Origin of the sequence: Candidatus Pelagibacter sp. HIMB1495 (assembly GCF_052047955.1) — a bacterium.
Classification (GTDB): Bacteria; Pseudomonadota; Alphaproteobacteria; order Pelagibacterales; family Pelagibacteraceae; genus Pelagibacter.
On the sequence record NZ_JBNAIQ010000001.1, the window covers coordinates 922,747 to 1,035,832 of the forward strand.

General features: G+C 28.1%; 128 protein-coding genes, 7 tRNA genes and 1 riboswitch (2 of these 136 running past the window's edge). Of the genes, 71 read left to right on the plus strand and 64 right to left on the minus strand.

The window, feature by feature from the left end; translation table 11 throughout:
* From ACTTAW_RS04905 to ACTTAW_RS04915, 3 genes are all read left to right on the plus strand, one after another.
* Positions 1–211, plus strand: partial view of an amino acid ABC transporter permease gene (locus ACTTAW_RS04905; RefSeq protein ID WP_440651369.1) — the final stretch only. Its footprint begins 1,232 nt before the window's first position; the window shows 211 of its 1,443 coding nt (coding positions 1,233–1,443); its start codon lies off the left edge, out of view; its stop codon occupies positions 209–211.
* Positions 212–213: 2 nt separating this feature from the next.
* Positions 214–948: an amino acid ABC transporter ATP-binding protein gene (locus tag ACTTAW_RS04910; protein WP_440651370.1), complete on the plus strand. Its 735-nt coding sequence runs from the start codon at positions 214–216 to the stop codon at positions 946–948.
* Between the two features lie 148 nt (positions 949–1,096).
* The gene (locus tag ACTTAW_RS04915) at positions 1,097–1,468 is read left to right on the plus strand and encodes a helix-turn-helix domain-containing protein (RefSeq protein ID WP_440651371.1); all 372 of its coding nucleotides are present in this window, start codon (positions 1,097–1,099) and stop codon (positions 1,466–1,468) included.
* A 65-nt stretch (positions 1,469–1,533) separates the two neighbouring features.
* Here the strand turns inward: ACTTAW_RS04915 and ACTTAW_RS04920 are convergent.
* Together ACTTAW_RS04920 and ACTTAW_RS04925 are read right to left on the minus strand one after the other, a co-directional pair.
* Positions 1,534–1,609 (minus strand) — tRNA-Asn (locus tag ACTTAW_RS04920).
* Between the two features lie 50 nt (positions 1,610–1,659).
* Positions 1,660–1,733: transfer RNA gene (locus ACTTAW_RS04925), tRNA-Cys, on the minus strand.
* Between the two features lie 122 nt (positions 1,734–1,855).
* On the opposite strand from ACTTAW_RS04925, the gene ACTTAW_RS04930 reads away from it, so the two are divergent.
* From ACTTAW_RS04930 to phoB, 11 genes are all read left to right on the plus strand, one after another.
* A complete protein-coding gene (locus tag ACTTAW_RS04930) occupies positions 1,856–4,483 on the plus strand; it encodes a valine--tRNA ligase (protein WP_440651372.1) in 2,628 nt (875 codons plus the stop codon).
* Entirely contained in the window at positions 4,483–6,201 is a 1,719-nt protein-coding gene (gene ilvD, locus ACTTAW_RS04935; RefSeq protein WP_440618459.1) for a dihydroxy-acid dehydratase, read from the plus strand. Before ACTTAW_RS04930 ends, ilvD begins: the two co-directional genes overlap by 1 nt.
* The gene (locus tag ACTTAW_RS04940) at positions 6,201–7,406 is read left to right on the plus strand and encodes a sugar phosphate nucleotidyltransferase (protein ID WP_440651373.1); all 1,206 of its coding nucleotides are present in this window, start codon (positions 6,201–6,203) and stop codon (positions 7,404–7,406) included. The genes ilvD and ACTTAW_RS04940 overlap by 1 nt, the downstream gene beginning before the upstream one ends.
* Positions 7,403–7,735, plus strand: coding sequence for a diacylglycerol kinase (locus tag ACTTAW_RS04945; protein WP_440651374.1), 333 nt, complete (start codon positions 7,403–7,405; stop codon positions 7,733–7,735). The genes ACTTAW_RS04940 and ACTTAW_RS04945 overlap by 4 nt, the downstream gene beginning before the upstream one ends.
* A 45-nt stretch (positions 7,736–7,780) precedes the next feature.
* Positions 7,781–8,938 carry an ATP-binding protein gene (locus ACTTAW_RS04950; RefSeq protein ID WP_440651375.1) on the plus strand — a complete coding sequence of 386 codons (1,158 nt, stop codon included), beginning with the start codon at positions 7,781–7,783 and terminating at the stop codon, positions 8,936–8,938.
* A gap of 105 nt (positions 8,939–9,043) precedes the next feature.
* Entirely contained in the window at positions 9,044–10,063 is a 1,020-nt protein-coding gene (locus tag ACTTAW_RS04955; protein ID WP_440651376.1) for a substrate-binding domain-containing protein, read from the plus strand.
* A 110-nt stretch (positions 10,064–10,173) separates the two neighbouring features.
* On the plus strand, positions 10,174–11,577 hold the full coding sequence (pstC, locus tag ACTTAW_RS04960) for a phosphate ABC transporter permease subunit PstC (RefSeq protein ID WP_262589244.1): 1,404 nt from the start codon (positions 10,174–10,176) through the stop codon (positions 11,575–11,577).
* A complete protein-coding gene (gene pstA, locus ACTTAW_RS04965; protein ID WP_440651377.1) occupies positions 11,570–12,832 on the plus strand; it encodes a phosphate ABC transporter permease PstA in 1,263 nt (420 codons plus the stop codon). Before pstC ends, pstA begins: the two co-directional genes overlap by 8 nt.
* Entirely contained in the window at positions 12,832–13,593 is a 762-nt protein-coding gene (pstB, locus tag ACTTAW_RS04970; protein ID WP_316963572.1) for a phosphate ABC transporter ATP-binding protein PstB, read from the plus strand. The genes pstA and pstB overlap by 1 nt, the downstream gene beginning before the upstream one ends.
* Positions 13,594–13,596: 3 nt before the next feature.
* Entirely contained in the window at positions 13,597–14,289 is a 693-nt protein-coding gene (gene phoU / locus ACTTAW_RS04975; protein WP_262589241.1) for a phosphate signaling complex protein PhoU, read from the plus strand.
* Positions 14,290–14,291: 2 nt separating this feature from the next.
* Complete coding sequence (gene phoB, locus ACTTAW_RS04980) at positions 14,292–14,972, plus strand: phosphate regulon transcriptional regulator PhoB (RefSeq protein ID WP_440651378.1); 681 nt, start codon at positions 14,292–14,294, stop codon at positions 14,970–14,972.
* On the opposite strand, the gene ACTTAW_RS04985 is transcribed toward phoB, so the two are convergent.
* From ACTTAW_RS04985 to ACTTAW_RS05005, 5 genes are all read right to left on the minus strand, one after another.
* The gene (locus tag ACTTAW_RS04985) at positions 14,961–15,617 is read right to left on the minus strand and encodes an MIP/aquaporin family protein (RefSeq protein WP_440651379.1); all 657 of its coding nucleotides are present in this window, start codon (positions 15,615–15,617) and stop codon (positions 14,961–14,963) included. The two genes, phoB and ACTTAW_RS04985, sit on opposite strands and share 12 nt — an antisense overlap.
* The gene (locus tag ACTTAW_RS04990) at positions 15,607–16,038 is read right to left on the minus strand and encodes an arsenate reductase ArsC (RefSeq protein ID WP_440651380.1); all 432 of its coding nucleotides are present in this window, start codon (positions 16,036–16,038) and stop codon (positions 15,607–15,609) included. Before ACTTAW_RS04990 ends, ACTTAW_RS04985 begins: the two co-directional genes overlap by 11 nt.
* Positions 16,038–16,262 carry a DUF6552 family protein gene (locus tag ACTTAW_RS04995; RefSeq protein WP_075506507.1) on the minus strand — a complete coding sequence of 75 codons (225 nt, stop codon included), beginning with the start codon at positions 16,260–16,262 and terminating at the stop codon, positions 16,038–16,040. Before ACTTAW_RS04995 ends, ACTTAW_RS04990 begins: the two co-directional genes overlap by 1 nt.
* Positions 16,263–16,318: 56 nt before the next feature.
* Entirely contained in the window at positions 16,319–17,200 is an 882-nt protein-coding gene (locus ACTTAW_RS05000) for a phytanoyl-CoA dioxygenase family protein (protein ID WP_440651381.1), read from the minus strand.
* Between the two features lie 132 nt (positions 17,201–17,332).
* Positions 17,333–18,355 carry a zinc ABC transporter substrate-binding protein gene (locus tag ACTTAW_RS05005; RefSeq protein ID WP_440651382.1) on the minus strand — a complete coding sequence of 341 codons (1,023 nt, stop codon included), beginning with the start codon at positions 18,353–18,355 and terminating at the stop codon, positions 17,333–17,335.
* 70 nt (positions 18,356–18,425) lie between these two features.
* Here ACTTAW_RS05005 and ACTTAW_RS05010 point away from each other — a divergent pair, with 70 nt between their 5' ends.
* The 4 genes from ACTTAW_RS05010 to ACTTAW_RS05025 are packed head-to-tail and all read left to right on the plus strand — an operon-like array spanning position 18,426 to position 21,398.
* Positions 18,426–19,172 (plus strand): ATP-binding cassette domain-containing protein, encoded by a 747-nt coding sequence (locus tag ACTTAW_RS05010; protein ID WP_262589235.1) that lies wholly within the window; start codon positions 18,426–18,428, stop codon positions 19,170–19,172.
* A 1-nt stretch (position 19,173) separates the two neighbouring features.
* A complete protein-coding gene (locus ACTTAW_RS05015) occupies positions 19,174–19,977 on the plus strand; it encodes a metal ABC transporter permease (protein ID WP_440651383.1) in 804 nt (267 codons plus the stop codon).
* Between the two features lie 24 nt (positions 19,978–20,001).
* Positions 20,002–20,400: a Fur family transcriptional regulator gene (locus tag ACTTAW_RS05020; RefSeq protein ID WP_440651384.1), complete on the plus strand. Its 399-nt coding sequence runs from the start codon at positions 20,002–20,004 to the stop codon at positions 20,398–20,400.
* Positions 20,400–21,398 carry an Ldh family oxidoreductase gene (locus ACTTAW_RS05025; protein WP_440651385.1) on the plus strand — a complete coding sequence of 333 codons (999 nt, stop codon included), beginning with the start codon at positions 20,400–20,402 and terminating at the stop codon, positions 21,396–21,398. The genes ACTTAW_RS05020 and ACTTAW_RS05025 overlap by 1 nt, the downstream gene beginning before the upstream one ends.
* Here the strand turns inward: ACTTAW_RS05025 and xth are convergent.
* Complete coding sequence (gene xth / locus ACTTAW_RS05030; RefSeq protein WP_440651386.1) at positions 21,390–22,166, minus strand: exodeoxyribonuclease III; 777 nt, start codon at positions 22,164–22,166, stop codon at positions 21,390–21,392. The genes ACTTAW_RS05025 and xth overlap by 9 nt on opposite strands.
* Entirely contained in the window at positions 22,166–22,483 is a 318-nt protein-coding gene (locus ACTTAW_RS05035; protein WP_262589230.1) for a HesB/IscA family protein, read from the minus strand. Before ACTTAW_RS05035 ends, xth begins: the two co-directional genes overlap by 1 nt.
* Positions 22,484–22,533: 50 nt before the next feature.
* Here ACTTAW_RS05035 and ACTTAW_RS05040 point away from each other — a divergent pair, with 50 nt between their 5' ends.
* The 13 genes from ACTTAW_RS05040 to secF are packed head-to-tail and all read left to right on the plus strand — an operon-like array spanning position 22,534 to position 33,325.
* On the plus strand, positions 22,534–23,652 hold the full coding sequence (locus ACTTAW_RS05040) for a deoxyguanosinetriphosphate triphosphohydrolase (RefSeq protein ID WP_440651387.1): 1,119 nt from the start codon (positions 22,534–22,536) through the stop codon (positions 23,650–23,652).
* Positions 23,649–25,382 carry an arginine--tRNA ligase gene (gene argS / locus ACTTAW_RS05045; RefSeq protein WP_440651388.1) on the plus strand — a complete coding sequence of 578 codons (1,734 nt, stop codon included), beginning with the start codon at positions 23,649–23,651 and terminating at the stop codon, positions 25,380–25,382. The genes ACTTAW_RS05040 and argS overlap by 4 nt, the downstream gene beginning before the upstream one ends.
* A complete protein-coding gene (locus ACTTAW_RS05050; RefSeq protein WP_440651389.1) occupies positions 25,382–25,645 on the plus strand; it encodes a hypothetical protein in 264 nt (87 codons plus the stop codon). Before argS ends, ACTTAW_RS05050 begins: the two co-directional genes overlap by 1 nt.
* Positions 25,635–26,585 carry a glycoside hydrolase family 3 N-terminal domain-containing protein gene (locus tag ACTTAW_RS05055; RefSeq protein ID WP_440651390.1) on the plus strand — a complete coding sequence of 317 codons (951 nt, stop codon included), beginning with the start codon at positions 25,635–25,637 and terminating at the stop codon, positions 26,583–26,585. The genes ACTTAW_RS05050 and ACTTAW_RS05055 overlap by 11 nt, the downstream gene beginning before the upstream one ends.
* 9 nt (positions 26,586–26,594) lie before the next feature.
* Positions 26,595–27,338 carry a segregation and condensation protein A gene (locus ACTTAW_RS05060; protein WP_440651391.1) on the plus strand — a complete coding sequence of 248 codons (744 nt, stop codon included), beginning with the start codon at positions 26,595–26,597 and terminating at the stop codon, positions 27,336–27,338.
* The gene (scpB, locus tag ACTTAW_RS05065) at positions 27,331–28,032 is read left to right on the plus strand and encodes an SMC-Scp complex subunit ScpB (RefSeq protein ID WP_440651392.1); all 702 of its coding nucleotides are present in this window, start codon (positions 27,331–27,333) and stop codon (positions 28,030–28,032) included. Before ACTTAW_RS05060 ends, scpB begins: the two co-directional genes overlap by 8 nt.
* A 46-nt stretch (positions 28,033–28,078) precedes the next feature.
* On the plus strand, positions 28,079–28,279 hold the full coding sequence (gene tatA, locus ACTTAW_RS05070) for a twin-arginine translocase TatA/TatE family subunit (protein ID WP_262589223.1): 201 nt from the start codon (positions 28,079–28,081) through the stop codon (positions 28,277–28,279).
* A gap of 5 nt (positions 28,280–28,284) precedes the next feature.
* Complete coding sequence (gene tatB / locus ACTTAW_RS05075; protein ID WP_262589222.1) at positions 28,285–28,503, plus strand: Sec-independent protein translocase protein TatB; 219 nt, start codon at positions 28,285–28,287, stop codon at positions 28,501–28,503.
* Positions 28,496–29,266 (plus strand): twin-arginine translocase subunit TatC, encoded by a 771-nt coding sequence (gene tatC, locus ACTTAW_RS05080; RefSeq protein WP_440651393.1) that lies wholly within the window; start codon positions 28,496–28,498, stop codon positions 29,264–29,266. Before tatB ends, tatC begins: the two co-directional genes overlap by 8 nt.
* On the plus strand, positions 29,259–30,518 hold the full coding sequence (serS, locus tag ACTTAW_RS05085) for a serine--tRNA ligase (protein ID WP_440651394.1): 1,260 nt from the start codon (positions 29,259–29,261) through the stop codon (positions 30,516–30,518). Before tatC ends, serS begins: the two co-directional genes overlap by 8 nt.
* 53 nt (positions 30,519–30,571) lie before the next feature.
* A complete protein-coding gene (gene yajC / locus ACTTAW_RS05090) occupies positions 30,572–30,862 on the plus strand; it encodes a preprotein translocase subunit YajC (protein ID WP_262589219.1) in 291 nt (96 codons plus the stop codon).
* Positions 30,863–30,875: 13 nt separating this feature from the next.
* Positions 30,876–32,429, plus strand: a complete 1,554-nt coding sequence (secD, locus tag ACTTAW_RS05095; RefSeq protein WP_440651395.1) for a protein translocase subunit SecD — start codon at positions 30,876–30,878, stop codon at positions 32,427–32,429.
* Positions 32,429–33,325 carry a protein translocase subunit SecF gene (gene secF / locus ACTTAW_RS05100; protein WP_440651396.1) on the plus strand — a complete coding sequence of 299 codons (897 nt, stop codon included), beginning with the start codon at positions 32,429–32,431 and terminating at the stop codon, positions 33,323–33,325. Before secD ends, secF begins: the two co-directional genes overlap by 1 nt.
* Here secF and ACTTAW_RS05105 read toward each other — a convergent pair.
* Positions 33,322–33,924 carry a urate hydroxylase PuuD gene (locus tag ACTTAW_RS05105; protein WP_440651397.1) on the minus strand — a complete coding sequence of 201 codons (603 nt, stop codon included), beginning with the start codon at positions 33,922–33,924 and terminating at the stop codon, positions 33,322–33,324. The two genes, secF and ACTTAW_RS05105, sit on opposite strands and share 4 nt — an antisense overlap.
* Before the next feature lie 50 nt (positions 33,925–33,974).
* Positions 33,975–36,827: an excinuclease ABC subunit UvrA gene (uvrA, locus tag ACTTAW_RS05110; protein WP_440651398.1), complete on the minus strand. Its 2,853-nt coding sequence runs from the start codon at positions 36,825–36,827 to the stop codon at positions 33,975–33,977.
* An 89-nt stretch (positions 36,828–36,916) separates the two neighbouring features.
* Between uvrA and ssb the strand changes: the two genes are divergently transcribed.
* From ssb to ACTTAW_RS05145, 7 genes are all read left to right on the plus strand, one after another.
* The gene (gene ssb, locus ACTTAW_RS05115; RefSeq protein WP_262589214.1) at positions 36,917–37,369 is read left to right on the plus strand and encodes a single-stranded DNA-binding protein; all 453 of its coding nucleotides are present in this window, start codon (positions 36,917–36,919) and stop codon (positions 37,367–37,369) included.
* A gap of 5 nt (positions 37,370–37,374) precedes the next feature.
* A complete protein-coding gene (gene gyrA / locus ACTTAW_RS05120) occupies positions 37,375–39,954 on the plus strand; it encodes a DNA gyrase subunit A (RefSeq protein ID WP_440651399.1) in 2,580 nt (859 codons plus the stop codon).
* Positions 39,954–40,448, plus strand: a complete 495-nt coding sequence (coaD, locus tag ACTTAW_RS05125; protein ID WP_440651400.1) for a pantetheine-phosphate adenylyltransferase — start codon at positions 39,954–39,956, stop codon at positions 40,446–40,448. Before gyrA ends, coaD begins: the two co-directional genes overlap by 1 nt.
* The gene (locus tag ACTTAW_RS05130; RefSeq protein WP_440651401.1) at positions 40,441–41,001 is read left to right on the plus strand and encodes a peptidylprolyl isomerase; all 561 of its coding nucleotides are present in this window, start codon (positions 40,441–40,443) and stop codon (positions 40,999–41,001) included. The genes coaD and ACTTAW_RS05130 overlap by 8 nt, the downstream gene beginning before the upstream one ends.
* A gap of 8 nt (positions 41,002–41,009) precedes the next feature.
* Complete coding sequence (gene tgt / locus ACTTAW_RS05135; protein WP_440651402.1) at positions 41,010–42,122, plus strand: tRNA guanosine(34) transglycosylase Tgt; 1,113 nt, start codon at positions 41,010–41,012, stop codon at positions 42,120–42,122.
* Positions 42,123–42,276: 154 nt separating this feature from the next.
* Positions 42,277–42,352, plus strand: a tRNA-Lys gene (locus tag ACTTAW_RS05140).
* A 7-nt stretch (positions 42,353–42,359) separates the two neighbouring features.
* Entirely contained in the window at positions 42,360–43,235 is an 876-nt protein-coding gene (locus ACTTAW_RS05145; RefSeq protein ID WP_440651403.1) for a hypothetical protein, read from the plus strand.
* Here ACTTAW_RS05145 and ACTTAW_RS05150 read toward each other — a convergent pair.
* Entirely contained in the window at positions 43,232–44,056 is an 825-nt protein-coding gene (locus ACTTAW_RS05150; protein WP_440651404.1) for a M48 family metallopeptidase, read from the minus strand. The two genes, ACTTAW_RS05145 and ACTTAW_RS05150, sit on opposite strands and share 4 nt — an antisense overlap.
* A gap of 112 nt (positions 44,057–44,168) precedes the next feature.
* Here ACTTAW_RS05150 and ACTTAW_RS05155 point away from each other — a divergent pair, with 112 nt between their 5' ends.
* Positions 44,169–44,825 carry a DUF502 domain-containing protein gene (locus ACTTAW_RS05155; protein ID WP_440651405.1) on the plus strand — a complete coding sequence of 219 codons (657 nt, stop codon included), beginning with the start codon at positions 44,169–44,171 and terminating at the stop codon, positions 44,823–44,825.
* On the opposite strand, the gene recG is transcribed toward ACTTAW_RS05155, so the two are convergent.
* A complete protein-coding gene (recG, locus tag ACTTAW_RS05160) occupies positions 44,822–46,873 on the minus strand; it encodes an ATP-dependent DNA helicase RecG (RefSeq protein WP_440651406.1) in 2,052 nt (683 codons plus the stop codon). The genes ACTTAW_RS05155 and recG overlap by 4 nt on opposite strands.
* A gap of 23 nt (positions 46,874–46,896) precedes the next feature.
* Between recG and ACTTAW_RS05165 the strand changes: the two genes are divergently transcribed.
* Positions 46,897–47,154 carry a succinate dehydrogenase assembly factor 2 gene (locus tag ACTTAW_RS05165; protein ID WP_440651407.1) on the plus strand — a complete coding sequence of 86 codons (258 nt, stop codon included), beginning with the start codon at positions 46,897–46,899 and terminating at the stop codon, positions 47,152–47,154.
* A 5-nt stretch (positions 47,155–47,159) separates the two neighbouring features.
* Here the strand turns inward: ACTTAW_RS05165 and ACTTAW_RS05170 are convergent.
* A tRNA-Ser gene (locus ACTTAW_RS05170) sits at positions 47,160–47,249 on the minus strand.
* An 85-nt stretch (positions 47,250–47,334) separates the two neighbouring features.
* Between ACTTAW_RS05170 and rarD the strand changes: the two genes are divergently transcribed.
* The 9 genes from rarD to ACTTAW_RS05215 are packed head-to-tail and all read left to right on the plus strand — an operon-like array spanning position 47,335 to position 55,771.
* Positions 47,335–48,213: an EamA family transporter RarD gene (gene rarD / locus ACTTAW_RS05175; protein ID WP_440651408.1), complete on the plus strand. Its 879-nt coding sequence runs from the start codon at positions 47,335–47,337 to the stop codon at positions 48,211–48,213.
* Positions 48,200–49,201, plus strand: a complete 1,002-nt coding sequence (locus ACTTAW_RS05180) for a lytic murein transglycosylase (protein WP_440651409.1) — start codon at positions 48,200–48,202, stop codon at positions 49,199–49,201. Before rarD ends, ACTTAW_RS05180 begins: the two co-directional genes overlap by 14 nt.
* Complete coding sequence (locus ACTTAW_RS05185; RefSeq protein WP_440651410.1) at positions 49,191–50,030, plus strand: SPOR domain-containing protein; 840 nt, start codon at positions 49,191–49,193, stop codon at positions 50,028–50,030. The genes ACTTAW_RS05180 and ACTTAW_RS05185 overlap by 11 nt, the downstream gene beginning before the upstream one ends.
* Complete coding sequence (locus ACTTAW_RS05190; RefSeq protein WP_440651411.1) at positions 50,023–51,174, plus strand: D-alanyl-D-alanine carboxypeptidase family protein; 1,152 nt, start codon at positions 50,023–50,025, stop codon at positions 51,172–51,174. The genes ACTTAW_RS05185 and ACTTAW_RS05190 overlap by 8 nt, the downstream gene beginning before the upstream one ends.
* Positions 51,167–51,781: a dTMP kinase gene (tmk, locus tag ACTTAW_RS05195; protein WP_440614370.1), complete on the plus strand. Its 615-nt coding sequence runs from the start codon at positions 51,167–51,169 to the stop codon at positions 51,779–51,781. The genes ACTTAW_RS05190 and tmk overlap by 8 nt, the downstream gene beginning before the upstream one ends.
* A complete protein-coding gene (locus ACTTAW_RS05200; protein WP_440651412.1) occupies positions 51,778–52,707 on the plus strand; it encodes an AAA family ATPase in 930 nt (309 codons plus the stop codon). The genes tmk and ACTTAW_RS05200 overlap by 4 nt, the downstream gene beginning before the upstream one ends.
* A complete protein-coding gene (gene metG, locus ACTTAW_RS05205) occupies positions 52,700–54,241 on the plus strand; it encodes a methionine--tRNA ligase (protein WP_440651413.1) in 1,542 nt (513 codons plus the stop codon). Before ACTTAW_RS05200 ends, metG begins: the two co-directional genes overlap by 8 nt.
* Positions 54,234–54,995 carry a TatD family hydrolase gene (locus tag ACTTAW_RS05210; RefSeq protein WP_440651414.1) on the plus strand — a complete coding sequence of 254 codons (762 nt, stop codon included), beginning with the start codon at positions 54,234–54,236 and terminating at the stop codon, positions 54,993–54,995. Before metG ends, ACTTAW_RS05210 begins: the two co-directional genes overlap by 8 nt.
* Before the next feature lie 5 nt (positions 54,996–55,000).
* Complete coding sequence (locus ACTTAW_RS05215; protein ID WP_440651415.1) at positions 55,001–55,771, plus strand: MBL fold metallo-hydrolase; 771 nt, start codon at positions 55,001–55,003, stop codon at positions 55,769–55,771.
* Here the strand turns inward: ACTTAW_RS05215 and ACTTAW_RS05220 are convergent.
* The 3 genes from ACTTAW_RS05220 to ACTTAW_RS05230 are packed head-to-tail and all read right to left on the minus strand — an operon-like array spanning position 55,766 to position 57,963.
* A complete protein-coding gene (locus ACTTAW_RS05220) occupies positions 55,766–56,308 on the minus strand; it encodes a glutathione peroxidase (RefSeq protein WP_440651416.1) in 543 nt (180 codons plus the stop codon). The two genes, ACTTAW_RS05215 and ACTTAW_RS05220, sit on opposite strands and share 6 nt — an antisense overlap.
* Complete coding sequence (gene nhaA / locus ACTTAW_RS05225) at positions 56,305–57,486, minus strand: Na+/H+ antiporter NhaA (protein ID WP_440651417.1); 1,182 nt, start codon at positions 57,484–57,486, stop codon at positions 56,305–56,307. The genes ACTTAW_RS05220 and nhaA overlap by 4 nt, the downstream gene beginning before the upstream one ends.
* A 6-nt stretch (positions 57,487–57,492) precedes the next feature.
* Positions 57,493–57,963 (minus strand): zinc-ribbon domain-containing protein, encoded by a 471-nt coding sequence (locus ACTTAW_RS05230; RefSeq protein ID WP_440651418.1) that lies wholly within the window; start codon positions 57,961–57,963, stop codon positions 57,493–57,495.
* A gap of 94 nt (positions 57,964–58,057) precedes the next feature.
* Between ACTTAW_RS05230 and ACTTAW_RS05235 the strand changes: the two genes are divergently transcribed.
* The 8 genes from ACTTAW_RS05235 to ACTTAW_RS05270 all read left to right on the plus strand — a co-directional run bounded on the left by ACTTAW_RS05235 (position 58,058) and on the right by ACTTAW_RS05270 (position 63,726).
* Positions 58,058–58,134 (plus strand) — tRNA-Pro (locus tag ACTTAW_RS05235).
* A 5-nt stretch (positions 58,135–58,139) separates the two neighbouring features.
* A complete protein-coding gene (locus ACTTAW_RS05240) occupies positions 58,140–58,421 on the plus strand; it encodes an ETC complex I subunit (RefSeq protein WP_440651419.1) in 282 nt (93 codons plus the stop codon).
* Positions 58,422–58,424: 3 nt separating this feature from the next.
* Entirely contained in the window at positions 58,425–59,429 is a 1,005-nt protein-coding gene (locus ACTTAW_RS05245) for a putative transporter (protein WP_440651420.1), read from the plus strand.
* On the plus strand, positions 59,416–60,360 hold the full coding sequence (gene glpX / locus ACTTAW_RS05250) for a class II fructose-bisphosphatase (protein ID WP_440651421.1): 945 nt from the start codon (positions 59,416–59,418) through the stop codon (positions 60,358–60,360). Before ACTTAW_RS05245 ends, glpX begins: the two co-directional genes overlap by 14 nt.
* A 44-nt stretch (positions 60,361–60,404) precedes the next feature.
* Positions 60,405–60,479: transfer RNA gene (locus ACTTAW_RS05255), tRNA-Glu, on the plus strand.
* Positions 60,480–60,483: 4 nt separating this feature from the next.
* Positions 60,484–60,738, plus strand: coding sequence for a GIY-YIG nuclease family protein (locus tag ACTTAW_RS05260; RefSeq protein ID WP_440651422.1), 255 nt, complete (start codon positions 60,484–60,486; stop codon positions 60,736–60,738).
* The gene (locus tag ACTTAW_RS05265) at positions 60,735–62,828 is read left to right on the plus strand and encodes a glycosyltransferase (RefSeq protein ID WP_440651423.1); all 2,094 of its coding nucleotides are present in this window, start codon (positions 60,735–60,737) and stop codon (positions 62,826–62,828) included. Before ACTTAW_RS05260 ends, ACTTAW_RS05265 begins: the two co-directional genes overlap by 4 nt.
* A gap of 13 nt (positions 62,829–62,841) precedes the next feature.
* The gene (locus ACTTAW_RS05270) at positions 62,842–63,726 is read left to right on the plus strand and encodes an NAD-dependent epimerase/dehydratase family protein (protein WP_440651424.1); all 885 of its coding nucleotides are present in this window, start codon (positions 62,842–62,844) and stop codon (positions 63,724–63,726) included.
* Here the strand turns inward: ACTTAW_RS05270 and ACTTAW_RS05275 are convergent.
* From ACTTAW_RS05275 to rfbB, 4 genes are read right to left on the minus strand one after another with little or no spacing between them, the layout of a single operon-like run.
* Positions 63,723–64,430 carry a sugar nucleotide-binding protein gene (locus tag ACTTAW_RS05275; RefSeq protein WP_440651425.1) on the minus strand — a complete coding sequence of 236 codons (708 nt, stop codon included), beginning with the start codon at positions 64,428–64,430 and terminating at the stop codon, positions 63,723–63,725. The two genes, ACTTAW_RS05270 and ACTTAW_RS05275, sit on opposite strands and share 4 nt — an antisense overlap.
* A complete protein-coding gene (gene rfbC / locus ACTTAW_RS05280) occupies positions 64,427–64,951 on the minus strand; it encodes a dTDP-4-dehydrorhamnose 3,5-epimerase (RefSeq protein ID WP_440651426.1) in 525 nt (174 codons plus the stop codon). Before rfbC ends, ACTTAW_RS05275 begins: the two co-directional genes overlap by 4 nt.
* The gene (locus tag ACTTAW_RS05285) at positions 64,948–65,814 is read right to left on the minus strand and encodes a sugar nucleotidyltransferase (RefSeq protein WP_440651427.1); all 867 of its coding nucleotides are present in this window, start codon (positions 65,812–65,814) and stop codon (positions 64,948–64,950) included. Before ACTTAW_RS05285 ends, rfbC begins: the two co-directional genes overlap by 4 nt.
* Complete coding sequence (gene rfbB / locus ACTTAW_RS05290; protein WP_440651428.1) at positions 65,807–66,835, minus strand: dTDP-glucose 4,6-dehydratase; 1,029 nt, start codon at positions 66,833–66,835, stop codon at positions 65,807–65,809. The genes ACTTAW_RS05285 and rfbB overlap by 8 nt, the downstream gene beginning before the upstream one ends.
* Before the next feature lie 116 nt (positions 66,836–66,951).
* On the opposite strand from rfbB, the gene ACTTAW_RS05295 reads away from it, so the two are divergent.
* Entirely contained in the window at positions 66,952–67,821 is an 870-nt protein-coding gene (locus tag ACTTAW_RS05295) for a glycosyltransferase family 2 protein (protein ID WP_440651429.1), read from the plus strand.
* Positions 67,822–67,823: 2 nt separating this feature from the next.
* Positions 67,824–68,504, plus strand: coding sequence for a class I SAM-dependent methyltransferase (locus ACTTAW_RS05300; RefSeq protein WP_440651430.1), 681 nt, complete (start codon positions 67,824–67,826; stop codon positions 68,502–68,504).
* 8 nt (positions 68,505–68,512) lie between these two features.
* On the opposite strand, the gene ACTTAW_RS05305 is transcribed toward ACTTAW_RS05300, so the two are convergent.
* Entirely contained in the window at positions 68,513–69,346 is an 834-nt protein-coding gene (locus ACTTAW_RS05305) for a glycosyltransferase (RefSeq protein WP_440651431.1), read from the minus strand.
* A gap of 4 nt (positions 69,347–69,350) precedes the next feature.
* Positions 69,351–70,304 (minus strand): site-specific integrase, encoded by a 954-nt coding sequence (locus ACTTAW_RS05310; RefSeq protein ID WP_440651432.1) that lies wholly within the window; start codon positions 70,302–70,304, stop codon positions 69,351–69,353.
* An 82-nt stretch (positions 70,305–70,386) separates the two neighbouring features.
* Between ACTTAW_RS05310 and ACTTAW_RS05315 the strand changes: the two genes are divergently transcribed.
* Genes ACTTAW_RS05315 through ACTTAW_RS05325 form a run of 3 tightly spaced genes read left to right on the plus strand, consistent with a single transcriptional unit; the run spans position 70,387 to position 71,316 of the window.
* The gene (locus tag ACTTAW_RS05315) at positions 70,387–70,587 is read left to right on the plus strand and encodes a DUF6356 family protein (protein ID WP_440651433.1); all 201 of its coding nucleotides are present in this window, start codon (positions 70,387–70,389) and stop codon (positions 70,585–70,587) included.
* 35 nt (positions 70,588–70,622) lie between these two features.
* The gene (locus ACTTAW_RS05320) at positions 70,623–71,060 is read left to right on the plus strand and encodes an N-acetyltransferase family protein (protein WP_440651434.1); all 438 of its coding nucleotides are present in this window, start codon (positions 70,623–70,625) and stop codon (positions 71,058–71,060) included.
* Positions 71,041–71,316 (plus strand): methylated-DNA--[protein]-cysteine S-methyltransferase, encoded by a 276-nt coding sequence (locus tag ACTTAW_RS05325; RefSeq protein ID WP_440649062.1) that lies wholly within the window; start codon positions 71,041–71,043, stop codon positions 71,314–71,316. Before ACTTAW_RS05320 ends, ACTTAW_RS05325 begins: the two co-directional genes overlap by 20 nt.
* A gap of 541 nt (positions 71,317–71,857) precedes the next feature.
* Here the strand turns inward: ACTTAW_RS05325 and ACTTAW_RS05330 are convergent.
* The 7 genes from ACTTAW_RS05330 to rplM are packed head-to-tail and all read right to left on the minus strand — an operon-like array spanning position 71,858 to position 77,094.
* Positions 71,858–72,712, minus strand: coding sequence for a DMT family transporter (locus tag ACTTAW_RS05330; protein ID WP_440651435.1), 855 nt, complete (start codon positions 72,710–72,712; stop codon positions 71,858–71,860).
* A gap of 16 nt (positions 72,713–72,728) precedes the next feature.
* Positions 72,729–73,631 (minus strand): AEC family transporter, encoded by a 903-nt coding sequence (locus ACTTAW_RS05335; RefSeq protein WP_440649109.1) that lies wholly within the window; start codon positions 73,629–73,631, stop codon positions 72,729–72,731.
* On the minus strand, positions 73,631–74,923 hold the full coding sequence (locus ACTTAW_RS05340) for a homoserine dehydrogenase (protein WP_440651436.1): 1,293 nt from the start codon (positions 74,921–74,923) through the stop codon (positions 73,631–73,633). The genes ACTTAW_RS05335 and ACTTAW_RS05340 overlap by 1 nt, the downstream gene beginning before the upstream one ends.
* On the minus strand, positions 74,920–75,144 hold the full coding sequence (locus ACTTAW_RS05345) for a hypothetical protein (protein WP_440618395.1): 225 nt from the start codon (positions 75,142–75,144) through the stop codon (positions 74,920–74,922). The genes ACTTAW_RS05340 and ACTTAW_RS05345 overlap by 4 nt, the downstream gene beginning before the upstream one ends.
* Entirely contained in the window at positions 75,141–76,163 is a 1,023-nt protein-coding gene (gene argC, locus ACTTAW_RS05350; protein WP_440651437.1) for an N-acetyl-gamma-glutamyl-phosphate reductase, read from the minus strand. Before argC ends, ACTTAW_RS05345 begins: the two co-directional genes overlap by 4 nt.
* Positions 76,164–76,196: 33 nt before the next feature.
* Entirely contained in the window at positions 76,197–76,634 is a 438-nt protein-coding gene (rpsI, locus tag ACTTAW_RS05355) for a 30S ribosomal protein S9 (RefSeq protein ID WP_440614345.1), read from the minus strand.
* A 1-nt stretch (position 76,635) separates the two neighbouring features.
* Positions 76,636–77,094, minus strand: coding sequence for a 50S ribosomal protein L13 (gene rplM, locus ACTTAW_RS05360; RefSeq protein ID WP_440651438.1), 459 nt, complete (start codon positions 77,092–77,094; stop codon positions 76,636–76,638).
* Between the two features lie 141 nt (positions 77,095–77,235).
* A riboswitch (SAM riboswitch) is annotated at positions 77,236–77,302 on the plus strand.
* Between the two features lie 2 nt (positions 77,303–77,304).
* Between rplM and ACTTAW_RS05365 the strand changes: the two genes are divergently transcribed.
* Positions 77,305–78,633, plus strand: coding sequence for an O-acetylhomoserine aminocarboxypropyltransferase/cysteine synthase family protein (locus ACTTAW_RS05365; protein WP_440651439.1), 1,329 nt, complete (start codon positions 77,305–77,307; stop codon positions 78,631–78,633).
* A gap of 27 nt (positions 78,634–78,660) precedes the next feature.
* Here the strand turns inward: ACTTAW_RS05365 and ACTTAW_RS05370 are convergent, their stop codons facing one another.
* Positions 78,661–79,686 (minus strand): COX15/CtaA family protein, encoded by a 1,026-nt coding sequence (locus ACTTAW_RS05370; RefSeq protein ID WP_440651440.1) that lies wholly within the window; start codon positions 79,684–79,686, stop codon positions 78,661–78,663.
* Positions 79,687–79,729: 43 nt separating this feature from the next.
* Here ACTTAW_RS05370 and ACTTAW_RS05375 point away from each other — a divergent pair, with 43 nt between their 5' ends.
* Complete coding sequence (locus tag ACTTAW_RS05375) at positions 79,730–80,020, plus strand: chorismate mutase (RefSeq protein WP_440651441.1); 291 nt, start codon at positions 79,730–79,732, stop codon at positions 80,018–80,020.
* A gap of 1 nt (position 80,021) precedes the next feature.
* Here ACTTAW_RS05375 and ACTTAW_RS05380 read toward each other — a convergent pair whose 3' ends face one another.
* From ACTTAW_RS05380 to ACTTAW_RS05405, 6 genes are read right to left on the minus strand one after another with little or no spacing between them, the layout of a single operon-like run.
* Positions 80,022–80,213, minus strand: coding sequence for a 50S ribosomal protein L33 (locus tag ACTTAW_RS05380; protein WP_023853780.1), 192 nt, complete (start codon positions 80,211–80,213; stop codon positions 80,022–80,024).
* Positions 80,214–80,576: a MerR family transcriptional regulator gene (locus ACTTAW_RS05385; protein ID WP_440651442.1), complete on the minus strand. Its 363-nt coding sequence runs from the start codon at positions 80,574–80,576 to the stop codon at positions 80,214–80,216.
* A complete protein-coding gene (locus ACTTAW_RS05390) occupies positions 80,569–80,868 on the minus strand; it encodes an HU family DNA-binding protein (RefSeq protein ID WP_440651443.1) in 300 nt (99 codons plus the stop codon). The genes ACTTAW_RS05385 and ACTTAW_RS05390 overlap by 8 nt, the downstream gene beginning before the upstream one ends.
* Positions 80,869–81,870 carry a phosphate acyltransferase PlsX gene (plsX, locus tag ACTTAW_RS05395; protein WP_440651444.1) on the minus strand — a complete coding sequence of 334 codons (1,002 nt, stop codon included), beginning with the start codon at positions 81,868–81,870 and terminating at the stop codon, positions 80,869–80,871.
* A gap of 13 nt (positions 81,871–81,883) precedes the next feature.
* Entirely contained in the window at positions 81,884–82,066 is a 183-nt protein-coding gene (gene rpmF / locus ACTTAW_RS05400; RefSeq protein WP_023853776.1) for a 50S ribosomal protein L32, read from the minus strand.
* A gap of 2 nt (positions 82,067–82,068) precedes the next feature.
* On the minus strand, positions 82,069–82,536 hold the full coding sequence (locus ACTTAW_RS05405) for a ubiquinol-cytochrome C chaperone family protein (RefSeq protein ID WP_440651445.1): 468 nt from the start codon (positions 82,534–82,536) through the stop codon (positions 82,069–82,071).
* Between ACTTAW_RS05405 and bamE the strand changes: the two genes are divergently transcribed.
* A complete protein-coding gene (gene bamE / locus ACTTAW_RS05410) occupies positions 82,535–83,017 on the plus strand; it encodes an outer membrane protein assembly factor BamE domain-containing protein (RefSeq protein WP_440651446.1) in 483 nt (160 codons plus the stop codon). The genes ACTTAW_RS05405 and bamE overlap by 2 nt on opposite strands.
* On the opposite strand, the gene ACTTAW_RS05415 is transcribed toward bamE, so the two are convergent.
* The 11 genes from ACTTAW_RS05415 to ACTTAW_RS05465 form a co-directional block, all read right to left on the minus strand.
* Positions 83,004–85,109 (minus strand): sodium-translocating pyrophosphatase, encoded by a 2,106-nt coding sequence (locus tag ACTTAW_RS05415; RefSeq protein ID WP_440651447.1) that lies wholly within the window; start codon positions 85,107–85,109, stop codon positions 83,004–83,006. The genes bamE and ACTTAW_RS05415 overlap by 14 nt on opposite strands.
* A 75-nt stretch (positions 85,110–85,184) precedes the next feature.
* Positions 85,185–86,144 carry a thiamine-phosphate kinase gene (gene thiL, locus ACTTAW_RS05420; protein WP_440651448.1) on the minus strand — a complete coding sequence of 320 codons (960 nt, stop codon included), beginning with the start codon at positions 86,142–86,144 and terminating at the stop codon, positions 85,185–85,187.
* Positions 86,137–86,538 carry a transcription antitermination factor NusB gene (locus tag ACTTAW_RS05425; RefSeq protein WP_262589163.1) on the minus strand — a complete coding sequence of 134 codons (402 nt, stop codon included), beginning with the start codon at positions 86,536–86,538 and terminating at the stop codon, positions 86,137–86,139. The genes thiL and ACTTAW_RS05425 overlap by 8 nt, the downstream gene beginning before the upstream one ends.
* Positions 86,535–86,924 (minus strand): 6,7-dimethyl-8-ribityllumazine synthase, encoded by a 390-nt coding sequence (gene ribH / locus ACTTAW_RS05430; protein WP_075506742.1) that lies wholly within the window; start codon positions 86,922–86,924, stop codon positions 86,535–86,537. The genes ACTTAW_RS05425 and ribH overlap by 4 nt, the downstream gene beginning before the upstream one ends.
* Positions 86,924–88,024, minus strand: coding sequence for a 3,4-dihydroxy-2-butanone-4-phosphate synthase (gene ribB / locus ACTTAW_RS05435; RefSeq protein ID WP_262589161.1), 1,101 nt, complete (start codon positions 88,022–88,024; stop codon positions 86,924–86,926). The genes ribH and ribB overlap by 1 nt, the downstream gene beginning before the upstream one ends.
* Positions 88,011–88,604, minus strand: a complete 594-nt coding sequence (locus tag ACTTAW_RS05440; protein ID WP_440651449.1) for a riboflavin synthase — start codon at positions 88,602–88,604, stop codon at positions 88,011–88,013. The genes ribB and ACTTAW_RS05440 overlap by 14 nt, the downstream gene beginning before the upstream one ends.
* Positions 88,597–89,709: a bifunctional diaminohydroxyphosphoribosylaminopyrimidine deaminase/5-amino-6-(5-phosphoribosylamino)uracil reductase RibD gene (gene ribD / locus ACTTAW_RS05445; protein WP_440651450.1), complete on the minus strand. Its 1,113-nt coding sequence runs from the start codon at positions 89,707–89,709 to the stop codon at positions 88,597–88,599. The genes ACTTAW_RS05440 and ribD overlap by 8 nt, the downstream gene beginning before the upstream one ends.
* The gene (nrdR, locus tag ACTTAW_RS05450; RefSeq protein ID WP_075506746.1) at positions 89,690–90,148 is read right to left on the minus strand and encodes a transcriptional regulator NrdR; all 459 of its coding nucleotides are present in this window, start codon (positions 90,146–90,148) and stop codon (positions 89,690–89,692) included. The genes ribD and nrdR overlap by 20 nt, the downstream gene beginning before the upstream one ends.
* Before the next feature lie 3 nt (positions 90,149–90,151).
* Positions 90,152–91,459, minus strand: a complete 1,308-nt coding sequence (glyA, locus tag ACTTAW_RS05455; protein ID WP_262589158.1) for a serine hydroxymethyltransferase — start codon at positions 91,457–91,459, stop codon at positions 90,152–90,154.
* Between the two features lie 6 nt (positions 91,460–91,465).
* A complete protein-coding gene (rpiB, locus tag ACTTAW_RS05460; RefSeq protein ID WP_440651451.1) occupies positions 91,466–91,891 on the minus strand; it encodes a ribose 5-phosphate isomerase B in 426 nt (141 codons plus the stop codon).
* Between the two features lies 1 nt (position 91,892).
* Positions 91,893–92,531: an aspartyl/asparaginyl beta-hydroxylase domain-containing protein gene (locus tag ACTTAW_RS05465; RefSeq protein ID WP_440651452.1), complete on the minus strand. Its 639-nt coding sequence runs from the start codon at positions 92,529–92,531 to the stop codon at positions 91,893–91,895.
* A 73-nt stretch (positions 92,532–92,604) separates the two neighbouring features.
* Between ACTTAW_RS05465 and hemB the strand changes: the two genes are divergently transcribed.
* Positions 92,605–93,594, plus strand: coding sequence for a porphobilinogen synthase (gene hemB / locus ACTTAW_RS05470; protein ID WP_440651453.1), 990 nt, complete (start codon positions 92,605–92,607; stop codon positions 93,592–93,594).
* Here the strand turns inward: hemB and recO are convergent, their stop codons facing one another.
* Genes recO through dapA form a run of 10 tightly spaced genes read right to left on the minus strand, consistent with a single transcriptional unit; the run spans position 93,595 to position 100,917 of the window.
* The gene (recO, locus tag ACTTAW_RS05475; RefSeq protein ID WP_075506751.1) at positions 93,595–94,275 is read right to left on the minus strand and encodes a DNA repair protein RecO; all 681 of its coding nucleotides are present in this window, start codon (positions 94,273–94,275) and stop codon (positions 93,595–93,597) included.
* A gap of 1 nt (position 94,276) precedes the next feature.
* Positions 94,277–94,942, minus strand: a complete 666-nt coding sequence (gene rnc / locus ACTTAW_RS05480) for a ribonuclease III (RefSeq protein ID WP_440634583.1) — start codon at positions 94,940–94,942, stop codon at positions 94,277–94,279.
* Positions 94,942–95,679 (minus strand): signal peptidase I, encoded by a 738-nt coding sequence (gene lepB / locus ACTTAW_RS05485; protein WP_075506753.1) that lies wholly within the window; start codon positions 95,677–95,679, stop codon positions 94,942–94,944. The genes rnc and lepB overlap by 1 nt, the downstream gene beginning before the upstream one ends.
* Complete coding sequence (acpS, locus tag ACTTAW_RS05490) at positions 95,679–96,062, minus strand: holo-ACP synthase (RefSeq protein ID WP_440614327.1); 384 nt, start codon at positions 96,060–96,062, stop codon at positions 95,679–95,681. Before acpS ends, lepB begins: the two co-directional genes overlap by 1 nt.
* Positions 96,062–96,781, minus strand: coding sequence for a pyridoxine 5'-phosphate synthase (locus ACTTAW_RS05495; RefSeq protein ID WP_440651454.1), 720 nt, complete (start codon positions 96,779–96,781; stop codon positions 96,062–96,064). Before ACTTAW_RS05495 ends, acpS begins: the two co-directional genes overlap by 1 nt.
* Positions 96,778–97,365 (minus strand): orotate phosphoribosyltransferase, encoded by a 588-nt coding sequence (gene pyrE / locus ACTTAW_RS05500; RefSeq protein ID WP_440651455.1) that lies wholly within the window; start codon positions 97,363–97,365, stop codon positions 96,778–96,780. The genes ACTTAW_RS05495 and pyrE overlap by 4 nt, the downstream gene beginning before the upstream one ends.
* On the minus strand, positions 97,322–99,067 hold the full coding sequence (locus tag ACTTAW_RS05505; protein ID WP_440651456.1) for a RelA/SpoT family protein: 1,746 nt from the start codon (positions 99,065–99,067) through the stop codon (positions 97,322–97,324). Before ACTTAW_RS05505 ends, pyrE begins: the two co-directional genes overlap by 44 nt.
* A 20-nt stretch (positions 99,068–99,087) precedes the next feature.
* The gene (gene folK, locus ACTTAW_RS05510) at positions 99,088–99,606 is read right to left on the minus strand and encodes a 2-amino-4-hydroxy-6-hydroxymethyldihydropteridine diphosphokinase (protein ID WP_440651457.1); all 519 of its coding nucleotides are present in this window, start codon (positions 99,604–99,606) and stop codon (positions 99,088–99,090) included.
* Positions 99,572–100,042: an SsrA-binding protein SmpB gene (gene smpB / locus ACTTAW_RS05515; RefSeq protein ID WP_440651458.1), complete on the minus strand. Its 471-nt coding sequence runs from the start codon at positions 100,040–100,042 to the stop codon at positions 99,572–99,574. The genes folK and smpB overlap by 35 nt, the downstream gene beginning before the upstream one ends.
* Positions 100,042–100,917, minus strand: coding sequence for a 4-hydroxy-tetrahydrodipicolinate synthase (gene dapA / locus ACTTAW_RS05520; RefSeq protein WP_075506760.1), 876 nt, complete (start codon positions 100,915–100,917; stop codon positions 100,042–100,044). The genes smpB and dapA overlap by 1 nt, the downstream gene beginning before the upstream one ends.
* 43 nt (positions 100,918–100,960) lie before the next feature.
* Between dapA and ACTTAW_RS05525 the strand changes: the two genes are divergently transcribed.
* Complete coding sequence (locus ACTTAW_RS05525; RefSeq protein ID WP_440651459.1) at positions 100,961–103,147, plus strand: lytic transglycosylase domain-containing protein; 2,187 nt, start codon at positions 100,961–100,963, stop codon at positions 103,145–103,147.
* Here ACTTAW_RS05525 and ACTTAW_RS05530 read toward each other — a convergent pair.
* Positions 103,148–103,239, minus strand: a tRNA-Ser gene (locus ACTTAW_RS05530).
* A 67-nt stretch (positions 103,240–103,306) separates the two neighbouring features.
* Here ACTTAW_RS05530 and ACTTAW_RS05535 point away from each other — a divergent pair.
* Genes ACTTAW_RS05535 through ACTTAW_RS05550 form a run of 4 tightly spaced genes read left to right on the plus strand, consistent with a single transcriptional unit; the run spans position 103,307 to position 108,402 of the window.
* The gene (locus ACTTAW_RS05535; protein WP_440651460.1) at positions 103,307–104,560 is read left to right on the plus strand and encodes a sarcosine oxidase subunit beta family protein; all 1,254 of its coding nucleotides are present in this window, start codon (positions 103,307–103,309) and stop codon (positions 104,558–104,560) included.
* The gene (locus ACTTAW_RS05540) at positions 104,560–104,835 is read left to right on the plus strand and encodes a sarcosine oxidase subunit delta (RefSeq protein WP_075506763.1); all 276 of its coding nucleotides are present in this window, start codon (positions 104,560–104,562) and stop codon (positions 104,833–104,835) included. Before ACTTAW_RS05535 ends, ACTTAW_RS05540 begins: the two co-directional genes overlap by 1 nt.
* Before the next feature lie 5 nt (positions 104,836–104,840).
* Positions 104,841–107,846, plus strand: coding sequence for a sarcosine oxidase subunit alpha family protein (locus ACTTAW_RS05545; protein ID WP_440651461.1), 3,006 nt, complete (start codon positions 104,841–104,843; stop codon positions 107,844–107,846).
* Positions 107,839–108,402: a sarcosine oxidase subunit gamma gene (locus ACTTAW_RS05550; protein WP_440651462.1), complete on the plus strand. Its 564-nt coding sequence runs from the start codon at positions 107,839–107,841 to the stop codon at positions 108,400–108,402. The genes ACTTAW_RS05545 and ACTTAW_RS05550 overlap by 8 nt, the downstream gene beginning before the upstream one ends.
* Before the next feature lie 3 nt (positions 108,403–108,405).
* Here the strand turns inward: ACTTAW_RS05550 and ACTTAW_RS05555 are convergent, their stop codons facing one another.
* The 5 genes in view from ACTTAW_RS05555 to gatB are tightly spaced (at most 20 nt apart) and all read right to left on the minus strand, a layout consistent with a single transcriptional unit that may run on beyond the window.
* Positions 108,406–108,933, minus strand: a complete 528-nt coding sequence (locus ACTTAW_RS05555; protein ID WP_440651463.1) for a thermonuclease family protein — start codon at positions 108,931–108,933, stop codon at positions 108,406–108,408.
* The gene (locus ACTTAW_RS05560; RefSeq protein WP_440651464.1) at positions 108,933–110,270 is read right to left on the minus strand and encodes an MATE family efflux transporter; all 1,338 of its coding nucleotides are present in this window, start codon (positions 110,268–110,270) and stop codon (positions 108,933–108,935) included. The genes ACTTAW_RS05555 and ACTTAW_RS05560 overlap by 1 nt, the downstream gene beginning before the upstream one ends.
* A 20-nt stretch (positions 110,271–110,290) precedes the next feature.
* The gene (gene trhO / locus ACTTAW_RS05565) at positions 110,291–111,196 is read right to left on the minus strand and encodes an oxygen-dependent tRNA uridine(34) hydroxylase TrhO (protein ID WP_440651465.1); all 906 of its coding nucleotides are present in this window, start codon (positions 111,194–111,196) and stop codon (positions 110,291–110,293) included.
* On the minus strand, positions 111,196–111,846 hold the full coding sequence (locus ACTTAW_RS05570) for an O-methyltransferase (protein ID WP_440651466.1): 651 nt from the start codon (positions 111,844–111,846) through the stop codon (positions 111,196–111,198). Before ACTTAW_RS05570 ends, trhO begins: the two co-directional genes overlap by 1 nt.
* A gap of 4 nt (positions 111,847–111,850) precedes the next feature.
* Positions 111,851–113,086, minus strand: the 3' portion of a protein-coding gene (gatB, locus tag ACTTAW_RS05575; RefSeq protein WP_440651467.1) for an Asp-tRNA(Asn)/Glu-tRNA(Gln) amidotransferase subunit GatB. It continues 228 nt past the right edge of the window; only the last 1,236 of its 1,464 coding nucleotides appear in the window; its start codon lies off the right edge, out of view; it ends in the stop codon at positions 111,851–111,853.

Below are 113,086 nucleotides of genomic sequence, written 5' to 3' on the forward strand. Positions count from 1 at the left end.
TTTCTTAGCATTAGTAAAAGATACACCTCTAATATTTGTAGTTGGTTTATTAGAGATAGTTGGAATGTTAAATTTAGCAAAAACTAATCCAGAATGGTTAGGATTTGCAATGGAAGGCTACGTATTTGCAGCAATAATTTTCTGGATTATTTGTTATGCAATGAGTAAGTATAGCTATAATTTAGAACAAAAATATAAAACAGAACGATAATTATGTCTAAGAGTATTATTCAAATTAAAAATGTAAATAAGTGGTTTGGAGATTTTCAAGTATTAAAAGACATAAATTTAGAAGTTAAACCAAAAGAAAAAATAGTTGTTTGCGGACCGTCTGGATCTGGTAAATCCACATTAATTAGATGCATAAATAGATTAGAAGAGCATCAACAAGGAGATATTATTGTTGATGGCAATACTTTAACAGAGGATACAAAAAATATTGAACAAATTAGAGCTGAAGTTGGAATGGTTTTCCAACAATTTAATTTATTTCCACATTTATCAATTGTAGATAACTGTACACTTGCTCCTATTTGGGTAAAGAAAATGCCAAAAAAAGAAGCTGAGGAATTAGCACTAAAACATTTAGAAAGAGTTCAAATTCTTGATCAAGCGCAAAAATTTCCAGGTCAACTTTCTGGCGGTCAGCAACAAAGGGTAGCAATTGCTAGAGCTCTATGTATGGAACCAAAGATTATGTTGTTTGATGAACCAACATCAGCCCTTGACCCTGAAATGATTAAGGAAGTTCTTGATGTAATGGTTGATTTAGCTAACCAAGGTATGACGATGATCGTTGTTACACATGAGATGGGCTTTGCTAAAGAAGTTGCAGATAAAATGATCTTTATGGACGAAGGTATGATAGTGGAAAAAGCCGATACAAAAGAGTTTTTTGCCAATCCAAAGAGTGATCGTACTAAGCTTTTCTTAAGTCAAATCTTGTAAAATATATATATACATTTTGATCTTAACAATTGCTTGACAGGTTTTTAGTTTTTAAGGTTTTTTTAAAAAAATAAATAAATTTTTCTATTGCAGTAGTTGAAATAAATTTGTTCAATAGACTTTTAAAATTTAATTAAGAGGGGTCTTAATGGAAGATAATTTCAACAAACACTTAGGGAACAAACTTAAGTTAAGAAGATTGGCTTTAGGTTTAACTCAAACAAAAGTAGCAAAAGCTATTAACGTAACATTTCAACAAATCCAAAAATATGAAAAAGGAACTAATGGAGTAAGTTCAATAAGATTGCTTCAATTATCTAACTATCTAAAAGTACCAATAAATTATTTCTTCGAAGATTTTTCAGAATATTTAGTTAACTTAGAAAAATCCCAAGAAGGACATATGAATGTTAATTATAATTTTTTAGCAAAAGTTTATTCAGAACTTAACGCTGATCAAAAATTAAAATTTAACAAAATACTACAAATTTCAGGATCTAATATTTCTAAAGCAGTTTAATCATAACCAAAATGGGACCCCTTTGGTTAATTGTTCATTCTTAATATTTTAGATTAATTTTTTTTTGGCTCCTCGGGCAGGACTCGAACCTGCGACCAATTGATTAACAGTCAACTGCTCTACCAACTGAGCTACCGAGGAATGTAAAAATCACAACTTACTTTTTTTTAAAACTAAAACAAGATTTTTTTTGGAGGCAACGCCCGGAATCGAACCGGGATACAAGGATTTGCAATCCTCTGCGTAACCATTCCGCCACGTTGCCCTCTTGTTTTAGACGAATAGCTTCAAGCCTTTTTATATTAAATTTTTTATATTAGTCTATTAAATAACGTTCCAAATTGATTATTGTTAAATAAGATTATTAAATTATAAACTTTAAAATCAATGAGTAACGATAAATATATCCATTCTGAAGTTGAAAATAAGATTTATTCATATTGGGAAAAAAATGAATTATTTAAACCAAAAGAAAATTCTAAAAAATTTTCAATAGTAATTCCTCCACCAAATGTAACTGGTAGTCTTCATATGGGTCACGCATTAAATAATTCTATTCAAGATTTATTAGTGCGCTACCACAGGATGAATAATTATGAAACTTTATGGCAACCAGGAACTGACCATGCTGGTATTGCAACACAAGCCTTAGTAGAGAAAAAACTCACTTCTGAAAAAATAGATAAGAATGAGATTGGTAGATATAAGTTTATTGAAAAAGTTTGGGAATGGAAAGAGCAATATGGTGACATAATAATTAATCAATTAAAAAAGCTTGGTTGTTCTTGTGATTGGTCAAGAAATGCATTCACAATGGATGAAAATTTATCTAAATCAGTTATCAAAGTTTTTGTAGAACTTTACAATAAAGGTTTAATTTACAAAGATAAGAAATTAGTTAACTGGGATACTGTTCTTAAGACAGCTATTTCAGATTTAGAAGTAGATCAAAGAGAGGTAAATTCAAAAATTTACTACATTAAATATCCTATAGATGGAACTAGTGAATTTATAACTATAGCAACTACAAGACCTGAAACAATGTTAGGTGATACCGCTATAGCTGTTAATCCAAAAGATGATCGGTTCAAATCATTTGTTGGCAAAACAGTAACAATACCAATTGTTGGTAGAAAAATAAAAATTATAGAAGATGATTATGCTGATCCTGAACAGGGTACAGGTGCATTAAAAATAACCCCAGCACATGACTTTAATGATTATGATGTTGGTCAAAGAAATAATCTTGAAATCATAAATATTTTTACTGAAGAAGGTAAGATAAATGAAAATGCTCCTAAGCATTACGTAAGTCTTGATAGATTTGAAGCTAGAAAAAGAATTTTAAAAGAACTCAAAGAAAAAGAATTTTTTGTAAAAGAAGAAAATATTAAAAATAAAGTTCCATATGGTGATAGATCTAATTCTATAATTGAACCTTTTCTTACAGAACAATGGTTTGCTGATGCTGGTAAATTATCTGTTAAAGCAAAAGAAGTTGTTAATTCAAAAAAAACAAATTTTTTTCCTGAAAATTGGTCAAAGACATATTTCCAATGGATGAACAATATTGAGCCTTGGTGTATTTCAAGGCAGTTGTGGTGGGGACATCAAATACCAGCATGGTACGGACCCGACAATAAAATCTTTGTAGCTATAAATGAAGAAGAAGCAAAATCACAAGCAAAAGAATTTTACAAAAAAGAAGTAGAACTAAATAGAGATCCTGATGTTTTGGATACTTGGTTTTCATCTGGTTTATGGCCTTTTGCTACACTTGGATGGCCAGAAGATGATGATTATTTAAAGAAATTTTATCCAACTTCAGTATTAGTAACTGGTTTTGATATTATCTTTTTCTGGGTTGCTAGAATGATTATGTTTGGAACAGAATTTTTAAATAAAGAACCGTTTAAAGACATTTATGTTCACGCACTTGTAAGAGATGAAAAAGGACAGAAAATGTCTAAATCAAAAGGAAACGTAATTGACCCTTTGGATTTAATAGAAAAATACAGTGCTGATGCATTGAGATTTACTTTACTTTCAATGGCTTCACCTGGAACAGATGTAAAATTATCGGAAGATAGAGTTAAAGGTTATAGAAATTTTTTAAATAAATTGTGGAATGCTAATAATTTTTTAATAACAAATAAATGTGATTTTAAAGATATTGATGATCTACCTAATTTAAAGGTAAATATTAATAAATGGATATATTTAGAGTTAATAGAGGCAAAGAATAAAATACAAAAAAATCTTGAGGATTATAGATTTGATGAAGCTGCAAAAAACGCTTATCAGTTTGCTTGGCACTCATATTGTGATTGGTATCTCGAGTTATCTAAAACTATCTTATTTTCAGATGATAATGATGCAAAAGCAGAGGTTAAAAAAGTATCATCTTATGTATTTAAACATATACTAATCTTACTTCATCCATTTATTCCGTTTGTAACAGAGGAAATATGGCTCAAAGACCAATTTGATAAGAATGGAAGCGATTTTTTAATGCATAAAAATTGGGTAACAGGAGAAGCTAAAAAAGATAATAGCACTGAGCAGGTAGAAAATATCATAAATATTATTTCAGAGCTTAGATCCTTTAAAAATGAGCTTAATGTTAGCCCAGGGTCATTTATTGATGTTTCAGTTAAAGGTATTAATGACAATCAAAAAGAATTTATTAATAAGAATGAAGTTATCTTAAAAAAACTTGGAAGAATAAACAGCATACTTGATGATGATTTAGAAAAACCTGCTGCAACAATGGTTGTCTCAGGTGACTTATTCAAAATTTATTTTGATAAAGATGTAGATTTAAAATTAATTAAAGAAAATTTAATAGCTAAACAAAGCAGATTAGAACAAGAAATGAATAAAATATCTCAAAGATTAGAGAATAAAAGTTTTGTAGATCGTGCTCCAAAAGAGATTGTTGAACAAGAAAAAACTAATTATAATAATTTAAAGAATGATATTGAGAAAATATCAGTAACAATAAAGGGTATATAATGGCAAAATTTAATAAAAAGAAACTTCCAAGTAGACATACATCATTAGGACCAGATAGAGCACCACATAGATCTTTTTACTATGCAATGGGTGAAACTGAAAAAGATGTAGCAAAACCCTTTGTTGGAGTTGTTTCAACTTGGAATGAAGCAGCACCTTGCAATATAGCTTTAATGAGACAAGCACAATCTGTAAAAAAAGGTGTCAGAGCAAATGGTGGAACACCAAGAGAATTTTGTACAATTACTGTTACTGATGGAATTGCAATGGGTCATGAAGGAATGAAATCTTCCTTAATTTCAAGAGAGGTTATCGCAGACTCTGCTGAACTTACTGTTAGAGGACATTGTTATGATGCATTAGTCGGTATTGCTGGCTGTGATAAATCTTTACCAGGTTTAATGATGTCAATGGTTAGACTAAATGTACCAAGTGTGTTTATTTATGGAGGGTCCATTCTTCCAGGTACTTACAAAGGAAAAGATGTAACTGTAGTAGATGTATTTGAAGCAGTTGGAAAACATTCGTCAGGTCAAATGTCTGCAGCAGAACTTAGAAAGTTAGAATTAGTTGCTTGCCCAAGTGCAGGTGCTTGTGGAGGTCAATTTACTGCAAACACAATGGCATGTGTATCTGAAGCAATTGGTTTAGCGTTACCTTATTCAGCAGGAACACCTGCTCCTTATGAGGAAAGAGATAAGTATGCAAAAGAAAGTGGCAAAATGGTTATGAACCTTTTACAGAAAAAAATTAAGCCAAGGGACATTGTTACCAGAAAAGCTTTAGAAAATGCTGCAACAATTGTTGCTGCAACAGGAGGATCTACTAATGCAGGACTTCATTTACCTGCTATTGCTAATGAAGCAGGAATTAAATTTGATTTAATGGATGTTGCAAAAATATTTAAAAGAACACCTTATCTTGCAGATTTAAAACCTGGTGGAAAGTATGTTGCAAAAGATATGTGGTTAGCAGGTGGTGTCCCAATGTTATTAAAAACTTTATATGAGGGTGGATATATTCATGGAGACTGTATGACTGTTACAGGTAAAACCATGAAAGAAAATTTAAAAAATATTAAATTTAATCCTAAACAAAAAGTAATGAGATCTTACAAAGATCCATTATCTCCAACAGGTGGTGTTGTTGGATTAAAAGGAAACTTAGCTCCAGAAGGAGCAATTGTTAAAGTTGCAGGACTTAAAAAATTACAATTTACTGGAAAAGCAAGATGTTTTGATAATGAAGAAAGCGCTATGAAAGCTGTTCAAAGCAGAAAGTATAATGATGGTGATGTAATTATAATTAGATACGAAGGACCAGTAGGAGGTCCTGGTATGAGAGAAATGCTATCTACAACTGGTGCAATTTATGGTCAGGGAAAAGGTGAGAAAGTAGCCCTTATAACTGATGGAAGGTTCTCTGGTGCTACAAGAGGCTTTTGTGTGGGTCACGTAGGGCCTGAGGCCGCTCTAGGGGGCCCTATAGGTCTATTAAAGAACGGAGATATCATTGATATTGACGCCAAAAAAGGAACTATCAATGTAAGACTTTCTAAAAAAGAATTGGCATCAAGAAGAAGAAAATGGAAAGCTAAAAAATCTGACTTTGGATCGGGAACTTTATGGAAATATGCTCAAACAGTTGGACCTGCATACTTAGGTGCTCCAACTCATCCAGGTAAGAAAAAGGAAGTTAAAGATTACTCAGAGATTTAATGAAAATAAGACCAGTTATTTTATGCGGTGGTGCTGGTACCCGTCTTTGGCCAAATTCTAAAAATCATCAAGCAAAACAATTTATTGATTTTGGTAATTGGACTTTACTTGGAAAAACTTTAGAGAGAACAAAAGCATCCATTTATGATGCACCTATTATAAGTACAAACAAAAAATATCTAAGTAAAGTTAAGCAACATTTAAGAAAAAATAAAATCAATAAATACAAAATTGTTGTTGAGCCAACTAAAAGAAATACGGCTCCAGCTATTTTAAGCACAGCTTTAATAAAAGATATCCCTGATAATCAGCCACTAATGTTTTTTACAGCCGATCATTTGATTGAAAAGATGAATATATTTAATAAGGCCATCAATAAAAATAAGTCCAATCTTAATGAAAATAATATATTTGTGTTTGGTATTAAACCAAAATCACCAACAAGTTATTACGGTTATTTTTTAACTAAAAAAATTAAAGGTGATATTGATAAAGTAACTAGATTTATTGAAAAACCTAAAGAAGTAAAAGCAAAAGCAATCATTCGAAAAAATGGATATTGGAACTCAGGAATGTTTTATCTTAGAAAAGATTCAATCATCAATAACTTTAAAAAATACAACCCAACCATATACAGAAATTGTGTCACAGCTGTTAATAAGGCAAATTATAAATCAAACATTTATCATTTAAATAAAGCATCATTTATAAAAGCAACTGCTAAATCTTTTGATTATGCAATCCTTGAAAAAACAAAAGAAATTAATGCGATCAAACTAGACTTACCTTGGTCAGATCTTGGAAGTTGGAAAGAGATTTTAAAAATGTATGACAAAAATAAAAACAAATACATTAAGAAGAAAAATGTTTATTACAGACCATGGGGTAGATACACAAACCTATTTGAAGGTAAAGAGTTTTTAATTAAAGAACTTTATTTAAAACCAAAAGGCATTTTAAGTTTGCAAAAACATCATCACCGTGCTGAACATTGGTTGGTTACTCAAGGAAAAGCCAAAATAACACTTAATAAAGATATAATTACTAAAAAACCTGGAGAACATATATTTATTCCATTAGAAGCCATTCACAGAGTTCAAAATCTTGGGAAAAAACCAGTTAAAATTATGGAAGCTCAAGTGGGATCAATATTAAAGGAAACTGATATTGTAAGATATCAAGACGTCTACGGAAGAATAAAATGATAACTAAACTTTATAAAAATCTCATCAACTCGTTAAATGGTTTAAAAATTGTAATTAATGAAAAATCATTTCTAATGGAATTGTTTTTAGGTTTATTTTTAATTCCTTATGTTTTTTTATCTAATATCGAATTTAATCATAAATTATTCTTGTTTGTTCTTTATTTTTTGTTACTAGCCACAGAAGTAATTAATACTGCTATTGAAAAATTGTCTGATAAAATTACTAAAAATTATGATAGTGATATTAAAAATATTAAAGATCTATCGAGTGCAGCAGTTTTTTTGATTTTATTAATTTTAATTATTACATTTTTTATAACAATTTAATTTTTTGATTATTTACTAATAGTATTTTCGTAATACTATAATTTTATGGAACTTTTATTAATAATTTTAGTTTTAATTATTGTTGTATTAACATTTTTATTGTTAAAAAAAGAGAGAGTATTTGGGATTAATACTGAAGATAATTCTGAAAAAAAAAAAATTAAAATTATCGAAAGCAAAGATTATAGAAAGAATTTATATGATTTACTAAATTATATTCCAGAAGCTGTAATCATATTAGATAAAAGTAAAAAAATTATTTTTAGCAACAATTCCTCAAATAAACTTTTTCAAATAAAGCTAAATGAAAATATTAGTGGCTTTTTACGTAATCCAGATCTTCTAAATTCTATTGATAAAGCTTTTCAAGGTTCAAATGTTACAGATTTAGAGATTGAAATTAGAAATCAAACAACTCAAAGATTAAATATAACTGCTTATTTGGATCACAATAACATTTTTTTTGATGAACAATCATGCGTGCTGCTAATGAGAGATTTAACTGAATTCCATAAATTCCAGCAGCTAAAATCAGATTTTGTAGCTAATGTTTCTCATGAACTTAGAACACCATTACAGTCAATTAAAATGGGCCTTGAGACCTTTGATGACAATTCAGAATTAAAAAAAAATTCAGAAATAAACAATTTGCTACCAGTAATGATATCTCAATCAGAAAGAATGGAAAATTTGATTAGAGATTTATTGTCTTTATCAAAAATAGAACTGCAAGAGCACATAAGGCCAACTCATGAGATAGATTTAATAGAATTGTTAGATTATGTAATTAAAACATACGAAAAAATAATTATTAAAAATAATATTAAAATTAAATTTAATAAAATTGAAAATTTTAAAATAATTGGTGACAGAGATAAATTAATTGAAATTTTTACAAACCTTATTGATAACTCAATTAAATATAGTGACAAAAATAAAGAAATTACAATTTTAGCAAAAAAAGATGGTGAACTTAATATTGTTTCAATAGCAGATCAGGGAATAGGTATACCAAAAGAATCTTTGCATAGAATCACAGAGAGATTTTTTACAGTTGATCCTAGCAAAAGTCGTAGTGTTGGAGGAACTGGGCTTGGTTTAGCTATTGTTAAACATTTAGTTTCACAACATAGAGCTGAAATGGATATTAATAGTGTAGAAAATCAAGGAACAACAATAGATATCAAATTTAACTCACTATAATACAACTAAAAAGTTAGTGGTTGTAACAAAAGTTTAACCTTCCTTTAATAAAATATTTAAGAATCAAATCTATTTAGTTCGCATATGAATCTAAAAAGGAGAATTATGAAAAAAGTAATAAGTGTAATATTTGGATTTCTTTTAGTACTAAGTTTTACAACAACTAGTTACTCAAGAGATCAAATCAAAATTGTAGGATCATCAACTGTATATCCTTACGCAACAGTGGTTGCAGAAAAATTCGGTAAAAGTGGGAAGTTTAAAACTCCAGTTATTGAGAGTACAGGTACTGGTGGTGGAATGAAATTGTTTTGCGCTGGTGTAGGTGTTAACCACCCAGATGTAACTAATGCATCAAGAGCGATTAAACCAAAAGAAAAAGCATTATGTGAAAAAAATGGTGTATCTGAAATTATTGAAATTGTAGTAGGTAATGATGGTATTTCTTTTGCACATGCAGTTAGTGCTCCAGACTCTAACTTTACAAAAGAGCAATTATGGAGAGCTTTAGCAGCTAAAGTTGATGTTGATGGTAAACTTGTTGAAAATCCATATAAAAAATGGAGTGAAATTGATGCAAGTCTTCCAAACAAAAAAATTGAAATTTTAATTGCACCCCCAACGTCAGGAACGAGAGATGCTTGGAATTCATTAGTAATGGGTAAAGGTTGCTCTAAAACAGCAAAATCTTTATTTGGTGATAAAGCTAAAAAAGAATGTGCAAAAATGAGAGAAGATGGTTATGCAGTTGAGGCTGGTGAAAATGACACTCTTATTGTACAAAAATTAACATCAAACCCTGATGCTTATGGTTTCTTTGGTTACAGTTACCTTGTGGCAAATAAAGATAAGGTAAAAGCAGCTTCTATTGAAGGTGTACAACCATCTCTAGAGGGTATTCAAGATTACTCATACCCAATTGCAAGACCATTATTCTTTTACGTTAAAAAAGCACATATTGGTGTTGTCCCTGGTATTGAGGAATACTTAAAAGAGTTTACTTCTAAAAAAGCTATGGGTAACAGAGGATACTTGGGAAAAATTGGATTAGTTCCTTTAGCATCTGACAAGTACAAAGTTACTCGAACTGCAGCATTAGATTTAAACACAATAAGTATTAATTAATTAAAATCTTATTTTCAAAAAAAGGCCAGTTTATCTGGCCTTTTTTTTATTCAATCTAGAATTTAATTTGTAACAAAACTGTAACATTTAGAAGATAGAAATCATTTCGAATGAACTTCGTCTTAATATTCTTAATATCAATATTTTCATTATCTTTATTTTTTTACGGTAAATCAAAAACTAAAAGTATCTCAATAAACAAAAATATTAAATTAAACGCACTCCCAAAATTTTATGGATACTACCTGGTATTATGGTGTTCGATACCTTCTTTAGTGTTCCTGGTTATCTGGACATTGTTCGAACCAGTAATTATTAAATCAATAATTATTGAAACTGCTGCAAATAAAGGAGCTATTTTTAATGATAAGAATGAAGCAAATTTAGTTTATGAAAAAATTAAAGCTATTTATGCTGGCACTTTTTTTGGAGATATAGATATTATTTTAAAAGAAAGTGCAATTTCATATGCAAAATTTATTAATATTTTTACTAATTCAAAAATAGTATTAATTTTTACTATTGTCATTGCTTCAGTAATTTATTCGTTAAAAAAAATCAAAAATAACAACAAAGCAAGAGATGATGTCGAAAAAATTTTAAAAGGATTATTATTTGCTTCATCTCTAATTGCAATTTTAACCACTTTAGGAATAATTTTTTCACTTTTATTTGAAAGTATAAAGTTTTTCTCAGTGATAAATATTTTCGATTATTTATTTGGGACTAATTGGAGTCCTCAGAGAGCTTTTGTTAGTGATGCTTCTGCAATCACTGCAGCCGAATACGAAGAGCTTAAAGATGCATTTGGGTTTATTCCATTGATTGCAGGTACTTCATTTATTGCTTTAATTGCTATGTTGGTTGCAGTTCCAATTGGGTTATTTTCTGGAATTTATATGGCTGAATACGCTTCACTAAAAATACGAAGAATATCAAAACCAATAATTGAAATCTTAGCTGGTATTCCAACAGTTGTGTATGGATTTTTTGCAGCCTTAACAGTTGGTCCTTTTTTTAGACAAATCGGTGAAAATTTAGGATTAACTGTATCATCGGAAAGTGCTCTAGCAGCAGGATTGATTATGGGTATTATGATCATTCCTTATGTGTCATCATTATCTGATGATGTTATAAATTCAGTACCACAATCTTTGAGAGATGGTTCTTATGCAATAGGTGCAACAAAGTCTGAAACAATAAAAAAAGTTGTTATACCTGCTGCATTACCAGGTATCATAGGATCAGTTTTACTTGCTGTATCAAGAGCAATTGGTGAAACAATGATTGTTGTTATGGCAGCTGGTCTTGCAGCAAATTTAACTATTAACCCATTAGAGTCCACAACAACTATAACCACTCAGATTGTAATGATTTTAGTTGGTGACCAAGAGTTTGATAGTCCGAAAACTCAATCTGCTTTTGCTTTGGGATTAACTTTGTTTATAGCAACCCTTGTACTTAACTATATTGCTCAAAGAGCAGTTAAAAAATACCGAGAGAAATATGACTAAAGAACAAAGATTAAAAAAAAGACATAATGCTGAAAAAAGATTTAGATTTTATGGTCTAGCATCAATTTTTGTAGCATTGTTGTTTGTTATTATTTTAGTTCACAATATTTTTTCAAAAGGAAGTTCTGCATTCATGAAAACTGCTATAAATGTTGAAGTTTTTTATGATCAAGAACTTTTAGAAATACAAAATGGAGCTACAAAAAATGAGATTTTAGATGCTGATTTCTATGATGTTACCATTGAAAGTTTGTTAAAAGTTTACCCTGCTAAAGATTTAGATCAAGAAAATCAATTGATTGATTTATTCACTACAGATGCAGAGATTGAAATTAGAAGAGCTTTTTTAGAAAATAACAATTTAATTGGAAAAACATTAAACGTAGAGATAACAGCATCAGATGATATTGATCAATTACATAAAGGAAATTATCCAAGAGATTTACCAGAAGACAGAAGAAGAATATCTGATTTCCAATTAGTTATTTACGATACATTGGTTGAAAATAAAAAAATTATTAAGAATTTTAATAATTATTTTTTTAAAAATGGAGATTCTCGTGATCCTGAACTTGCTGGTATTGGTGGTGCTTTAGTAGGATCTTTTTACAGTATAATTATTTGTTTATTATTAGCTTTTCCTGTTGCGGTGTTGGCTTCAATTTATTTAGAGGAATTTGCTCCAAAAAATAAAATTACTGATTTTATAGAAATTAATATAAATAATTTAGCTGCTGTTCCTTCAATAGTTTATGGTTTATTAGCTTTACAAATATTATTAGCCACAATCCAATTGCCAAGATCCACACCATTAGTAGCTGGAATAACTCTAGCCTTAATGACACTGCCTAGGATAATTATACCTTGTAGAGCTTCATTGAAGGCAGTACCTCCATCAATACGAGAAGGAGCTTTAGCAGTTGGTGCTTCCAAATTTCAATCTGTATTCCATCATGTTGTTCCTTTAGCGTTGCCCGGAACTTTGTCTGGAACAATTATAGGATTAGCACAAGCTTTAGGAGAAACAGCTCCATTAATTTTAATTGGTATGGTTGCATTTGTAGTTGATATTCCTTCAACACCAATAGATCCTTCAGCCTCTCTACCTGTTCAAGTATATTTGTGGTCTGAGTCTGCCGAAAGGGGGTTTGTGGAAAAAACATCAGCTACTATCATGATGTTATTAAGTTTTTTAATTGTAATGAATTTCTTAGCGGTATATTTAAGACAGAAATTTGAGAAAAGATGGAATTAATGAACGAAGTAAAAATTAAATCAACTAACTTAAATGTTTATTACGGTGAGAAGCAAGCATTGTTTGATGTTAATTTAGATTTAAATGAAAAAGAGGTTACAGCTTTAATTGGTCCTTCTGGTTGTGGAAAATCTACTTTTATTCGATGTCTGAATAGAATGAACGATGTAATTGATATCTGTAAAGTTACTGGAAATATTGAAATTGATGGTATTGAAATTAATGACAAAAATTTAGATGTAGTATCTTTAAGGGAGAGAGTAGGAATGGTCTTTCAAAAACCAAACCCATTTCCTAAAAGTATATATGACAACATTTCATATGGTCCAAAAATTCATGGAAAAGGTGAAACTAAAAGTGAGTTAGATGAAATTGTTGAGAGTAGCTTAAAAAAAGCTGCTTTGTGGGAAGAAGTAAAGGATAGACTTGACGAACCAGGTACAGGACTTTCCGGAGGTCAACAACAACGACTCTGTATTGCAAGAGCAATTTCTGTAAATCCTGAAGTTATATTGATGGACGAGCCCTGTTCAGCTTTAGATCCTATAGCAACAGCAAAAATTGAAGAATTAATCGATGAACTTAAAAAAACATATACAATTGTGATTGTAACACACTCAATGGCTCAAGCAGTTAGAGTTTCACAAAAAACAGGTTTTTTCCATCTGGGTAAGTTAATTGAGGTAGGTAAAACAGAGAAAATTTTTAAAAATCCTGACAATAAAATGACACAAGACTATATTACAGGTAGATTTGGATAAATTATGAGTAATGAGCACACAGTAAAATCATACGAAGAAGAATTAAGATACTTAATTGATTCAGTAATTAAAATGGGAAGTTTAACAGAGTCTCAAATGGTTGACTCTATGGATGCTGTAATCAAAGTTGATAAAGACTCTATTGATAAAATTATTAAAAGCGATGAAGAAATAAATAAATTCAGATCCAAAATAGATACACAGATTATGACATTACTAGTCAAAAGAGCACCTATGGCTATTGATTTAAGAGAAACAATCAGTTCTTTAAAAATATCTCAAGATTTAGAAAGAATAGGTGATCTATCAAAAAGTAACGCAAAAAAAGTAAAACCTTTACCATTAGATTTGCCTGAGGAACTATTAGGAAATTTAAAGAGATTAGGAGATTTAGTAATTAAACAATTAAATGATGTTCTAGATAGTTACGTAAATAAAAATTATGACAAAGCTAAAGAGGTATGGGAAAAAGATGAACAAGTTGATGATTTGACCTATATAGCCATGGAAAGTGTTATTGATTTTCTTTCAAAAGATAAAAAGAATTTAGATTTTTCAACACATTTAATTTTTGCAACAAAAAATCTTGAAAGAGCTGGAGATCATATAACTAATATAGCTGAAACAATTTGTTTTTTAATTAAAGGTGAATACTTAAAAGGTAGCAGACCTAAAGGAAAAGTTATTCAACAATAAAAATGAATGGCAAGATATTTATTATTGAAGACGAACCTTCAATAATTCAATTAGTTCAACATAATCTAGAAAAAAACGGTTTTATAGTATCATCATCATTAAATGGTAATGATGGTTTAAAAGAATTAAAAAAATTTCAACCTGATCTACTATTATTAGATTGGATGTTACCTGATCTTTCAGGGGTAGAAATTTGTAAAAGTATAAGAAAAGATAATAGTTTTAAAAGTTTACCTGTGATTATGCTAACCGCCAAAGGTGAAGAAGAAGACAAAATAAAAGGGCTAGATAGTGGTGTAGATGACTATTTAACTAAACCATTCAGCTTTAATGAATTAATGGCAAGAATGAAGGCTGTGTTAAGACGATCTAATCCAAATATAGTATCTGACAGTTTAGAGTATGAAGATCTAAGCTTAGATAGAATTGAAAAAAGAGTGTTTAGAGATCAACAAGAAATTAAGCTTGGACCAACAGAATTTAGATTGTTAGAATTTTTTTTAACTAATCCTAAGAGAGTTTATTCAAGAGATCAAATTTTAGAAAATGTTTGGCCAAATAATGTAAATGTTGAAAGCAGAACTATTGATGTCCATATCAGAAGATTAAGACAATCTGTAAATTTAAAAAATAAAAAGGAATTAATTAGAACTGTAAGATCTTCTGGTTATTCACTTATTTAAAAAAACTTTTTTTACTAGATAAACAGCTATTATCATTCCAATTAATTCAGCCAATATATAAAACGGTGTATTCAAATAATTTATACCAGTAAATGACTCTGTAAAAGTTCTAGCTATAGCAACAGCAGGATTTGCAAATGACGTTGAAGAAGTAAACCAGTAACCAGCTGTAATATATAAACCAACAGAAGCTGCTACAGCAATTTTACCCGATTTCATAGAACCAAAAATTATCATTATAAGACCTAATGTAGCTACTATTTCTGATACAAATATATAAATGCCATCTCTTGATTTTGTTGATAGCTCAAATATTTGATGTTCAAAAAAAAAATTAGCTAGAGCAACTCCCAACATACACCCTAAGATTTGAGCTGAAATATAAAAGGGAAGTAATCTTTTTTTTAATTTTCCCGTAATTGTCATTGCAATACTAACAAATGGATTAAAATGAGCACCAGATAAATCAGCAAATACTGTAATTAATACAAATAAACCAGCGCCTGTTGCTATAGTATTGGCAATTAGCATTACAGCTATATCGTTAGTCAGATTTTCAACCATTAAGCCTGATCCAACTATGATCATTACTAGAAAGCAACTTCCAATAAATTCTGAAAGAAAATATCTATTTTTATTTTTCATTTACCCAATCTTTAATTTTAATACTTATAATATTGAATGTGTTTCTAATAATTATTTGCTTTTCTTCATTATTTGCACTTTGAAGTTTGGATACAGGATCTTCAATATCCCAATGTATTATTTGTTCCTTTTGAGGCCAGATAGGGCACACCTCATTATTTGCGTTATTGCAAACTGTTATTACATAATCCATTTTTATTTCATTATTTATAAATTTCTCAAAGTTTTTAGAATTATAATTAGTTAGATTGTAATTTTTATTTTTCTCTAAAAAACTTTTTACATCTTCATTGATTTTTCCAGAAGGATTGCTTCCAGCACTAAAAGCTTTAAATTTATTTGAGTATTCGTTATTTATAATACTTTCAGCTATAATACTTCTTGCAGAATTACCAGTGCATACAAATAAAACATTTTTCATTAAAAAATAATTTTGTAAATACCGATTACAAATAGTGGAATTTGTAATCCAAAATTAGTTAAAATAGCCTTATCCTTTAACAAGAACCCTGAAATTGTCCATCCAACAACACCCAGTCCATGAAAATATATATTCAGTGGATAAATATTAAGATTTGTAAGCAAAATACCAGTTAATACTAAGAATGTACTTATCCATTTAAGATATTTTTTTAAAAATAACATTCAAAATTTATATGAATGTTATGTTAAAGATTTATTACAAAGAACTTTAATGTAATTTAATTTTTTTGGAGTTCATAGATTGAAACGTAGTGTTTCTTTTTAGGTAGTGGGATTATTGTCGGAACTTTAGTTAATCTTGGTTTTATTGATTTATTTCCTACAATAATATTTTTATCATAATTTTCTAAATTGACTTCTGGATGAGGGTTTCCATCATTGATTAATGGCCAAGCATCACAAGCTCTATAACCAAATAAAATTAAGGGTCTTGAGTTATTCATTTGGTTGTGTCCAGACCCATGAACTGATCTACAATGAAAAAAAACAACTGTTCCAGCCGTTCCAGTTATGGAAACACTATCTTTAGTTCCTATTTTATTTTTTTTAGTATCTATTTTTCCAACAAAATAATTTTCTTTGCTGTGGTGGCTGTATAATTTCTTTTTGTGTGAATTTTTTATTATTTTAAGAGGCCCATTTTTCTCATAGCAATCATCTAAATATATACCAACTGTGATTAAATCATCATTGGTATGAGGGTAAAAAGCCCAATCTTGGTGCCACCCAATTTCACTTCCCTTTTTCTTATTTGGAAGCTTAAAATTTAATTTACCAAGATGAAATCTAACTGTTCCACCTAACAATTTTTTAGCTATGGATATAATTTTTTTATCCCTAGATAATTCATAGAAGATTTTATGCCTGTTCTGAGGGTTATTTAGTCTTAATATTTCTTTATTCTTTGATGAGTCTGAATTGTAAACAAAATGGTAATTATTATAGGATTGAGTTCCATTTGCACCATTGCCATTTTTTTTCTTTTTCTCTTTTGAAATTACTTCATTAACAATTTTATTTATTTTGTTTATCTTTGTTTGAGAAATTAAATTTTCTTTAACAAGATAGCCATTTTTTTTAAATAAATTTAAATCATTCATAAAATCGAATTATGAAGAAAATAAATCCTCTTAGAAAAAATTACAATGCTTATTGTATTATAAAAATATCAGTGAATGTTATATATTAATCCGAGAATTTAAAAAAATTCCCGGATTAAACCTAATTTTTAATTAACAACCTTTGAAAGATGCAGACATATTTCTAATTAAATTGAAATATAGATCATTGCCTGGATCTAATGTTGCACCTAGAGGATCTAAAACACCAGTTTTAATCTTCATATCTTTTGCTACAGCATTGATAATATCAGGATTAAATTGAGGCTCTGAGAACACACAAGCTACTTTATCATGCTCAATAATTTCTCTTATTTCAGCGAGTTGTTCTGCACCAGGCATTACATCCGTATTAACGGTAAATGCACCTAATATTTTAACGTTAAATCTTTCCTCGAAATATTGATAAGCATCATGGAATACAATTGAAGAAACACTGTTACTTAAGTCTGTCATTACATCAATTGTAAGTTTATCGATTTCTTGTAAAGCGTTAGCTAAATTACTTTTGTATTTAGCTTCATTTTTTGGGTCATTTTCAATTAAATGTTCTGCCATCTCATTTAATATAGCTTTTGCATTAATTGGGTCCAACCAAATGTGCGGATCAAATTCGCCATGTGCATGTCCATCATGATCATCATGTCCATGGTCGTCATGATCATCTTCTTTTTTACCGTGGTCATCATCATGTCCATGGTCGTCATGATCATCTTCTTTTTTACCGTGGTCATCATCATGTCCATGGTCGTCATGATCATGTTCGTCAAAAATATTTCTTTCTCTAAATTTTAATACTTGTAATCCTTTGATTTCTATTAGTTCAATTTTTTCAGCTTTTTTTGCGATTGAACTTAACGGTTTTTCTAAAAAATTTTCTAAATCTTCTCCTACCCAAAACACAAGATCAGCATTTTGAAGCATTTTTGCATGAGAGGGCTTCATTGAAAATCCATGAGGGGAGCTATAACCATCCACTATTAGATCTGGTTTACCTACACCATCCATTAAATAACTTGCTAATGAATGTATTGGTTTAATAGAAGCAACTACTTTAATTTCAGCATTTGCTGATGAAAATATTGTTAAAAAGAATATTAATGAAAAGATTATTGGTAATTTTTTTAGATTTATCATAAGTAATTATTTAAAAGTTGTTATATTATAACATTATGTAATAATATAACATTTACAAGTCAAGGAATAAATGAATTCTGAGAATAAAACTTTGGTTCAACTAAATAATGCAGGCTTTCGACAAAATGGAAAGTGGTTGGTAGAAGGTGTTTCGTTAAAAGTTGAAAAAGGAAAAATTGTAACTTTAATTGGTCCTAACGGATCAGGAAAAAGTACAACTGCAAAAATTGCTTTAGGAATATATAAAAATATAGAAGGGAATGTTGAAAAATATACTAACAAGATTGGATATGTTCCTCAAAAAATATCTATAGATTGGACATTACCTCTTCGTGTTTATGATTTTATGCTGTTAACAGAAAATATTGATGAGGAAGTGATAGATGAAGCTTTAAATTTAACTGGTGTCATTCACTTAAAAAATAAAAATTTAGGAAATTTATCTGGGGGTGAGTTTCAAAGAGTTTTAATAGCAAGGGCTATTTCAAAAAAACCAGAATTATTAGTTTTAGATGAACCTGTTCAAGGTGTTGATTACACAGGTGAAATTGCTCTTTATGAATTGATTAAAAAAATTTCAGACACTCTTAATTGTGGAATTTTATTAATTTCACATGATTTACACACTGTCATGACAGCTACTGATCATGTTGTTTGTCTAAATGGTCACGTTTGTTGTTCTGGTACACCAATGGATGTGGCAAAAAATAACGAATATAAAACCTTATTTGGTGAAAAAGCATCTCAAATTCTTTCTGTATATGAACATAAACATGATCATGTTCATTCAGAGGAAGGAGAGATAGAGAAAAATTAATATGTTTGATGATTTTTTTATTAGAGCTTTAGTTGCTGGAATAGGTGTAGCTTTAGTTACTGGACCCTTGGGTTGTTTTGTAATTTGGAGAAGATTATCTTATTTCGGTGATACACTCTCTCACTCAGCTTTATTAGGAGTGACTATGGCTTATTCTTTAGAGTTAAATATAGCCTTATCTGTTTTTGTAATTTCATCTGTAGTTGCTTTAATTCTTATTCAACTTCAAAAAAAAACTAATCTACCTGGTGATGCTTTGCTAGGTTTGTTGGCCCACTCTTCTTTAGCAGTAGGCTTGGTTGTGATAGGTTTTTTAACATTCATTAGATTTGATATAATGGGTCTGTTGTTTGGTGACATATTGGCTGTAACTACAAATGACATACTAATAATTTGGATAGGTGGTGCTATCATCTTGCTGATTTTAAAATTGATATGGAAACCTTTATTTGCGTCTACTGTTAATTACGAATTAGCGGAGGCTGAAGGATTAAATCCTGAGCGCGCTAAAGCCGTATTCACAATTTTAATGGCAGCAATCATCGCAATTTCAATAAAAATGGTAGGATTATTATTAATAACCGGAATGCTAATCATTCCAGCAGCTATGGCCAGAAACATCTCAGACAGCCCTCAAAAAATGATATTCTTCTCAATTATAGGTGGTTTATTATCTGTAATACTAGGATTGTTTTCCTCACTTGAGTTTAATACAGCCTCAGGACCATCAATAATTGCTGCATCATTATTATTATTCATTTTGTCCTTATTTAAAATAAAGCAATCCATTCAATTGAAAAACTAATGACTAATTGATAAGAATTTATAAATGCAAAAAGAACATAATCTTTCTAAAAACCAAAAAATAATTTTTGATCTTATTGATAAATCTGGCGAACCTATGAAGGCTTATTCAATTCTTTTTAATGTTCAAAAAAAAGGGATTAAAGCACCACTGCAAGTTTATAGAGCTTTAGATAAGTTAGTTGAAATTGGAAAAATTCATAAGATTGAAAGTAGAAATGCTTTTATCGCATGTCAAAATTCTAGTTGCCAAATTTCTAAAGCAACAGCTTTTTCTATTTGTGAAAGCTGTGAAAAAGTTTCAGAGATAAATAATTCAAAACTTTCAAAATATTTATCAAATTTTCAAGATGACTCAGGAATGAGATACAACAAGTATAATTTAGAATTTTTTGGTTTATGTAAAAAGTGTAAATCGAAGTAATGAGCACAGTATCCTTAACCTTAGATGAAATATTTGAACTTGCCAAAAAAACTCTGTTGGCTAATGGATGCGATGATGAAACAGCATCAATTTTATCAGATTTAATAAAAAATGCAGAAAGAGATGGTTCAGTATCACATGGTTTGTTTAGATTACCAGCGTACGTTACAGGACTAAAAAGTGGAAAGATCAATGGTAAAGGTGAACCTGAGGTTAAAAAAATATCTCCATCAGTAATTAAAGTTGAAGGAAATAATTGTTTAGCACCAGTTGTTTTAAATAAAGGTCTACAAGAATTAGCTAAAGCCGCAAAAGAAAACGGTGTTGCGGTATTAGCAATAAATAATTCACATCATATGGCTGCTATGTGGCCTGAAACAGAAAAACTAGCTGAAGATGGTTTAGTTGCATTTGCATGTACGTCTTACAAACCTGCTGTTGCACCAGCAGGAGCAATAAAACCATTATTTGGAACGAACCCAATTTCATTTGCTTGGCCAAGACCTGGCAAAACTCCGGTTGTTTATGATATGGCAACTGCATCGATGGCAATGGGTGAAGTTCAGGTTGCTAAAAGAGAAGGGCACAAAGTTCCACTTGGAACTGGTTTGACTAAAGATGGAAAAGAAACAACTGATCCGGGTGAAATTGCTGATGGTGGAGTATTATTACCGTTCGGTGGTTATAAAGGTTCTGCAATTGCAATGATGGTTGAATTATTAGCGGGCGCTTTAGTTGGTGATAATTTTAGTTATGAAACAGCTGCTAAAGATAATAACGATGGCGGACCTCCAAGCGGTGGTGAATTTATATTAGCAATAAATCCAGATAAAACTTCAGGAACTGATTGGCAGAAACATGCAGAAGAATTTTTTGAGAAGATGAAATCAATGGGTGAAGTAAGATTACCAGGTGAAAGACGTCATAAAAATAGATTGGACACTGGTCCAAGAAATATAAACGAAGAGTTAGTTAATAAAATTAAATCTTTAAGCTAAAGTAATTTCAATAGGAGTGTGGTCAGAGGGTTTTTCTCTTCCACGAGGATCTTTGTTGATATTTATATCTTTAATTTGATCAATTAGTGAATTTGAAACTAAAAAATGGTCAATTCTCATGCCATTATTTTTTTGCCATGCACCTCTCATATAATCCCAAAACGTATATCCTTCTTTCTCTTCATTAAAATATCTATACACATCATTGAAACCTAGATTTATCATCTCTCTAAATTTTTTTCTGATTTCCAACCTATATAAAGCGTCATCCTCAAAACTTTTTACATTATAAACATCTTCTGCTGATGGAATTATATTAAAATCACCAGCTAAAATTAAATTAGGATTTTTTTTAGATAAAGTTTTTAGTTGTTTGATTAATTGATCAAGCCAATTTTTTTTGTAGTCATATTTTTCAGTATCAACAGGATTTCCATTTGGTGTGTATATATTAATTAATTGAATAGTTTTTTTCTTATATTCAAATTCAGCAGAAATTATTCTTGATTGTTTTAATTTATCTTTAATTAAATCAGTTTTAGTATTTTTTAATTTATTTTTAGAAATAATTGCTACACCATTATAACTTTTTTGACCAAATACGTGGCTTTCATAATCCATTGAAGAAAAATCATCATAAGGAAAATTGATATCTTCGGTTTTGATTTCCTGCATCATTAAAATATCTGGTTTATATTTTAATAAATAACTTTTGATATTTTCAATTCGTGCTCTTACAGAATTGACATTCCAGGATGAAATCAGCATTAAAGTGAGAAAGAAACACCGCAACCACAAGAGGATTTTGTTTGTGGGTTAGATATTTTAAATTGTTCACCTATTAACTCAGAAACATAATCAACTTCAGATCCTTTAAGTAAATCTGCAGAGGTTTTATCAATTAAAATATTTTGATAATTTAAATCGTCGTCTTGTTTTGATTTATCGAAAGTGAATTCATATTGAAATCCTGAACAACCACCACCTTTAATAGCGATTCTAAAAAAAGAACCTTTGTCTTTTTTTGCTAACAAACTTTCTATTTGTTTTAACGCATTATCTGTAAATTTAATTTCTTTAATCATGTCTCAACACTGATATTACTAATATAATACTTAATTATTTTAATTAAAGGATGAAAAAAGACGCTTTGTTAGGGGTATACAAAAGTAAAGGCAGACTAATTAAGGAAGCTAATTCAAAATATCGATCTCCTTTTCAAAGAGATAGAGATCGTATTATTCATAGTGCATCATTTAGAAGGTTAAAACATAAAACCCAAGTATTTGTTAATACTGAGGGGGATCATTTTAGAACAAGGATTACTCACTCAATAGAAGTTGCCCAAATTGCAAGATCAATAGCTAAATATTTAAAATTAAATGAGGATTTAGCCGAAACTTTAAGTTTAGCACATGATTTAGGCCACACTCCGTTCGGTCATGCTGGAGAAGATGCCTTACATGAATGCATGGAGAATTATGGTGGTTTTGATCACAACATTCAAACTTTAAGAATAGTTATGTTTTTAGAAAATAAGTATTTTAAATTTAAGGGATTAAATTTAACTATAGAAACGTTAGAAGGTCTTCTTAAACATAACGGACCAGTTGAGGATATTGGTTTAGTTAACAAGCTAATAGGGCTTAAAACCTTTAAAGGTAAAATTAAATATAATTCATTTCCCTCTCTTGAAGCTCAAATTTCAGCAATTTCAGATGATATTGCATATAACAATCATGATATTCAAGACGGAATAAAAGCTAATCTTTTTAAAATGGAGGAATTGATCGAAATAGATTTTTTTAAAAATATTCATAAAAAATATAAAAATAAAATTACTAATAAAAATTATAAAATTGTAATTTATCAAATTATAAGAGACTCAATTGATCTCATGGTTAGAGATTTATTGAACAATACCCAAAAAAATATTCAAAAACTTAAGGTAAAATCCTCAAGAGATGTAGCTAAATCTAATGAGTTAATCGTTTGTTTTTCTAACCAAATTAAGAATGCAGAAAAAGAAATTAAATCTTTCTTAAGAGACAAAATGTACGACAACAAGTCAGTATTGAAAAAAAATCATAAAGGTAAATTAATAATTAAGAAATTGTTTAAAATAATTAAATCAAATCCAAGAAAATTTTTGTCCAAAGATCAATTGACTAAAGACAAATATAGAGCTATTTCAGATTTTATATCTGGTATGACTGATAGATATGCTATTAACCTTTATAACGATAATAAATGAATATTTTTGAATTATATTTAGATAAAATTAAATCTGTTATCGTTGATTTGAATAAAAATAATAAACTAGAAATTCCAGAGAATTTTACTGGTATTAATGCAGAAATACCTCCACCAAAATTTGATTGTGATATTTCAACAAATGTTGCGATGGTTTTATCAAAAATCAATAAAACTTCACCATTACAGCTCGCAGAAAAACTTGCTCCCGAAATTAAAAATAATGACAGCGAAATTGAAACAATATCTGTAGCCAAACCAGGATTTATTAATATTAAATTTAAACCATCTTATTGGTCAAATTTTATTAAAAATATCACTGATAATGCAGATAGTTTTGGAATAAATGACAAAGAGAAAAAAAATAATTATTTAGTAGAGTTTGTTTCAGCAAACCCAACAGGTCCTTTACATGTAGGACATTGTAGAGGTGCTATTCTAGGAGATGTTATCTCTAATGTTCTAATTTTTAATAAACACAAAGTTACAAAAGAATATTATGTGAATGATTATGGTAACCAAATTATAAATTTTACTAAATCAGTATATTTTAGAATTAGAGAAGTTCATTTTAAAGAAACATTTCCTGAGGATAATCCTGATTTGTATCCTGGGGATTATCTAATTGATTTTGCAAAAAATATAATTTCAAATAACTCAGAACTTAAATTTGATAATTTTGATGAAATTAGAGATAAATTAACAGTCTTATCAATAGAGCAGGCGCTTCTGCTTATCAAAAACAATCTTAAAAGCTTGGGTATTAAACATGATAATTTTGTTAGTGAAAAAAATATCGTATTAAACAATGAAGTTGAAAGTGTAATAGATTTTTTAGAAAAAAATAACTTTATTTATAAAGGAAAAATCAAAGCCCCAGCTGGTGAAGATAACAAAGATTGGGTTGAAAGAGAGCAATTATTATTTAAATCAACAGAATTTGGTGACGATAAAGATCGTGCACTTCAAAAATCTGATGGCACATGGACTTATTTTGCAAGTGACGTTGCTTATCATAAAAATAAAGTTGATAGAAATTTTGATTACTTAATCAATATTCTTGGAGCAGATCATGCAGGTTATATAAAACGGATTACCTCCTCGGTTGAAGCACTGTCTGGAAAAAAAGATACGTTAATTTGTAAAATTAGTCAGTTGGTAAAGTTAATTAAAGATAACAAGCCTTTCAAAATGTCTAAAAGAAAAGGAGATTATATTACCGTAGATGACTTGATTGAAGAAGTTGGAAGAGATGCAACAAGATTTATTATGCTTAACAGAAGTAGTGATGTTGAATTAGATTTTGATTTCGATGCAGTCAAAGAAAAATCTAAGGACAATCCATTATATTATGTTCAATATTGTTACGCTAGAATTTCATCTGTGTTTAGACATATAGATAAAGACTTAAATTCAAAAATTGAATTAAATGATTTCAATTTTGAATATTCTAATAATGAAATTAAAATTTTAAAAAAATTATCTGAATGGCCAAAATGTATTGACGCAGCTAGTACAAAATTAGAACCACATAGAATACCTGTTTACTTATACGATCTTGCATCAGAATTCCATTCGTATTGGAATTTAGGAAAACAATTTCCTGAAAAAAGGTTCATTAATGATCAAAAAACAGTCTCACCAGATAAATTGATCTTTTTGAAGGCTATTTCTAATGTAATAAAAACAGGAATGAATATTGTTGGTGTCGATACACCAAATCAAATGTAATGCTTAAAGAAATAAAGTACTTAATATTTGTTTTAGTAATACTTTTATTTATATTTTTTACAGGAAAATATTATTTTTCCGATGAACACCAAAAAAAATCATACAGATCTCATCAAAATATTGATGAGAAAATAAAATTATATTCAAAAAATTTACCAGTTTTAGAGAATGATACTCAAAATGTAATTGAGTATGTTAAGCAAACAAACAAAAAGAAAAAGAAAAAATTTAATTTTTGGAAATTATTAGACAATGATAAGTAAAAGAAAATCTTTTATAGTTGGTTTAAAATCAACAAAATTATCTAAAAATGAAATTTTATTTCTAAAAAAATATAAACCCTGGGGAATTATCCTATTTACTAGAAATATTAAATCCTTTGATCAAGTTAAAAAATTAACCTCTAGCATTAGAAAAATTTTTAAGGATAAAAAATATCCAATTATGATTGATCAGGAAGGAGGAAGAGTAAACAGATTAAGAAATTTAATTTCCTTTGATAATATGACATCTGAATATTTTGGAGATTTGTTTAATAAAGATAAAAAAAAATTTGAAATCGTTTATAAGTTATTTGTAGACAAGACTTCTTATTTATTGAATTTAATTGGTGTGAATATTAATACTGTTCCAGTTTTAGACCTTAGAGTTAATGGCGCAAGCAAGGTAATTGGCGATAGATCTTATTCAAAAAATAAAAAAATTGTCTCTAAATTAGGGGATATTTGTATTGAATTATTTCAAAATAACTCAATAGGAACTGTAATGAAGCATATACCTGGTCATGGTTTAGCAAAAGTCGACAGTCATTATTCAACACCGATTATTAACAAAACATTTGGATATCTTCTTAAAAACGATTTTTGGACATTTAAAAAGAAGAAATGTTTATTTGCAATGACAGGTCATGTTGTTTATTCAAAAATTGATAAAAATAACACTGCCACTCACTCTAAAAAAATAATTAATATTATTAGGAAAAATATAGGATTTAAGAATATTTTAATTTCAGATGACTTATCAATGAAGAGTTTAAGTGATGATTTAAAACTTAATACTATTAATTTATTCAGCGCAGGTTGTAATATAGCACTTCATTGTAATGGAAATATGAAAGAAATGAAGATAGTTGCAGAAAATTCACCTCAAGTGAATAGTTTTATTGTTAAAAAAACATCTCAATTTTATAAAATTTTAAGTTAATATCTTTTAATGTCTGCCACTGATTCTGAATTGTTTAATGTCGATATAAATAATTATAATGGACCATTAGATGTACTTTTAGATTTAGCAAAAGCTCAAAAAGTTGATCTTGAAGAAATATCTATAACTAAGTTAGCAGATCAATTTCATGAGTATATTACTAACGAAAAAAACTTAAATTTAGAAATTGCTTCTGAATATCTTTTAATGGCTACGTGGTTAGCTTATTTAAAATCAAAATTACTTTTACCTGGTACCCCTGAAGAAGAATTTAAAGTTCAAGAAGTTGCTGAAAAGTTAAAATTACAGCTAAAAAAATTAGAATTAATTAGATTATTATCTGAACAAATGCTTAAGAGAAAAAGATTAGGTAGAGAGATAAGAACTAGAGGCATGAAAGGAAATATTAGATCAATTTATAGTACTGAATATAATTTAAGCTTATTTGAACTAATGAAAGCTTACTCAACAATAATAATGACTAAAGATTTTCAAAAAATGAATATTCCAAAACTTCCTGTGTTCACAACAGAAGATGGAATTAAAACAATTAGAGAATTTTTTGGCAAACTATTTGAATGGAAAAAACTTGATGAATTAATACCAAGTAATTTTAAAAGTGGTTCAAAATACAAGAAAACTGGTAAGGCTGGAATTTTTGCTGGATCATTAGAATTAGTTAAAGAAGGAAATTTATCAATCAAACAAGATAAATTGTTTGATGAAATATATGTAAAGGAAATAAATGATTAAAAAAGCAAAAGCTTCAAAAGATAATGTTTTAAAGTTTCCATCAAAATTATCAGATTTGGATAAAGAAATAGAAGCAATTATTTTTGCGGCAGCTGAGCCTTTAGATGTAGACACTATAGAAAGTAAAGTTTCTAAAAAAGGTAACGTTCCAGAGTCTTTAGAAAAATTAAAACAAGAATATTCCAACAGGGGAATTAATCTAATTTGTATTAAAGATAAGTGGTCTTTTAGAACGTCACCAAATTTATCAAGTTTGATGTCGCAAGAAAAAACTGTTGAAAAGAAACTATCAAGAGCTGCAGTAGAAACATTGGCTATAATTGTTTATCACCAACCGGTTACGAGAGCTGAAATTGAAGAAATAAGGGGAGTTGCTTTTGGCACTAATACTTTAGAGATATTAATGGAATTAAATTGGGTAAAACCAGGTGGTCGAAAAGATGTTCCAGGTAGACCAATTCAGTACATAACTACTGATGATTTTTTAAGTCATTTTAACATACAAAAATTATCTGATCTTCCAACAATTGATGAATTAGGAGCTGCTGGTTTAATTGATAGTTCAAGTGTTGATAATGCTATTTTTGGGACTGGAAAATTTTACAAAGAAAAGCAAGAAGAGAAAAAAGAAGATATTTATTCTAATATAGATGAAATGCTTAATAGCACTCTAGATCCTGAAGAGAAAGAATAGTAAAAAGTAACTTTCAAAATAACCTTAAAAAGGTTATAAGTTTTTTATGAGTATAGGAATTTGGCAAATAGCTATTGTAGTTATATTGGTTGTTTTATTGTTTGGAAGAGGAAAAATTTCAAGCTTAATGGGTGATGTAGCTAAAGGTATTAAAAGTTTCAAAAAAGGAATGGCGTCAGACGTAACTGACGATACAGAGCCAAAAAATATATCTGACGATAACAAAGACTCGGATAACAAAAATTAATTTAAATGCCTACTATCGGTTGGTTTGAAATTTTAATTGTTGTTGCTATTGCAATAATAGTTCTTGGACCAAAGGATTTTCCAGTGATGTTAAAGAAAGCAGGCTCCTGGATTGGATCAGCAAAAAGGTACGTTAATAATATTCAAAATGAAGTTTCAAATCTAGAGATAGATGAAGAAAAAATTGATAACGAAATAAAAAAAGAAATTAAAAAAGATGAGTAATGAAGATCAGGAAGGTGGATTTGTAAGTCACCTAACAGAACTAAGAAAAAGGTTAATAAATAGCTTTATCTTTTTATTTATCTTTTTTGTTATTTGTTACTTATTTGCAGAACATATCTATGGTTTTCTTGTTGATCCATTTGCAAGAGCTGTAAAAGAAGACGGCTCTGATAGAAGATTGATATTTACAGCTTTACAAGAGACCTTTTTAACATATATTAAAGTATCATTCTTCACTGCTTTTTTTGTTACATGTCCATTTATCTTGATGCAAATTTGGAAATTTATTGCACCTGGATTGTACAAACATGAAAAAATAGCAATTCTGCCTTACCTTATATTAACACCAATATTATTTTTTTTAGGAGGCATGCTGGTTTATTATTTGATAATGCCTCTTGCGATTAAATTTTTTCTTTCATTTGAAAGCACAGGTCTTTCTACAAATTTACCAATCCAATTAGAGGCTAAAGTTAATGAATATTTATCACTAGTTATGAAATTAATTTTTGCTTTTGGTATCAGTTTTCAGTTACCAGTTGTTTTAAGTCTATTAGCTAGAATCGGAATTGTTGATAGTCAATTTTTAAAAGAGAGAAGAAAATATGTGGTTGTTATAATATTTGCAGCAGCTGCATTGCTAACACCACCAGATCCAATTACTCAAATAGGTTTAGCAATACCTTTATTAATTCTGTATGAATTATCAATATTTTCAGTAAAATTTATAGAAAATAAAAATTTACAAAAAGAAGATGCATAACATTAAAGAAATACGAAAAGATTTTTCCAAATTTCAAAAATCTCTTGAAAAAAGAAATTTAGAAGTAGATTTTGAAAAAATTCAAAAATTAGATGAACAAAATAGAAATTTAATTCAAAAAAAAGAAAGTTTAGAAAAAGAAAAAAAAGATATTTCTAAATCAAAAGATGAGAGTTTGTTTAAGAAATCTAAAGAAATTAGCAAGGAACTCGAGAAAATTGTAGAAGATCAAAAACAAATTAAGTTTGATTTAGATAGTATAATGTCTAGCATACCCAATATACCACATGAAGATGTTCCAAATGGTAAAGACGAAAATGATAACAAAGAAATATTAAAATCAGGAGAGATACCCAATCTAGAATTTAAACCTAAAACACATTACGAATTAGGTGAAAAACTAAATATGCTTGATTTTGATTTAGCTACAAAAACTACTGGTTCAAGATTTGTATTTGTAAAAGATAAATTGGCTCTTTTAGAAAGAGCAATATCAAATTTTATGCTTGATACGCATATTCATCAAAATGGTTATCAGGAAATATCACCTCCATTAATGGCATCAGAAAGCACTATGTACGGCACTGGACAGTTGCCAAAATTTGAAAATGATCAGTTTGAAATTAAATTTGACGAAGGTTCAGATAGAAAATTTTTGATACCAACAGCAGAGGTGATTTTAACCAATATTGTTAAAGATAAAATGATTGATCTTAAAAATTTACCAATGAGATTTGTTGCTTCAACTCCTTGTTTTAGAAAAGAAGCTGGAAGTTATGGAAAGGATACAAGGGGCATGATTAGGCAGCATCAATTTTACAAAGTTGAAATGGTAAGTATTGTTGAGAATGAAAAATGTTTAGAAGAATTAGAGAGAATGACAAATTGTGCCACTGACATACTAGATAAATTAGAATTACCTTATCGAAAAGTAATTTTATGTTCAGGTGATATGGGTTTTAGCGCAGAGAAGACCTATGATATTGAGGTATGGTTACCATCAGAAAATAAATATAGAGAAATATCTTCATGTTCATCTTGTTCAACGTTTCAAGCACAGCGTATGAAGGCAAGATATAAAAATAATAATAAGGAAAATGTTTTTGCAGGTACGTTAAATGGAAGCGGTTTAGCTGTTGGAAGAACTCTGATTGCAATTATGGAAAACTATCAGCAAAAAGATGGTTCTATTATAATTCCTAAAGTTCTAAGACCTTATATGAATAATATGGAATTGATTTCTAACAATTAAAGTTGTTTTAATTAGTTAGATGGTATAAGAATGCCATAATTTAAAGGAGATTTATGGAAGGTTCAGGAATAGGTCAATTTATACCGCTAATTTTAATTTTTGTTATTTTTTATTTTTTCTTAATCAGACCACAGCAAAAAAAAGTTAAAGAGCATAAAGCAATGGTCGAAGGTTTAAAGAGAGGTGATAAAGTAGTCACATCAGGTGGTATAACAGGAAGAGTAGAAAGATTAATTGATAACGACAAAGTAGAAGTTGAAATAGCTGAAAATGTTAAAGTAGAAATTGTTAAAGCTACAGGTATTCAAAGTCTCTTAAACAATACTCCAGAAGTTAAAAAATAATCAATTAAGATAAGTGCTTTATTTTTCTAAACTAAGAATCTTATTTGTAACTTTATTTTCTTTATTATTTATTTTAATTGCTTCATCAAATTTATTTAAGTTCGATGATAGTTTTTTTAATAAGAAAATAAATCTTGGTTTAGATTTACAAGGTGGCTCTTATCTTCTACTTGAAATTGATAATGAGCCTGTAATTGAACAAAAATTACAAAATTTAACAACCACTATTAGAAATTATTTCAAAGAGAAAAACATCAAAGTTAATAATATTAAAATTGATAATCAAAATATTTTTTTCAATGTTGCTGATTTAGACAAACAAGCAGTGCTAGATGTGTTTCAAGATGAAAACAGTGATCTAAATCCTTATTACCCAAGATTTAAATCACACCAACTTGATATCGAAGATAATGGTATCAATTTAAAAGTAAGTTTTTCAAGACAAGGCATAATCAATCTTAAAAATTCATCGCAAGATCAAGCTATAGAAATTGTAAGAAGAAGGGTAGATGAAGTCGGTACTAATGAACCAAATATTTTAAAAAGAGGTAATGATAGAATACTTGTTGAGCTTCCAGGTCTAGATGATCCTCAAAGAATTAAATCACTATTAGGAAAAACTGCAAATCTTACATTTAGATTTGTAACTAATGATGAAAGTGACAGATTTGGTGTTGAGAAGTTAAAATTTGAAGACGGCTTAGAAGAGGCAACAGTAAGCAAAAGAATAATCATCAGTGGTGAAAATCTATTAGATGCACAACCAAAAATGGACACTCAAAACAATCAAACTGTTGTGTCATTTACATTAGATAGAGTAGGAGCCAAAAGATTTGGTAAAGCAACATCTACTGGTATTGGAAAACAATTAGCGATTGTTTTAGATGGAAAAATAATTAGCGCACCTGTTGTGAGAGATACAATAGCAAGTGGATCTGGACAGATCAGTGGGGGATTTACTTTCCAAAGTGCTACAGATTTAGCTTTATTATTAAGATCTGGAGCTTTACCTGCACCATTAGAAATCATAGAGGAAAGAACTGTAGGACCTGATCTTGGTCAAGACTCGATTAATGCAGGAATGATTGCTTTAGCTATAGGCTTTTTATTAGTTATTATTTTTATGTTTGTTAAATACAAAGTTTTTGGACTAATCACTAACGTAACATTAATAATTAATTTATTTTTATTACTTGGTATTTTAACTTTATTTGAAGCAACACTAACTCTTCCAGGTATAGCGGGGATAATTTTAACCGTTGGTATGGCTGTTGATGCAAATGTATTAATTTTTGAAAGAATTAAAGAAGAACTTAAAGATGAAAGTAATAATATTTTAGCTTTTGATGGAGGTTACACAAAATCAAGAACAGCAATTATTGATGCAAATATTACTACTTTGTTAGCAGCTATAATTTTATTTTTTATGGGTTCTGGTCCAGTAAAAGGATTTGCTGTTACTCTAGGTGTTGGAATTTTTACAACACTATTTTCAGTTTATTTTATAGCAAGATTGTTCACTAGTCTTTATGTGACAAGAAATAAAAATAAGGAAAAACTAATCTAATGATAGCATTTAACAAATACTATAATCACTTTAACATACTATCTATATTCTTAATTACAGCATCACTTTTATTACTAATTTTTAAAGGTTTAAATTACGGTATAGACTTTAAAGGTGGAACATTGATTGAACTAAGGTCATCAGATAGCAAAATTAGCGTTAGTTCATTGAGAGATAAATTTAATCAAATGGATTTAGGAGATGTTTCTGTTAAAAAATTTGGAAATGACACTGATTTTCTAATTAAATTTGAAAATAAAGATAATAAAAAAAATATTATAGAAGAAATTAAAAAAGATTTAGACAGTTCTTTTGGAAATAACTATGATTTTAGAAGAGTTGAAAATGTAGGTCCTAAAGTTAGTGCTGAGTTGCTTGAAGCTGGCGTGATAGCAATTTCTTTATCTCTAGCTGTAATGCTTATTTATATTTGGATACGTTTTGAGTGGCAATTTAGTTTGGGCGCAATTTTGGCATTATTTCATGATGTAATTGTTACATTGGGAATTTTTTCATTGTTTAGTCTTGAGATTAATTTATCAATTATTGCAGCTGTTCTAACTATTGTTGGTTATTCTATGAACGATACGGTTGTAATATTTGATCGTGTTAGAGAAAATTTGAGAAAATATTCAGACATTAAAATTTTTGAATTAACTAACATTTCAATTAATGAAACTTTATCTAGAACAATAATAACCTCAGCTACAACTTTGTTAGCTTTATTGGCGATATTCTTTTTTGGTGGCGAAATTTTAAAAGGTTTTTCTTTAGCAATGATACTTGGTGTTGTGTTTGGAACTTATTCTTCGATTTATATATCTAATACAGTTTTAGTGAGATTAAGAGTGTCACAAAAAACAGTCTTAAGAGAAGACGATAATAAAACAGTTTAATATAAGTTTTGAGCAGCTACCATTGAAAGTAACATTGGTAGAGATAAAAGTGTATTTGTTCTTGAAAATAACATTGCAGTTTTAGCAGACTTAGCTTTTGTTTCTGGATCAGCTTCAACTATTCCTAAAGCTTTTTTTTGGTTTGGCCAAATCACAAACCAAACATTAAAAGCCATTACAATTCCTAACCACATACCAATTCCTATTGCTGTATGTTTTGGAACACCAGATCCAATGCTAAAAGTCATAGCATCATGTAAATATCCATTTAACAGAGCTAAAATTAATCCTGAAAGAACAGTAAACGCAGCTGCCCATCTAAAATAAAATAATGCAGCAGGAGCAATTACTTTCCCAATAGCAGGTTTTTGTTCATCAGGTATATTTCCCATATTTGGAATTTGAACAAAATTAAAATACCACAATAATCCTATCCACATTATTGCAACAACAACATGAATGTATCTAAATAACCAGCTCCAAAAAAGAGTATCGAATGCAATACCATCATTTAAATAGGAAAGACCTAAAAACAATATAATTGCTAATGCAAGTGATGCATGAATTGTTTTAGATAGTGATGATAATAAACTGCTCATGATTCTTAATTAATATACACTAAATTTAGATTTTTTATAAGTTTTTATATTTAATACAAAAGAGGTTTTAAAAACTGGCCTGTGTAGCTTTCTTTTACTTTGCAAACTTCCTCAGGTTTACCTTCTGCAACAATTTTACCACCTTTAACACCACCCTCAGGACCCATATCAACAATGTGATCAGCTGTTTTTATAACATCTAAGTTATGCTCTATTACAACTACGGTGTTTCCTAATTTCACGAAGGTGTGAAGAATTTCTAGTAATTTTTTAATATCGTGCTGATGCAGTCCAGTTGTTGGTTCGTCTAATATGTACATGGTTCTACCAGTTGATCTTTTTGATAATTCCTTGGCTAGTTTAATCCTTTGTGCTTCACCACCTGATAGTGTAGTGGCCTGTTGTCCAATTTTAATGTAACCAAGTCCAACTTTTTTTAAGGTTAATAATTTAGATTTAATATTTGAAATGTTTTCAAAATATTCACAACCTTCATCAACAGACATATCTAAAATATCAGCTATACTTTTTCCTTTAAACTTAATCTCTAAAGTTTCTCTGTTGTATCTCGTTCCTTTACACTCATCACACTGAATATAAACATCTGGTAAAAAATGCATCTCGTAAGTAATAACTCCATCACCTTCACACGCTTCACATCTACCGCCCTTAACATTAAATGAAAACCTTCCTGGTTTATAACCTCTAGTTTTAGACTCAGGTAAACTAGTAAACCAATCTCTTATAGGACCAAAAGCTCCAGTATATGTTGCTGGGTTAGATCTTGGAGTTCTACCAATAGGGGATTGGTCGATATCAATAATTTTATCAATTAATTCTACTCCTTTGTAACCTTTAAAAGCTTTAGGAGTTTTTCTAGCTTTGTTATTAAGTGTTAAGTTTAGTGCATGAAATAATGTTTGTAATACTAATGTAGATTTACCACTTCCTGAAACCCCGGTTACACAAGTAAATGTTCCTGTAGGAATTTTAAGGTTAACATTATTTAAATTATTTCCACTAGCACCATTTATTTCTACAAATCTACCATTCTTTGCTAATCGTCTAGTTTTAGGAATTTCAATTTTTTGTTTATTTGCAAGATACTGTCCAGTTATACTCTTCTTATCCTTTTTAAGTTCTTCGTAAGTTCCTTGAGCTGTTATTTGACCACCATTCGTTCCAGCTTCAGGCCCAAGATCAATAATGTGATCTGCATTTTCCATTGTTTCAGTATCATGTTCAACAACAATTACTGTATTTCCAAGATCTCTTAATCTTTTTAATGCATTTATTAATTTAACATTATCTTTTTGATGTAAACCAATTGATGGCTCATCTAAAACGTACAATACTCCTGTTAAACCAGATCCAATTTGTGATGCCAATCTAATTCTTTGGGATTCTCCTCCCGATAAAGTTCCAGACTCTCTTGAAAGTGTCAAATAATCCAAGCCAACATTAAGTAAGAAATTTAATCTTTCATTTATTTCTTTTAGGACATGTTCTGCAATTTTAAATTGTCTTTTGTCTAAATTATTTTCTAAGCTTTTAAACCATTCAGCAGCATCATGGATTGATTTTTTAGTAACCTCACTAATATTTAAATCATTAATCTTAACACATAATGCTTCTTCTTTAAGTCTATCACCATTACAAGCTTCACATGCGGTATCAGATTGATATTCGGCTATTGCTTCTCTTTTCCACTCACTATCTGATTCCAAGAAACGTCTTTCAAGATTATTAATCACTCCTTCAAAGGTTTTTTTATATGAATATTTTTCATATCCATCATCATAATTAAATTTAATTTCGTCCTCATCTGAACCATATAAAATTATATCTTTTATTTTTTTTGGAAGCTTTTTCCATTTTTCATCAAGAGAAAATTCATAATGCTTTGCAAGAGACGCTAATGTTTGGGCATAATATAAAGTTGTCGATTTGGCCCATGGTTCAATTGCCCCATCTGCTAAACTTTTTCGCTCATCAGGCACTACTAAATTTGGATCTACATTTAATTTCATTCCTATACCTTCGCATTCTTCACAAGCACCATAGGGACTATTAAAAGAAAACAATCTTGGTTCTATTTCTTCGATAGTAAAACCACTTTCTGGACAAGCAAACTTTGTTGAGTAAATTAATTTTTCAATTTTTCTAAACTTTTGAGGAAGAGTTTCATCTTCGTATTCAACAAAAACTAACCCATTAGCTAAATTTACGGCTGTTTCTACGCTTTCAGCTAATCTGTTTCCAAGTTTTGAATTAAGTACAATTCTATCAACTAGAATTGAAATGTCGTGTTTTAATTTTTTATCAAGATTAGGAGACTTTTCTATATCGTATAATACGTTATCAATTTTTATTTTTCTAAATCCACGTCTCTTGTAGCTTAAAATATCTTTTTTATATTCACCCTTACGACCTCTAACTACTGGAGCATAAATATAAATTGTAGATTTTTTTGGTAATTTTTTAATTAAATCAACAATTTGAGTAATTGTTTGAGAGGTTATTGGCTTACCTGTAAAAGGAGAGTAGGGAATACCTGCTCTTGCATAGAGTACCCTCATATAATCATAAATTTCCGTAACAGTTGCAACAGTTGATCTGGGATTTTTTGAAGTGTTTTTTTGTTCGATTGCTATGGCTGGACTTAAGCCTTCAATTAAATCAACATTTGGCTTTTTCATTTTATCTAAAAATTGGCGTGCATAAGCAGATAAACTTTCAACATATCTTCTTTGACCTTCTGCATAGATGGTATCAAAAGCTAATGAAGATTTTCCTGACCCAGATAAACCTGTTATGACTACAAATTTATCTTTTGGAATCTCTACAGTCACATTCTTCAAATTGTGTTCTTTAGCGCCCTTAATAACTATCTTTTTCATCATATTTTTAGTTGCTTTGAGTCAATAAAATTAATATTCAGAAGAATTGTGATATAAATCTTATTAATTAATTTAACAAATATTAAAATATTATGGCTGGAAGTTTAAATAAAGTATTATTAATTGGTCGTTTGGGCGCAGACCCTGAAATTAAACAAATGGTAAACGGGAAGAGTGTAGCTAGACTAAGTCTTGCAACCAGTCAAACATGGAAAGATAAAAATACTGGTGAAAGAAAAGAAAAAACTGAATGGCACCGTATAGTTGTATTCAATGAAGGGTTGGTAAATGTTGTTCAACAATATTTAAAAAAGGGTGCTCAAGTTTATGTAGAGGGACAACTGACAACACGTAAATGGAAAGATGAACAATCTGGCCAGGATAAGTATTCAACAGAAATTGTTATACAAGGTTACAATTCTTCACTTACAATGTTAGGTGGAGGAAATACAGGTGGTGGAATTCAGAATGACACAACTCAACAAAATAATATTGAGGATTCTTCTCAAGTGTCAAATGATATGGATGACGAAATACCATTTTAATTTCTATGCAAAAAACTGAAGAACCAAAAGATAAGAATATTAATCTAATCTCTATGCATGACGAGATGAGCTCGTCTTACTTGTCTTATGCAATGAGTGTTATTGTAAGTCGTGCATTACCTGATGTAAGAGATGGATTGAAACCAGTTCACAGAAGAATTCTTTATGCAATGTATAAAGGTGGTTATGATTGGTCTAAACAATTCAGAAAATCAGCAAGAATAGTCGGGGACGTAATTGGTAAATACCACCCTCATGGCGATCAATCTGTATACGATGCATTAGTTAGAATGGTGCAAGATTTTTCTATGAGTTTACCTTTGGTTCAAGGTCAGGGTAATTTTGGATCTATAGACGGTGATCCGGCAGCTGCTATGAGGTACACTGAAACAAGATTATCAAAAGTTTCACAATATTTGATTGATGATATCGAAAAAAATACGATTAGTTTTAAAAGTAATTACGATGAAACAGAAAAAGAGCCCAGTGTATTACCTGCTCAATTTCCAAATTTATTAGTTAATGGTGCTGGTGGTATTGCTGTAGGAATGGCAACTAGTATTCCCCCACATAATTTAGGTGAGATAATTGATGGTACTTTAGCCTTAATAGATAATAAAGATATTAAAATAAAAGAATTAATGAAACATATTCCAGGACCAGATTTTCCAACTGGAGGTGTAATAATCGGTAAAGATATAATTAAACAAGGTTACAACAATGGAAGAGGTTCATTTAAAATAAGAGGTGAAGTATCAGTTGAAAGCTTAAAGAATGGTAGAGATAGATTAGTAATTACTTCAATTCCATACCAAGTAAATAAAGCTGTACTAAATGAAAGAATTGCACAATTAGTTAGAGAAAAGAAAATTGAAGGTATTAAAGATATAAGAGACGAGTCTAATAGAGAAGGTATAAGAGTTGCTATTGATTTAAGAAATGGTGTTGAACCAGAAACAATTAAAAGACAACTTTACAAAAATACTCAAATAGAGAGTTCTTTTGGTTTTAACACTTTGGCAATTGTAGAAGGGAAACCAAAAACATGTACATTAAAAGAATTTCTTTCTAATTTTTTATCCTTTAGAGAAGATGTAGTAATCAAAAAAACAAAATTTGATCTTCAAAAAGCAGAGGAAAGAGCTCATATCTTAATAGGTCTATCTGTAGCTGTAGAAAACCTAGATAAAATTATAAAAATCATTAGATCTTCCAAAACACCTGAAGATGCAAAAAATGCTATTCTTAAAACTAAATGGAAAATAAACAAATCACAAAAATTAATTTCTTTAGTAGAGGGAAAAAAAGGTAAAAATATTTATTCTTTATCCGAACCACAAGTGTTAGCTATCTTAGAATTAAGATTACAGAAATTAACAGCTCTTGGTATCAATGAAATTGAAGTTGAGATTAAAAAATTAGCTGAATTAATTGCAAAATATAAAAAAATTATATCCTCTAAAAAAGAACTTTTGAGAGTAATAAGTGAAGAGTTAAAAAATATTAAAGAAAAATTTGCAGTTCCAAGAAGAACTAAAATAATTGATGCAGTTTTAAATTACGACATCGAAGAAACAATACAAAAACAATCTGTAATTATCACAGTAACTTTGCAAGGATACATTAAAAGAGGCTCATTAAATAATGTGAAACAACAAAAAAGAGGTGGAAAAGGCAAATCGGGTATTACTACCAGAGATCAAGACTCTGTTATACAAACTCTTTCAGTAAATACGCATACATCAGTTTTATTTTTTTCTACAGAAGGACTTGTTTATAAAATTAAAGCTTGGAAAATACCTGAGGGATCATCGGCTTCAAAAGGTAAATCCTTATTTAATATTCTTCCGCTAAAGAGTCATCAATCCATTAGTTCAATTATGCCAATGCCTGATGAAGATACAGATTCAAAAAATTATCAAATTATTTTTGCAACCGCACAAGGTAAAGTTAGAAAAAATAGTTTAGAGGATTTTTCTTCAATTAATGCTTCTGGAAAAATTGCAATGAAGCTTGACAACAACGATAAAATTGTTGGTGTTAAAATTTGTAAAGATGACCAAGATATAATTCTAAGTACTAGATTTGGTAAATGTATCCGTTTTGAAGCTAGAAAACTAAGAGTATTTAAGGGAAGATCTTCAAAAGGAATTAAAGGAATTGAACTCGCATCTGGTGATCAAATTGTTTCATTGTCCGTAATTGATAACGATAAATTAAATAAAAATGGAAAAAAATCAAAAGATGAAAAATCAGAATTAAAAGCAAAAGAAAAATTTGTTTTAGCAATAAGTGAAAACGGTTATGGCAAAAAGACTTCTCATATTGACTACAGAGTTACTAATAGAGGTGGAAAGGGTATTATTGGAATTATAAATTCTCCAAGAAATGGAAATATAACCTCATCTTTTCCAGTTTTTGAAGGTGATGAAATTTTAATTTCCACAAACAAAGGAAGAGTTATTAGAGTTGCAGTGAAAGAAATAAGAACCGCTAGCAGAAATACTCAAGGTGTAAGAATTATAAAATTATCTGGTGATGAAAAAGTTGTTTCAGCAATTAAAATTGATGATAATTTAATTTAATGAATAAAATTGCTATTTATCCAGGAACTTTTGATCCAATTACTTATGGTCATATAGATGTTATTAAAAAAGCACTAAAACTTTTTGATAAAATAGTAGTTGGAGTTTCAGATGTTAGTAATAAAAATTATTTATTTTCATCAGAGGAAAGAATAGAAATTGTTAATAAAGCTTTATTTAAGGATTTAAAATTAAATAAAAAAAAAATTATAGTTGTATCCTTTGGTTCACTAACTACTGATTTGTGCAAAAAATATAAATCAAACATCATTTTGCGTGGCTTGAGAGCTGTATCTGATTTTGAATACGAATTTCAACTTGCCGGAATGAATAGAAAACTCAACCAAAATATTGAGACAATTTTTTTAATGTCAGATGTAGAAAATCAAATCATTTCCTCAAGGTTTGTTAAAGAAATTGTAAAATTAAATGGAAATATTAAAAAATTTACTACCAAAAGCACAATAAAATCTTTAAAAGAAAAATATGAATAGAATTTTATCGTACATATTTATTTTATTTTTTGTAAGTGCAAATCAATTAATAGCTGAGGAGAATATAATGATTTTAAAACTAAAAGATGGTGATGTAAAAATTGAATTATTTGAAGACGTGGCACCTAACCACGTCAAAAGAATAAAAGAATTAGCTAATAGCGGAAAATATGACAACGTTGTATTTCATAGAGTAATCGATGGTTTCATGGCTCAAACAGGTGATGTTAAATTTGGAAATTCAGATTCTAAAGAATTTGATTTAAGAAGAGCCGGTATGGGTGGATCTGATATGCCTGATTTAGAACAGGAGTTTAATAGTTTGCCTCATGATAGAGGCACATTATCTATGGCTAGAGCTCAAGATCCAAATAGTGCAAATAGTCAGTTTTTCATTTGTTTTCAACCAGCACCTTTTTTAGACAGACAGTATACTGTTTTTGGCAAAGTTATTGAGGGAATGGAGTTTGTAGATAAAATTAAAAGAGGTGACCAAAATAACAATGGTGCTGTAACAGATCCTGATAAAATTATAAGTTTTAAATCTTTGTAAAATATTAAATGGCATTAAAAAATTTTGCCTTTAAAGTTTTAAACAAAGATAAATTTGCTAGACGTGGTGTTATAGAAACTCATAGAGGTGTGATTAATACACCTGCATTTATGCCTGTTGGCACACAAGCAACAGTTAAAGCTTGTACAATTGACGATATAAAGAAAACTGGATCAGAAATAATTCTATCTAATACATATCATTTAATGATCCGTCCTGGAGTGGAAAGAATTCAGTCAGCAGGCGGTTTACATGAGTTTATGAATTGTGATTTACCAATACTTACAGACTCAGGTGGTTTTCAAGTAATGTCTCTATCAAAGTTAAATAAAATAGATCGTGAAAAAGGAGCAATATTTAATTCACACGTTGATGGAAAAAAATTTTATTTAAGCCCTGAAGAAAGTATTAGGATTCAATTAGGCTTAAACTCAGATATTGTAATGATAATGGATGAGTGTCCAAAAAAAACTGAAGATTATAGTTTAATAAAAAAATCTATGTATCTTTCTTTGTATTGGGCTGAGAGATCTAAAAAAGCTTTTGGAAATAATCCTCACAAAGCTTTATTTGGAATTATTCAAGGAGGATTATTTAAAGATTTAAGATTAAAATCCCTTGAAGGTCTTACAAACATCGGATTCGATGGCTATGCAGTTGGAGGATTAGCTGTAGGTGAAACTCAAGAGGAAATGTTCACTACTTTGGATGGTATCAAAGAGCATTTGCCAGAGGAAAAACCTCATTATTTAATGGGAGTTGGTACACCTACGGATATTTTAGGAGCGGTAAAAAGAGGTATAGATATGTTTGATTGCGTTCTTCCAACTAGATCAGGTAGAACAGGTCTTGCTTTTACTTGGAATGGACGGGTAAATATTAAAAATAATAAATATCAACATGATAACACGCCGTTAGATCCTAATTGTGAAAATTTAAATTTAAATAAATATTCAAAAAACTATTTAAATCATTTGTTTAATACTAATGAAATATTAGCATCAATGCTATTAACACTTCATAATATAAATTTTTATCAAGAATTAATGTCTGAAATCAGAAAAAATATTATGAGTAGTACCTTTGATCAATTTCACGATAAATACATTGATAAGTTGTAGTCTTATCAACTGTGCTGTTATGTATAAAACTAATCAGTAAAAACCCTTCATTTATAACAATTTATTTTTAGAAAAAAATACATTGAACGAATTGAAATATTAAAAATTATCTATATACAAACCATATTCATTTTCATAAAAATGAAAACTATGTGGGCCGTTAGCTCAGTTGGTAGAGCAATTCCCTTTTAAGGAATGGGTCGATGGTTCGAGTCCATCACGGCTCACCATATTTAGATGTTTAGTAAATCTCATTTAAAAAATAATTTTTCTGATTTCTTAAATTTTTATAAATATAGACCAATTAAAAATAACCAAAGTGGCATGAAAATTGACCACTGTTATGCTTTATTTATCTTGCTTAAAAAAATAAAACCTAAATATGTTATTGAGTCTGGTGTATGGAAAGGCCAAACAACATGGTTAATTAAAAATGTGTTAAAAAATACAAAGGTTTTTTCTATTGATATAGATTTATCTCAGCGTGATTTAATTTATAAAGACGTTAAATATCTAGAAAAAGATATTACAAAATATAATTGGTCAAAATTAGATAAAAATAAAACTTTAATTATTTTCGATGATCATGTTTGTTTTTCAAAAAGATTAAATTTTATTAAAAATAACAAATTTAAACATATAATATTTGATGATAATTTACCAAATCATCATATTAGTTACTACACTCCTAAAATGATTTTTGAAAATCAGTATTTAGTCAAAAAAGAATTTATTAAATATTCTAATTTATTTAGATTAATAAAATTTATTATAAGATTTTTAAAAAAAGATTTTAAAGATAATACAAAAATAAAAGTTTTTAATAAGTATATAAGAATTACATATCCAGCTAAAAATAACGAAAAACTTAAAAACGATTTCGATATTTTCAGAAAAAATATTAAAATTTACTATGAATTTCCTCCAATAACTAAATTTAATTATAAAAAAAGATTTAAAAAAATACTTAATAATTTTAAAGGAGTCGTGCCCAAAGATTATAAAGTAAAGCTTCCAATTTTTTCAAATTCAAAAATACATTTAGACAATGAGCTCAAAGATGAATTAAATGTTCAATATAGCAATATTTGTTACATTAAATTAACAAATTAAGTAATTTTTATTGGTGGATAATCCAAAATCACTTCATTCATCCATTCATTCAATTGTTTAATTCTCGTATCTGAAGATGGATGTGTGCTCATAAATTGTGGTGGTTCTTTACCTTTGTTGAATTCTTTCATTCTTTCCCAAATTTTAACTGTTTCTCTAATATCATAACCAGATAAAGAAGAAAAAATCATTCCAAGATAATCAGCTTCGCTTTCTTGTTTCCTGTTAAACGGATTCATAATTCCTAATTGAGTTAACATACCAACTGTATTCATTCCTGTTGTCCTGTTTATATCAGACAATATACCACCGCTTGCTATATCAATTATTCGTGCTCCAGTATTTAACAATGCGCCTCTACTTGCTCTTTCTACAGAATGTTTAGCCACAGCATGTGCAACTTCATGTCCCATCACAGCTGCAAGTCCATTCGTGTTTTTTGTAACATCAAGCATGCCTGTATAAAATGCAATTTTACCTCCTGGCATACACCATGCATTTCTAACTTTTTTATCAATTAAAATATATTCCCAATCAAAATTAGCAGTAGGATCATCTAATTTAGCTCTATAAAAATATTCACTAATAGAATCCTCCATTTTTTTTCCAATTTCTCTTATCTCATTGAGTGTTTTGGTGTCATCACTCATTTTTTCATTCTCTTTAATTTTCTCATAAACTTGAGCCGCTTGAGCATTTAATTTTGCTTCAGGGATTAATTTTAATTGTTTTCTGTCAGTAATAGGTGCACTAGCACAAGAGTGTAGGAGTAAACTACCACAACCACAGCCAACATAAGTCAAAAATTTTCTTCTATCCATTTTCTTTATAAATTGATATTAAATATAAATTATGAATCTTAACAACAAAATCTTAATTGTATTATTTATCATTGCAATAATTTTTGTCACATATTCAAGTTATAGTTAACAAATGAAAGATAATAAAAAAAAACCTATAAAAAAGAGAGAAATTATAGGTCTATGGTTCTATATATTATCTTTAAAAATTAGAAATTATTTTTTTACAGGTGTCGTTGTTTTAATCCCAATAGGACTAACTATTTATTTAAGTAAATTTTTAATAAATACGTCCTCAAAAATTTTACCGTCTCAAATAAATCCTAATTATTATTTGCCATTTAATATACCTGGCCTAGAGATAATTATTTCAATTATTTTTATAACAATCATTGGATTTATATCTTTATCTTATTTGGGGAAAAAATTCCTTCAGTTAATAGACAGTTTATTCAAAAAAATACCACTGCTAGGAACTTTTTGGTCTGCAATTAAACAAATGTCACAATCATTTAAAGAAAGTGGCAGTAAAAGTAAGAGTGTTGTTCTGGTAGAGTATCCAAGAAAAGGTGTATGGGCCGTAGGTTTTGCTACTAAAGAAAATTCTGGAGAAATTGCTGAAAAAACAAATCAAAAATTAATAAACGTATTTGTTCCAACAACTCCAAATCCAACAAGTGGTTTTTTGCTAATGTTCCCTAAAGATGACGTTATATTTTTAAACATGACTTTTGAAGAAGCTTCTAAATTTATTGTATCGGCCGGAACGACAACAACTGAAAAAAATTAAGCTATATCGTTAATTATATCTGCTCTGTCGTACAATTTAATTAGAGGTTTAAATTTACTTAAATTTTCATTTTCAAGTTCAATCCTTTTTATTTCTTTTTCAGCTAATTCAAATAAGTCACCATTCTGAATTGGGTCTGCTAATTTGAAATTTTTAACACCACTTTGTTTAAAACCCAAAATATCACCGAAACCCCTGATCTTCATATCTTCTTCGGAAATAACAAATCCATCATTGGTCTCTTTTAATATATTTATTCTTTTTTTAGCATTTTCGCTCAAATTTGACTTAAACATCAAAATACAAGTAGCTTCTTTCTCTCCACGACCAACTCTACCTCTTAATTGATGGAGTTGAGATAGGCCAAACTTATTTGCATTTTCAATTATAATAACATTGGCATTTGGAAAATCTATTCCAACCTCGATAATAGTTGTAGATACTAATATTTTAAATTCTTTATTTAAAAATTTTTTTAAAATTTCATCTTTTTCATTTATATCTGTTTTTCCATGTAGGATAGAGACTTGTTTTGGAAATAATTTTTTTAAATATTCGAATTTTTGAATTGCAGAAGTATGATCCAATTTTTTAGACTCTTCGATTAATGGACAAACCCAAAATATTTGATTTCCTGAATTAATTTCTTTTTTTATAAATTTAATTACATCATCAATTTTACTTTCTAATTTACTATAAGTTTTTATTATTTTACGGTTTTTAGGTTTTTCTCTAATAATTGACAAATCCATATCACCATAAATTGTCATTGTTAAAGTTCGTGGAATTGGTGTGGCAGTCATCAATAAAACATCACAATTATTTCCTCCTTTGTCAGATAACCTTTTTCTTTGATTTACACCAAACTTATGTTGTTCATCAATAATAATTAATCCTAATTTTTTAAATTTAACTGTTTTTTGAAAAATAGCATGAGTACCAAAGATTATATTAATCTTATTATTTATTAGTTCATTGAGGATTAATTTTTTTTCCTTGTAGTTAGATTTACCAGAAATTAATTCTGTTGATATGTTTGATGGAAAAATTTTTTTTGCTAAATTATAATGTTGTCTTGCTAGTATTTCAGTAGGGGTCATAACAGCCACTTGGAAACCAGAATTGATAGTATTAAATGCAGCTAATAATGAAACAATTGTTTTTCCACTTCCGACATCTCCTTGTAATAATCTAAACATTTTGGTTGAGGATGATAAATCTTCATTAATTTCGTTAATCGATTTAAATTGATCATCAGTTAATGAAAAATCTAATTTATTAATGAGTTGTTTTTGTTTATTTAAATTAATAATTTTATTTTTTTTTTTTACTTTCTTAATTTTCTTTCTTATTTCTGAATTAACTAAAAATGTTGCAAATATTTCATCAAAGGCAAGTCTTTGATAAAAATGATCTTTGTATTTTCCTATATTTTCATGCTTATGTAATTCTCTTATGGCATCATTCCAATTGATATTATTGAATTTATTTAAAATTTTACTTGAGTGCCATTCTTTTAAGTTGGGTAATTTATCTATTATTTGTTTTATAATTTTATTATAAATTTTCTCAGATATTCCCTCAGTTAATGAATATTTATTATGAACTTGTTTAATTAAACTAGAGTCCTCAGATACATATTTAGGATTAGTTATTTGATATTTATTTTTAAAGTAGCCAATTTTCCCACTTACAGTTATTTCTTTTCCTAAAGGTAATATTTTTTTAATATATCCCTCATAACTATTAAAAAAAACACAATCTAACTCACCTGTTTCATCTGAACACTTAACTCTATTTGGTAATTTTCTAATTCTTGGAAACAAATATTTATTTGCCACAATAGTAACAGTTTGATTTTCGCCGATCTTTAAATCTTTTACTTTTGTTGACAAACTTCTATCCGTATAAGCCTTTGGAAGTTTCCAAAGTAAATCAAAAATATTATTTATATTCTTTTTTTTAAGTAAATTTGTTGTTTTTATACCAACGCCATTTAAAGCAGTTAGATCAGATAATAAATATTCAAAATTAGTTTTATTATCCATAATAAATTAATTATATTCTAATAATGAGCATCAATATAGATGAATTAAAAAAAAAAATTATTTATCGTTCTAATTATCGAGGTACAAAGGAGATGGATAAGCTCTTAGGTAAATTTGTAAAAAAATACATTAATGATTTGCAAAAAGAGGATTTAATTGATCTAGATAAATTTCTTAATATTGATGACACAAATTTGTATAACTTCTATAATGGTTTTGATACTGAATTCGAAATAGAAAAAAACAATATAAGCTTATTGTTTAAAAATTTTAAATATTAATTTGATGGCGGAGAGACTGGGATTCGAACCCAGGAAAGAGTTGCCCCTTTGCCGGTTTTCAAGACCGGTGCTTTCAACCACTCAGCCATCTCTCCGTGAGCAAGGTTTTATAATTATAATTATTTAATTCAACCATAAAATAGTCGAAAAAAACTCATTAACGACTAATATCAAAGCCTCATGAACAAAGAATTTAATAAAGGGCTTTTACTTGCTGGATTTGGATCTTTTTGGTGGGGTTTTTTTGGGGTTTTATATTTTAAATATATTACTTTTATTGGTTATATTGAACTAGTAGTTCACAGATGTTTATGGACAACTTTGACTTTAATATTAACAACTTTCTTTTTTTCAAAGTGGGATATTTTTTTTAAGATAATTAAAAGTAAACAAAATCTTGTTTATCTTTTTATGTCAGGGTTTTTGATTTTTATGAATTGGGGTGTGTGGATTTATGCAATCTCCACCAACAGAATAATAGATGCGAGTTTTGGTTATTTTATAATGCCAATATTAAGTGTTCTTCTTGGTTATATTTTTTTTAAAGAAAAATTAAATAATAAAAGAATTTTTTCAATTACTTTAGTTATTTTATCAATTTTATATTTAATTTTTGTAAGTCTAAAATCACTTCCTTGGGTTGGTATACTTGTAGCACTAAGTTGGGGCTTTTATAATTTAGTAAGAAAAAAGGTTAATGTTGATACTGATATTGGACTTTTAATAGAAAGTTTATTTATATTACCAATTGCAATTGTTGCATTTTATCTTATTGCAGTTAATGGTTACAATGATTTTTCGTTATCCAACCCTTCAATGATGTTAATAATATTTTTGGCAGGTCCAATGACAATAATACCTTTATTTTTATATGTAAGAGGAGTTGAATTATGTGGATTAGGACCGACTGGGATGATTTTCTATATCACTCCAACTCTTCAATTTTTACTAGGTTTTTTTTATTATGATGAAGTTTTCTCATTTAATAAACTAGTAAGTTTCATTTTAATCTGGATTGCGGTAATAATATATTTGAGAGATTTATATGAAACTAATTAAACTTATACTTATTTTGTCTCTTTTTTTTCATTCAAACACATTAGCAGATATCAATATAGAATTCGAAAAATGGAAAAATAATTTCAAAAAAATTGCTCTAGAAAATAATATTTCTGAAGAAACATTTGATCTAGTTATGTCTAATACTAAGTTTTTACCCGATGTAATTAAATATGATAGATATCAACCAGAATTTTATGAAGATACAAAAACTTACATATCAAAAAGAACCTCTGACCAAAAAATAAAAAAAGGAAAAAAACTTTATATAGATAATTTAAATTTAATTACCTCTGTTGAAAATGAATTTAACATAGAAAAAGAACTTCTCTTATCATTAATGGGTATAGAAACAAATTTTGGAACTTATGTTGGTAAAATGGACATTCTTTCTTCACTAGCTACATTAAGTTTTGACAAAAGAAGATCAGAATTTTTTACCAAAGAACTTTTAATACTTTTAAATTTAATTGAGAAAAATCAAATTGATTATAAAACATTATATGGATCTTGGGCAGGTGCTTTTGGTTACTTCCAGTTTATGCCTTCTACTATGAAAAATTATGCAACAGATTATGATGGCAATGGTTCAATAAATTTAAAAAGTAACCCTGATGCGTATGCTTCAGCGAGTAATTATTTAAAGAAAATAGGTTGGAAATCTAATGAACCATGTTTTTATAGAATTGATTTAAACAATGATATTCCAAAAAAATATTTAAATATTTCTGCAAAAAAATTACATGATAAGAAACAATTAAAGTTTTTTAGACAATACATTCAGAACAATTCAATTATTTCAAATAATTATGATGAATTAGAAGTTGCAATAATAACACCAGATAAAGATATAATTCCTGATGCGGAAACATTAAATCCAGCTTATGTAGTATTTAATAATTATGAAATAATTTTACAATGGAATAGATCTTTAAGATTTGCTTTAGCCGTCTGCACATTGAAGGATAAATTCAAAGATGAACTTTAAAATAATATTGCAATTATTGTTGTTTATTATTTTTATTGGATGCAAACAATTAGAAACAACTCAAAAAAAAACTATTAAGACAGAACCAGATACATCTACAGCAGAAACAACTTTAAAATCTTCAGATGAAGATGAAGAAGATAGTTCTAAATATATTTTTGATAGAGAGTATACCAACCAAGGCTTTGCATTAATTTACGACGAAAATCTTTTTAATAAAAAAAGTATTTCAAAAAAACTCGATAACAGAGGTTTGTTTATTTTTCATACCAAAATTAGAAAAAATTCTTTTGTGAAAATTACTAACCCTGAAAATACAAAAACTGTTATTGCGCAAGTAATATCTAATAAAGCAATTTTTTCAAATTTTTATAATTCAGTAATCACTAAAAGAATTGTTGATGAATTATTGCTTGATGAAAATGAACCCTATGTTGAATTATCTCTAATTTCTAATGAATCAACTTTTGTAGCAAAAAAAGCTAAAACGTTTGATGAAGAAAAAAAAGTAGCTCAAAAGGCTCCTGTGGATGGAATAACCATAGATAATTTAGGAACCGTAGAGAAAAAGGAATTGCCTAAGACTTCTGAAAGTAATTTTCTATATTCAATTAAAATTGCAGATTTTTATTATAAAGATTCAGCTGAAAATATGATCCAAAGAATTAAGGATGAAACAAAGATAACAAATCCTGTTATAAAAAAATTATCTCAAACAAAATATAGGGTATTATTAGGTCCATTTAATGATATAAAAAAAATTCAAGAGTCATTTGACGAAATAGAAAAACTAAATTTTGAAAACCTAAAAATTATTAAAGATGTTTAAAAAATTAAATTTAATTATTTTAATATTCATTTTATTTACATCTAAATCATTTGCTAATTTTGATGTGAAAGCAAAAACTGCAATAATTCAAGATTATCATTCTGGTGAAATTCTTTTTGAAAAAGAAGCGGACTTATCAATTTATCCTGCATCCATGACGAAAATCATGACCTCAATCATTGCCTTCGACTTAATTAAATCAGGAGATTTAAGTATGGACGAAAAATTTATTATTTCAGAAAAAGCTTGGCGATTATCTACAGCTGGTTATTCCTCAATGTTTATAATGGTAGGGGATGAGATCTCGGTTGAAAATTTACTAAAAGGTATAATCATAGCATCTGGTAATGATGCTTGTATTGCATTAGCAGAAGGTATAGCGGGTACTGAAGAAGAGTTTGCAATCTTAATGACAGCAAAAGCTAAAGAGTTAGGAATGGACAATACAAACTTTTCTAATTCATCAGGAATTAATCACCCTGATAATAATTCAACAGTTAGAGACATAATGATCATGTCTAGATACTTAATTAAAGAACATCCAGAATTTTATAAAATGTTTGCTGAAAAAGAATTTACTTGGGATAGAACAGGAGGAGATCCAATAACACAAGGTAATAGAAATCCTTTGCTATATAAAAATCTTGGAGCAGATGGTATCAAAACTGGTTATTTAGCTGTAGAAAAATATTCATTAGCTTCGTCTATAGAGAGAAATGGAAGAAGATTAATTGCTGTTGGCAGTGGTTTTAATTCAAAAAACGCCAGATCAAAAGAAAGTACTAAAATGTTAACTTATGGACTTACAAATTTTGATTTAGTTAAAATTACTGAAGCTAATAAACCTTTTCAAAAAATTGACGTATGGTTGGGAAAAGAAGATACAGTTGATGTTTATACAAATGAAGATATTTACAAAACTATTAAAAAGGCCAAAAAAAAATTATTAAAGGTTTCTGTAAATTATGATGGTCCTGTAGAAGCACCAATAATCAAAGATCAAAAAGTTGCAACATTAAAAGTAGTTTATGACCAAGAATTACTAGGTGAGTATGATTTGCTTGCTTTAAAAGAAATTAAAAAAGTAAATTTCTTTTCTAGATTGCTTAAATCATTAAACTACTTAATTTGGGGCGATGTCTAAGAAGCCAATAATTGTTTTTGAAGGTATAGAAGGCAGTGGCAAAAGTCATCATATTAAAATTGTTTCAAGGTATTTAGACAAAAATAAAGTTAAATATTTAAAAATCAGAGAACCAGGAGGAAGTTTAAATTCTGAAAAAATTAGAAAATTAATATTAAATAAGAAATCCAATTTTAATGTAAAAACTGATTTACTTTTATATCTAGCTGCCAGAAGTGAAAATATTAATCTTATTAAAAAATATTATAAAAAAAGAGTTATCTTAATTGATAGATTTATAGACTCTACAATTGCATATCAACATTATGGTATGGGTGTTGATATTAAAATTATAAATATAATTAATAAATATTTATTAAAAAATATTAAGGTTAATTTTACATTTCTTAATGTTGTAAATAAAAAAAATCTTTTCTTAAGATTAAAAATGAGAAAATCTTTAAATAGATATGATCAATTTAATACCAGTTTCTATAACAAAGTTCAAAATGGATTTCTTAAGATGTCAAAACTAAATAAGAAAAAATACAAGATAATTGATTCAAATTTAGATATTAAGAAAAATGAAAAATTAATTATCAATCATGTTAAAAAATTAATTAAATGAGCCTAAATTCTTCTACACAACTTAATTTGTACAAACATCAAGAGATTTTCAACCATTTATCTAAATTATATTTAAATAATAAATTACCAAATAAAATTCTTTTATCTGGTGAAAAGGGTATTGGCAAAGCAACATTAGGTTATCATCTAATAAACTTTGTATTATCAGAAAATGAAGAACATTCTTATGATGTTGAAAATAATAAAATTAATTTAGAAAATAAATCATTCAAACTTATACAAAATAAATCTAATCCAAATTTTAATCTTATAGACGTAGCTGAAGATAAAAAAAACATTGATATAAATCAAATAAGAGAATTAATTGATAATCTAAATAAATCTTCATTTAATAATAAAAAAAGATTTGTTTTAATAGATAATATAGAATTATTAAATTTGAATTCTATTAATGCATTACTAAAAGTGTTGGAAGAACCTAACGAAAATATTAATTTTATCTTAATTAATAATAATAAAAGAGTTTTACCAACTCTTAAATCTAGATGTTTAAATTTCAAAATTTTTCTAACGAATGCTCAATCTATTGAAATTGTTAATAAATTAATAAACGATGATGTTTATAATTTTATAAATCAAGATTTAGTAAATTACTTTACAACACCAGGTAAATTATATGAATTATTAAATCTTGCAGAAAACTTTGATTTAAATCTTAAGGATTATAATTTAGACACTTTTTTGCAAAGTCTAATATCAAGTAAGACTTACAAAAAAAACAAACCAATTATTCAATTAATCTATTCTTTTATTGAAGTTTATTTTAGAAACAATATATCTACGAAAAATATTAAATTATTTCACCATTATCATTACTTTTTAAAAAAAATCAATGATACTAAAATTTATAATTTAGACGAAGAGACATTATTTATGGAATTTGAAGATAAAGTTTTAAATGGATAAAAATTTTTATATTACAACACCTATTTATTATCCATCAGCTAAACCTCATATGGGTCACGCCTACTCAAGTATAGCTGCTGATTTTTTTGCAAGATTTAAAATCATTGATGATTATGCAGTACATTTTTTAACCGGTACAGATGAGCATGGTTTAAAAATTCAAAGATCAGCTGAACGAGCAGGGGAGACTCCTCAAAAATTTTGTGATCAAGTAAGCAAAACTTTTCGAGATCTTTCAGATACTCTAAATTTATGCAACACTGATTTTATTAGAACAACCGAAGAGAGGCATAAAAAAACAGTGCAATATCTTTGGTCTGAACTTGAAAAGAATGATGATATTTATCTATCAAATTATTCTGGTTGGTATTCAGTATCAGATGAAGCTTTTTATAGCGAAGATGAGATAGAAGAAATAGATGGTAAAAAAATAGCTATATCATCAAAATCACCTGTCGAATGGATTGAGGAAGAGTCGTATTTTTTTAGACTCTCAAAATGGGAAAAACCTCTTTTAAAATATTATGAAGATAATCCTGATTTTATTTATCCAGAGTCTCGACGAAATGAAGTTATTAGTTTTGTAAAAAGTGGTCTAAAAGATCTATCAGTTAGTAGGAAAAGTTTTTCATGGGGTATACCAGTTCCAAGTAATAAAAATCATGTAATTTACGTTTGGCTAGATGCACTTACAAATTATTTAAGCGCACTAAATTACCCAAATAAAGATGATGAATTATTCAAAAAATTTTGGCCTGCATCAATACATTTAATTGGCAAAGATATACTTAGATTTCATGCTGTTTATTGGCCAGCTTTTTTATTAGCTGCCAAGATTGAAGTACCAAAAAGAGTTTATGGTCATGGTTGGATTTTATCCGGAGAGGAAAAAATGTCCAAATCTAAAGGGAATATTTTGGATCCATTAGAAATAATTGATGAGTATGGGTTAGATCCATTAAGATATTATCTAATCAAAGAAGTTTCTTTTGGCAATGATGGTAATATTTCTCAAGAAAGATTGGAAGATTGTATAAACAGTGATTTAGCAAATAACTATGGTAATTTATGTCAAAGAGTTACCGCTTTTGCGATCAAAAATTGTGATGGAAAAATTCCTTCTGAAATTAAATTTCTAGATGAAGATTTGTTAATTTTAGACAAGTATAAAAAAAATTTAGATAATATTAGATCTAAAATTGATCATCAAAATATTAACTTTTATATAGAGTACATTGTTAATTCACTATTTGAGGCAAATAAATATTTTAATGATCAAGAACCGTGGAAAAAAAAAGATGACCAAATCAGATTAAACACAATTGTCTATACTACATTAGAAATTGTTCGAAAAATAAGTTTCTTATTATATCCAATTATTCCAGAGTCTTCTTTAAAAGCACTAAAAATTTTTAATATTAATGAGGATCAAATAAAATTAAATTCCCTAACAGATAATGAGTATTTAACTAAAGGAAATAATATTAATAAAATTGATATACTATTTAAAAAAATAGAAAAAAAAAATGATTGATTCTCATTGTCACTTAGATCACGAACCTTTGTTGAGTGATTTAACAAATGTTTTACAAAGATCAAAAGATGTGGGTATTGAAAAACTATTAACTATATCAACATCCTTTGAAAGTTTCTCTAGAATTAAAGAATTAGTTAATAGAGATGAGATGATTTATGGCACAATTGGAATTCATCCACATGAAAGTTCTACAAACACAATTACTGCTAATGAAATCATTGATAACTTAAAAAATAACAAGAAAATTATAGGCATTGGTGAAACTGGATTAGATTTTTATTATAATAACAGTGAAAAAGAAAAACAAATTGCAAGTTTTAAAGAACATATTCAAGCATCAATAAAAACTAATGTTCCTCTAATTGTTCATTCAAGAAATGCTGAGGATGAAACATTTGAAATTCTAAATCAATATAAAGATGAGAATATTAAAATTTTAATGCATTGTTTTACTGGTACAAAAGAATTTTCTAAAAAATTATTATCTCTAAACTCTTACTTTTCTGCTAGTGGAATCATTACTTTTAAAAATTCAGTTGATTTACAAGAGACATTTAAATCAATCCCAACTGAAAATATTTTAATTGAAACCGATAGTCCCTTTTTGGCACCAGTTCCAAATAGAGGAAAAAAAAATGAACCATCATTTATAGATTTTACAGCTGCAAAACTTGCTGAAATAAAAAATATTTCTAAAAAAGAATTGATAGAACTAACTACTAATAATTTTAATAAACTTTTTTTTAATTAAATAATATGAAATTTATTATTTTAGGCTGTGGTAGTTCAATGGGTGTACCAAGACCAGATGGTTTTTTTGGAAATTGTGATCCAAATAATAAAAAGAATTATAGAACAAGATGCTCAGCTTTATTGAAAACTACTGATGAAAATATACTAATAGATACCTCTCCTGATTTAAGGGAACAACTTTTAAGACATAAAATTAAAAAAATTAATAAAGTTCTTTTTTCACATATGCATGGAGATCAAACTCATGGAATTAATGATTTACGATCTTTTTATATAAACAGCAGAAAACAAATTAATGTTTATGCAGATAATGATACATCAAAATATCTTAAAAATTCATTTTCATACATTTTCAAAAGTTACTCAAAAGAATATCCAGCAACATTAAATTTAAATAAATTACCAAAAAATATTTATACAAGAAATAAGAATAAGAAAATTAATATTCAATCTATTACAGTTGAGCATGGCAGAGTAAATTCAAATTGTTTTATTATTGATAAAAAATTAGCTTATATCAGTGATGTAAGTAAAATATTTAAAAAGGATTCTAAATATTTTAAAAACTTGAAATATTTAATAATTGATTGTTTATGGTATAATTTTCATCCATCACATTTCAACTTAGAAAATTCACTCAACATAATTAAAATGTTTAAGCCCAAAAAAGCTGTTCTTACAAATTTATCACCAGTTTTAGATTATAAAGTACTTAAAAAGTTATTACCCAAAAATGTTATACCTGCTCATGATGGTTTAACCTTAGAGTTATAATATATTTTCGATTGATTTAATTAACTTTTTAGACATTGGTTTAGTAAAAGACGCAAATGTATCTTCAACCTTTCCTTCTTTGTTAATTAAAATTTTATGAAAATTCCATTTTGGAATTGCAGATTTACCATGATTATCTTTTGCCCACTTGAAAAGTTCATGAGCATTTTCTCCTTTAACTTCTGTGATTGTTGTTAGTGGAAAATTAATATTGAAATTTACTTCACAGAATTCTTTTACATCAGCATTATTTTTTTTTTCTTGATTAAAAGAGTTTGAAGGGACTCCAAGAACAACTAAACCTTTATTTTTATATAAATCCCATAATTCCTGTAATTCATCATATTGTTTGGTAAAACCACAAAAACTAGCTGTATTGACTACCAGAATAACTTTATCTTTGTAGTCGTTTAGATTTATTGTTTCACCTGTTATGCTTTCAATTGTGAAATCATAAAACTTTTTTTCATAGTTTGCTGTTGCTGAGGTTTTAAAAAAAAACATAACTATAGAAAGTACGAATATTACTTTACTCATTTTTTGGGTTTATTTGGAGTAAGTAATATTAAAAAATAACCAAATAAAGTGGATAGTAATGAACCAGTCAAAACACCTATTTTTACACCATCCATATATTGCATGTTTTCGACGAAAGCTAAATTTCCTACAAATAAACTCATTGTAAAACCAATACCTGTAAGAACTCCAACTCCATAAAAATTGTACCAACTTGTATCGTTTGGCATTTGGGCAACTTTTAATTTTATTGATATATAAGAGAATACAAATACACCAAGTTGTTTACCTAAAAATAAACCAAGCACAATACCTAGTGGAACCTTATCCAACAAAGAAGCAAAAGATAAACCCTCAAGAGAAACACCTGCATTTGCAAATGCAAATAAAGGCATTATTCCAAAAGCAACATAAGGACTAATTGCGTGTTCTATTTTTATTAATAAAGAAAAATCTTTATCCTTTTTTCTATGTGGGATTGTTATAGCCAATAAAACACCAGCAATTGTAGCGTGGATGCCTGAGTTGTGAGTAAAATCCCAAAGGAAAAGTCCAACAACTAAATAAGGTAAAAATTTTTTAATATTAAATTTATTTATCAACAACAAAACGATGAAAGCTAAAAGCATTAAGGTTAAATACTTAATGCTCAAATCTCCAGAATAGAATAGCGCAATAATTACTATCGCTCCTAAATCATCAATTATAGCTAGAGCTGTTAAAAATACTTTTAATGATAGAGGGACTCTTTTTCCAAGCAATGACAAAACTCCTAAAGAAAAAGCTATATCTGTTGCTGATGGAATTGCCCATCCATTTAACGTTTCGCTATCGCCTAAATTAATAAAAACATAAAATAATGCAGGAACTAACATTCCTCCTACAGCAGCTATGATAGGCAGTAAAGCTTGTTTAATATTTGAAAGTTCACCTTGTAGAAATTCTCTTTTTATTTCTAAGGTGACAAAGAAAAAAAATATTGCCATCAAGGCATCATTTATCCAATGCAATATTGATAATTTTAGTCCAAAATTATTAATACCTATAAATAAGTATTTATTTAAAGTAGCAAAATATAAATCTGCTAATCCTGAGTTACTTATAAATAACGCAATTACTGCGGCAAACAAGAGAACGAGTCCACTCGCAGCCTCTAACTTAAAAAACCATCTAAAAGATTTAGATATATAATTAATCATAAAAATTTAAATTAGGTCTATAATAAATAGTTTTATATCTTGCAATGTTTCAAAAAGGTTGAATAATATTACTTCTAGTCCAGGAAATACATTAATTAGTGGTGTTTTAAGCGTATCAACCAAGATAACTAAAGCAAAAAAAGATATAATAAAAACTATTAAATAAGAAAATAATTTAGATTTTTTACCTTCTGACTTTTCAACTGTTTTTAAGTTTTCTTTTTTTATTTCAGCTTCAATTATTTTTTCTTGTTGTAATATTTTGCTAATTTCTAAATTTTTTTTTACCTCAATATTTTGTTCTGTTTTATTTGTAGAAAAATTATTGTCTAATGTTAAGGAAGCTTCACTTTCATTTTGTGTTTTGTAAAACCAGACTCTTTCACAAGATCCACATTGTAACTCACGTCCTTCACTGGGAATTAGCGAACTATCAATTTTGAATTGTTTCTTTTCGCATGGACAAGTAATAATCATGCTTCGTTATATAACAGATTTTACTCAAAATTCTTTTAATTTAGGCTTCTTTATGCATTGAAATTATCAATAACTACTGTATTAGTACTTCGATCGGAGTGTAGCGCAGCCTGGTAGCGCATCTGGTTTGGGACCAGAGGGTCGCAGGTTCGAATCCTGCCACTCCGACCATCTTTATGAAAAAAGCAATTATTTACATTCCTAATAAAAACCCAATGCAATCGGGATTAGCAAAAAATGACAAATGGGTATTAGAATTTAAAATCAAAGATCCAACAAATAATCCTTTAATGGGCTGGGAAAGTTCATCAGATACTTATTCAGAATTAAAATTAGAATTCTCGTCAAAAGAACTAGCAATCAATTATGCAAAAAAAAAGAAAATAGAATTTGAATTAATTGAGCCTAGAAAAAGAAAAACAGTAAAAAAATCTTACGCTGATAATTTTTTAAAATAAAAAATGTTTAGGTTTTTCACTCAAAAACATTGGTTACTATGGTCATGGATTGGTTCAGCAATAATTTTATCATCACTTTGGATACAAGTTAAAATTGATGTAAAAATTAATGAATGGTTTGGTCAATTCTACGATATGATTCAAAAAGCTTTAGGTGCACCAAACTCTATCACTATAGACGAGTATTGGGCAAGCTTATTATCTTTCATAACCTTAGCTGCTATGTATGTTGGTGTTGCAGTTGTTGTTAGTTTTTTTACATCACACTATTTATTCAGATGGAGAACTGCTATGGTTGAATGGTATCATGGCGTCTATGATAAAGCTCGAAAAATAGAAGGAGCTGCACAAAGGGTTCAGGAGGATACCATTAAATTTTCAAGAATAATGGAGTCTCTTGGAACAAGTTTAATTGAAGCTCTAATGATATTAATTGAATTTATGCCAATTTTATTTGGTTTAAGTGTTGGAATTCCAATTTTTTTCTTTGGTGATTGGGATTACGGATTGATAGTTGGTGCTTTAATTTGGTCAATAGGTGGAACAATATTTTTAATTTTGCTGGGGTTAATTTTAAGGTTAGTAGGTGTTGAGTATGATCTCCAAAAAAAAGAGGCTGCGTATAGAAAAATACTTGTTATTGCTGAAGATGATGGAACTATACGTCCAAAAACTATCGAAGAATTATTTGATGGTGTAAGAAATATTCACTTCTTAAGTTATATTAGATATTTATATTTTAATATTGGTAGAATAGCTTATTTGCAAGCAAATGTATTATCTGCATATGTTTTTTTAGCACCAGCAATTGTAGCTGGAGCCGTTACACTTGGTGTGATGCAACAGATAATTAGAGCTTTTGGTAGAGTTGAAGGTTCTATGCAATATATATTAAAGGCCTGGCCAACCATAATTGAACTTGCTAGTGTATATAAACGTTTAAGAGAATTTGAGTCAAAAATTATGCAAGAAGAATTAATGATAAAAAAACCTGATGACCATCGATAAAAAATTTATTGATCAATTCGTTAATGTAACTTCAAAAGCAGCAATAGCTTCTTCATATTTTGTAGGTAAGAAAGATAAAATTGCAGCAGATAAATCAGCTGTGGACTCTATGAGATCAGAATTAAATAATATGGATATAAAAGGTCAAATAGTTATAGGTGAAGGTGAGTTGGATGAGGCTCCAATGTTGTACATCGGGGAAAAACTTGGTAGTAAAAATGGTCCAGAATTTGACATAGCTGTTGATCCTTTAGAGGGAACTAATTTTGCAGCAAATAACCTTCCAGGTGCCTTATCAGTCATTGCAATTTCAGAAAAAGATAATCTATTTAAAGCTCCGGAAACTTATATGGAAAAAATTTCTACTAAAGTAAAAGAAAAAAACGTTATTGATTTAGATTATTCGGTTAAAAAAAATATTTTTAATTTAAGTGAATACTTAAACAAAAAACCAGAGAATTTAACAGCATGTATCTTAGAAAGACCAAGGCATAATGAAATTATTAAAGAATTAAAAAATTTAAAAGTTAAAATTAAATTTATATCTGATGGAGATGTTTCTGGAGCATTATTAGTCACTGATGAAAAATATTCTGTTGATATTTTTATAGGTACTGGAGGAGGTCCAGAGGGTGTTTTAGCGGCTGCAGCATTAGATGCTTTTGATTGTGGTTTTCAAGGTAGATTTCTTTTTGAAACAGATAAAGATAAAGAAAGAGCCAAAGAAATGGGAATAAAAGATCTTTCAAAAAAATATGATTTAAATGAAATTATTAAAGGTGACTCAATTTTTTGTGCGACTGGCATTACTTCAGGTGATTTAGTTGCAGGCATTAAAATTGAAGAAGACAAATTTATTTCAGAAACTTTAGTGACACATAAACACTCAAATTTTAAAAAGGTTGTAAAATTAAATCAAAAATTAATATGATAAGCTTGATTAATCATCTTTTTTACAATAAAAAGCAGCAATTCGGTCCCTTCGTCTATCGGTTAGGACACGTGGTTTTCATCCTCGAAAGAGGGGTTCGATTCCCCTAGGGACCGCCAATAAATGTTTTATTATGCTTATATAATTAAATCAATAACACCTGGTACTAATAAAACTTACGCAGGCTATAGTTCGAATGTCGATAAAAGATTATCTAAACATAATTCCAACAATGGTGCAAAATCTACTAAAGGTTATAAATGGAAATTAGTTTTTCAAAAAAAATTTAAATCAAAATCTGATGCTATGTCATATGAATATAAGCTTAAAAAGGATAGAATATTTAGAAAAAAAATTTTACAAAAATTTGATAAATGAAAATATCAATTTTACTTCCATATAAAGAAAACTTTTCACCAAGTTATGCAGGAGCTGTATCGATTTTTATTAAAGATACATTGCAAATTAGTAATTTTAAAAAAAATACCGTTGTATATGGTAATACTACATTTAAAGATAAATTTAATATTAATTATATTAATTTAAATTTTAAAAAATCTTTATTAAAAAGTTCTTCAAAGTCCTATATACTTGAATTTCTTAAAGAAGAAAAAAAAAACAAATCTAACATTATTGAATTTCATAACAGACCATCTTATCTAAAATATTTAAATAATTTAAATTACGCAAAAAAAGTTTTGTATTTCCACAATGATCCTCTTGAGATGAATGGTTCAAAAAATGTAAGTGATAGAATCTTTCTTATACAAAACTTAGATAAAATAATTTTTAATAGTGAATGGTCTAAATCAAGATTTATAAGAGACTTGCAAGATACAAATATTAATTCAAATAAACTTCAGGTTATTAAACAATCAATAAATACTAAAAAAATTAATTTGAATGAAAAAAAAAAAATAATTACTTTCGTCGGCAAATTAAATTCAGCAAAAGGTTACGATATTTTTGGTAAAGCAATAATTCCAATACTAGATCAATTTAAAGATTGGTCTGCTATTGTTATCGGAGATGAACCAAGAGAAAAAATTTTTTTTAATCATGAAAGATTAAAAATTTTAGGGTTTCAAAGTCATAAAAAAGTTTTAAAAAATCTCGAAAAAACATCAATATCAGTTGTTTGTTCTAGATGGAATGAACCATTCGGAAGGTCAAGTTTAGAGGCAGCCAGTCGTGGATGTGGAGTAATAATTAGTAATAGAGGTGGACTAAAAGAAACAATAACTGACGGCATTATTATTAATAAAATTAATTCAAAAAATTTTTTTAACAGTATAAAAAAACTAATCAAAAATCCAAAATTACTTAGATCTTATCAAGAAAATTCACTTAAAAATTTTTATTTAACAAATGATTATGCATCTGAAAAAATTGACAAATATAGAAAAATACTAATTTCAAGCAATCAAAACATATCAAAAAATTTAAAATTAAAAATCTTACATATAACAAACCTTAATGAAAAACATAATGGCAGATTATTTTACAACACTGGCAGACGAATAAATAATGGTTTAATTAAATTAAACCATAAAGTATTAACTTTAAGTGACCGAGACCTTTTGACTAATTATAAAACTTTAAGTGATATAACTGGATCAAAAAAGCTTAATTTAACTTTTATTGAAACAGTTAGAAACTTTAAACCAGATTTAATACTTTTAGGTCACGCGGATTCAATTAAATCTGAAAGTTTAGAATTAGTGAAAAAAGAGTTTCCATCGATTAAAATCTCTCAATGGTTTTTAGATAGAATGGATACTAAATGGAAAAATAATAAAATTAGATTTATGGATAAAATCAAATATATGGATTACAGTTTTTGTACTACTGATCCACATGTTTTAAATTTAAATAAACACAAAGTTTCATTTATACCTAATCCCGTAGATGAATCTCTTGATGATATGAAAATTTATGAGAATAAAACACCTGAATATGATTTATTTTTTGCAATGTCCCATGGAGTACATAGAGGTGTATTGAAAAAAGGTAAATTTGATGAAAGAGAAAATATAATTAATTTCTTGATTAAAAAAAACCCAAATTTAAAATTTAATATTTTTGGTATGAACAATGTTCAACCAATCTGGGGAGATGAATTTAAAAAAAACCTTTATAATTCAAAAATAGCATTAAATTTAAGTCAAGGAAAACCTTTAAAATACTATAGTAGTGATAGAATTGCTCAACTAATGGGAAATGGAATTGCAACACTAATAGATAAAAGAACAAAACTTAATAAATTATTTTCTGAAAAAGAGGCAATATTTTATAGTTCAAAAAAAGACTTAAATAATAAAATTAACTTAATGATTAAAAATAATAAAACAAGAACATCAATAGCAAGAAAAGGAAGAAAATCTTATCATAAAAAATTCAACTCTCTTTTGGTAGCAGATTATATAATAAGTAAAACATTTAATATTGATAAAAAATATTATTGGTAAAAAATAATTCTAAATGAAAAAAAATATTATTTTAATTACAGGTGGTGCAGGATTTATTGGTTCTAATTTAATAAAATATATAATTAATAAAAATACTAAAGAAAAAATTATAAGTTTAGATAATTATTCTTCTGGTTATAAAAAAAACCATATTTTAAATGAAAATGTTAAATACATTAAAGGTGATAATAAAAATATAGACGTACTTTTAAAAAAATATAAAAAAAAAATAAAAGTAATATTTCATTTTGGTGAATTTTCTCGAATTTTTCAAAGTTTTAAAAATTACAAAAAATGTTTCGATTATAATATTCATCATTCATCAAAAGTTATTGAATTTGCTAAAGATAATAAAATAAAAATTATTTATTCAGCAACATCCAGCAATTTGGGGAATAATGGAAAAGATGAAAATCTATCTCCATATACTTGGTCAAAAACAAAAAATATAGAACTGATAAAAAATTACAACAAATGGTTCGGACTAGAATACGAACTAATCTATTTTTATAACGTTTACGGACCAGGTCAAATTATGGGGTCTAAGATGTCGGCTGTAATTGGAATTTTTGAAAATCAATATAAAAAAAATATACCATTAACTGTCGTCAGACCGGGTACACAACGTAGAGATTTTACTCATATTGATGATATTGTGAATGGTTGTTATCTTGCATGGAAAAATGGGAAACAAACAGATTATATGCTGGGAACCAAAAAAACATATTCAATAATGCAAATTGCAAGAATGTACAGAACAAGAATAAAATTATTACCTAGTAGAGTGGGGGAAAGAAGAGGATCAACAACTATCAACAACAACGCTTTTAAAATATTAGGTTATAAAGCTAAAATAGATATTAAAGACTACATAAAAAAATTTATTAATAATAATTAATTTTTTTTTAAAATTTTTTTTAATCTATTTAAATTCATTGTTTGATTTAACGGCAAATTTTTTCTATTAATTTTAGTTTTCAGAATGTTTTCATTAAATAACTTAGCAAATTCATAAACTGATTTTTTTTTGCCCCCAACATTTAAAATTCCTTTTTCATTAATAATTTTAGGCAGTATATCTACAAGATCCTCATGAAACATAAAATTTGAGTACAAATTAGTGTAAGCTTTTTTATAAATAAATGGTTTTTGAGTCATTGTAATTCTTAATATCAGAGAATTTTTGTACATTTGAACTGAACATTCTCCACCTAATTTAGACAAAGAATAATTATTAATAGGTTTAACAGGATCTTTTTCAGAGTAATTTCCTTTTATAGACTCGTAAACATATCCTGTTGAAAAATAAATAAGTTTAATTTTGAATTTTTTACATACTTTGACGACATTTGCAGTACCAATTATATTTAAATCTATACTTTTCGAAATATTTTTATCATGAAGTTTCATTGGTCTAGATAATCCTGCGCAATGTAAAATAATTTTAGGCTCATATTTTTTTACTAATCTTTCCATAGATTTAATGTTAAGAATATTAAAATCTTTTTTTGAAAAAAATTTAAGATTTAAAATTTTATTTTTTTCTTTTAAAACTTTTGCAAATCTTCCATTACCACCAGTAACAAATACAAGCTTTTTCATATTTGCGTTAAATATTCTTGCAAGGAAATATTATTAAGGTCTTTTTTAGATAGTATTGGATTATTAGAAGGCCATTTAATATTCAAATCCTTATCATTATATTTTATCCCAATTTCACTTTTTTCGTGTCTATATTCAGAACAATTATATACTATATAATTTTCTTTATCTAATCCACAAAAACCATGCGCAAAACCAGGTGGCACATATAAAGATTTGTTATTTTTTTCAGAAAGTATAATACAAAATTTTTTACCTAAAGTTTTTGAATTTTTTCGTAAATCAACAACTACATCAAAAATAACTCCCTTAATTACACTTATAAATTTACCCTGTGGATTTTTTTTCTGTATATGCAAACCTCTAATAACATTCTTCTTTGAAAATGACATAACTTGAAAAATAAATTTTTTTTTTTGATAATTTTCTTTGTACAATTCTTTAAAATAACCTCTTTTGTCTTTAAAACTGTTATTTTCTATAATAATCAAATCTTTGAAATTTGTTTTGGTTTTCCTCATAATAAATTTTTTAAATAAGTAGAATATTCAGAGTTTCCATAAAATTTAATTGCCTTTTTTATCTCTTTTGATGTAATCCATTTATTAATCAGGGCTATTTCTTCTAAACATGCAATTTGTATTCCCTGTCTTTTTTCGATAGCTGAAACAAATGAAGATGTTTTATAAAAATCATCTAAAGATCCAGTATCCATCCAAACCGCACCACGGCCTAAAATTTCAGGTTTAAGTTTATTATTTTTCTTATAGATTTTTAATATATCTGTTATTTCAAGCTCACCTCTTTTTGATTTCTTTAATTTTTTTGAGTATTTAATGACTTTGTTGTCAAAGAAATATAGTCCCGTAATAGCCTTGTTGCTTATAAATTTTTTTGGTTTTTCTTCAATTTTTAAAATATTGTTATTCTTATCTATTTTGGCTACTCCGTATAATTGAGGTTTATTTACTTGATGTAAAATTATTTTTGCACCAGTTTTCATTTTTGAAGCATTAATAAGTGTGGATGAAAGGTTTTGACCATAAAAAAAATTATCACCTAGAATTAAAACTACATTTTGATTTTTTATAAAACTTTCACCGATAATAAATGCCTCTGGTAGACCATTTGGATTTTCTTGTTCTTTATATTGAATTTTAATACCTAAATTTTTGCCATTAGGTAAAATTTTTTTATATTGATCTAACTCACCTTTGTTAACTATAATTAGTATGTCTTTAATTCTAGCTAACATCAATATAGATAAAGAATAAAATATGAGAGGTTTGCTATAAATTGGAAGTAATTGTTTGTTAACAGCCTTAGTCAGAGGACTTAATCTTGAACCTTTTCCACCAGCAAGCACAATTCCTTTTTTAATCATTAGTTCCTAACCTTTTTGTGAAATCATTTTTATTCAAACGATTATAAAATTTTTTATTACCGAAATACCAACTTATAGTTTTTTTTAAACCTTCATCTAATGAAATTAAAGGTTTCCATCCTAAACTTTTTCTAATTTTTTTACTATTTAAAGCGTATCTAAAATCATGGCCTGGACGATCTTTAATATATTTGATTTTAATTTCATTTGATTTTTTTGATGTATTTTTTGAGTATTTGATCAATAATTTTGCAATTTCTAAATTGTTAAAATTTTTATTAGAGCCTATGTTGTAACTTTCTCCCAATTTCCCTATTGATGATATTTTAATTAAAGCATTACAATGATCGGTAACATAAATCCATTCTCTAGAATTTTTTCCATTTCCATATATTGGCAAATGCATACCATTTAAGATATTATAAATTAATTTAGGAATTAATTTTTCTGGATGTTGCCTTGGTCCATAATTATTTGAACATTTTGTTATTATTGCAGGAAGTTTAAAAGTTTTCACATATGATGCAACCAAATGATCAGCTGAAGCTTTTGAAGCTGCATATGGCGATGAGGGCAGGTATGGATAATTTTCATTAGTTCTGCCGTATGATATGGATCCATAAACTTCATCTGTAGAAACATGAATTATTTTAAGTTTTTTGTTTTTTTTATAAAATTTTCTTAAAGTTTCTAAAAAATAAAAAGTAGATAAAATATTATTTTTTACAAAGTTGCTTGGACTATCTATAGATCTATCTACATGCGTTTCAGCAGCTAAATTAAAAATTATGTTAGGTTTTTCCTCTTTTAAAATATTTAAAACTTTTTTTTGATCACCAATATCAACTTTATAAAATTTATAATTTTTATTATTTTTAACATTTTTAACATTATAAGAATTTGACGCATAGGTAACTTTGTCTAAATTAATAACGTATTTTTTTTTTTTAATAAGTAAATCTATTAAGTTGCTTCCGATGAAGCCCAATCCTCCTGTTACTAATACTTTATTTTTTTTCATTAAAAAGCAGTAATTATTTTATCTCTCAAATAGTAATTTTGGTTTGGTTGTTGTTAATTTCAAAATTGCAATATATAAAAAATATAATGTTATTTAAAATTTAAAATTAAATTATAATGTTTTCAATATTAATCCCAACCTTAAATAATTTAGAATATTTAAAAATATGCATTAAAAGTATACAAAAAAACTCAAGATTTAATCATCAAGTTATTGTTCATGTAAACATAGGTAACGATGGGACTTTAGAATATATTCAAGAGAAAAAAATAACACATACATTCACAGAGTACAATTCTGGTATCTGCAAAGGATTAAATTTAGCATCTAAAAAAACTATTCATGATTATATATTATATTCACATGATGATTTTTATTTTTGTCCAGGTTGGGACACTACAATGTTAAACGAAATAAATAAACTTAAACATAATAGATTTTATTTTTCAGGTTCAATGATTGCAACAAATGGTAATTATTCATTAAATTGTGGAACAGATTATAAAAATTTTAATGAGACAAAATTACTAAACGATTATAAGCAAAAAAAATTTAGAGATTTTCAAGGGAGTACTTGGGCGCCCCATATTATACACAAAGAGTATTGGGAAAAAGTTAACGGATTAAGTGAAGAATTTTTTCCAGGCTCTGGATCAGATCCTGACCTAAATATGAAGTTGTGGAAAGAAGGTGTAAGAGTTTTTAAAGGTCTAGGAAATTCAAAAGTATATCATTTTGATATTAAAACGATGAGGAAAGAAAAAAATTATATTGGCAGTAAAAGTAGTAAACTTTTTCTAATGAAGTGGAAAATATCTATAAAATTTTTTAAAAAATACTACCTTAGATCAATGGAAAATTACTATGGAGAATTGAAAGAACCTATAAAAGATCTAAACTATTTTTTTGCTCTTATTAAATGCAAAATTCAATACATTTATTTGAAGTTAATTTATAAAAATATTAACAATCTAATTAAAAATTAATTATGGAAAATTTAAATATATTTAAATTAATTTTTAATAGATTGTACTATTTTATTTTTGTAGAAAGATTTTTCAAAAAATTAAAAATTGATTTTCCTAAGGACATATATAGGTGGCATTTAATCCAGCATTTAATTGATAAATATTCATTTGAAAATTATTTAGAAATTGGTTGTGATAAAGATCAATCATTTTCAAAGATTAAAATTAAAAATAAAGTTGGTGTTGATCCTGTTAGTGGAGGCACAATAAGAGATACTAGTGATAATTTTTTTAAGTCTAATACTCAAAAATTTGATTTAATATTTATTGATGGTCTACATCATTACGATCAAGTTATAAGAGATATATACAATTCACTAAAAATTATAAAAGAAAATGGCTATGTTTTAATTCATGATTGTTTGCCTAGATCTATTGCTCATCAGGCTGTGCCAAGATATAGAGGTTCGTGGAATGGTGATGTTTGGAAATCTATTGTTGAAATGCGAACTAACCCTAATTTTGATACCTTTACCTGTAAAATAGATTACGGTGTAGGTATAATATTTAATAGAAAAAATACAGATATTTTGAAGTTGGACACTTCAAATTTTCAAAATTTAAAGTTTAGAGACTACTATAAGAAACATCATGTATTTATGAGAGTTATTGAATATAAAAAGTTATTGGAAATTATTTAATTGAATTCTTACAATCTTTTATATGATTTTGTCCCAATTATTGAACTGAATAAACCTGAAAGTCTTATTTTATATTTCTTAAATTTACTTTTGTTGTTGATTAATTTTGAAAAAATTAATTTAAAAAATATTCTTAAAATTGTTGGGATGAAAATAATAACACTAATTAATTTTCCATAATGTTTGTTATAGTAATAAAATTTTGACCATATGAAATGCCAAGTAGTTAATTCTTTTAACTTGTTTCTTTGAAAAATGTGATCAGATTTAACAGAAGTACCAATATTATGATTAATTTTTATAAAATTTGCAACATAGGAATATATTTTTTCTTTATTTGCTCTTTTGCACAAATCATCTTCTTCAAAGTATAAGAAAATATTCTCATCAAAACCTTTTAACATTTCAAATTTTTTGCTGTTAAAAAACATGCAAGACCCACTGATTTTTTTTTTAATTTCATAGTCAAACTTTTCTAATTGATTATTAAAATTATAATTTGGACCTATTGCTAAAAAATTTGGATACAATCTATTTCCAATTTTATAAAATTCTTTAATTTTATTATTATCTAGATCTTCTAAATCGGGATTGCATAATAAAAAAAATTTAGTATTAATTTTTGTTTTTGCAAAATTTGCTGCAGCTCCATAGCCAATATTTCTCTTAAGAAAAACCTTTATATTTTTAAATCTCTCTAACTCTTTCTTTAGTTTTTTATCCTCTGAATTATCTATAACAACTATTTGAATTTCTGATGAAATATTATTAACTAATTTAATTACTTTTTCTCTGCTACGAAAAGAAATTATTATAATTGAGAGATTTTGGTTAATTTTCATTAATTTATAATTTAATTTTATTTAAAGCATTATTCTTAAATATATTTACCTCTCTAATATATCTTCTAACCATTTGTGTTGTTTTATGACCTGTCATTGCCATTATACTTCGCTCATCAGCGCCTGATTCAGCGGCTACTGTTGCAAAACCCGACCTTAAACTATGACCTGCAAAATTTTTGCTTTCAATGCCTGCTAAATTTAAATACTCTTTCATTAATAAAACTACAGATTGGTCAGTTAGTCTTTTGTCTGTTAATAAAAATCCCTTAGAAAATCTTCTAAAAATAGGTCCTGAATTAATTTTTGAAATTTCTAACCATTTTTTCAAATTTGTAACAGGACAGTAAATTTCATTCTCGAAGTAGGGAAGTCCTTTTGTCATTCCTTCTCCGAATTGGTCAGTCTTAGATCTTTTAATGTTAATTTTTAAGCCTTCAGGAACAAATTCCAAATCTTCATGATTAATTGAAATGAGCTCACTTCTTCTAAAGCCTCCTCCAAAGCCAATTAAGATTATTGACTTGTCTCTAAGTTTTTTTATTTCTTTTTTTTTTTGTTCATTTATTATATTAATAATTAATTTTAAATGATTAATTAATAAAGGTTTTTTACCTTTTTGAATACTTCCTTTGACCCTTTTTATTCCCATTAAATTTTCAACAATCATTGGGTGTTTAGTGTCTAGATAATGACCTTTCATCCTATGAACCATGCTAATAGAAACCAATCTTCGTCTTAAAGTGCTAATTTTTGAGTTTTTTGAAAGATGGGTTAGGTATAAAGAAACTATTTTTGGCTCTGTTGGCAATGGATTTAATCCATGCTTTGCACAAAAAGCTCCAAAGTCCTTAAAGTCAGATTTATAAGCTCTTAAAGTATTATTTGCCTTTGAGTTTTTAAGGTTGTTTAAAGTTGCTTCATGAAGAGATTTTAAGTCTGTTGTTAGTTCGTTCATATAATTAGTAATGATAACAATTAATTATCGTTAGTAATATATTAATAGATTTTAATAGTCAATACTAATAATTATAAAAATTATGATCAAAAAATCAAAAGAACATCTTAATTCAGTTAATGAAAGTTATGCAGAACATATGAACGTAGCGTTCAAAGTAAGCTCAAAAATGATTACTGGTGGATTTATGGCTTTAATTCATGGATTAATACCTGCAATCTTCCAAAGAAATGCGAGTAATGGAATAAAAGAACTATATAATTTTATAAACCAAAAAAGATAATTATTACAATAATTTAAGACAAATAACTAATGTAAATGATTAGAGAAATTAAAAGAAAAGATAAGGAAAATTGGATAAAATTATATTGCGGTTACGCAAAATTTTACAAAGTTCCTATGAAACAAGAGATTTTAGATACTTTATGGAGTTGGATACACGATGAAAATCATGTTGTGAATGGAATATGTTACGAAATTGAGGATAAAATTGTTGGAATTGCACATTACAGAACAATGCCAAGACCAATTAAAGGTCAATATATTGGATTTTTAGATGATTTATTTGTAGATGAACATTTTAGAGGCCAGAAAATAGCTCAAAAACTTATAAAATACATAGAATCCTTATCTAAAGAGAACAATTGGGATGGAATTCGTTGGATAACTCACTCTTCCAATGAGACAGCGAAAAAATTATATGATAAAATTGCAAAAAATACAGGATTTGAATTATATGAACTTAAAAGGGACTAAATTTCAGATAAAAGTTTGGAATTATTTGAAAAAAATACCTAAAGGAGAAGTAAGAACTTACCTTCAGGTGGCAAAAGCTATTGGGAAGCCTAAAGCTCATAGAGCGGTAGCAAATGCAGTTGGGAAAAACCCATATCCTCCGAAAATACCTTGTCACAGGGTAATTAGGACTGACGGATCTCTTGGAGGATACTCAGGAAAAGGCGGAATTAAGACTAAGCTGCGTTTACTTAGATCTGAAAAAATTGACATTTAAGGTTAAAAAAGTGTTGAAATTAAAGATTTTTAGACGATTTTCATGAATAATCATGTAAATAGGACTATTCTCCCTTCAGTTGTACTATGTATTCTAATATAACTAAATAAATACCCTCTATGGGCGATTAAAGAGCATATTCTATTACTGCATTGCTCTATTATTCAATGATATCAACCCTTTTTTAATGTCTTAAATTTGCTTTATTTTACAGCTTTTTTAAGCCACCTGCCCTATAATTTTTGATGCAAAGATACAATTTAGAATTTTATTAGTAAAAAAATGTTGCAATTAAACACTTCTAGCAATTTAAATTATTTTTCAACGTTTTAGCTGAAATTAGTATTTTTTTCTAAATCAATGTGATCCAAAAAAGCTATTAATATTTATGATTTTAGTTAAAAAACCAAAATATTACTTTACTTCAAAAAATATTAATACATTTTAATTATATTTATATATAAATAATTTATTCAATAATTACAATAATTTAATAATATATATTAATGTAAAACATTAATAATTAGTATACAAATAAATACTATTTATTACTTCTTTTTAAAATATATTCTCTTCTGGTTATATAGAGACCACTTAAGACAATTATAAAAAGACCTAAATAAGTCCAATTATCCGGTAATTCATAAAAGAAATAATAGCTAATTAATATGTTTGTTATGATTTCTGTATAGCCCAAAGGAGCTAATTTTGAGGCATCAGCATATTTGAGTGATAAAATTAGGAAAAGATGGGCTACAGAGGCTATAAGGCCGATTAAAGCCATTAAAATCCACTGATTTGTAGTAGGATTTACCCATACAGAAGGCATAAATAAGCTAATAATGACCGTTCCTATTAAACCTGAAAGCAAAAGCGTTAAAAGAGGGTTATCTGAAGTGCTAAGTTTTCTTGTTATAATAAGGTAAAATCCATAACAAATTCCATTACCTAAAGCAGCTAAAGTAGCTAAATTAAGTTCAATAAATCCAGGTCTAATAACAATCAAAGTACCAACAAATCCTAACGATACAGCAGTCCATCTTTTCACCCCTACTTTCTCATTTAAAAAAAATGGAGATAAAGCTGTGACACAAATTGGTGCTACAAATGCTAAAGTTAAAGCTTTAGGGAGTGAAATTTCAGAAATCGCATAAAAGAATAAATACGTAGAAAAAACAAATATCAAACCTCTTATTAGTTGAAGAGCCGGTTTTTTAGTCCAAACTAATGACTTTCTATAAAATATAAGCATTAAAGACAGAGTAAAAACTACGGTAAAAAAATATCTAGCCCATGTTATTTGCAAAACATCCATTGATGAGCTTAAATATTTAGCAAACGCATCCATAACAGGAACAATCATCCAAGCAGATGCATTTAAAATTATAGCCTTCACAACTGAAAGATATATCTTAATAGAAGTATTTTAAAGCAAAGAATACAACTATTGGAACTGTAATAAATGACATTAATGTAGAAACAACAATAGTGCTAGCGATGTTATCTACTATTTCTTTTGGTGAGTACATTGATCCAATTAAATAATTTAAAATAGCACTTGGCATAGCAGATTGAATTAAAATTACACCTGCACCAAATCCAGAAAGATCGAAAAAAATTATAATTAAAAAACCAATCACAGGTCCAATTATTACTCTTCCAATAGAGGCAATTATTGAATTGGTGAAAGAAAAAATTTTTAATTTTGTTAATGCAATTCCTAACGACATTAATATTAAAACAATTGCTGTATATGTTAACAATTCAGTTAAATTAATAATTGCCTTGGGCATCTCCAAGTCAAAATAAATAAAAGTAACTGAAAATATAATTGCGTAAAAAGGTGGATTTTTAATTAAAATATTAAAGTCAAATTTTCTGTCGGCTAGAAACACTCCTAATGTAAAGTGAAGTAAAATTATAAGAGAAGATATTGATGCAGCTATTCCTAAACCTTGTGAACCATAAGCAAAAAGACAAATAGGAATACCCATATTTCCATTATTAGGAAGAAGAAATACTGGGATTTCTCTAATGATATCTTTAGTTTTTAATAGAAATAAAATAATTATGCCTGTTAAACCAAAACCAGCAATAGCAATTAAATAATAAATAAAATAACTGGTATATTGTTCAAATGTTATACCTGTAGAAGTAATAGAATATATAACCATTGCAGGTGTACCAACATTTGAGGCAAAAGTAGTTATAAAGGAATTATCAAAATCTGGTTTTTTCTTACCAAGATAATATCCAATCCCAACCACAAAAAATACAGGAAATAATACTTCAATAAGTTTGAAATATATTTCCATTAATCAAGCAATCTAATTAACGTAGGTGATTTTAAGATATTCTTATTTTTTTTAAATATAGATAAACAGCTATTACAATTTAATTCTGTGGTTTTATGAGTAACTATTACTATTGTAGCTTTATTATTTTTTTTATCTGGAGTTTGAATTAATCTTTTGACAGAAATTTTATATTTAGCTAAACGATTGGTTATTTGAGATAAAACGCCTGGTTTATCTTTAACTTCAAATCTTAAATATAAAGAATTAACATAATTATTTACATTGTAAGTCTTTAAAGTTTTAAGTTTATTTACACTTACACCAAATGGCTTTTTAATGTTTCCTCTTAAAATAGATAATAAGTCAGATAATAAAGATGATGAAGTGGGACCTGGTCCAGCACCCTCCCCTTGTAATACACTTTCTCCTACTGGTTTGCCATTAAGGATAACAGCGTTCATTACTCCATTTACATTACCAATATATGATTTTTTACTTACAAGACATGGATGAACAGTTTCAAAAAGTTGATTATTTTTGAGTTCAGAGATACCCAGTAGTTTAATTCTTAAATCTAATTGATTTGCAATTTTAATATCTTTTAAATCAATCTTTTCTATTCCTTCCATTAAACATTTTTTATTTGATATTTTACTATTAAAAGCCAAAGCAGATAAAATTCTCACTTTTGCAAATGCATCAAAACCATTTAAATCTAATTTTGGATTTCCTGGTTCAGCATATCCAAGCATTTGAGCTTTTTTCAAAACATCAGCAAAATTTTGCTCAGAATTTTCCATCTCTGACAATATATAATTTGAAGTACCATTTAAAATTCCATAAACTTTAGATAATTTATTAGTAGCTAATCCTTCTTTAATAGATCTCAATATCGGTATCCCACCAGCAACAGATGCTTCGAATTCTAAATTGACATTATTTTTTTCAGCTAGTTTTGCTAAATTGTTTCCATGTTTTGAAATTAAAGCTTTATTTGGAGTAATTACATGAATTTTATTCTTTAAAGCAGTTTCAACTAATTTTTTAGAAACCCCATCAGATTGTCCAATTACTTCAAATAATATATCAACTTTTTCTTTTTTAAAAATTTCAAAAGGGTTTTTATAAAAAATTTTTCTATTAATTTTATATTTTCTTTTTTTATTTATATTTTTTGCGGAAATAGCTACTACGTTAACTCTTTTGCCTGTTTTAAGTTCAATATCTTTTTTTTTAACAATTAATTCATTAAATAAATAATTGCCGACTTGACCAAGTCCAACAACTGCAACATTCACTATATTTTTCATTTGCTTATATCTGGATATTTACTTTTTTTAGTATAGTCATCTATATAAATCTCATATTCTTCTAATGTCATTTTTGTTATATCGTCTGACTTTTTAAGTATTTCAGTTATTTTTTTTTGATTTTTTTTATTTTCAGCAGGATGTTCTGTCCAATACTGAGAATCTTTATTTAAAGAGCAATTACATAAAAAAATTAGAAAAATAATTAACAAATATTTCATTTTAAAGCAGTTCTTTCAGGAAAATTAAATTTATTATTTAAATTTTGAACAGCCTGACCTGCTCCACCTTTGATTAAATTGTCTATTGCAGAAATAATGATTATTTTGTTTTTATATTTTGATCTACACACTGTGATAAAGCAATTGTTTGTATTGATAACATCATTTGTGCTCAACAGTTTATCAGAATCTAATATTTTAACAAAATTTTCTCCTTTATAAGACATCTTAAGTGTTTTGATGATTTTTGATTGATTAACATTTTTTTCTAAATCTAAATAAGTTGTACTTAATATACCTCTAAACATTGGAGATAAATGTGGCGTAAAACTAAATTGAAAATTTTTATTTGTAAATTTGCTTAAAAATTGATGAATTTCAGAATTATGTCTATGAAAACCAACACCATAAGCACTCAAAGACTCGTATAAATTCTTATCTTTATATTTTTTATGAACTCCTCTACCGGCGCCAGAATATCCAGATTTTGAATCAATGATTATATTGTCTAATTTAACTAATTTTTTTTTAATTAGCGGAACAAGAGGTAATAATATTGATGTTGGATAACATCCTGGACATGAAATTATATTGTGATTTTTTAATTCATCGCGATTTATTTCGGGTAAACAATAAATGCTTTTCTTCTGTAATTTTGGAGCTCGGTGTTTTTGTTTATACCATTTTAAATAATCATTAGCTTTTTTTAATCTAAAATCTGCTGCTAAATCAATTAAAGTAACATTATCATTAAGTTTTTTTGCTATATCTTGAGCTTCACCATTTGGTAGAGCTGTAAAGACAACATCAATACCATTTAACAGTTTAGGATTAAATTTTACGATTTTAGGTAATTTTTTTTTTGACAGAGATTTATCATAATTAGAAATATTTTTTCCAACAGACGAGTTTCCACATAGATATTTAATATTAATATATTTATGGTTAATTAATAACTTAATTAATTGAACACCAATATATCCTGTAGATCCGGCAACTAATGCATTAAGCTTAGGCATTTTTTATTATAGCAGTTTAAATTGTAAAAAAAATTATCTTTTAGAAAACTGGAAGCTTCTTCTAGCTTTTCTTCTACCAGGTTTTTTTCTCTCAACAGCTCTAGAATCTCTGGTTGTAAGCTTTTCAGTTTTCAATGTTGTTTTTAAATTTTCATCAAAGAGAACCAAAGCTTTAGAAATACCATGAACCATTGCTCCAGCTTGACCTGTAGGTCCGCCACCTTTTACACTACATCTAACATCATAATCTGTAGCTTGATTTATAATTTCAAAAGGTCTTGTAATTTGCATTTTGTGAATTTCATCAGCAAAATACTCATTATATAATTTGCCATTAACATAAATTTTACCAGAACCTTTTTTTAACCAAACTTTTGCTATTGAAGTTTTTCTTCTACCTGTCGCGTACTTACTATCTTTAAAGTCTAACTTTAATTTAGGAGTTTTTGTGTTTGATTGTACGTTTTCCATATTAATTTCTTGCAATGTTTTTATTGTTTAGTTTATCTAATTCTATAAGTTTTGGGTTTTGTGCAGCATGTGGATGCTCACTTCCAGAATAAATTTTTAATTTTGTTAGTTGTTTTCTACCCAAAACACCACCAGGCAACATTCTTTTAACTGCTAATTTCAAAGTTTCTCCAGGTTTTTTTTCATGAAGTTTTTCTGGTGTGGTAACTTTAATTCCACCAGGATGTCCTGTGTGTCTATAGTACTTTTTGTTTTGAAACTTCTTGCCAGTAAATTTTGCTTGTTCGATATTTTTTACTACAACAAAATCTCCATCATCCATGTGAGGTGTATAAGTAGTCTTATTTTTGCCTCTAATAATATTAGATACAACAGTCGCTAATCTTCCAACAACTGCATTTTTTGCGTCTATCTCGTACCAAGACGAAGTAACTTGATCTTTTTTTGTGAATTTTGTCATTGTGCGAGGATTAATACTATTAAATTATTCAAAGTCAATTTTATATTTAGCTTGTAAAACATAACTAATATGCTATTTATCACTTGCCGATTTGATCCTATTGCGGGCATAAAACTGCTAAAATGGAATTTTCATAAAATTATAATCGGTAGGCATTTGAACTGTATTGTGCGCCTTGCATAAAGCAAAAGCACTAAAAAAGGAGTAAAAATGAGTACAAAAAGAAATAATCCAGAAACTATTGCGATACATGGTGGAGACTACAGAAGTGATCCAGCTACAAATTCAGTAGCAGTTCCAATTTATAGAACAACCTCGTATCAATTTAATAACACTGAACATGCAGCTAATTTATTTGCGTTAAAAGAGTTTGGAAACATCTATACACGAATAATGAATCCAACTAACGATGTGTTGGAAAAGAGAATCGCTGCTCTTGAGGGTGGTCTTGCAAGTTTAACTGTAGCTTCTGGTCAAACAGCGTCTACTTTTGCAATATTAAACGTTGCTCAAGCCGGAGACAATATTGTTAGTTCAACAGATCTTTATGGTGGAACAGTTTCTTTATTTACGCATACTTTAAGTAAGCTTGGTATAGAAGTAAGGTATGCAGATCCGTCGGATCCAAAAAACTTTGAAAAAGCAATAGACGATAAAACTAGAGCTTTTTATGGAGAAACATTACCAAACCCATATTTAAGAGTTTTTCCAATTAAAGAAGTTTCGGATATTGGTAGAAAATATAACATTCCATTAATCTTGGATAACACTGCTGCCCCTATAATTTGTAAACCAATTGAACATGGTGCTGCTGTGGTTGTTTATTCTTTAACAAAATATATAGCAGGTCATGGAACAGTAGTTGGAGGTGCACTAGTAGATGGTGGAAATTTTGATTGGACAGCAGATCCAAAAAGACAGCCACTATTTAATGAACCTGATGCAAGTTATGGAGGTGTTGTTTGGGGTAAAGCTGTGCCCGAATTAACAGGTGCAAATGTTGCTTTTGCAGTAAGAGCAAGAGTAACCTTGTTAAGAGATTTAGGATCAGCACTTTCACCAGATAATGCATTCGGCGTCATACAAGGACTTGAAACAGTTGCTTTAAGAATGAAACAACACTGTGATAATGCCGCAAAAGTTGTAGAGTACTTAAAAAATCATAAAGCTGTTGAGAGAGTAATTTATTCCACTGAACATAATGAAGAGATATCAAGTCGAGCAAAAAAATATCTGAAAAATGGTAATGGTGCTTTAGTTGGTATTGAATTAGCTGGTGGTATCGAAGCTGGTAAAAAATTCATTGAGGCTTTAAAAATGTTTTACCACGTTGCGAATATAGGTGACGCTAGAAGTTTAGCAATACACCCAGCAACAACTACTCACAGTCAATTAAATGAGGATGAATTAGCTGCTTCAGGTGTAACGCCAGGATATGTTAGGCTTTGTATTGGTTTAGAACATATTGATGATATCATTGATGATTTAGATCAAGCTTTAGACAAATCATCAAAAGGTAATTTAAAGGCAGTTAGTTAAATTTATTTATATGTCTACAAATAGAAATTAATTAATCTGTCTTTTGTATTTTATGATAAATATAAAATACAAAGTTGAAAGTATTATCAAAATAGAATTTATCTGGTGTAAAGATGCAAATAACATTTTTACTCCAGATAAAATAGTTATCACTCCAAGAAAAATTTGAAATACCAAAGTCAAACCAATTACTGTGATAGGTTTGTATAATTTTTTATTTCCAGTATTAATTACTTTTAAGAGGATTAGGACATAAATGACGATAATTAAGTATGCTAAATTTCTATGTATAAATTGAACAATAGAAGGATTATCAAAAACTTTTAAATTCAAAAACTCTTTAAAACTACTATCATCAGGAAAATAATTAACACCCATCAATGGCCAAGTGTTATAAATTTTACCAGCATCCATACCAGAAACAAAAGCACCTATAATTAGTTGCAAAAATAATAAGACTAAAAAAATTTTTACTATAAAAAGATTAATAGAAACTGTTTGATTTGAAGAGGATGATAACTTTAAAAATTGCCAATATACAATTGATAAAATGATAAAAGCTGTTACCAAATGTATTGCAAGTCTATAATGACTAACATCAATTCTTTCAACTAATCCACTAGATACCATGTACCAACCTAAAAATCCTTGAAAACAAACCAGTAAAAAAATAAGTCCATATTTTTTTATAATCCAAACTCCTTGTTTTAATGAAAAATAAACCATTGGGAGTAATACAGTTAAACCAATTATTCTCCCTAACTGCCTGTGACCCCACTCCCACCAGAATATTACTTTGAATTCGTCAAGAGTCATATTGAAGTTTTGTTGGCTGTATTCAGGAATTGTTTTATATAAACTAAAATATTCCAACCATTTTTCATTTGTAAAAGGAGGAAAAAAACCAACAAATAATTCCCAAGTAGTAATTGATAGACCAGAGTCAGTTAATCTAGTCAAGCCTCCTACCAATATTATTAAAGAAACTAAAACTAATAATGATAGCATCCACAATTTAAGTTGATTATTTAAATGATTATTCTCACTGTACATGCTCAAATAAATATAATAATTATTAAGTATTCCAATAAATTAAATGTCGCCAAATAATAAAAAAAAACTAGATTTAATAAGAGTTAAGCTAGATAAATTAGATAATAAACTGTTATCACTTATAAAATATAGAACAAATCTAGTTGAGGAAGTTTTAAAACTTAAAGAATTTAAAAAAGAAATCGTAGATAAGAAAAGAATTAATTTTATTTTAAAAAAAATTAAAGCAAAATCATTAAAACAAGGCATTGATCCAAAGATAACTAATCGTATTTGGAAAAATATGATTTGGTCTTATATTGATTACGAAAGAAGAAATTTTAAAAAAAAATAAATTATTTACTGTGCGGTGGAAGTTTTTTCTCCACAAACATTTCGTGTTTTCTAGTGTCAGGATTGTATTTTTTTGCAGATAATTTTACTTTTGCTTTTTCACCACCTGCTGGTTTTTTTACATAGTAAAAGTAAGGACTATCTGGTTTAGCTTCAGGTACCATTCTAACTTTTACGTGTGTTTTTTTCGCCATTTATTTTAATGTTTTTAAAATATTTGATATTTTAGTTAACTTATTTTTTAATTTTTCAGCTTTTATAGATTTATCTGCCATTTCGTCAAGCTTTAAAGTATCTTCATTATCAAGGATCTTTTTAACTCCATTAATTGTCATTCCTTGATCTTTAAGCAAATATTTAATCTTCTTAAGAAGATCAATATTTTTTTCATCATAATATCTTCTATTAGAATTAAGAATTTTTGGCTTGATTTGTTTAAACTGTGTTTCCCAAAATCTTATTATGTGAGTAGGCAAAGAACCCTTCTTATTGACTTTTAAGTCTAAAATTTTAGCAACCTCACCAATAGTTTTATAAGCTTGATCAGCTTTATCCATAATCTTTAAGATTTATAAACTCTTTAAATTCTTTTGAAGGTTTAAATAAAACAACATCTCTACTAGATATTACTTTAGTTTCCTTAGTTTTTGGGTTTCTGCCAATTCTGCTATTTTTCTGTCTTATGGAAAAAGTTCCAAACTTAGATAATTTAAGTTTTTTCTCAGATTTAATGTTAGAAACAATCGTAGATAAAAAATCATCAATTAAATTTTCTGAAATCTGTTTAGAAAAACCTAGTTGCATATAAACTAAATTAACTAAATCTTTTTTAGTTAAATTTATTCTCATTTAAAGATTCTGTTTAATCTTTTCTATCAAATTACCTTTAACAATTCTATGACAAACATCTAATGAGTTAGCAAAGCCAACGTAATCAGTGCCACCATGACTTTTTACTACTGGAGAATCTAAACCTATAAAAATTGCACCATTGTAGAGTCTTGGATCTAATCTTTTTTTAAATTTTTTTAAATTTGAAATGTTTAGAAGAGAAGATAGTTTTCCTATCCAATTTCCAGTCATTGCTTTTTTCAATTCGCTTGTAATAAAATTTGCTGTCCCTTCAGCTGTTTTTAATGCGACATTTCCAGTAAATCCATCAGATACAATTACATCAACTTCACCATCCATTATATGATTACCCTCAATGTATCCAGAAAAATTAAAGTTTTCAGATTTTTTATCATTAAGAACTTGATATGTTTCTTTTATTACTTCATTACCCTTTAATTCTTCTGAGCCAATATTCAATAAAGCAACATTGGCTATTTCATCTGGGTATAATGAATTATAAAGAGCAGCTCCCATAGAAGAAAAATCACTTAAATTTTTTGAACTACACTCAATATTAGCTCCAAGATCTAATACAACGCTCATACCTTTTTTATTTGGCCAAAGCGCAGATAAAGCAGGTTTGTCTATATTTTCGATCATTTTAAGATTTAATTTTGATACAACTAATAAAGCACCAGTATTACCAGCAGATATAACTATATCAGCCTGCTTTTCTTTGACACTTTGAATAGCAAGCCACATACTAGTGTCTTTTCCTCTTTTTGCCCCTTCTAAAGGACTGTCCGTACTTTTAATTGCATTCTGTGTATGGAAAATTTCATAGAACTCTTTATTAATTTTATTTTCAATTAATGGAGAAATTTTATTTTTATCTCCAAATATTTTGTAAAAAATGTTTTTATTTGATTGGTGGTTGTAAACAATACCATCAATAACTTTTTTTGGTGAACCGTCACCTCCCATTGCATCAACTGCAATTTTAATTTTTTCGGACATTAAGATAATTATACTATTCTTTTGGGTCTAAAACTTGTCTACCCTTATACATACCAGTTTTTAAATCTAAGTGATGAGAAAGTCTGTATTCACCTGATTTTTTATCCTCAACTATATTTTTAGTTGAAAATTTCATTGTTTGTGCCCTTCTCATTCCAGTTCTGGATGGGGTTTGTTTTCGTTTAGGTACAGCCATAATTATGGGTTACTTACACTTTTTAAATAAGAATTCAAAGTTTTTTTTGATAAATTTGAGTTAAATTCCTCAAAATATTTAAGCAAATCCTCAATATTATTAAAATCTTGCAAAAATATTGATAATTTTTCAATTTTATCAATTTTGGATAAGTTATCCCAAAAATGAATCTCTGAAACCATGGAATGAAATAAGTTAATATAATTTTTCATTTTTTTATTTATAGATTGATCTCCATATCCAATCTCTCTAATACTTAATTCTAATTGCCTGAAGTTAAAATCGTAAATTTCTTGTAGAGTTTTTTTATTTTCCTCACTTTTATAATTTTTCAAAAAAAATGAAAAATGGAGCAAAAATAAAGTTAATCTGTCTGAAAAACTATCTTCCCTGTTTAAATTCTTATATAAATCTTTATTTCTAGTGAAATTAATTAAATTGTTATAAATATGTATATACTCATTACTCATGAATAAATTATATATATTTTTTTTATTTTTAATACTTTCAAATTGCTCTTTTAAACCTGTTGTAAAACATCATGGAGTTCCATCTTTAGAAAAGAAACAAAAATCTCTAATAATAAGTAAAACCAATAAAAACGATATAATAAAAATACTTGGTATTCCATCAACAACAAGTAAATTTGATAATGATGTATGGATATACATAGAAAGAAAACAAACACAATCAAGATTAAAAAACCTTGGAAGAATGAAAATATTCAAAAATGACATTCTTGTTTTAGAAATCGATGATTATGGGATTTTAAATAAAAAAGAGTTTTATAATAAAGATGATATGGAAAATATCAAAATAAGTGAAGCAACTACACAATCAGGATTCAAGAAAAATTCCTTCATATATGAATTTCTCAGTAGTATGAGACAGAAAATTGATGACCCTCTTGGTCAGAGGGCCAAAAAACGTAAAGAGCTTATGAAGCGATAACAGCCAATAATAACAAAGCTACAATATTTGTAATCTTAATCATTGGATTAACGGCTGGACCCGCGGTATCTTTATATGGATCTCCGACTGTATCACCAGTAACTGCAGCTTTATGAGCTTCTGATCCTTTTCCACCATGGTTTCCATCTTCAATATATTTCTTAGCATTATCCCATGCACCACCTCCAGCGGTCATTGAAACAGCTACAAATAATCCTGTTATAATAACTCCTAAAAGCATTGCACCAACTGCAGCTAAAGCAGCAACCTGACCACCTATTGATAAAATTATAAAATATAAAACTACAGGTGACAACACAGGTAATAATGACGGAATTATCATTTCCTTAATTGCAGCAACAGTCAACAAGTCAACTAATTTTGCATAATCAGGTTTTTGTTTTCTTTTCATAATACCTGGGAATTTTTTAAACTGTCTTCTTACTTCTACTACTACAGCACCACCTGCTCTTCCAACTGCTTGCATTCCCATAGAACCAAATAAGTAAGGCAACATTCCTCCGATTAATAAACCAACAACAACATATGGATTTGATAAATCAAAAGTTACAACTATTCCTTCAAGAGCAGAACCTGCTTCTTTAGAAAAGTGTTTAATATCTTCAGTGTAAGCCGCAAATAAAACTAGCGCACCTAAACCAGCTGAACCTATTGCATATCCTTTTGTTACAGCTTTTGTGGTGTTACCAACGGCATCTAAAGCATCTGTTGTTTTTCTAACTTTTTTATCCAAGTTAGACATTTCGGCTATCCCACCAGCATTATCAGTTACTGGACCGTAAGCGTCTAACGCAACAACCATTCCAGCTAATGCAAGCATTGTTGTAACAGCGATTGCAATACCAAATAGGCCAGCAATAGAATTTGTAATTAAGATACCTGCAACAATGATTAATGCAGGTATAGCTGTTGCTTCCATTGATACAGCCAAACCTTGAATAACATTAGTTCCATGACCAGTTGTTGATGATAAAGCAACAGACTTAACAGGTCTATAATTTGTTCCAGTATAATATTCTGTAATCCAGATTAGTAAACCAGTAATAACTAAACCAATTACCCCACAATAATATAAATCCATTCCATTAAACGTATTTCCATTAACAGTGTATTCATTTGTAAAACCAATAACGTGATCTGTTACAGGCCAAAGAATAGCCAATGATGCAACAGCAGATACAATAAATCCTTTATACAATGCGTTCATCACATTGTTGTCTTTTCCAAGTTTAACAAAGAATGTACCTATAATAGATGTTAATAAACAAGCAGCACCAATCGTAAGAGGATAAATCATCATATTGAGATCACCTACGAAGAAAATTGATGATAAAACCATGGTAGCAACAATAGTAACCGCATATGTTTCAAATAAATCAGCTGCCATACCTGCACAGTCACCAACATTATCTCCAACGTTATCTGCAATTACAGCTGGATTTCTAGGATCATCTTCAGGAATACCGGCTTCAACTTTTCCAACTAGATCGGCACCTACATCTGCACCTTTAGTGAAAATACCTCCACCTAATCTTGCAAAAATTGAAATTAAAGAAGCACCAAAACCTAAAGCAACTAGAGCATTTACAATCTCTCTCTCATCAACTTCATATTTAAGTAATAAAAAATAATAAACTGCTATAGCCAACAATGCTAAACCAGCAACCAACATACCAGTTACAGCACCAGATTTAAAAGCCACTGAAAGACCTTGAGCTAGACCTTTTCTTGAAGCTTCAGCAGTTCTAACATTAGCTTCTACAGAAACTAACATACCAACATATCCTGCAATACCAGATAATGCTGCACCTATTAAATAACCAAGACCAACTAATGGACTAAACGCAATACTAACAATTACAAGAACAGCTGCACCAACAATTGCAATTGTTTTGTATTGTCTTGCTAGATAAGCTTTTGCTCCGATTTGAATAGCTGAAGCAATATCTTGCATTTTTGCATTTCCTGCACTTGAATTTAAAATGTTTTTTCCAGTTAAAAATCCATAAACGATAGATAAAAAACCAGCTCCGATTGTGTATAATAAAATAGTTTCGACAGTTGCACTCATATAACCCTTAGTTGTTGGTTGTTAATTTTTAAGCCCGGACAATACAAAAAAAGTCAAAAAAGACAATAATTAACTTCAAAATTGGTGGATATAACCACCTGTATTATTGGCGATTTCTCTATCTTTTTGATCTAAAATTAAAGACTTGTTTTTACCAGATAAAATAGTTCCTATTTTAGAAATTTTTACACCAAGAGATTTACTTAATTTATTTATGATTCTGGCATTGTTTGGTCTAGCAGTAAACAAAATTTGATAATCATCTCCATTAGAAACTAGATCAATTTTATTTAAATTCTTACTATTAATTAGGTTGTTAAGATTTCTTGATACAGGAATGGATTTTTCATAAATTTTATAAGAAACATTTTGCTTGTTTATTAATTTATTCAAATCTGCGATTAAACCATCAGATATATCCATAGAACTTGTTGCTAGAGAAAGTAAATTTTTAGAAAACTTATTTTGGATATCGGGCATATAATATTTATTGATAAAATACTTAGTTTTAGATTTATTCAACTTAATTTTATTTTTTAAAATCTGTAATCCGATAAAACTATCACCTAAATTTCCTGTAACATATATATCATTATTTACATTAGATTGATTTCTATAGATTATTTTTTTTGAGTAACCAATGGAGGTTATTGTAAAGCTAAGTTTATTAGAAAAAGTTGTATCCCCTCCTCCTAATAATAAATCATATTTTTTCTGCTCTTCTATTAAAGAATTGGATATTTTTTTAAGATTGTTTTTTGTAAAGTTTTTTTTGTTCCCTGATCCAGCAATAAAATAATATTTTGGCTTAACTCCTTTACAAATCAAATCAGAAATTGAAGATCTTAAAATTTTTTTAATAACTAAATCTGGTCTTTTAAAATCTATAAAATGTGTACCTATGTTGTATGTGTCTACTGAAATAACTAATCCTTTTTTTTTATCAAAAAAAACATCATCATTTAAACTTAAAGCAGCTTTATTTTTTTTAGAAATATTAGAAAAATAATTATTTATTAATTCAAATTCATGCATTTGTTCTTAATTTTTTTCCAACATTATCAAGCAAAGCATTTAGGTACTTAGTTTGTGAATTTTCTAAGAAATAATTTGATGAATTTAAATACTCTTTAATAATAATGTTTAAGGATAAATTAGGTTTGTACATTAATTCGTATGTAGCAGCTTTTAAAATAGTTTGAAAAACCTTATCTAAATTTTCAAAGACAAATTCATCACCTAATTTATTTTTTAATTCATCTATAATTAGATCATTTCTTTCGATAGTTCCTAGTACAATATCTTTAATAAATTTTTTAAATCTGTGTTTTGGAAACTGTAATTCATCATCTTCGTTATAAAATTTACCATAGAGTTTTTGAATTATTATAACCCTAGGATTATTTTTTGGATTAAAATGTGTTCTCATTTTTGAGATAGAACAGAAATTACTGCTTCAGCTGCTTCCGCACCTTTTTTCTTTCTCGCTTTAGCTTGAGACATATTCAAACAAGTAATTATTCCATTCCCAATTGGTTTTTTACTTGAAATTGATAATTCCATAATACCATTAGTTGCTGCTTGAGAAATAAAATCAAAGTGAGGAGTTTGACCCTTAATAACACAGCCTAAAGCTAAAAAGGCATCATGCTTATTTATGTTTTTTGAAATAGTTACTGGGATTTCAAAAGCTCCTGGAACATTAATAACTTTTATATTATTTTTTTTTGAGATTAATTTTAAAGCACTTTTAAGTAGTCCATCTGCAATATCTTTGTAATAATCAGCTATAACAATCAAAATTTTTTTCTTCATTATATCAATTCTTGTTTAGTAATTTTTATACCATAACCATCTAAACCAATAACTTTTTTTGGAGATTTTGTGATTAATATCATATTTTTAATTTTCAAATCTTTTATAATTTGAGCTCCAATTCCGTAATTTCTTATTAATTTATCATTACCCTTTTTATAAAAATCTTTATTTTTATAATCTTTTAGAGTTTGTGTTACAGATTTTAAATTAGAGTCTTTAATAAAGATTAATACACAATTGTTATATTTTTTAAAATAATTCAAAGTTTTGTTAAATGAGTTTGGTAATTGTTGATTAATTAAATAATTTTGAACTACATTTGAAGAGATCACTCTTACCCTTGGGGTAATACCCTTTTTTATTTTTCCTTTAATTAGAGCAAAATGTTCTGCACCATCAATTAAATTCTCATAAATTCGAATATTATACTTTTGATCTTTTACAATTATTGAGCTTTGTTTTTTTAATTTAATTAATTTTTCTTTTTTAAGTCTATAAGCAATCAAATCTTCAATCTTACCTATTTTAAGTTTATGCTTATTTGCAAAATTAAATAAATCGTTACCTTTGGCCATTGTTCCATCTTCGTTCATAATTTCACAAATAACAGCTGAATTATTTTTTTTTGCTAATTTTGAGATATCAACTGAAGCTTCTGTATGCCCAGCTCTAACAAGTACACCTCCATCTTTTGCTATTATTGGAAAAACATGGCCTGGAGATACAATTTCATTTTTGTTAGCATTTTTCTTTGAAGCAACTTTAATTGTTTTGGCTCTATCCTTCGCTGAAATTCCAGTTGTAATTCCTTTTTTAGCTTCGATAGAAATGGTAAATGCAGTTTTATTTCTTGATTGATTAATTGGTGACATTAATGAAAGGTTTAATTTTTTTGCCTGAACACTATCTAGAGCTAAACAAATTAAACCTCTGCCATACTTGGCCATAAAATTTATATTTTTTGAATTAGTATCTGATGTGGATATTACTAAATCGCCTTCATTTTCTCTTTTTTCATCATCAACTAAAATGAACATTCCACCTTTTCTAGCAATACTGATAATAGTTTCTATTGATGCAAAATTATTTTTTGTCATTAAAATAATTTCTTACATATTTAGACAAGATATCAATCTCAATATTTACCAAACTAGATTTTTTTAAAGTAGATAAATTGGTCTCTTTATAAGTATGGGGAATAATCCAAATTTGAAAACCTTTTTTTGTAATTTTTGAAATTGTAAGAGAGATGCCATTTACACATATTGACGCCTTCTCTATTAAATGTTTTCTTTCTTTTTTTGGAATCTCAAAATCAAAAAGATAAGATTTATCTATTTTATTAATATTATTAACTATTCCAACCGTATCAACATGACCTTGGCAGATATGACCAGAAATTTTAGTTCCATATTTCAAAGGCAACTCTAAGTTCAAAACATCATTTGTTTTGAGAAATTTAAATTTGGACCTAATTAAAGTTTCATTTGATAAATAAAATTCCATTATTTTTGACTTATAGGAAATTAGTGTGAGACATACCCCGTCACATGCAACTGACAAACCCATATCTTTTGATGAAACTTTTAAGTTACTTTTAACAAATATATTGATGCCTTTTGGTCTTTTAGTAATTCTTTTGACAGTACCTTGGTTATATATAATTCCGTTAAACATAGTTTTTGTAAAATTCTATTTTATCCTTTTTTAATTTAAGGTTTAGTTTTGACTTATATCTATATTTTGATTTTAAAGTATTTAAACTGTTAAATTCAACAAATTCAGAATTTTTAGACAAATTTTTGGAACTTTTAAACAAATAAAATTTATTAAAAATTTTATTATTTATGAATGATTTTGTAAGTTTATCTCCACCTTCAACCAATAAATTTCTACTTCCTAAAGAATAAATTTTTTTTAATATCTCTTTTAAATTGAATTCTTTATTTTTATTAATTTTAGATTTTATTAATAAGACTTTTTTAGATTTAAATAATGAGATTTTTGATTTTGTTGCTTCATTATAAAAAATAATTGTTTTTATTTTAGTTGCAGATTTTATTAAGTAAGAATTTGGATTAGAATTTAGCTTATTATCTAAAATGACTCTTATAGGTGAAAAATTATTTTTGTTTTTAAGTCTACAATTGAGTTTTGGATTATCCTTATTTAAGGTTTTGTGTGAAATTAATATCGTATCATTTTTATATCTTAAAAAATGTGAAAACTTATCAGAATAAATATTAGTAATTTTTTGCTTTTCTTTACTATAAATTAAATTGTTCTTTGAAACTGCAATTTTACCTGTAACAAAAGGTATTTTATTTTTTCTGTTAAAAAAATAAGGATAGTAAAACCGACTGATTTCTTTTTTTAAAAGATTTTTTCTAACTTTTATTTTACTTGATTTTAAAACTTTAAAAGATTTTCCACTAACACGTTCGTCAATATCAGAATTTGAGTAAATAACTTCTGATATTTTTGATTTAATTATTAAATTTGTACAAGGCGGTGTTTTTCCTTTATGACAACACGGTTCTAATGTGATATACATCTTTGAACCAGCAACATTTTCAATAGAGTCTTTAATTGCATTTCGTTCAGCATGAGGCCTTCCATCATGTGAAGTCTGTCCTATAGATATAATTTTATTATTTTTAACAATTACACATCCAACAGATGGATTTGTACCGGTTAAACCTTCGCGAGCAATTGCCAAATTAAGGGCAATTTGCATGAATTGCTTATCTTTACTGGTAAATTTATCTTTTTTTGTAGACATCTAATCTGTCCACAAATTGTACAAAGTCTTTTTCTTCTCTAAAATTTCTATAAACGGAAGCAAAACGCACGTATGCTACAGGATCAAGCTCTTTTAATCCTTCCATAACCATTGTTCCAATTGTACTTGTTGATATTTCTGTTTGTCCAAGTTCTTCTAATGATCTTGAGATTTTACTTATAAATTTCTCAGCAGTTTCTGTATCAATTGGTCTCTTTTTTAATGCTATATAGATTGATTTAGATAATTTATCTCTGTCAAAAGAAGATTTTCTTCCATTTTTTTTAACAACCATTAATTCTCTAAATTGAATTCTTTCAAAGGTAGTAAATCTTTCGCCACATATACATAATCGTCTTCTTCTTATTGCAGTTCCATCTTCAGTTGGTCTAGAATCTACAACTGACGTATCACCTTTTTTTTCACAAGGACAAATCATTATTTATAAATTTTTATATATTGGAAATGACGAAGTTAGATTAATAACTTCATTTCTTACCTCGTTTTCAACTTTACTGTTATCATCAGGGTTTTCAGATAAACCTTTAATAGTTTTTGTTATCAATTCACCTACAGTTTTAAATTCATTTAATCCAAATCCACGTGTAGTAGCAGCTTGAGTACCCAATCTAATTCCCGATGTAATCATTGGTTTCTCTGTATCAAAAGGTATTCCATTTTTATTACATGTTATGTTGGCTCTTGATAGACTTTCCGCTGCAAGATTTCCCTTAACATTAAAAGGTCTTAAATCAACAAGCATTAAATGAGTATCAGTTCCATCTGAATAAATTTTAAATCCATTGTTTTTTAAAGTTTCGGCTAAGATTTTTGCATTAGCTAAAACAGATTTTATATAATCTTGAAAATCTGGTTGAAGAGCTTCTAGAAAACCAGCAGCTTTAGCAGCAATAATATGCATCAAAGGTCCACCTTGATAACCAGGGAAAACAGCTGTGTTAAACTTTTTACCAAGCTCCTCGTCATTAGACAAAATTATTCCACCTCTTGCACTTCTAAAAACTTTATGTGTAGTTGAGGTTACAACATGAGCGTAATCACATGGATTTGGATAACCTTTACCAGCCACAAGTCCTGAGAAATGTGCCATATCAACCATTAAATAGGCTCCTACTTTATCAGCTATTTCTCTAAATCTTTTAAAATCTATTACTCGAGAATAAGCACTGCCGCCTGCTATTATTAATTTAGGCTTGTGTTCTAAAGCAAGTTTTTCAACATTATCATAATCAATAAGTTCAGACTCTTTATCAACGTCATAACCTATAGCGTTAAACCATTTACCTGACATAGATATTTTCAATCCGTGTGTTATGTGTCCACCTGAATTTAAACTCATTCCCATAAATGTATCTCCAGGATTTAATAAAGCTAAAAATACAGCTCCATTTGCCTGGGCACCAGAGTGAGGTTGTGCATTTGCATATTTACAATTAAATAATTTTTTTAATCTCTCAATTGCAAGACTTTCTGCAACATCGACATGTTCGCAACCATTATAGTATCTTTTTCCAGGATATCCTTCAGCATACTTATTAGTTAAAACTGATCCTTGAGCTTCAAGAACTGCTTGAGAAACTATATTTTCTGATGCAATTAATTCTATATGTTGTTGTTGTCTTAAGAGTTCGTCTTTTATAGCTTTATATAATTCAGGGTCCTTGCTAGACAAACCATCTTCGAAGAAACTCTTATAACTATCGTTTAAATAACTTTTTTCACTAGACATAATTAATTATATTTTTTTTAATCTTTTTAAGTGTCTCCCACCTTCGAACTTTGTATTTAAAAAAATGCTAATAAATTTTAATGCATTTTTTTTAGTTAGTAATCTAGATCCTAATGTAATGATATTTGCATCATTATGCAATCTAGATAATTTAGTAGATTTTTCATTAAAGCATTGAGCGGCTCTAACATTTTTATGTTTATTTGCTGCAATATTCATTCCAGTTCCTGATCCACATACCAAAATACCAATATTTTTTTTAGATGAATTTACTTTTCTTGCAACTTTATGTGCATAATCTGGGTAATCAACGCTATTCTCATTTGAAGGACCAAAATCTTGGAAATTAATTTTTTTCTTTTCTAAATAAATTTTAATTGCTTCTTTAAGTTTAAAACCAGCGTGATCTGAAGAGATAAATATCTTTTTCAAATTAATTGAATTTATAATCTAGCACACAAGCAACAAGGTGGACTCTATTTTCTTCACCACCATTAAATGCATTATGATATTTTGTGTTATTAGTCACCCAAACAGAACCATCTGCAGGCATATGTTTTGCAACATTATCTATAACCATTAAGCATCCAGGATTAGTTACGATTGGAATATGCAATCTTGGTTCTGGATCTCTATGCCAACTTAAAGTTGATCTTGGTTCTTTTAATAAAATCCTTACTCTACCCAATTTATATTTGCTTGATAAAACATCATAAACTTCTTTAAAATAAGTATTCTCATAATCTTTTATAAATTCAGAATAAGCTGCTTCATCAATTTCTACATCTCTAGAAACCTCTTTTCCAGTTTTATCAGGTTTAGTCCAATAAACACCTCTAGCTTTATTGCCTTTGATTGAATCAGGATCACCAGGAATTTGAGTTAATGAAATAGCTCCAAAGTGTGTTATCCCAGCATCTTCGAATTTTTTTGTCTTAATAATTTGGTTATAAGCCTCTTGAAGTTTATTTATATCAAATTTCAAGTTTTGTTTTTGAAAATCACTAAAATCTAAAATTCTTTCTTCTTTTTTTAGGTTTAGGTTTACAACTTTTGTGTTATCAATGTTCATAAAAATGGTTTTGTACTTAATTTAAGAGATATTTGTATAATACATTTGTCGCATTAATAAAGTAAATTTAAACATGATTGTAGGAAAATATCCAAGCCTAAGATTAAGAAGAAACAGAAAATCTTCCTGGACTAGAAAACTAATACAGGAAAATACCCTAAGTCCTAATGATTTTATTCTTCCAATTTTTCTTATTGATGGAGTAAATAAAAAACAACATATAAAATCGATGCCTGGCGTCTATAGGTATTCAGTAGATAGAATCAGTCAAATTATCGACAAAGCGATAAGCAAAGGAATTCCGATGGTTGCCCTTTTCCCAAATACAAAAAAATCATTGAAAAATGAACTTGGATCAGAAGCACTCAATGAAAATAATCTTGTTTGTAGAGCATCAAGAATGATTAAAAAAAAATACAAAAATCAAATTGGAATTATGTGTGATGTTGCATTGGACCCTTATACCTCTCATGGACATGACGGATTAATCAAATCTGATAAAATTTTAAATGATGAAACAATTCAAGTTTTAATAAACCAATCTTTACTTCAAGCTGAAATGGGTTGCGATGTCTTAGCTCCATCAGATATGATGGATGGTAGGATTGGTAAAATTAGAAAAGCAATCGATCAAAACAATTTCAAAGAAGTTCAGATTTTATCTTATGCAGCAAAATATGCATCCAGCTTTTATGGTCCCTTTAGGGATGCCGTTGGGTCAAAAAGTTCATTAAAAGGAGATAAAAAAACATATCAAATGGATTTTAGAAATTCTGATGAAGCATTAAGAGAAGTTGCTATGGATATAAAAGAAGGAGCTGATATGGTTATGGTTAAACCAGGAATGCCATATTTGGATATAATTAAATCAATTAAAGAAAAATTCAAAATTCCAGTTTTTGTGTATCAAGTATCTGGTGAGTATAGTCTAATAGAAAATGCTATTAATAAAAACCTTGTAAATAAAGATGCAGTGTATGAAAGTTTAGTAGCTTTCAAAAGAGCTGGCGCAAATGCGATTGTAAGTTATTACGCAGATCGAATTGACAAAATAATAAAGTGATTACCTTAAAGTATTAAGAAATAACAATCTATTGTTTGGAAAATTAATATTATTTGGTTTTAAAATTGTTTTATCTAGATAATCATTAACTAACTTCAAACCTTTTAATAAAATTTTAATATCTTCAACCTCTTTGTCTTTTTCAATAAGAAAGTTTGGAACATATTTTTTTTCATTTGATGATGAAACATAGTAAACAGTTTCGTTATTTTCAGTATCTTTCTCTACTAAGTTTTCTAATTCTAAATCATAACCTAATATTTTGAGTAATTCTAATTCCCAAAAAATATATTTTTTTAACCAATTTTTATCTTGTAAAATTAAAAAGAAATTCTGAATTATGAAAAAAACTTTTTCATTTGATTGTGCGTCTGCTGTTAAAATTTTAATCAAATTCATTGCAGAAGTTAAGCATGATAATTTTTGTCTATCATCAAAATACAAAGGGCTGTAAGCATTTAAAATTTCAACTTTAAAATAGCCAATCCTATTCTCATTTTTTGAATTATAATTAACATGCAACTTATTTCCTATTTGCAGATAATTTTTAATTTTTTTTGATGTTCCACCAAATATGATGCCTGATACTTTACCTTTTTCTTTGGTGAAAATTTCTACAATTAAGGAGTTTTCGTTATATCTATTTTTACTTATCAAAAAACCTTCATCAGACCAATTCATATTATTTATTGAAACTATTTAAACACTCTGTAGCTGCACTTTGCTCGGCATTTTTTTTGGAATTGCCAATGCCAATAAAGTATTTTGTATTGGGTAATTTTACTCCTACTTTAAATACAGGTTTGTGTCTTGGACCAGTATTTGAGATTAATTTATATTTAGGAAGACTTTTAAATTTTTTTAATGTTTGTTCTTGTAACTTGGTTTTGGCATCAATTTCGGTAACAACACTATCGCTAATTTTTGCTTCCCACTGCTTTAAAATAAATTTTTCAACAATATTAAAGCCTTTATCGAGATAAATTGCTCCTATTAAAGCTTCACAACTATCTGCAATAATTTTATCTTCAATTTTTATTTTTTTATTTCTTGGATTAAAAGTTTTAATATATTTTTCTAAATTAATTGATTTTGCAATTTCAAGACAAGATTTTTTATTAACAAGTGAAGCAAATTTCTTATCAAGTATTCCCTCTTTTTCATTTGGATAAATTTCTAATAATTTTTTAGCCATGACCAGCCCAAGTACACGATCACCTAAAAATTCAATTTTCTCATTATTTTTAGAGGAATTAAAACTTTTATGAGTAAGAGATTGGTCTAATAAATTTTTGTTTTTAAAAACTATATTTATTTTTTTTTCTAGTTCTTGATGCTTTATTTTCATTAATTAATAACATTAAAGGTTCTTTTAAATCTTATAGATTTATGCCATTTCCAAAATTCAATAAAACTTCCTATTTTTTTATCAGATGAAAAAAAAATAAATTGAGCCTTACCAACCAGGTTATCTTTATGAACATAACCAACACTTGAAAGAAATCTGCTATCCTTAGAACAATCTCTATTATCACCCAAAAAGAAATAATGATCATCTGGAACTGTAAAAACATCTGAATTTTGATATGTATAATTTTTTAAATAAACTGTATGAAATTTTTTACCGTTAGGTAATTTTTCCTCAAACTTTAAGACATCTATTGTTGTGTCACCACAATAAATTTTTGTTTTAAGTGGGATTTTAGATTTAAGTATTTCGCTACTATTTAAATATAGATTGGCGTCAATAAACTGGATTTTATCTCCTGGGAGCCCAATTAAACGTTTTATATAATCTGTTCTATTGTCAGCTGGTGTTTTAAATACAATTACATCTCCTCTTTCAGGACTTTTAAACATTATTCTTTTACTAAGTATTGGCGGACTAAAAGGGAAAGAATGTTTACTATACCCATATGAATATTTTGTAACAAATAATCTATCACCTACAAGTAATGTGGGTTCCATCGAAGAAGAAGGTATATAAAAAGGTTGCACTAAAAGTGATCTAATTATTACTGCAATTATCAAAGCATAAAATAAAGTTTTTATATTTTCTGAAAAAAATTTTTTATCTAGTTTCATTATGATTGAATAATAGCAAATGCTGTTGAATATTTTTTTTCATCCGAAATGGATAGAAAACAATTATATTTTTTAATTTTAAATTTATTTTGGATCATTTTGGTGATTTTTTTGTTTGTAACATAATTTGGTTTACCCATTTTATCGTTAACTACTTCTATATCTTTAAAGTTCAATTTCATTCTAAATCCGGTACCCAAAGCTTTGGCAAATGCTTCTTTTGCTGCAAATCTTTTTGAAAAAAAAGCCACTTTATTCTTTATTAAGTTTGATTGTCTTTGCTCTCTCACACTATAAACTCGATTAATAAAAGATTTATTTTTTATAGCTTCTTTAATTCTTTTATTTTCAATTATATCAACTCCAATACCTAAAATTTTCATTAATTTTTAATAATTTTTTTAAAATCTTTAATTACTTTGGGTAGACCATAAAATATCGACTCTCCAATAATAAAATGTCCTATGTTGAATTCCTCGATTTCTTTAATTTTTGTTAAAATTTTAGTAGTCTTGTAATCTAAACCATGACCTGCATGTACTTCTATATCTAGCTTAGATGCAAGTTTTGAGCTTTTTTTAATTCTATTTAATTCGCTTGAAAAATTTTTATATGATTTAACATAATTAGCTAGTTTTCCAGTGTGGATTTCAACACAATCCACATTTAATTTTTTTGAAAGTTTAATATCATTTAAGTTGGGGTTGATAAATAAACTAGTTCTAATATTTGACTTTTTAAATTTAAAAATTATTTCTTTTAATTTTTTATAATTATCTTTTAGATTTAAACCACCTTCTGTGGTTATTTCTTTTCTGTTTTCTGGAACAATACAAATGTAATTTGGTTTATATCTTAAAGCTTTTTTAATTATTTCACTATTCATCGAGACTTCAAGATTAACTAACACTTTATTCAAAGCACAAATCTCTTTAGTATCTAAATCATTTATGTGCCTTCTATCTTCTCTCAAATGAATAGTTACGGAGTCTGCACCCAATTTTATAACTTTTTTTGCTGCAAATACTGGATTAGGATGTTTTTCACCACGTGCATTACGCAGTGTTGCAATATGATCTATATTTACACCTAATCTTTTCACTTAATAAATCTACTTCCTGGAGTAGTAATGGGAATTGATTTTAGAGATTTAGGTATATTTTTAAGGTTATAGCTAGGCACATCTATTTTTAAATGAGAAACAATTTTATTTTTTATTTTCAGAGATTTTTTTGTTGATCTGTCAATTATAGAAGCAAATCCAACAAGTCTTGCATTTGATTTTTTTATAAGTTTTACGCATTCCAAACTAGATTTACCTGTCGTAATCACATCTTCTATAATTAAAACTCTTGCTCCCTTTTTTATACTAAAACCTCTTCTGAGAGTAAATTTTCCATTCACCCTTTCGCAAAAAATTGTTTCTTTTTTTAAAATTTTACCAATTTCATAGCCTATTATTACACCACCCATAGCAGGAGCGAGTATTAAATCTATTTTTTTAAAATTTTTTTTTATTTTATTTGCTAATGATCTACAAATTTCGTCAGCTAAATTAGGAAAGCTTAAAAGTTTAGCGCACTGAATGTACTTTGGGGAGTGTAATCCTGAGGATAAAACGAAATGTCCTTCTAATAACGCATCAGTCTTTTTTAAAATATTTAAGGATTTTTTGAGTGAAAGCATTTCTTTTTTCTTCGTGTCTAATTATCTTAAATTTTATACCTTTTTGCTTTAGCTCTGCAATAAAATTTGTAAAATTCTTTAGATTTCTAATTATTAATCTAAATTTAAAATTAATATAGTTTGGATTTTTACCTGCCATCTCTAAATTAGAAATGTTAAGTTTACGACTTCCAATTAAAGAACTTATATCGCCAAGTTGACCGGGTTTATCAGGTAATGAAATCCAAAGTGTAGTGTTATATTTTTTTGTTTTTTCCTCTTTTTGTTCACCTTTGTCATGCCAATATCTTCTAATAGCAGCTCTTGCTTTACCTGTTTTGGTGGTAGGTATCCAATGAAGAGATGGTGAACTATTTTTAGATGTGAGAATGTTAACCCTATCACCATTTCTTAATATTGTTTGTAATTCACAGTTATTTCCATTTACTTCACAACCAATTGCGGAATTACCAATTTTAGTGTGAACAGCATAAGCAAAATCAATTGCTGTTGCATCTTTTGGCAATTTAATTACAGATCCTTTTGGTGTGAAGCAAAAGACATTTTCCTGAAACATTTGAAGCTTTGTATATTCATAAGAGTCCTCAGGATTTTCATTTTTTTCAATAATCTCCACTAAATCTTTTAACCAATCATACTCTTTCCAACTTAATGAATTAAATTTTTCAGAAGATTTATATTGCCAATGCGATGCAACACCTCTTTGTGCAAAGTCATGCATTTCTTTAGTTCTAATTTGAATCTCTATAGGCTTTTTATTTGAACCAATAACTGAAGTATGAATTGACTTATATCCATTTATTTTGGGCGAAGAGATGTAATCTTTAAATTTACCAGGAATACAGTTCCATTTCTTATGAAATATACCAAGAGTTTTATAACAGTCATCAATAGTATCTAGTATAATTCTAAAGCCAATGATGTCTGTTATCTGCTCTAATGAAACTCTTTTTTTTTGAACTTTTCTCCATATTGAAAATGGAGTTTTTTCTCTTCCATAAATTTCAGCATTAATTTCGTGATCATTCAATATTTCACTGAGTTCATATGATTGTTCTTCAAAAATATCTTTTCTATCTAATTTTATTTCATCAAGTCTTTTTTTTATTAATTTTCTCGCATCGTAATTTAAAATTTCAAACGATAAATCTTCAAGCTCATCACGTATTCTGTGCATACCCATTCTGTCTGCCAATGGAGCATAAATTTCCATTGTTTCTTGAGCAATCCTTTGTCTTTTTTCCACTTTAGTAATTGCTTTAATCGTTCTCATGTTGTGCAATCTGTCTGCAATTTTTACTAATAAAACTCTAATATCTTTTGATGTTGCTAAAATTAATTTTCTAAAGTTTTCTACTTTAGAATTTGATCCAGCTGTATTTTCAAAAACAGATATTTTAGTGACACCATCTACTAAGTCAGCAACCTCATCACCAAATTCAGCTTTTATTGTTTCATAAGTTGCAAAGGTATCTTCAATAGTGTCATGCAATAACCCAGTGGCAATTGTAGCACTGTCTAATTTTAACTCTGTTAAAATATTTGCAACTTCAATTGGATGTACAGAGTAAGGATCACCGGAAGCTCTTTTTTGACTCTTATGGGCCTTTACAGCAAAATTATAAGCTTTATCTAATTTTTCAGGATTTAAAAATTTATTATAATTTTTAACTTTATTAATTAGTTCATTAGAATTTAGCATAACCCTATTATAACATTAATTTAAATTTGTTTAATAGACCTAAAGTCTGCTTGAGAGAGTGAAGAAATCAAGCTTTTAAGATCTTTTTTAATAATTGGATGATGCCATTCTTTTTGAATTTCAAAAAAAGGGATGAGTACAAAATTTCTTTTATGCATAAGTTTATGAGGCAAAGTTAATTTGTTTTTTACATTTAAAATCTTTTTATTAAAATCAATAATGTCAATATCACAAATACGTGGATCATTTTTTTTACCTTTTTTTCTTCCTAATAAAATTTCAATTTTCTTACATATTTTAAGGAGACTTTCAGGATCAAAACAAAACTTTGCCTTGATAACTACATTTAAAAATTTAGGTTTTTTGGGGTCCGGCCAAGAAGGTGTTTCATAAAAACTTGAGATAGATAAAAAATCTAGATTATTTTCGCTTAAATGAGATTTTGCAATTTCTATATTTTTTTTTCTATCACCCAAATTAGAGCCAATACCTAAGTAAACAATTTTAGCTTGATTTTCTGATATATCTTGCCTTTTCACGGTTCCAGTCTCTGCTCTTTTTTGTTGCTCTTTTATCGTATTGCTTCTTTCCTTTAGCAACTGCTAATTCAATTTTGGCCTTTCCTTTTTTAAAATACATTTTTGTTGGAACAATAGTAAAGCCATCTCTTTGCATTTTTCCAATCAATTTGTTTATTTCTCTTTTATTTAGTAGCAACTTTCTTTCATCGGTTGGGTTATGATTGGAATAACTTGCTTGTTTGTAAGGTGAAATATGAGAATTAATTAAAATTATTTCTCCATTTTTTTCAACTGCATAAGAGTCTGCTATATTAACTTTTCCATCTCTTAATGATTTAATTTCAGAACCTTTAAGAACAATTCCTGCTTCTAAAATATCCTCAAAAAAATAATTAAAACTAGCTTTCCTATTTAAACAAATTATTTTTAAACCAGAATTGGTTTTTTTGTTCATTAAATCAATTTTGCTGACTGAAGAGACTTTTTAACAATTTCCTTAGTTTGTTCGGTAACTTTTACCAGAGGCAATCTAACATCATCTTCGCATAGATTTAATAACTTAGCAGCATATTTTACTGGACTAGGATTACTTTCAACAAACATTGAATGATGAATTGGCTGTAAAATTTTATCTAATTTTTCAGCTTCGCCAATATCATTTTCAGATTTAGAAAATTTTTGAAAATCTGAACAAAGTTTTGGTGCTATGTTTGCTGTTACACTTATTGCACCTACTCCACCTCTTTTATTAAATTCTAGCGCATTGTCATCATTACCAGTCAATTGAACAAATTCTTTACCCATTTTTGATAACTGTTGATCAACCCTATCCAAATCTCCAGTGGCATCTTTTACACCAACTATATTTTTTAACTCGAACAGTCTTGCCATTGTATCAACATTCATATCAATAACTGATCTACCTGGTATATTGTAAATTATTATTGGTATCCCGCATTTGTCATTTATAGCTTTATAATGCTGGTACAAACCTTCTTGAGTAGGTTTATTATAATAAGGTGTTACGATTAGAGCACCATTTGCACCTGCCTTTTCAGCGTGTGAAGTTAAAGAAATAGCTTCCTCAGTAGAATTTGAACCTGTTCCAGCTATAACTGGAATTTTTCCATTACTTTCTTTTATACAGAGATCAATTACTTTTTGATGTTCATCATGACTTAATGTTGGGGATTCTCCTGTTGTACCAGCAGGTACAAGCCCACTAGTTCCATTTTCAATATGAAAATGTATTAATTTAATATACGCCTCCTCATCTAAGAGATTGTTTTTAAACGGCGTAATTAAAGCAACATTTGATCCTTTGAACATAAATACTTATAACATAGTTTAAAGATTCATATACCAAAAGATTATGATTAAAAAATTATTATTTTTAATAATAACTTCCTTGATTAGCTTTAATTTCAGTGGTGCACAGATTGTACCTTTAAAAAAACCATCGCTATCCTATGAGGAATTAAATAAAAAAATAATATTAAACACAATCAAACCTCTAAAAAAACCTTCAAAAGTTAAAGTTGAGAAAAAGGTAGCTAAAAAAGAAACCAAACTTAGTTTTCTTTTACCTAAAAAAAAACCAGTTATTAGAGGATTAATTAATTCAGAAACAGTAAAAATTTCTAAATTTTATAATAAAAAAGATTTTGGGATTGCAAAAAAAGCTATTGGCGAAATGCAAAAAGGCCAGTGGAAATCTGCAATTAAAATCTCAAAAAAAGCTAAAGATAGATCTATACATAATTTTATAAAATGGAGACATTTATTAACTACAGGTAATAAAGAGTCATTTTTTGATTACCAAGTCTTTATCGAAGAAAATTCAGATTATCCAAGAATAGATAGATTGAGATATTTGGCTGAGCATAAACTTTCGACGGAAAAAGTTTCTCCAAAAAAAATAATCAATTGGTTTTCAAAAAATGAACCTTTAAGTGGATATGGTAAAATGATTTTAGGTGAAAGTCATATTTTATCAGGAGACAAAGCAAAAGGTATTGCTCTAATTAAAAATGGATGGATTTCTGCAGATTTATCAAAAAGTGAGTTAAGGTTTTTCAGAAAAAAATATAAAAAATATCTTGATGCAAATGACTATATTAAGAGAGCTGATCATCTTGCATGGAATAGTGATCATTGGGATTTAAAAAGACTAATCAGATATTTACCTAAAGACTATGAATTGCTCTATACAGCAAGACATATTTTAATGACCAAGGGATACGGTGTAGATCAAGCAATCAAAAATGTTCCAAATAAATTTAAAAACGATGCTGGATTAAACTATGATCGTTTAAAGTGGAGAAGAAAAAAAGGACGATTGGAGTCTTCTACTGAAATTTTGCTCAAGATAAGAAATGATAAAGATTATTTAGTTAGACCTGACAAATGGTGGAAAGAAAGAGAAATCATTTCTAGAAAGTTAATTTATAAAAAACAATATGAACTAGCTTATAAAATTAGTAGCAATCACGGAATGTCTGAAGGATCTGAATTTGCTGAAGCAGAATGGATGAGTGGTTGGATAGCACTAAGTTTTTTAAATGATCCACTTCTTGCTAAAGATCATTTTAAAAACTTTTTTGATAATGTTAATTATCCAATAAGTGTTTCTAGGGGCGCATATTGGTTAGGTAGATCATATGAAAAACTAAAAGATAAAGATCGATCGGAAAAATGGTATAAAGAGGCTACAAAATATTTAACTACATATTACGGACAACTAGCATTTTTAAAAATTAATCCTAATGGAAAATTTGAACTTGATAAAACAATGTTGGTTGAAGATGAATATAGAAAAGCTTTTTTTAATAAAGAATTAGTAAAAATCACACATCTTTTGCATGAATTAGATAAAGACAAGTATACAAAATTTATCTTAAGACATCTTGCTAATGATAACGTTTCTGAAGGCAGTGAACTTTTAGCTGCTGAACTTGCTACAAGTATCAATAGATATGATTTTGCAATACAAGTATCAAAAATTGCCTCTTATCAAAAAAGATTTCATAACAAATACAATTATCCATTAATAAGCACACCTAAATACATTAATGGAAGAAAGATTCCTGAAAGCGCATTAATTTTATCAATTATAAGACAAGAAAGTGAATTTGATTTAAAAGCAAATAGTCATGCGGGTGCAAAAGGTTTAATGCAATTAATGCCTTACACAGCAAAATTAGTTGCTAAACAAGCAAAGCTTCCCTATACAAAATCTCGATTAACAACCGACCCAGAGTATAATATAAATTTAGGGTCTCATTATATTGCTGGTTTAATTCAGCAATATGATGGAGCTTATCCATTTGCAATAGCTGCGTACAATGCTGGCCCAAATAGAGTTAAATATTGGAAAAAATTAAATAAGGATCCACAAAAAAAACAAATAAATTATGTTGATTGGGTTGAGCTGATTAAATTTAGAGAGACTAGAAACTATGTTCAGCGTGTATTGGAAAATTATAATGTTTACAGATATGTGCTGGAACAAAACCCTATAGTAATGAAAGATTTTTTTAAAGATCAGCCTTTATATTAGTGGCGGAGAGAGAGGGATTCGAACCCTCGGTACAAGTTTCCTCGCACGGTCATTTAGCAAACGACTGGTTTCAGCCTCTCACCCATCTCTCCGTATGACATTGTGTAATAAGTGATTTTATTGAAAATTCAATATTTATAAAGTAATTATTCAATTATTATGGGAAATAAATACTCAGTATTTTCATTAATCAAAAACGCTTTTTCATACCATGAGAATTGGCAAAGAGCATGGAAAGACCCTACTCCAAAAAAAGAGTATGATGCTGTCATAGTTGGTGGAGGTGGTCATGGTTTAGCGACAGCATACTATTTAGCAAAAAAACACAATATGAAAAATATTGCTGTTGTTGAAAAAGGATGGATTGGTGGAGGAAACACTGGTCGCAACACTACAATTATCAGATCAAATTATTTATGGGACGCTAGTGCTGGACTTTATGATCACGCGCTAAAAATTTGGGAAGGATTATCTCAAGAGTTAAACTACAATGTAATGTTTAGTCAAAGAGGTGTAATGAATCTTGCTCACAATTTGCAAGATGTAAGAGATTTAAAAAGAAGAACACACGCAAATAGACTAAATGGTATTGATGCCGTTTACTTGAGTACAGAAGAAGTTAAAAAGTTTTGTCCAATTATAAATACATCTCAAGATATAAGATATCCGGTACTTGGTGGTACATTACAAAGAAGAGCTGGTACAGCAAGACATGATGCTGTTGCCTGGGGTTATGCTAGAGGTGCCGATGAAATGGGTGTTGATATAATTCAAAATTGTGAAGTAAAAGGTATAAAAAGAAATGGTGATAGTGTTGAAGGTATAGAAACAACAAAAGGATTTATTAAAACAAAAAAAATTGGAGTTGTGGCAGCTGGACATTCAAGTGTGATTGCTAATATGGCTGGAATAAGACTTCCTCTAGAGAGCAAACCTCTTCAAGCACTAGTATCAGAACCTGTGAAACCAATTATAGATACAGTTGTCATGTCAAACGCTGTACACGCTTATGTAAGTCAATCTGATAAAGGTGAATTAGTTATTGGCGCTGGAACAGATGATTATGTTTCATACACTCAGAAAGGAAGTCATCAAATAGTCGAGGGAACTCTAAATGCTATTTTAGAATTGTATCCAATTTTCAGCAGAATGAGAATGCTAAGACAATGGGGAGGAATAGTAGACATTTGTCCTGATGCAAGTCCAATATTAAGTAAAACTTCTATCAAAGGACTTTATTTTAATTGTGGTTGGGGTACAGGGGGTTTTAAAGCTACACCTGGATCAGGAGATTTATTTGCACACACAATTGCTAATGATGAGCCACACAAACTTAACGCAGCATTTAATTTAAATAGATTTGTAAGTGGAGACCTTGTTGATGAACATGGCGCTGCAGCAGTTGCTCACTAATGTTTGTTATTAATTGTCCATATTGTGGTGAGAGAGATCAGCAAGAATTTAAAGCTGGTGGTGAAGCTCATATTGAAAGACCAAAACAACCGACAGAACTTAGTGATGATGAATGGGCAGAATATTTATTTATGAGAAAAAATATTAAAGGTGTTCAATATGAAAGATGGAACCATGCTCATGGTTGTCGTAAATGGTTTAATATGATTAGAGACACTTCGAATGATGAGATTAAAGCAATCTATAAAATGGGAGAAAAACCCCCATCGATATAAAACAAATGTCAGAAAATTTAAGAGTTAAATCTAGTCAATATATTGATGAAACAACAAGAGTTTCGTTTAAATTTAATGGTACAACTTATTATGGATTTAAAGGAGACACTCTTGCTTCTGCTTTATTGGCAAATAATGTTCATTTAGTAGGTAGGAGTTTTAAGTACCATAGACCAAGAGGTATAATGACATCAGGTTCTGAGGAGCCAAATGCAATTGTTCAAATTAATCAAAATACTAATAGAACTGAACCAAATGTTAGGGCAACTGAAGTTGAAATATATGAAGGAATGGAGGCATCAAGTCAAAATTGCTGGCCAAGTGTAAACTTTGATATTGGTGGAATAAATAATTTTTTATCACCCCTACTTCCAGCAGGATTTTATTACAAAACATTTATGTGGCCTGCAAGCTTCTGGGAAAAATATGAATACTTTATAAGACACTCAGCAGGATTAGGAAAATCACCAACGTTAAAAGATCCTGACATTTACGATCACAGAAATATTCATTGTGATGTTCTTGTAGTTGGCGCAGGTATATCTGGAATTCTAGCAGCTAAAAATGCTGCGAAGAATAATTACAAAACTTTACTTTTAGATGAAAAAAATGAATTAGGTGGATCAACTATTTATGAAAACAATGAAAGTAATAAAATTGATAATAAAATTTCATCTGAATGGTTAAAAAAAGAAATTGAAGAACTTAAAAATATTAAAAATTTAGAAATAAAAACTAGAACAAGTGTTGCTGCATACCATCAATATAATTATTTGCTTGCAAGAGAGAACTTAACAGATCATTTAGAAAAAAAAGATAAGACAAATAAAATTAGACAAAGGTTACTTAAAATAAGAGCAAAGAAGGTAATTTTGGCAACAGGTGCTTTGGAAAGACCAATGGTATTTAATAATAATGATAGACCTGGAATAATGCTTTCTTCTGCAATTAAAAAATATAGTGATTTTTATGGTGTAGCCTGCGGTAGAAAGATTGTATTTTTTACAAATAATGACAGTGCATATGAAAGTGCACTTTCATTAAACGATAAAGGTATCAAAGTTGAAGCAATAGTTGATATTAGAAAGCAATCCGAAACAAATTTAGAAAAAAAAGTTATTGATGTAGGTGTAAAAATATACTGGGAACATACAGTTGTTGATACCTCTGGTTATAAAAGATTAAACAATGTCTCAATAATGAAACTATCAAATGATGGAACTTCAGTAACTGGAAATAAAATTTCTATTTCATGTGATTGTTTAGGCGTTGCCGGTGGATGGACTCCGGCTGTTCACCTATATACTCAGTCAGGTAGCAAACTTGCTTTTGATGAAGATAAAAAAATATTTATTCCAAATAAAAATAATTCAGATCAAATAAGTGTTGGATCTTGTTGTGGTGATTTTAAACTTGATGAAATACTTAAAAACTTAAATGAAAAACTAAAAGATTTTTTAGATATAAATAAAACAGATTTTGAAAATATTACTGTTAATAACGACCAAGAGATTTCAAAAAGAAATATATGGTTATTACCGTCTGATAAAGTTTTAGGCAAAACTAAGACTTTTGTTGATTATCAAAATGATGCAACTGCAAAGGATATAAAATTAGCACTAAGAGAGGGTTTCAGATCTATTGAACATGTCAAAAGATATACAACAACTGGGATGGGAACTGATCAAGGAAAATTAGGAAATATGCATGCTTTAGGAATAATAGCAGATACAGCAGGTGTTAAGATGGGAGAACTAGGAACGACTACTTTTAGACCTCCTTATACTCCTTTAACATTTGGAACAATTGTAGGACGTAATGTTGGTAAGTTTTTTGATATTTTTAGAAGAACACCTATGAATGATTGGCATGTTGAACAAAAAGCAGAATTTGAAAATGTTGGTCAATGGAAAAGAGCTTGGTACTACCCTATCAATGGAGAAACTATGCACCAAGCAGTTCAAAGAGAAAGCAAAGCTGCAAGAGAAAGTTCAGGAATATTGGATGCGTCCACACTTGGTAAGATTGATATACAAGGAAGTGATGCCTCGGAGTTTTTAAATAGAGTTTATACAAATGCATGGTCAAAACTTGGTATTGGCAAATGTAGATATGGTTTAATGTTAAATGAAGATGGTATGGTATATGACGATGGTGTTACTACAAGATTAGGTGAAAATCACTATCTAATGACAACAACAACTGGTGGTGCAGCAAATGTTCTTGGAAAATTAGAGGATTACCTTCAAACTGAATGGCCAGAATTAGATGTATATTTAACTTCAGTTACAGATCAATTTGCTACAGCAAGTTTGTGTGGCCCTAATAGCAAAAAAATTCTTAAAAAAATTATTCCTGATTTAGATTTGTCTGATGAAAATTTTCCACACATGTCTTTTAAAGAAGCAAAAATCGGAAGTATTGTTTGCAGAATTATGAGAATAAGTTTCACAGGTGAGCAAAGTTTTGAAATTAATGTGCAAGCAAGTTATGGAAAAGATCTATGGGAGAAATGTATAGAGGCTGGTAAAGAATTTAATATTACTCCTTATGGTACAGAAACGATGCACTTACTGAGAGCTGAAAAAGGTTTTATTATTGTTGGCCAAGATACAGACGGAACAATGACACCAATAGATTTACAGATGGATTGGATTGTTAGTAAAAAGAAATATGATTTTATTGGCAAAAGATCTCTTTACAGATCAGATACTATGAGAGAAGACAGAAAACAATTGGTGGGATTATTAACAGATGACCCTGAGGTTGTATTAGAAGAAGGAGCACAAATTGTTTCTGAACTAGATAAAAAACCTGTTGAAATGCTTGGTCATGTTACATCAAGTTACTTTAGTCCTAATTTAAATAAATCTATAGCGCTAGCCGTTGTCAGAGGTGGGAAAGATATGATGGGTAAAAAACTATTTATCCCTATGGAAGATAAAACAATTAATGTAACTGTTTCAAATCCAGTATTTTTTGATCAAACTAATGAAAGATTAAATGCTTAATTATAATCAAGTAACAAATAGTGAAATTAATAACAACGGTGTTTCCATAAAAGAAATTGCACCAATAATGAAATTAAATTTAAGAGGCAAAACAAGAGAATTTTTTACAAATGTAGGAAAAACTTTAAATATGATTTTGCCAACTGAGGCGAATACATCTTCATCTAGTGATAAACTTACTGCGATATGGTTAAGTCCAGATGAATGGATGATTGTCTCAAATGAGACTACCAGCAAAGAAACCAATACATATGAATTAAATGATATATTATTTAACAATATTTCAAAAACATCATTAGGAGCAGTAACTGATGTAACTGACCAATTTGTTCAATTAGAGATAAAAGGTGAAAAAATATATGAACTTTTTTCCTCAGGATGTCCTTTTAATTTTAACTTATTTCGTGAAAAAAAAGGGTCAACAACTCAAACTTTGCTAAATCATATAGATGTTATTATTCACAATAAGGACGAAAATATTGTTAATTTATTTGTTAGAAGATCATTTGCTAAACACCTTTGGGAATGGATGGAAGATAGCTCTTCAAGATTATAAAGATTAATTTTTACGCCTATAATCCCACGGCATTTCAAATTTACCTTGCCAAATACCTAATTTGTTATTTTTGGCATTAATTTCATCTGAAACATATTTTTTTGAATACTTTCTATATGCTGCTGCATAACCATTTGAAACCATCCAAGAATTTAAATTTATATTTTTTTTAAAACACTCGCCTATTAACCTTTTATACCTATCAACGTCTATAATATTACAATTCAATTTTTTATTATTAATCTTTTTAATTAACTTTTGAGTAGATACTTCTCCACACATATAATCTTTAGTAAAAGACATAAAAGATATTGTTAAATAAGTTTTTTTACATTTTTGTTTTTTTTCAGGTGCATCAATACCGTATAATCGAATTTTTTTTTTATTAATCTTGATTGTATCTCCATCAACAACTTTAGCAAAACCTGAGATTTTATTTATATTTTCAGATCTTACATCGTTATATGTAAGTATAAAAAATATAGATGAAATAATTATCAAAATTATTAATTTCTTTTTTGTATAAAACATTAATCGATAGTTAATTTGTTGTTAATATAATATTTAACATAAAAGAATAGTAAGATTGATATTAACCATTGCAATATTGCCCAGATATAAAAGAAAGTTTTAAAGTCTGCATCAATAGAACGTGCTATATAATAAGATAAAAATGGAACCAAAACGTTCCTTAATATATTGTTAATCATTGCTTTCTCAGATTTTTTTAAAGCCATAAAGAAACCATTTGATAGAAAAAAAATTGGGTATGCTGGTAAGATAAATGCAGAAATTTTTAAATACATTGACCCATATTCAATAACTTCCGTGTTAGAAGAGAAAAATTTTGGCATTAAATCTGCAGTTACAAACACCAATACTCCAGAGGCTAACATTATAATCAAGCCGTATTTTACTGATGTAAAATAAGATTGCTTTACTCTATCATAATATTTCGCACCTATATTCTGTGCAATAATTGATATTATTGCTGTATTTATCCCTAATACAGGCAGTAAGACAACCTGCTCTATCCTTGTTGCTGCTCCATAACCAGCTACAGCATATTCTCCTGTAAATGCAACATAAGTAAATACAATCGTTGCAGCAATTGAATACCCAAGAATAGCTATTGTGATTGGCATTGATTGGAAGAAAATGTTTTTAATGTAGAAAAATTTAATCTTAAAATTTTGAATAGTGATCTCTTTAATACGTTTATTTTTTAACAATTTAATTAAAACGATTATTAGAGAAAGAAATTGGGCAATCAAAGTTGCATAACCTATACCCGCAACACCAAAAGCTGGGATAAATAAAAATCCAAATATAAATATTGGATTTAATAGAATGTTTAAAAAAAAAGATAATATAAGAGCATTTCTATATGTAACTGTATCTCCCTCAGCATGAAGAAATGAATTTAAAGCAACAACCAGAATAAAGAGAATAGTTCCATAAAATATTACATTAGTGTACTCAAGGCCAAGAGTAATTACCTCTCTAGATGAATTCATTGTTAAAAATAATTTTTCAGAAAAACTAAATCCAATTATTGATACAATTATTGAAATTATTACTGAATAAAGAATGATATTTGTAAAATAACCTAATACATTTTTTTTATTTTTTTCCCCAATACTACTACCAATTAATGAAGTCCCAGCAACAGTGACACCAATAGACGTGGCAATAATTAGAAAGTAGATTGGAAAGGATTTACTTAATGCAGATAAAGCTTCAGGTGAAATTTTCCCAGCATAAAAAGTATCAACTAAAGTGTATAATGTTTGAAATAATGTCCCAACACTTGCTGGTATTGCAAGTTTTTTTATAAGTTGAGAGACGTCATCTTTTAATAAATTCATTTCTTTAAACTAAAAATATTTTAATATTCTTTTTGAAAGATATGACTTTTTCCAGTTTTTTTGGCAAGGTTAATTTGTTTTTGTCTCATTCTAAATCTCGATTTTTGATCATTTGTTAAATTATCGTGACAATTTGGACAAGAAACCCCTTCTTCATATTTTTTAGATTTTTTATCTTTTAAAGAAATAGGTTTTCTACAACCACTACACATTGAGTAAGAACCTATTTTCAAACCATGCTTTAAACTAATTCTGTTGTCAAAGACAAAACACTCACCTTTCCATAAACTTTTTTTTGGGTCTGTTTTTTTTAAATAGTTTAAAATACCACCTTTTAGTTGATAGACATTATTGTAGCCTTTATTTTCTAAATAGACTGACGCTTTTTCACACCTAATACCTCCAGTACAAAACATAGCAATAGGTTGATTTTTTTTTAATTTTTTAAGATATTTTGGAAAATCTCGAAAATTATCTACATCTGGATTAATTGAACCTTTAAAAGTTCCAACTTTATATTCAAAAGGTTTTCTCGCATCAATTAAAACTGTTTTTTTATCTTTAATTAATGAGTTCCACTTTTGAGGGTTAACATGACTATCTTTTTTTTTAATTCTCTTTTTTAAACTTAAATCCATTGGAACCACTTCTTTTTTAATTTTTACTTTTGGTTTATGAAATGGCTGAAAAGAGCTTTTTGAATTATTAATGCTATCAAATTTTTCAAATTTAAATAATTTGTGTAAATAACTTTTAATTAATTTAATATCTTTGTTTTTTCCGGAAATTGTTCCATTTAACCCTTCATTGGAAATAATAATTGTTCCACGTATGTTTTTATTTAATAATTGATTAAGAAGTTTTTTTTGATTTTTCTTTAAATAAGAAATTTTAATAAACTTATAAAATCCAAAAACATCAAACATTACAATTTTCTACAAACTGTCATACCATCACCTAATGGAACTATAATTTTTTCAACTCTTTTATCTTTAGAAACATAATTATTAAAATCTTTAATAGTTAAAGTGATTTTGTCATCACTATTTTCATCGACAACTTGACCATACCATAGAACATTATCAATTATTATTAAGCCATTTTTCTTTAATAATATTAAAGATTTTTCATAATATTCTTTATAATTTTTCTTATCAGCATCAATAAAGATTAAATCAAAATCATTTTCTTTTATTTTGCTCAAACTTTCTAAAGCAGGTTTAATTATTGTTTGAATTTTATGACCTTGTTTTGCTTTTTCAAAAAATTTTATTGCAATTTCTTTAGTTTCTTGATTTTTGTCCAAAGCAATAATTCTACCATCTTCTGGTAAAGCAAGAGACATTGACAAAGTACTTAAGCCAGTAAAAGTTCCGACCTCTAGTATTTTTTTAACATTAGATGTTTTTACTATTAAGTGTAAAAATTGAGATTGTGAGATAGATATTTGCATCCTTTTAATATCTCCCAGAGTCTCATTATAAGAAATAATCTCTTTTTGAACTGGATGAAGATCTAGTCCATTATTTAAAATGTACTCTTGAATTTTGTTACTATTTTTTAGGTCTGAGCCCATAAACCTAAAGTTTTTTCTTTAAAATCTCATTTACTAACTGAGGGTTAGCTTTTCCACCTGAAACTTTCATTACTTGTCCAACAAAGAAGCCAAATAATTTAACTTTACCAGATTTATATTCAGTAGCTTTATCTCTATTGCTATCAATTACTTTATCAATTAAAGCCTCTAAAGCTTTTGGATCGCTTTCTTGTTTTAAACCTTTTTCTTCAACAATTTTTTTAGGATCCTTGTCCCCTTCCATCATTTGTTCAAAAACAGTTTTTGCAATTTTTCCTGAAATTGTCCCATCCTTAATTAAATTAATTAATTTTGATAAATTACCAGCACTAATTGGACTATCGGTTATTTCTAAATTTTTTTCATTAAGTGCAGCAAATAATTCACCTATGATCCAGTTTGTTGCTAATTTAATGTCAGATTTTTTAACAACATCTTCAAAATAATTTGAGGTTTCTATATCTGAAACCATGATATTTGCTTCATATGGAGTTAATTTAAATTGATCTATAAATCTCTTTTTCTTTTCATCAGGTAACTCTGGTATTTCTGATTGCAAATGATTTATGAATTCATCAGAAACTTCTAATGGTAATAAATCAGGGTCTGGAAAATATCTATAATCATGAGCATCTTCTTTTGATCTCATGGATCTTGTTTCATTTTTTTTAGTATCAAAAAGTCTTGTTTCTTGATCAACAGATTGTCCATCTTCAATTAAATCAACTTGTCTATTTGCTTCATATTCAATAGCCATTTGCATGAATTTAATAGAATTAACGTTTTTGATTTCACATCTAGTACCAAAATCTTTTGTTCCTTTTTTTCTCACAGAAACATTAACATCTGCTCTCAAAGATCCTTCCTGCATATTACCATCACAAGTTCCTAAATATCTCATTATTGATCTTAATTTCTTTATATAAGCATTAACTTCCTCTGGTGATCTTAAATCAGGTTTGCTAACAATTTCCATTAAAGCTACACCTGACCTATTTAAATCAACAAAGGTGTTTTTTGGATCTAAATCATGGATACTTTTACCCGCATCTTGTTCTAAGTGTAATCTTTCAATACCAACCTCTTTTTGACCATCCGGCATATCCAAAATAACTTTACCTTCACCAACTATTGGGTCCTTAAATTGAGAGATTTGGTATCCTTGTGGTAAATCAGCATAAAAATAATTTTTTCTATCGAATACTGATCTTTTGTTAATTTTAGCTTTTAATCCTATTCC

What these genes read in the sequence shown, in the direction of transcription:
- ACTTAW_RS04910 (WP_440651370.1), top strand. Translation starts at nt 214, where the DNA reads ATGTCTAAGAGTATTATTCAAATTAAAAATGTAAATAAGTGGTTTGGA.
- ACTTAW_RS04915 (WP_440651371.1), top strand. Translation starts at nt 1,097, where the DNA reads ATGGAAGATAATTTCAACAAACACTTAGGGAACAAACTTAAGTTAAGA.
- ACTTAW_RS04930 (WP_440651372.1), top strand. Translation starts at nt 1,856, where the DNA reads ATGAGTAACGATAAATATATCCATTCTGAAGTTGAAAATAAGATTTAT.
- ilvD (WP_440618459.1), top strand. Translation starts at nt 4,483, where the DNA reads ATGGCAAAATTTAATAAAAAGAAACTTCCAAGTAGACATACATCATTA.
- ACTTAW_RS04940 (WP_440651373.1), top strand. Translation starts at nt 6,201, where the DNA reads ATGAAAATAAGACCAGTTATTTTATGCGGTGGTGCTGGTACCCGTCTT.
- ACTTAW_RS04945 (WP_440651374.1), top strand. Translation starts at nt 7,403, where the DNA reads ATGATAACTAAACTTTATAAAAATCTCATCAACTCGTTAAATGGTTTA.
- ACTTAW_RS04950 (WP_440651375.1), top strand. Translation starts at nt 7,781, where the DNA reads ATGGAACTTTTATTAATAATTTTAGTTTTAATTATTGTTGTATTAACA.
- ACTTAW_RS04955 (WP_440651376.1), top strand. Translation starts at nt 9,044, where the DNA reads ATGAAAAAAGTAATAAGTGTAATATTTGGATTTCTTTTAGTACTAAGT.
- pstC (WP_262589244.1), top strand. Translation starts at nt 10,174, where the DNA reads ATGAACTTCGTCTTAATATTCTTAATATCAATATTTTCATTATCTTTA.
- pstA (WP_440651377.1), top strand. Translation starts at nt 11,570, where the DNA reads ATGACTAAAGAACAAAGATTAAAAAAAAGACATAATGCTGAAAAAAGA.
- pstB (WP_316963572.1), top strand. Translation starts at nt 12,832, where the DNA reads ATGAACGAAGTAAAAATTAAATCAACTAACTTAAATGTTTATTACGGT.
- phoU (WP_262589241.1), top strand. Translation starts at nt 13,597, where the DNA reads ATGAGTAATGAGCACACAGTAAAATCATACGAAGAAGAATTAAGATAC.
- phoB (WP_440651378.1), top strand. Translation starts at nt 14,292, where the DNA reads ATGAATGGCAAGATATTTATTATTGAAGACGAACCTTCAATAATTCAA.
- ACTTAW_RS04985 (WP_440651379.1), bottom strand. Translation starts at nt 15,617, where the DNA reads ATGAAAAATAAAAATAGATATTTTCTTTCAGAATTTATTGGAAGTTGC.
- ACTTAW_RS04990 (WP_440651380.1), bottom strand. Translation starts at nt 16,038, where the DNA reads ATGAAAAATGTTTTATTTGTATGCACTGGTAATTCTGCAAGAAGTATT.
- ACTTAW_RS04995 (WP_075506507.1), bottom strand. Translation starts at nt 16,262, where the DNA reads ATGTTATTTTTAAAAAAATATCTTAAATGGATAAGTACATTCTTAGTA.
- ACTTAW_RS05000 (WP_440651381.1), bottom strand. Translation starts at nt 17,200, where the DNA reads ATGAATGATTTAAATTTATTTAAAAAAAATGGCTATCTTGTTAAAGAA.
- ACTTAW_RS05005 (WP_440651382.1), bottom strand. Translation starts at nt 18,355, where the DNA reads ATGATAAATCTAAAAAAATTACCAATAATCTTTTCATTAATATTCTTT.
- ACTTAW_RS05010 (WP_262589235.1), top strand. Translation starts at nt 18,426, where the DNA reads ATGAATTCTGAGAATAAAACTTTGGTTCAACTAAATAATGCAGGCTTT.
- ACTTAW_RS05015 (WP_440651383.1), top strand. Translation starts at nt 19,174, where the DNA reads ATGTTTGATGATTTTTTTATTAGAGCTTTAGTTGCTGGAATAGGTGTA.
- ACTTAW_RS05020 (WP_440651384.1), top strand. Translation starts at nt 20,002, where the DNA reads ATGCAAAAAGAACATAATCTTTCTAAAAACCAAAAAATAATTTTTGAT.
- ACTTAW_RS05025 (WP_440651385.1), top strand. Translation starts at nt 20,400, where the DNA reads ATGAGCACAGTATCCTTAACCTTAGATGAAATATTTGAACTTGCCAAA.
- xth (WP_440651386.1), bottom strand. Translation starts at nt 22,166, where the DNA reads ATGCTGATTTCATCCTGGAATGTCAATTCTGTAAGAGCACGAATTGAA.
- ACTTAW_RS05035 (WP_262589230.1), bottom strand. Translation starts at nt 22,483, where the DNA reads ATGATTAAAGAAATTAAATTTACAGATAATGCGTTAAAACAAATAGAA.
- ACTTAW_RS05040 (WP_440651387.1), top strand. Translation starts at nt 22,534, where the DNA reads ATGAAAAAAGACGCTTTGTTAGGGGTATACAAAAGTAAAGGCAGACTA.
- argS (WP_440651388.1), top strand. Translation starts at nt 23,649, where the DNA reads ATGAATATTTTTGAATTATATTTAGATAAAATTAAATCTGTTATCGTT.
- ACTTAW_RS05050 (WP_440651389.1), top strand. Translation starts at nt 25,382, where the DNA reads ATGCTTAAAGAAATAAAGTACTTAATATTTGTTTTAGTAATACTTTTA.
- ACTTAW_RS05055 (WP_440651390.1), top strand. Translation starts at nt 25,635, where the DNA reads ATGATAAGTAAAAGAAAATCTTTTATAGTTGGTTTAAAATCAACAAAA.
- ACTTAW_RS05060 (WP_440651391.1), top strand. Translation starts at nt 26,595, where the DNA reads ATGTCTGCCACTGATTCTGAATTGTTTAATGTCGATATAAATAATTAT.
- scpB (WP_440651392.1), top strand. Translation starts at nt 27,331, where the DNA reads ATGATTAAAAAAGCAAAAGCTTCAAAAGATAATGTTTTAAAGTTTCCA.
- tatA (WP_262589223.1), top strand. Translation starts at nt 28,079, where the DNA reads ATGAGTATAGGAATTTGGCAAATAGCTATTGTAGTTATATTGGTTGTT.
- tatB (WP_262589222.1), top strand. Translation starts at nt 28,285, where the DNA reads ATGCCTACTATCGGTTGGTTTGAAATTTTAATTGTTGTTGCTATTGCA.
- tatC (WP_440651393.1), top strand. Translation starts at nt 28,496, where the DNA reads ATGAGTAATGAAGATCAGGAAGGTGGATTTGTAAGTCACCTAACAGAA.
- serS (WP_440651394.1), top strand. Translation starts at nt 29,259, where the DNA reads ATGCATAACATTAAAGAAATACGAAAAGATTTTTCCAAATTTCAAAAA.
- yajC (WP_262589219.1), top strand. Translation starts at nt 30,572, where the DNA reads ATGGAAGGTTCAGGAATAGGTCAATTTATACCGCTAATTTTAATTTTT.
- secF (WP_440651396.1), top strand. Translation starts at nt 32,429, where the DNA reads ATGATAGCATTTAACAAATACTATAATCACTTTAACATACTATCTATA.
- ACTTAW_RS05105 (WP_440651397.1), bottom strand. Translation starts at nt 33,924, where the DNA reads ATGAGCAGTTTATTATCATCACTATCTAAAACAATTCATGCATCACTT.
- uvrA (WP_440651398.1), bottom strand. Translation starts at nt 36,827, where the DNA reads ATGATGAAAAAGATAGTTATTAAGGGCGCTAAAGAACACAATTTGAAG.
- ssb (WP_262589214.1), top strand. Translation starts at nt 36,917, where the DNA reads ATGGCTGGAAGTTTAAATAAAGTATTATTAATTGGTCGTTTGGGCGCA.
- gyrA (WP_440651399.1), top strand. Translation starts at nt 37,375, where the DNA reads ATGCAAAAAACTGAAGAACCAAAAGATAAGAATATTAATCTAATCTCT.
- coaD (WP_440651400.1), top strand. Translation starts at nt 39,954, where the DNA reads ATGAATAAAATTGCTATTTATCCAGGAACTTTTGATCCAATTACTTAT.
- ACTTAW_RS05130 (WP_440651401.1), top strand. Translation starts at nt 40,441, where the DNA reads ATGAATAGAATTTTATCGTACATATTTATTTTATTTTTTGTAAGTGCA.
- tgt (WP_440651402.1), top strand. Translation starts at nt 41,010, where the DNA reads ATGGCATTAAAAAATTTTGCCTTTAAAGTTTTAAACAAAGATAAATTT.
- ACTTAW_RS05145 (WP_440651403.1), top strand. Translation starts at nt 42,360, where the DNA reads ATGTTTAGTAAATCTCATTTAAAAAATAATTTTTCTGATTTCTTAAAT.
- ACTTAW_RS05150 (WP_440651404.1), bottom strand. Translation starts at nt 44,056, where the DNA reads ATGGATAGAAGAAAATTTTTGACTTATGTTGGCTGTGGTTGTGGTAGT.
- ACTTAW_RS05155 (WP_440651405.1), top strand. Translation starts at nt 44,169, where the DNA reads ATGAAAGATAATAAAAAAAAACCTATAAAAAAGAGAGAAATTATAGGT.
- recG (WP_440651406.1), bottom strand. Translation starts at nt 46,873, where the DNA reads ATGGATAATAAAACTAATTTTGAATATTTATTATCTGATCTAACTGCT.
- ACTTAW_RS05165 (WP_440651407.1), top strand. Translation starts at nt 46,897, where the DNA reads ATGAGCATCAATATAGATGAATTAAAAAAAAAAATTATTTATCGTTCT.
- rarD (WP_440651408.1), top strand. Translation starts at nt 47,335, where the DNA reads ATGAACAAAGAATTTAATAAAGGGCTTTTACTTGCTGGATTTGGATCT.
- ACTTAW_RS05180 (WP_440651409.1), top strand. Translation starts at nt 48,200, where the DNA reads ATGAAACTAATTAAACTTATACTTATTTTGTCTCTTTTTTTTCATTCA.
- ACTTAW_RS05185 (WP_440651410.1), top strand. Translation starts at nt 49,191, where the DNA reads ATGAACTTTAAAATAATATTGCAATTATTGTTGTTTATTATTTTTATT.
- ACTTAW_RS05190 (WP_440651411.1), top strand. Translation starts at nt 50,023, where the DNA reads ATGTTTAAAAAATTAAATTTAATTATTTTAATATTCATTTTATTTACA.
- tmk (WP_440614370.1), top strand. Translation starts at nt 51,167, where the DNA reads ATGTCTAAGAAGCCAATAATTGTTTTTGAAGGTATAGAAGGCAGTGGC.
- ACTTAW_RS05200 (WP_440651412.1), top strand. Translation starts at nt 51,778, where the DNA reads ATGAGCCTAAATTCTTCTACACAACTTAATTTGTACAAACATCAAGAG.
- metG (WP_440651413.1), top strand. Translation starts at nt 52,700, where the DNA reads ATGGATAAAAATTTTTATATTACAACACCTATTTATTATCCATCAGCT.
- ACTTAW_RS05210 (WP_440651414.1), top strand. Translation starts at nt 54,234, where the DNA reads ATGATTGATTCTCATTGTCACTTAGATCACGAACCTTTGTTGAGTGAT.
- ACTTAW_RS05215 (WP_440651415.1), top strand. Translation starts at nt 55,001, where the DNA reads ATGAAATTTATTATTTTAGGCTGTGGTAGTTCAATGGGTGTACCAAGA.
- ACTTAW_RS05220 (WP_440651416.1), bottom strand. Translation starts at nt 56,308, where the DNA reads ATGAGTAAAGTAATATTCGTACTTTCTATAGTTATGTTTTTTTTTAAA.
- nhaA (WP_440651417.1), bottom strand. Translation starts at nt 57,486, where the DNA reads ATGATTAATTATATATCTAAATCTTTTAGATGGTTTTTTAAGTTAGAG.
- ACTTAW_RS05230 (WP_440651418.1), bottom strand. Translation starts at nt 57,963, where the DNA reads ATGATTATTACTTGTCCATGCGAAAAGAAACAATTCAAAATTGATAGT.
- ACTTAW_RS05240 (WP_440651419.1), top strand. Translation starts at nt 58,140, where the DNA reads ATGAAAAAAGCAATTATTTACATTCCTAATAAAAACCCAATGCAATCG.
- ACTTAW_RS05245 (WP_440651420.1), top strand. Translation starts at nt 58,425, where the DNA reads ATGTTTAGGTTTTTCACTCAAAAACATTGGTTACTATGGTCATGGATT.
- glpX (WP_440651421.1), top strand. Translation starts at nt 59,416, where the DNA reads ATGACCATCGATAAAAAATTTATTGATCAATTCGTTAATGTAACTTCA.
- ACTTAW_RS05260 (WP_440651422.1), top strand. Translation starts at nt 60,484, where the DNA reads ATGTTTTATTATGCTTATATAATTAAATCAATAACACCTGGTACTAAT.
- ACTTAW_RS05265 (WP_440651423.1), top strand. Translation starts at nt 60,735, where the DNA reads ATGAAAATATCAATTTTACTTCCATATAAAGAAAACTTTTCACCAAGT.
- ACTTAW_RS05270 (WP_440651424.1), top strand. Translation starts at nt 62,842, where the DNA reads ATGAAAAAAAATATTATTTTAATTACAGGTGGTGCAGGATTTATTGGT.
- ACTTAW_RS05275 (WP_440651425.1), bottom strand. Translation starts at nt 64,430, where the DNA reads ATGAAAAAGCTTGTATTTGTTACTGGTGGTAATGGAAGATTTGCAAAA.
- rfbC (WP_440651426.1), bottom strand. Translation starts at nt 64,951, where the DNA reads ATGAGGAAAACCAAAACAAATTTCAAAGATTTGATTATTATAGAAAAT.
- ACTTAW_RS05285 (WP_440651427.1), bottom strand. Translation starts at nt 65,814, where the DNA reads ATGATTAAAAAAGGAATTGTGCTTGCTGGTGGAAAAGGTTCAAGATTA.
- rfbB (WP_440651428.1), bottom strand. Translation starts at nt 66,835, where the DNA reads ATGAAAAAAAATAAAGTATTAGTAACAGGAGGATTGGGCTTCATCGGA.
- ACTTAW_RS05295 (WP_440651429.1), top strand. Translation starts at nt 66,952, where the DNA reads ATGTTTTCAATATTAATCCCAACCTTAAATAATTTAGAATATTTAAAA.
- ACTTAW_RS05300 (WP_440651430.1), top strand. Translation starts at nt 67,824, where the DNA reads ATGGAAAATTTAAATATATTTAAATTAATTTTTAATAGATTGTACTAT.
- ACTTAW_RS05305 (WP_440651431.1), bottom strand. Translation starts at nt 69,346, where the DNA reads ATGAAAATTAACCAAAATCTCTCAATTATAATAATTTCTTTTCGTAGC.
- ACTTAW_RS05310 (WP_440651432.1), bottom strand. Translation starts at nt 70,304, where the DNA reads ATGAACGAACTAACAACAGACTTAAAATCTCTTCATGAAGCAACTTTA.
- ACTTAW_RS05315 (WP_440651433.1), top strand. Translation starts at nt 70,387, where the DNA reads ATGATCAAAAAATCAAAAGAACATCTTAATTCAGTTAATGAAAGTTAT.
- ACTTAW_RS05320 (WP_440651434.1), top strand. Translation starts at nt 70,623, where the DNA reads ATGATTAGAGAAATTAAAAGAAAAGATAAGGAAAATTGGATAAAATTA.
- ACTTAW_RS05325 (WP_440649062.1), top strand. Translation starts at nt 71,041, where the DNA reads ATGAACTTAAAAGGGACTAAATTTCAGATAAAAGTTTGGAATTATTTG.
- ACTTAW_RS05335 (WP_440649109.1), bottom strand. Translation starts at nt 73,631, where the DNA reads ATGGAAATATATTTCAAACTTATTGAAGTATTATTTCCTGTATTTTTT.
- ACTTAW_RS05340 (WP_440651436.1), bottom strand. Translation starts at nt 74,923, where the DNA reads ATGAAAAATATAGTGAATGTTGCAGTTGTTGGACTTGGTCAAGTCGGC.
- ACTTAW_RS05345 (WP_440618395.1), bottom strand. Translation starts at nt 75,144, where the DNA reads ATGAAATATTTGTTAATTATTTTTCTAATTTTTTTATGTAATTGCTCT.
- argC (WP_440651437.1), bottom strand. Translation starts at nt 76,163, where the DNA reads ATGCCTAAGCTTAATGCATTAGTTGCCGGATCTACAGGATATATTGGT.
- rpsI (WP_440614345.1), bottom strand. Translation starts at nt 76,634, where the DNA reads ATGGAAAACGTACAATCAAACACAAAAACTCCTAAATTAAAGTTAGAC.
- rplM (WP_440651438.1), bottom strand. Translation starts at nt 77,094, where the DNA reads ATGACAAAATTCACAAAAAAAGATCAAGTTACTTCGTCTTGGTACGAG.
- ACTTAW_RS05365 (WP_440651439.1), top strand. Translation starts at nt 77,305, where the DNA reads ATGAGTACAAAAAGAAATAATCCAGAAACTATTGCGATACATGGTGGA.
- ACTTAW_RS05370 (WP_440651440.1), bottom strand. Translation starts at nt 79,686, where the DNA reads ATGTACAGTGAGAATAATCATTTAAATAATCAACTTAAATTGTGGATG.
- ACTTAW_RS05375 (WP_440651441.1), top strand. Translation starts at nt 79,730, where the DNA reads ATGTCGCCAAATAATAAAAAAAAACTAGATTTAATAAGAGTTAAGCTA.
- ACTTAW_RS05380 (WP_023853780.1), bottom strand. Translation starts at nt 80,213, where the DNA reads ATGGCGAAAAAAACACACGTAAAAGTTAGAATGGTACCTGAAGCTAAA.
- ACTTAW_RS05385 (WP_440651442.1), bottom strand. Translation starts at nt 80,576, where the DNA reads ATGGATAAAGCTGATCAAGCTTATAAAACTATTGGTGAGGTTGCTAAA.
- ACTTAW_RS05390 (WP_440651443.1), bottom strand. Translation starts at nt 80,868, where the DNA reads ATGAGAATAAATTTAACTAAAAAAGATTTAGTTAATTTAGTTTATATG.
- plsX (WP_440651444.1), bottom strand. Translation starts at nt 81,870, where the DNA reads ATGTCCGAAAAAATTAAAATTGCAGTTGATGCAATGGGAGGTGACGGT.
- rpmF (WP_023853776.1), bottom strand. Translation starts at nt 82,066, where the DNA reads ATGGCTGTACCTAAACGAAAACAAACCCCATCCAGAACTGGAATGAGA.
- bamE (WP_440651446.1), top strand. Translation starts at nt 82,535, where the DNA reads ATGAATAAATTATATATATTTTTTTTATTTTTAATACTTTCAAATTGC.
- ACTTAW_RS05405 (WP_440651445.1), bottom strand. Translation starts at nt 82,536, where the DNA reads ATGAGTAATGAGTATATACATATTTATAACAATTTAATTAATTTCACT.
- ACTTAW_RS05415 (WP_440651447.1), bottom strand. Translation starts at nt 85,109, where the DNA reads ATGAGTGCAACTGTCGAAACTATTTTATTATACACAATCGGAGCTGGT.
- thiL (WP_440651448.1), bottom strand. Translation starts at nt 86,144, where the DNA reads ATGCATGAATTTGAATTAATAAATAATTATTTTTCTAATATTTCTAAA.
- ACTTAW_RS05425 (WP_262589163.1), bottom strand. Translation starts at nt 86,538, where the DNA reads ATGAGAACACATTTTAATCCAAAAAATAATCCTAGGGTTATAATAATT.
- ribH (WP_075506742.1), bottom strand. Translation starts at nt 86,924, where the DNA reads ATGAAGAAAAAAATTTTGATTGTTATAGCTGATTATTACAAAGATATT.
- ribB (WP_262589161.1), bottom strand. Translation starts at nt 88,024, where the DNA reads ATGACAAAAAATAATTTTGCATCAATAGAAACTATTATCAGTATTGCT.
- ACTTAW_RS05440 (WP_440651449.1), bottom strand. Translation starts at nt 88,604, where the DNA reads ATGTTTAACGGAATTATATATAACCAAGGTACTGTCAAAAGAATTACT.
- ribD (WP_440651450.1), bottom strand. Translation starts at nt 89,709, where the DNA reads ATGTCTACAAAAAAAGATAAATTTACCAGTAAAGATAAGCAATTCATG.
- nrdR (WP_075506746.1), bottom strand. Translation starts at nt 90,148, where the DNA reads ATGATTTGTCCTTGTGAAAAAAAAGGTGATACGTCAGTTGTAGATTCT.
- glyA (WP_262589158.1), bottom strand. Translation starts at nt 91,459, where the DNA reads ATGTCTAGTGAAAAAAGTTATTTAAACGATAGTTATAAGAGTTTCTTC.
- ACTTAW_RS05465 (WP_440651452.1), bottom strand. Translation starts at nt 92,531, where the DNA reads ATGAACATTGATAACACAAAAGTTGTAAACCTAAACCTAAAAAAAGAA.
- hemB (WP_440651453.1), top strand. Translation starts at nt 92,605, where the DNA reads ATGATTGTAGGAAAATATCCAAGCCTAAGATTAAGAAGAAACAGAAAA.
- recO (WP_075506751.1), bottom strand. Translation starts at nt 94,275, where the DNA reads ATGAATTGGTCTGATGAAGGTTTTTTGATAAGTAAAAATAGATATAAC.
- rnc (WP_440634583.1), bottom strand. Translation starts at nt 94,942, where the DNA reads ATGAAAATAAAGCATCAAGAACTAGAAAAAAAAATAAATATAGTTTTT.
- lepB (WP_075506753.1), bottom strand. Translation starts at nt 95,679, where the DNA reads ATGAAACTAGATAAAAAATTTTTTTCAGAAAATATAAAAACTTTATTT.
- acpS (WP_440614327.1), bottom strand. Translation starts at nt 96,062, where the DNA reads ATGAAAATTTTAGGTATTGGAGTTGATATAATTGAAAATAAAAGAATT.
- pyrE (WP_440651455.1), bottom strand. Translation starts at nt 97,365, where the DNA reads ATGCTTTCACTCAAAAAATCCTTAAATATTTTAAAAAAGACTGATGCG.
- ACTTAW_RS05505 (WP_440651456.1), bottom strand. Translation starts at nt 99,067, where the DNA reads ATGCTAAATTCTAATGAACTAATTAATAAAGTTAAAAATTATAATAAA.
- smpB (WP_440651458.1), bottom strand. Translation starts at nt 100,042, where the DNA reads ATGAACAAAAAAACCAATTCTGGTTTAAAAATAATTTGTTTAAATAGG.
- dapA (WP_075506760.1), bottom strand. Translation starts at nt 100,917, where the DNA reads ATGTTCAAAGGATCAAATGTTGCTTTAATTACGCCGTTTAAAAACAAT.
- ACTTAW_RS05525 (WP_440651459.1), top strand. Translation starts at nt 100,961, where the DNA reads ATGATTAAAAAATTATTATTTTTAATAATAACTTCCTTGATTAGCTTT.
- ACTTAW_RS05535 (WP_440651460.1), top strand. Translation starts at nt 103,307, where the DNA reads ATGGGAAATAAATACTCAGTATTTTCATTAATCAAAAACGCTTTTTCA.
- ACTTAW_RS05540 (WP_075506763.1), top strand. Translation starts at nt 104,560, where the DNA reads ATGTTTGTTATTAATTGTCCATATTGTGGTGAGAGAGATCAGCAAGAA.
- ACTTAW_RS05545 (WP_440651461.1), top strand. Translation starts at nt 104,841, where the DNA reads ATGTCAGAAAATTTAAGAGTTAAATCTAGTCAATATATTGATGAAACA.
- ACTTAW_RS05550 (WP_440651462.1), top strand. Translation starts at nt 107,839, where the DNA reads ATGCTTAATTATAATCAAGTAACAAATAGTGAAATTAATAACAACGGT.
- ACTTAW_RS05555 (WP_440651463.1), bottom strand. Translation starts at nt 108,933, where the DNA reads ATGTTTTATACAAAAAAGAAATTAATAATTTTGATAATTATTTCATCT.
- ACTTAW_RS05560 (WP_440651464.1), bottom strand. Translation starts at nt 110,270, where the DNA reads ATGAATTTATTAAAAGATGACGTCTCTCAACTTATAAAAAAACTTGCA.
- trhO (WP_440651465.1), bottom strand. Translation starts at nt 111,196, where the DNA reads ATGTTTGATGTTTTTGGATTTTATAAGTTTATTAAAATTTCTTATTTA.
- ACTTAW_RS05570 (WP_440651466.1), bottom strand. Translation starts at nt 111,846, where the DNA reads ATGGGCTCAGACCTAAAAAATAGTAACAAAATTCAAGAGTACATTTTA.